At 66.0% G+C, this 89,127-nt stretch carries 65 protein-coding genes, 1 tRNA gene and 7 pseudogenes; 30 read left to right on the forward strand and 43 right to left on the reverse strand.

The annotated features are described in order from the left end of the window. Window positions 1-957, reverse strand: a 957-nt coding sequence (locus tag OR16_RS29240; protein WP_006162219.1) for a heavy metal translocating P-type ATPase, incomplete at its 3' end; no start/stop codon positions are given. Between the two features lie 263 nt (window positions 958-1,220). Between OR16_RS29240 and OR16_RS29245 the strand changes: the two genes are divergently transcribed. Beyond that, on the forward strand, window positions 1,221-1,433 hold the full coding sequence (locus OR16_RS29245) for a heavy-metal-associated domain-containing protein (protein ID WP_006162220.1): 213 nt from the start codon (window positions 1,221-1,223) through the stop codon (window positions 1,431-1,433). A 66-nt stretch (window positions 1,434-1,499) separates the two neighbouring features. Here the strand turns inward: OR16_RS29245 and OR16_RS29250 are convergent, their stop codons facing one another. The 4 genes from OR16_RS29250 to OR16_RS29265 all read right to left on the reverse strand — a co-directional run bounded on the left by OR16_RS29250 (window position 1,500) and on the right by OR16_RS29265 (window position 5,523). Continuing rightward, a complete protein-coding gene (locus OR16_RS29250) occupies window positions 1,500-2,228 on the reverse strand; it encodes an OmpW/AlkL family protein (protein WP_006162221.1) in 729 nt (242 codons plus the stop codon). 212 nt (window positions 2,229-2,440) lie between these two features. Then, window positions 2,441-3,418 (reverse strand): delta(1)-pyrroline-2-carboxylate reductase family protein, encoded by a 978-nt coding sequence (locus tag OR16_RS29255; RefSeq protein WP_006162222.1) that lies wholly within the window; start codon window positions 3,416-3,418, stop codon window positions 2,441-2,443. A 77-nt stretch (window positions 3,419-3,495) separates the two neighbouring features. Beyond that, a complete protein-coding gene (locus OR16_RS29260; RefSeq protein ID WP_006162223.1) occupies window positions 3,496-4,500 on the reverse strand; it encodes an aldo/keto reductase in 1,005 nt (334 codons plus the stop codon). 132 nt (window positions 4,501-4,632) lie between these two features. Continuing rightward, complete coding sequence (locus OR16_RS29265) at window positions 4,633-5,523, reverse strand: LysR family transcriptional regulator (protein WP_006162225.1); 891 nt, start codon at window positions 5,521-5,523, stop codon at window positions 4,633-4,635. A 233-nt stretch (window positions 5,524-5,756) separates the two neighbouring features. On the opposite strand from OR16_RS29265, the gene OR16_RS29270 reads away from it, so the two are divergent. From OR16_RS29270 to OR16_RS44970, 3 genes and pseudogenes are all read left to right on the forward strand, one after another. After that, a complete protein-coding gene (locus tag OR16_RS29270; protein WP_006162226.1) occupies window positions 5,757-7,256 on the forward strand; it encodes an MFS transporter in 1,500 nt (499 codons plus the stop codon). Between the two features lie 89 nt (window positions 7,257-7,345). Next, a pseudogene (locus OR16_RS48495) lies at window positions 7,346-7,435 on the forward strand (LysR family transcriptional regulator); the annotation flags it as partial. A gap of 155 nt (window positions 7,436-7,590) precedes the next feature. Next, window positions 7,591-8,235, forward strand: a complete 645-nt coding sequence (locus OR16_RS44970) for a LysR substrate-binding domain-containing protein (protein ID WP_006162232.1) — start codon at window positions 7,591-7,593, stop codon at window positions 8,233-8,235. Here the strand turns inward: OR16_RS44970 and pbpC are convergent, their stop codons facing one another. The 5 genes and pseudogenes from pbpC to OR16_RS47460 form a co-directional block, all read right to left on the reverse strand. After that, window positions 8,236-10,443: a penicillin-binding protein 1C gene (pbpC, locus tag OR16_RS29280; protein ID WP_006162235.1), complete on the reverse strand. Its 2,208-nt coding sequence runs from the start codon at window positions 10,441-10,443 to the stop codon at window positions 8,236-8,238. It abuts the gene before it with no gap. Beyond that, window positions 10,440-11,141 carry a lysoplasmalogenase gene (locus tag OR16_RS29285; RefSeq protein ID WP_006162237.1) on the reverse strand — a complete coding sequence of 234 codons (702 nt, stop codon included), beginning with the start codon at window positions 11,139-11,141 and terminating at the stop codon, window positions 10,440-10,442. The genes pbpC and OR16_RS29285 overlap by 4 nt, the downstream gene beginning before the upstream one ends. Continuing rightward, window positions 11,138-17,162 (reverse strand): annotated as a pseudogene (locus tag OR16_RS48500) (MG2 domain-containing protein). The gene OR16_RS29285 and the pseudogene OR16_RS48500 overlap by 4 nt, the downstream one beginning before the upstream one ends. Window positions 17,163-17,250: 88 nt before the next feature. Next, window positions 17,251-17,724, reverse strand: a complete 474-nt coding sequence (locus tag OR16_RS29295) for an Lrp/AsnC family transcriptional regulator (protein ID WP_006162239.1) — start codon at window positions 17,722-17,724, stop codon at window positions 17,251-17,253. Between the two features lie 76 nt (window positions 17,725-17,800). Continuing rightward, entirely contained in the window at window positions 17,801-17,932 is a 132-nt protein-coding gene (locus OR16_RS47460) for a hypothetical protein (RefSeq protein WP_272942882.1), read from the reverse strand. A 62-nt stretch (window positions 17,933-17,994) separates the two neighbouring features. Between OR16_RS47460 and phhA the strand changes: the two genes are divergently transcribed. The 4 genes from phhA to OR16_RS29315 all read left to right on the forward strand — a co-directional run bounded on the left by phhA (window position 17,995) and on the right by OR16_RS29315 (window position 21,948). Beyond that, window positions 17,995-18,927, forward strand: coding sequence for a phenylalanine 4-monooxygenase (gene phhA, locus OR16_RS29300; RefSeq protein WP_006162240.1), 933 nt, complete (start codon window positions 17,995-17,997; stop codon window positions 18,925-18,927). A 181-nt stretch (window positions 18,928-19,108) separates the two neighbouring features. Further along, window positions 19,109-19,426: a 4a-hydroxytetrahydrobiopterin dehydratase gene (locus tag OR16_RS29305; protein ID WP_043421653.1), complete on the forward strand. Its 318-nt coding sequence runs from the start codon at window positions 19,109-19,111 to the stop codon at window positions 19,424-19,426. 153 nt (window positions 19,427-19,579) lie between these two features. Then, a complete protein-coding gene (locus OR16_RS29310; RefSeq protein WP_006162244.1) occupies window positions 19,580-20,284 on the forward strand; it encodes a response regulator transcription factor in 705 nt (234 codons plus the stop codon). A 23-nt stretch (window positions 20,285-20,307) separates the two neighbouring features. Continuing rightward, window positions 20,308-21,948 carry a sensor histidine kinase gene (locus OR16_RS29315; protein ID WP_006162246.1) on the forward strand — a complete coding sequence of 547 codons (1,641 nt, stop codon included), beginning with the start codon at window positions 20,308-20,310 and terminating at the stop codon, window positions 21,946-21,948. A 59-nt stretch (window positions 21,949-22,007) separates the two neighbouring features. Here OR16_RS29315 and OR16_RS29320 read toward each other — a convergent pair whose 3' ends face one another. Further along, on the reverse strand, window positions 22,008-22,574 hold the full coding sequence (locus OR16_RS29320) for an SET domain-containing protein (protein ID WP_006162248.1): 567 nt from the start codon (window positions 22,572-22,574) through the stop codon (window positions 22,008-22,010). 556 nt (window positions 22,575-23,130) lie between these two features. After that, window positions 23,131-23,442, reverse strand: a complete 312-nt coding sequence (locus OR16_RS43750; protein WP_141639938.1) for a hypothetical protein — start codon at window positions 23,440-23,442, stop codon at window positions 23,131-23,133. Between the two features lie 542 nt (window positions 23,443-23,984). On the opposite strand from OR16_RS43750, the gene OR16_RS29330 reads away from it, so the two are divergent. The 4 genes and pseudogenes from OR16_RS29330 (at window position 23,985) to OR16_RS29345 (ending at window position 27,464) form a co-directional block, all read left to right on the forward strand. Continuing rightward, window positions 23,985-24,263 (forward strand): HU family DNA-binding protein, encoded by a 279-nt coding sequence (locus OR16_RS29330; protein WP_006162250.1) that lies wholly within the window; start codon window positions 23,985-23,987, stop codon window positions 24,261-24,263. A 239-nt stretch (window positions 24,264-24,502) separates the two neighbouring features. Continuing rightward, window positions 24,503-25,468 carry a DUF2272 domain-containing protein gene (locus OR16_RS29335; RefSeq protein ID WP_043421632.1) on the forward strand — a complete coding sequence of 322 codons (966 nt, stop codon included), beginning with the start codon at window positions 24,503-24,505 and terminating at the stop codon, window positions 25,466-25,468. 181 nt (window positions 25,469-25,649) lie between these two features. Next, on the forward strand, window positions 25,650-26,414 hold the full coding sequence (locus tag OR16_RS29340; protein ID WP_006162252.1) for a class II aldolase/adducin family protein: 765 nt from the start codon (window positions 25,650-25,652) through the stop codon (window positions 26,412-26,414). Between the two features lie 47 nt (window positions 26,415-26,461). Then, window positions 26,462-27,464: pseudogene (locus OR16_RS29345) on the forward strand (2-dehydropantoate 2-reductase). A 241-nt stretch (window positions 27,465-27,705) separates the two neighbouring features. Here OR16_RS29345 and rarD read toward each other — a convergent pair. Together rarD and OR16_RS29355 are read right to left on the reverse strand one after the other, a co-directional pair. Beyond that, window positions 27,706-28,596, reverse strand: a complete 891-nt coding sequence (gene rarD, locus OR16_RS29350) for an EamA family transporter RarD (RefSeq protein ID WP_006162256.1) — start codon at window positions 28,594-28,596, stop codon at window positions 27,706-27,708. Between the two features lie 103 nt (window positions 28,597-28,699). Next, the gene (locus OR16_RS29355) at window positions 28,700-29,833 is read right to left on the reverse strand and encodes a TRAP transporter substrate-binding protein (protein ID WP_006162257.1); all 1,134 of its coding nucleotides are present in this window, start codon (window positions 29,831-29,833) and stop codon (window positions 28,700-28,702) included. Between the two features lie 478 nt (window positions 29,834-30,311). Between OR16_RS29355 and OR16_RS29360 the strand changes: the two genes are divergently transcribed. Continuing rightward, on the forward strand, window positions 30,312-32,018 hold the full coding sequence (locus tag OR16_RS29360) for a carbohydrate porin (RefSeq protein ID WP_006162258.1): 1,707 nt from the start codon (window positions 30,312-30,314) through the stop codon (window positions 32,016-32,018). Here the strand turns inward: OR16_RS29360 and OR16_RS29365 are convergent. The 11 genes and pseudogenes from OR16_RS29365 to def form a co-directional block, all read right to left on the reverse strand. Next, window positions 32,002-32,826, reverse strand: a complete 825-nt coding sequence (locus OR16_RS29365; protein WP_006162260.1) for an aquaporin — start codon at window positions 32,824-32,826, stop codon at window positions 32,002-32,004. The genes OR16_RS29360 and OR16_RS29365 overlap by 17 nt on opposite strands. A gap of 55 nt (window positions 32,827-32,881) precedes the next feature. Further along, window positions 32,882-33,187, reverse strand: a complete 306-nt coding sequence (locus tag OR16_RS43755) for a hypothetical protein (protein ID WP_141639939.1) — start codon at window positions 33,185-33,187, stop codon at window positions 32,882-32,884. Window positions 33,188-33,338: 151 nt separating this feature from the next. Further along, window positions 33,339-33,414: transfer RNA gene (locus OR16_RS29370), tRNA-Phe, on the reverse strand. A gap of 60 nt (window positions 33,415-33,474) precedes the next feature. Continuing rightward, on the reverse strand, window positions 33,475-34,179 hold the full coding sequence (locus tag OR16_RS29375) for a response regulator (protein WP_006162262.1): 705 nt from the start codon (window positions 34,177-34,179) through the stop codon (window positions 33,475-33,477). A 52-nt stretch (window positions 34,180-34,231) separates the two neighbouring features. Next, on the reverse strand, window positions 34,232-36,658 hold the full coding sequence (locus OR16_RS29380; protein WP_043421635.1) for a sensor histidine kinase: 2,427 nt from the start codon (window positions 36,656-36,658) through the stop codon (window positions 34,232-34,234). Window positions 36,659-36,672: 14 nt separating this feature from the next. Further along, window positions 36,673-37,257 (reverse strand): annotated as a pseudogene (locus OR16_RS29385) (DUF4390 domain-containing protein); the annotation flags it as partial. Window positions 37,258-37,276: 19 nt separating this feature from the next. Then, window positions 37,277-38,629 (reverse strand): 16S rRNA (cytosine(967)-C(5))-methyltransferase RsmB, encoded by a 1,353-nt coding sequence (rsmB, locus tag OR16_RS29390; RefSeq protein ID WP_006162268.1) that lies wholly within the window; start codon window positions 38,627-38,629, stop codon window positions 37,277-37,279. A 198-nt stretch (window positions 38,630-38,827) separates the two neighbouring features. Beyond that, window positions 38,828-39,650 (reverse strand): annotated as a pseudogene (htpX, locus tag OR16_RS29395) (zinc metalloprotease HtpX). Between the two features lie 183 nt (window positions 39,651-39,833). Further along, window positions 39,834-40,475, reverse strand: a complete 642-nt coding sequence (locus OR16_RS29400) for a LysE family translocator (RefSeq protein WP_006162271.1) — start codon at window positions 40,473-40,475, stop codon at window positions 39,834-39,836. Window positions 40,476-40,555: 80 nt separating this feature from the next. Beyond that, window positions 40,556-41,569 carry a methionyl-tRNA formyltransferase gene (gene fmt, locus OR16_RS29405; protein ID WP_043421637.1) on the reverse strand — a complete coding sequence of 338 codons (1,014 nt, stop codon included), beginning with the start codon at window positions 41,567-41,569 and terminating at the stop codon, window positions 40,556-40,558. 110 nt (window positions 41,570-41,679) lie between these two features. Then, complete coding sequence (gene def, locus OR16_RS29410; protein WP_006162274.1) at window positions 41,680-42,195, reverse strand: peptide deformylase; 516 nt, start codon at window positions 42,193-42,195, stop codon at window positions 41,680-41,682. Between the two features lie 162 nt (window positions 42,196-42,357). Between def and OR16_RS29415 the strand changes: the two genes are divergently transcribed. From OR16_RS29415 to OR16_RS29430, 4 genes are all read left to right on the forward strand, one after another. Further along, window positions 42,358-43,530 carry a LysM peptidoglycan-binding domain-containing protein gene (locus tag OR16_RS29415; RefSeq protein ID WP_006162276.1) on the forward strand — a complete coding sequence of 391 codons (1,173 nt, stop codon included), beginning with the start codon at window positions 42,358-42,360 and terminating at the stop codon, window positions 43,528-43,530. Continuing rightward, complete coding sequence (dprA, locus tag OR16_RS29420) at window positions 43,527-44,681, forward strand: DNA-processing protein DprA (RefSeq protein ID WP_006162277.1); 1,155 nt, start codon at window positions 43,527-43,529, stop codon at window positions 44,679-44,681. The genes OR16_RS29415 and dprA overlap by 4 nt, the downstream gene beginning before the upstream one ends. Before the next feature lie 126 nt (window positions 44,682-44,807). Continuing rightward, window positions 44,808-45,212 carry a thioredoxin family protein gene (locus OR16_RS29425; RefSeq protein ID WP_006162278.1) on the forward strand — a complete coding sequence of 135 codons (405 nt, stop codon included), beginning with the start codon at window positions 44,808-44,810 and terminating at the stop codon, window positions 45,210-45,212. Window positions 45,213-45,480: 268 nt separating this feature from the next. Beyond that, entirely contained in the window at window positions 45,481-48,177 is a 2,697-nt protein-coding gene (locus OR16_RS29430) for a DNA topoisomerase III (RefSeq protein WP_006162279.1), read from the forward strand. A 51-nt stretch (window positions 48,178-48,228) separates the two neighbouring features. Here the strand turns inward: OR16_RS29430 and OR16_RS29435 are convergent, their stop codons facing one another. Beyond that, the gene (locus tag OR16_RS29435; protein WP_006162280.1) at window positions 48,229-49,131 is read right to left on the reverse strand and encodes a LysR family transcriptional regulator; all 903 of its coding nucleotides are present in this window, start codon (window positions 49,129-49,131) and stop codon (window positions 48,229-48,231) included. A 192-nt stretch (window positions 49,132-49,323) separates the two neighbouring features. Between OR16_RS29435 and OR16_RS29440 the strand changes: the two genes are divergently transcribed. Next, window positions 49,324-49,593 carry a hypothetical protein gene (locus tag OR16_RS29440; protein WP_006162281.1) on the forward strand — a complete coding sequence of 90 codons (270 nt, stop codon included), beginning with the start codon at window positions 49,324-49,326 and terminating at the stop codon, window positions 49,591-49,593. A 328-nt stretch (window positions 49,594-49,921) separates the two neighbouring features. On the opposite strand, the gene OR16_RS29445 is transcribed toward OR16_RS29440, so the two are convergent. The 3 genes from OR16_RS29445 to OR16_RS29455 all read right to left on the reverse strand — a co-directional run bounded on the left by OR16_RS29445 (window position 49,922) and on the right by OR16_RS29455 (window position 52,946). Continuing rightward, window positions 49,922-50,398, reverse strand: a complete 477-nt coding sequence (locus tag OR16_RS29445; RefSeq protein ID WP_006162282.1) for a hypothetical protein — start codon at window positions 50,396-50,398, stop codon at window positions 49,922-49,924. 223 nt (window positions 50,399-50,621) lie between these two features. Beyond that, window positions 50,622-50,816: a YbdD/YjiX family protein gene (locus tag OR16_RS29450; protein ID WP_006162283.1), complete on the reverse strand. Its 195-nt coding sequence runs from the start codon at window positions 50,814-50,816 to the stop codon at window positions 50,622-50,624. Window positions 50,817-50,873: 57 nt separating this feature from the next. Further along, window positions 50,874-52,946, reverse strand: a complete 2,073-nt coding sequence (locus OR16_RS29455) for a carbon starvation CstA family protein (RefSeq protein WP_006162284.1) — start codon at window positions 52,944-52,946, stop codon at window positions 50,874-50,876. A gap of 393 nt (window positions 52,947-53,339) precedes the next feature. Between OR16_RS29455 and OR16_RS29460 the strand changes: the two genes are divergently transcribed. Together OR16_RS29460 and OR16_RS29465 are read left to right on the forward strand one after the other, a co-directional pair. Beyond that, complete coding sequence (locus OR16_RS29460; protein WP_043421640.1) at window positions 53,340-54,752, forward strand: cache domain-containing protein; 1,413 nt, start codon at window positions 53,340-53,342, stop codon at window positions 54,750-54,752. Next, a complete protein-coding gene (locus tag OR16_RS29465) occupies window positions 54,749-55,417 on the forward strand; it encodes a response regulator (RefSeq protein WP_006162287.1) in 669 nt (222 codons plus the stop codon). Before OR16_RS29460 ends, OR16_RS29465 begins: the two co-directional genes overlap by 4 nt. A 107-nt stretch (window positions 55,418-55,524) precedes the next feature. Here OR16_RS29465 and OR16_RS29470 read toward each other — a convergent pair whose 3' ends face one another. Then, the gene (locus OR16_RS29470) at window positions 55,525-57,381 is read right to left on the reverse strand and encodes a phosphoenolpyruvate carboxykinase (GTP) (RefSeq protein ID WP_006162288.1); all 1,857 of its coding nucleotides are present in this window, start codon (window positions 57,379-57,381) and stop codon (window positions 55,525-55,527) included. A 500-nt stretch (window positions 57,382-57,881) separates the two neighbouring features. Between OR16_RS29470 and OR16_RS29475 the strand changes: the two genes are divergently transcribed. The 5 genes from OR16_RS29475 to OR16_RS29495 all read left to right on the forward strand — a co-directional run bounded on the left by OR16_RS29475 (window position 57,882) and on the right by OR16_RS29495 (window position 65,635). Next, complete coding sequence (locus OR16_RS29475) at window positions 57,882-58,895, forward strand: D-2-hydroxyacid dehydrogenase family protein (RefSeq protein ID WP_006162289.1); 1,014 nt, start codon at window positions 57,882-57,884, stop codon at window positions 58,893-58,895. Window positions 58,896-59,142: 247 nt separating this feature from the next. Further along, window positions 59,143-60,246, forward strand: coding sequence for an MFS transporter (locus OR16_RS29480; RefSeq protein ID WP_423739693.1), 1,104 nt, complete (start codon window positions 59,143-59,145; stop codon window positions 60,244-60,246). A 97-nt stretch (window positions 60,247-60,343) separates the two neighbouring features. After that, on the forward strand, window positions 60,344-60,973 hold the full coding sequence (locus tag OR16_RS29485; protein WP_006162292.1) for an MOSC domain-containing protein: 630 nt from the start codon (window positions 60,344-60,346) through the stop codon (window positions 60,971-60,973). Between the two features lie 198 nt (window positions 60,974-61,171). Beyond that, a complete protein-coding gene (locus tag OR16_RS29490) occupies window positions 61,172-62,413 on the forward strand; it encodes an efflux RND transporter periplasmic adaptor subunit (protein WP_006162294.1) in 1,242 nt (413 codons plus the stop codon). A gap of 18 nt (window positions 62,414-62,431) precedes the next feature. Next, on the forward strand, window positions 62,432-65,635 hold the full coding sequence (locus OR16_RS29495; RefSeq protein ID WP_043421642.1) for an efflux RND transporter permease subunit: 3,204 nt from the start codon (window positions 62,432-62,434) through the stop codon (window positions 65,633-65,635). 176 nt (window positions 65,636-65,811) lie between these two features. On the opposite strand, the gene OR16_RS29500 is transcribed toward OR16_RS29495, so the two are convergent. The 6 genes from OR16_RS29500 to OR16_RS29515 form a co-directional block, all read right to left on the reverse strand. Then, window positions 65,812-67,887, reverse strand: coding sequence for a peptidase domain-containing ABC transporter (locus OR16_RS29500; protein WP_237717270.1), 2,076 nt, complete (start codon window positions 67,885-67,887; stop codon window positions 65,812-65,814). Beyond that, on the reverse strand, window positions 67,884-69,275 hold the full coding sequence (locus OR16_RS29505) for a S41 family peptidase (protein ID WP_006162297.1): 1,392 nt from the start codon (window positions 69,273-69,275) through the stop codon (window positions 67,884-67,886). Before OR16_RS29505 ends, OR16_RS29500 begins: the two co-directional genes overlap by 4 nt. 110 nt (window positions 69,276-69,385) lie before the next feature. Further along, window positions 69,386-70,321, reverse strand: coding sequence for a cupin domain-containing protein (locus OR16_RS41985; protein ID WP_100228004.1), 936 nt, complete (start codon window positions 70,319-70,321; stop codon window positions 69,386-69,388). Continuing rightward, window positions 70,318-71,175, reverse strand: a complete 858-nt coding sequence (locus tag OR16_RS29510; protein WP_237717271.1) for a radical SAM protein — start codon at window positions 71,173-71,175, stop codon at window positions 70,318-70,320. The genes OR16_RS41985 and OR16_RS29510 overlap by 4 nt, the downstream gene beginning before the upstream one ends. A 235-nt stretch (window positions 71,176-71,410) precedes the next feature. Beyond that, entirely contained in the window at window positions 71,411-71,665 is a 255-nt protein-coding gene (locus tag OR16_RS43760; protein ID WP_141639941.1) for a hypothetical protein, read from the reverse strand. Window positions 71,666-71,790: 125 nt separating this feature from the next. Next, the gene (locus OR16_RS29515; RefSeq protein ID WP_006162300.1) at window positions 71,791-72,933 is read right to left on the reverse strand and encodes an HlyD family efflux transporter periplasmic adaptor subunit; all 1,143 of its coding nucleotides are present in this window, start codon (window positions 72,931-72,933) and stop codon (window positions 71,791-71,793) included. A gap of 700 nt (window positions 72,934-73,633) precedes the next feature. Here OR16_RS29515 and OR16_RS29520 point away from each other — a divergent pair. The 5 genes and pseudogenes from OR16_RS29520 (at window position 73,634) to OR16_RS29540 (ending at window position 81,795) form a co-directional block, all read left to right on the forward strand. Further along, complete coding sequence (locus OR16_RS29520; RefSeq protein ID WP_006162301.1) at window positions 73,634-75,913, forward strand: TonB-dependent hemoglobin/transferrin/lactoferrin family receptor; 2,280 nt, start codon at window positions 73,634-73,636, stop codon at window positions 75,911-75,913. 471 nt (window positions 75,914-76,384) lie between these two features. Next, window positions 76,385-80,010 (forward strand): annotated as a pseudogene (cobN, locus tag OR16_RS29525) (cobaltochelatase subunit CobN). 6 nt (window positions 80,011-80,016) lie between these two features. After that, window positions 80,017-80,526, forward strand: coding sequence for a MotA/TolQ/ExbB proton channel family protein (locus OR16_RS29530; RefSeq protein ID WP_043421647.1), 510 nt, complete (start codon window positions 80,017-80,019; stop codon window positions 80,524-80,526). Continuing rightward, entirely contained in the window at window positions 80,523-80,843 is a 321-nt protein-coding gene (locus OR16_RS29535; protein ID WP_006162304.1) for a DUF2149 domain-containing protein, read from the forward strand. The genes OR16_RS29530 and OR16_RS29535 overlap by 4 nt, the downstream gene beginning before the upstream one ends. 52 nt (window positions 80,844-80,895) lie before the next feature. Next, window positions 80,896-81,795, forward strand: a complete 900-nt coding sequence (locus OR16_RS29540; protein ID WP_006162306.1) for a ChaN family lipoprotein — start codon at window positions 80,896-80,898, stop codon at window positions 81,793-81,795. 22 nt (window positions 81,796-81,817) lie between these two features. Here OR16_RS29540 and OR16_RS29545 read toward each other — a convergent pair. The 7 genes and pseudogenes from OR16_RS29545 to OR16_RS29575 all read right to left on the reverse strand — a co-directional run. Continuing rightward, window positions 81,818-83,319: pseudogene (locus tag OR16_RS29545) on the reverse strand (dihydrolipoyl dehydrogenase family protein). An 80-nt stretch (window positions 83,320-83,399) separates the two neighbouring features. Further along, window positions 83,400-84,329 carry a patatin-like phospholipase family protein gene (locus OR16_RS29550; protein ID WP_006162307.1) on the reverse strand — a complete coding sequence of 310 codons (930 nt, stop codon included), beginning with the start codon at window positions 84,327-84,329 and terminating at the stop codon, window positions 83,400-83,402. Window positions 84,330-84,359: 30 nt separating this feature from the next. After that, entirely contained in the window at window positions 84,360-84,800 is a 441-nt protein-coding gene (locus tag OR16_RS29555; RefSeq protein ID WP_006162308.1) for a PaaI family thioesterase, read from the reverse strand. Between the two features lie 39 nt (window positions 84,801-84,839). Next, window positions 84,840-85,898, reverse strand: a complete 1,059-nt coding sequence (locus OR16_RS29560) for an AbrB family transcriptional regulator (RefSeq protein WP_006162309.1) — start codon at window positions 85,896-85,898, stop codon at window positions 84,840-84,842. A gap of 144 nt (window positions 85,899-86,042) precedes the next feature. After that, window positions 86,043-87,557, reverse strand: a complete 1,515-nt coding sequence (locus OR16_RS29565; protein ID WP_006162311.1) for a tripartite tricarboxylate transporter permease — start codon at window positions 87,555-87,557, stop codon at window positions 86,043-86,045. A 16-nt stretch (window positions 87,558-87,573) separates the two neighbouring features. Next, window positions 87,574-88,047 (reverse strand): tripartite tricarboxylate transporter TctB family protein, encoded by a 474-nt coding sequence (locus OR16_RS29570; RefSeq protein ID WP_006162313.1) that lies wholly within the window; start codon window positions 88,045-88,047, stop codon window positions 87,574-87,576. Window positions 88,048-88,289: 242 nt separating this feature from the next. Next, window positions 88,290-89,127: tripartite tricarboxylate transporter substrate binding protein (locus OR16_RS29575; RefSeq protein WP_006162314.1), on the reverse strand; the 838-nt coding region annotated here is incomplete at its 5' end.

The following is an 89,127-nucleotide window of genomic DNA, read 5'->3' on the forward strand; positions in this document are numbered from 1 at the left end:
CAGCGGCACGCTTGCCTCCACACCGTCGCGGCGCACAATCGCACTATCGGGGCGCAACGCGGCGAGTGCGCGGATGGCGTCCGCCGTCTGGCGCTTGGCGCGCGTTTCAAGCCACTTGCCAAGGCGCACCAGCGTGATGACCACGGCAGCGCTTTCGAAGTACAGGTGCGGCATATCGTCCGCGCCACGCCACATCAGCCACAAGGACAAGCCATAAGCCGCGGAGGTACCGAGCGCGACCAGCAGATCCATATTGCCCGCGCCCGCGCGCACCGCCTTGAAGCCAGCTTTGTAGAAACGCCAGCCAAACACGAACTGCACTGGCGTGGCCAGCAGCCACTGCACCCAGGCGGGCAGCATCCAGTGCACGCCGAACCATTCGGCCACCATGGGCGCCACCAGCGGCAGCGATAGCGCCGCCGAGATCGCCACCGGCCATGGCCCGGACCAGAAGCCTTCGCCAGGCGCCGCCCCGGCAGGCAATTCGCCGGTGACCAGCACCGCGCCGTAGCCAGCGCGCGCCACCGCCGCGGCCAGCGCATCGGCATCCGCGGCGCCGCGCAGCACGGTCACCTCGGCCTGCTCCGTCGCCAGGTTGACCTGCGCATCCACCACACCAGGCACGGCTTTCAGCGCACGCTCGACGCGGGCCACGCAGGAAGCGCACGTCATGTCGCTGATGGACAAGGTCATGGCCTGGTGCGGCACCTCATAGCCGGCGGCCCGCACGGCCTCGGCGGCGGCCGGCAGCACGGCGCCGCTATCGGCCTGCAGCGTGGCTTCTTCGGTGGCTAGATTGACGGCCACCTGGCGCACGCCAGGCACCTTGCCCAGCGCGGTCTCGACGCGCCGCACGCACGAGGCGCACGTCATGCCACCAATCGGCAGCCGCCATTCGGTGGCCGGCGCGCCTGCTGCGGCGCCGGGTACGGGAAGAAGTTGGGAGTTTGCGGGCATGGCGGAATTCGGTTCCACAGTGGCGATGACCACATCATGGACCTTACCATGTTGGGAAGGTCAAGCCCGAATGCAAGCAGCGCACCCATCACATGCGGGCTGCGAAAACGCTCGGAAAAGGCCTTGCGCTTCCCACCATGGGAAGGTGCAAACTTCAGGGGTAGACAGAAGTCCGGCCCGGCCAGCGCAGCGATAGGTACGCTTTTTGGACGGCGGACATTTCCCTTGATTCCGTACCTCCGGGTACCAACAGGAGATCCCTGATGATCCAGTTCCAGGTTGAAGGCATGTCGTGCGGCCATTGCGTGGGTGCCATCACCCGCGCCGTGCAAGCGCTCGATCCCGCCGCGAAGGTGTCGGCCGACATCCCCGCGCAGGCAGTCACGGTAGAAGCCGCCGCCAGTGGCCAAGCGCTGCGCGACGCCATCGAGGCCGCGGGCTATCCCGTCAAGGGCAGCACCCAGGCCGCGGGCTGAGCCGGCAGCCGCACAAAGCAAAACGGGCGCCAGCAATGGCGCCCGTTTTGTTGTCTGGCGAGTCGCTTAGAAGCGGTAGCCGACGTTCAGGTAGGTCACGACCGGATCGATCTTGATCTTGGTATGCGACACAACGGTAGCATTGCCCGCCGCACCGGCGTTCCGGGTGGTGAGCGTGGCCGTGCTGGACAACGGCAGGTAGGACACCGACAGGCCAACGAACCAGTTATCGGTAACGGCGTAGTTCGCGCCGACATTGAACACCGGATTCCAGGAGCTCTTGGCGCTCGCCGTCATCGTGGCGTTCGGGCCGAACTCGGAGTGCACGAAAGTCTGGTTGTTGATGGTCTCGTCGGTGAACCACGTGTAGTTCACCCCGAGGCCCACGTAGGGGCGGAACTTGGTCTTCGCTTCACCGAAGTAGTACTTGACCAGTACCGCGGGGCTCCACTGCTTCACATTGCCCAGCGTGCCGTACTTGGCAAACGTGCCCGCGCCCTCGACATCGTGCTTCGGGGGAATCCCGGCCACGAATTCGCCTGCGATATTGTCGGTAAAGAAGTGCGTGAACGCGATGCCGAGCGTGTCCGCGGACTTGATCTTGGCACTCGTGCCGGTTTCGGTCAGGTTGACCGGGAAGCCGCCGATGCTATCGACCACCAGCGGATCGGCCGAGTTCGTCGGCATCACGCGGAACCAGCCCAGGCTGACAATATTGCTGCCGGCGCTTTGCGCTTGCGCGGCACCGGCAATCAGCATGGCTACGCTGGCCAGCAGGATTTTCTTGGGGGACATGCCTCTTACTCCTTAATAACGCGCTACCTGAGGCAGGCATTATCCCGTCTGGCGTGACCCCTCTGTTTCAAACACTTAACACTTTTGTAGAAGCGCGCCCCTAAATCACGGGTTAACCAGTAAAAACGCAGGCGAACAACCGCAACTGACCGGGGAAACTGTATGCAATACGCGACGCTCGCCGGACAGAAAATCTACTCGGCGGTATAGGCCTACTGGCCGCAAGGGAATTCCGCCGTGCCGCTGCTTGCCAGCACGCATGCCGCCAGGTCCCACAGGGCGTAACCGACACTCTTGAAGACCAGCGGGCTGCCCCGGCTTGCGCGCAGCGTGTCCGCAGCGAGAATGGCCTGCTCGAACGGCTGCACAGTGGACCACATGATGCCTGCCTGCAGCAGGTCGCCCGCCTCCTCTTCGATGCCGAACAAGGTGTCGGCCAGCAGCCGGCCATGCGCCGAGGCCGCCCGGCATAGCGCCGGAGGCAGCTCGCACATCTCCGGGCGGAACGCGCCTACCGCGGCGACGAAATGATCGTCGCGCCACAAGCCGCTATCCAGGTCCGGCAGCACGGGCGCCAGGCTGGACGTCACCGTCACCACCATCGACACGCGTGGCAAGACGGCGCTCACGTCATCGACCGTCTGCGCCTCGACGCCAAGCGTGCGCGCATGCGCGGCCAGGGCTTCGGCCTTGGCCGCCGTGCGCGAATGCAGCCATACGCGGCGCGGCGAAAGCCCGGCGGCAAAGGCTTCGAGATGGGTTTGCGCCTGCACGCCGGCACCGATGATCAACAGCTCGCCAGCGGGATCCGGCGCGAAGCACTGCGCCGCCAGCAGCGACACGGCGGCAGTGCGCCGGCCAGTTACGGTGGGCCCGTCCAGCAGCGCCAGCCGGCGCCCGGTATGGGCGTCGGCCACCACCACCTCGCCGAGGATATTGGGCAGGCCGCGCTGCGGATTGCCGGGGTGCACGGTGATGTTCTTGGTCATCACCAGCTCCCGGTTGCGCGCCGGCATCACCAGCAGCGTGCCTTCGCCACCGGCGGGGTCGCCCACGGCCAAGGCAATGCGCGGCGGCGCCATGGCCGTGCCGGCGCGCAGTTCGGCCAGCATGCCGGCAATGGCGCGGGCCAGCGCGGGGTAGGGCAGTCGGGCCGCGGTCTGGGCGGCATCTAGCACGGCAAGGGACACGGCGGGTGGCTCCGGAGGCGGTTCGCGATGCTGGATTATCGGCGAACTTGCCGCCGGCGCCGCACGCTTTACAGCGTTCAGCGCGCCAGCAAGGACATCACCTGCGCCGGATAACGCGTACCCGCTACTGCGTCCGCCGGGAACACCGCATCGATGGCGGCCATGTCGGCTGCGTCCAGCACCACATCCAGCGCGCCCAGGTTGTCGTCCAGGTTGGCCACGCGCCGCGTGCCCGGAATCGGTACCAGCGTATCGCCGCGCGCCAGTACCCAGGCCAGCGCCAGTTGCGCCGGGCTGCAGCCCTTGTCTCGCGCCAGTGCGTTCACCTTGTCCACCAGCGCCAGGTTGCGCGCAAAGTTCTCGCCCATGAAACGCGGACTGTCGCGCCGGTAATCGTCCTGCGCGAAATCCGCCGGGCTGCGAATGGCGCCGGTCAGGAAGCCCCGGCCCAGCGGGCTGTACGGCACGAAGGCAATGCCGAGCCGCTGGCACGTGGCGAGAATGCTATCGTCGCCGCCCGATTCCACATCGCGCGTCCACAGCGAGTACTCGCTTTGCAGCGCGGTGATGGGATGCACCGCGTGCGCACGCTCGATGGTCCGTGCGCCGGCCTCAGACAGCCCCAGCCAACGCACCTTGCCTGCCTTCACAAGTTCCGCCATCGCGCCCACGGTTTCCTCGATGGGCACCTGCGGATCCACCCGGTGCTGGTAGTACAAGTCGATATGCTCCACCCCGAGCCGCCTGAGGCTGGCGTCGCAACTGGCTCGCACATACTCGGGCCGGCCATCCACGCCGCGCGCCACCGGGTTGGCGGCATCACGCACAATGCCGAACTTGGTCGCCAGCACCACGCTGTCGCGGTGCGGCGCGATGGCCCGCCCTACCAGGCTTTCGTTGGTGTACGGGCCATAAATATCGGCTGTATCGATAAAATTGACGCCGCGATCTAGCGCGTGATTGATAGTACGAATAGATTCAGCATCATCATGCGCGCCGTAGAACTCGCTCATGCCCATGCAGCCAAGGCCAAGCGGGAATACCTGCGGGCCATGCCGGCCCAGCTTGCGTAGTGCGGTCATGCGGACTCCTTTGGTTGCGGAACCTGGGCAGTATGGCCAAGGCCGGGGCACGGAAACAGCCGCCCGCGCTGCATGTGTCATGAAGCACAGCTTCACAATGAACCCGCCCTATTAAGCTGGGCACCGTGAAATTCAACCCTGGCTCTCCCGGCGGGACAGGAAATCGACCAGCACCCGCAGCTTCGGCAGCATGTGCCGGCTCGATGGCCACAACATCCAGAAGGTGCCTTGCACCACGTTGTACGTATCCAGCGCGGTCAACAGGCGCTTGTCGCGCAGGGCTTCCTCGGCAACGAAATCCGGCACGTAGCAAATGCCCAGGCCACCGGTTGCCGCGGCCAGCACCCCTTCGATGCTGTTCAAGGCAAAGGTGCCTGGCAATCGCACCGCCTCGCCCTCGGCGTCCGGCGTCAGCACCCAGTCCTGCAGCTTCCCGCTGGAGGGAAAACGATAGCGCAGGCAGACGTGCTGCTCCAGGTCCTTCGGCCGATGAGGCATGCCGCGCCGCGCCAAGTAGTCCGGCGAAGCGCACACGACGAAACGAAACGGCCGCAGGCGCCGCGCCATCAGCTGGGAATCCGTCAGCTCGCCGCTGCGGATCACCATGTCGAAGCCCTCCTCCACCACGTCCACCATGCGGTCGCTGAAATCCAGGTCGAACTCGATTTCCGGATAGGTGGCTGAGAACGCGGCCAGGTCGGCCAGCAACAAGCGATAGCCAATGGCCGGCACGCTGATGCGCAACCGGCCGCGCGGCACCTCCTTGAGCCGCGACATCCCGAGTTCGGCCTCGTCGATTTCCGCGAGGATACGACGGCAACGCTCGAAGAACAGCGCGCCCTCGTCCGTCAGCCGGATCTGCCGCGTGCTGCGGTGGAACAGGCGGATGCCAAGCCTGGCCTCGAGCCGCATCACGCTCTTGCCGATCGCCGATGGCGATACGCCGAGGAGCCGCCCCGCCGCGACAAAGCTGTGGGACTCCGCCGCGCGGACAAAGGCGTACAGGCCGCTAAGACTATCCATGCCAGCTCATTCGAGTCATTAGAGAATTTTTATCCGCTAAGAGCGGAAAGCAAGGTGCTTTAAGACACATTAAGGCCATCCTATCATCAGTCCACTTTCGCGGATGGGTGTCATCGCCCACCACGGCACAGCCCGCCGCCGCCTTCCAACATGGACTCCCGATGCCCGAACCCGCACCCGCACCCGCACCTGTACCTGTACCCGCCGCCGCACACGTCACGGCGCAAAAACTGATGATTCTTGCCGCGGTCTGCCTCGCCGCGCTGGCCATGCCCCTGAGCTTCACCGGCCCGGCGGTAGCCTTGCCAGCGATCGCCGCCGACCTTGGCGGCAGCCCGATCGCGCTGAGCTGGGTCACCAACGCCTTCATGCTGAGTTTCGGCAGTTGCCTGATGGCCGCCGGCGCACTTGCCGACCGCTTTGGGCGCAAGCGCGTCTTCCTCGCCGGCATTGCCGGCTTTGCGCTTAGCTCGATGGGCCTCGCGGCGGCGCCCGACATCGCCTGGCTCGACCTACTGCGCGCCGCGCAAGGCGTGGCTGGCGCGGCCGCGTTCTCCGGCGGCGTGGCAGCACTGGCACAAGAGTTCGAAGGACCATCAGCCACGCGCGCATTCAGCTTGCTGGGCACCACATTCGGCGTGGGACTCGCCTTCGGACCAGTGCTGGCCGGATTCCTTATCCAGCAATCCGGCTGGCGCCCGGTCTTCCTGAGCGCGGCTGCAATCGCCTGTTTTGCCCTGGTGCCGGGCATCCGCTGCATGCGCGAGTCGCGCGACCCCGCCGCCAGCGGGCTCGACTGGCCTGGGGCAGCCACGTTCACCGGCGCGCTGGCCCTGTTCACGTATGCCGTATTGCGTGCACCCGAGGGTGGCTGGTGCAGCTTGCCGGTGATCGCACTTCTAGCGAGCGCTGCGGTGCTGATGCTGGCGTTCGTCGTCATCGAGCAGCGCGTGCGCGCGCCCATGCTGGACCTGTCGCTGTTTCGCTACCCGCGCTTTGTCGGCGTGCAATTCCTGGCGGCCGCACCGTCCTATTCGTACGTGGTGCTGCAAGTGCTGCTGCCAATCCGCCTGATCGGCATCGAAGGCTACAGCGCGATGCAAGCGGGCCGCATGATGATTGCGCTTTCCGCACCGATGCTGGTAGTGCCGCTGGTGGCCGGCCACCTGACGCGCTGGTTCTCGGCGGGACTGATCTCCGGACTGGGCTTGCTGGTGTGCGCGGGCGGCTTGCTATGGCTGGCGCAGTGCGCCCCGGGCCAGCCAGCCGCCGGGCTGATGCTGCCCATGCTCGCCATTGGCCTTGGCATCAGCCTGCCCTGGGGTTTGATGGACGGGCTCGCCGTCAGCGTGGTGCCCAAGGAGCGCGCGGGCATGGCCACCGGCATTTTCAGCACCACGCGGGTCGCGGGCGAAGGCATTGCCCTGGCCATCGTCGGCGCCATGCTCGCGGGGCTTGCCGAGTCCAGGCTGCAAGCCATGGCTACGGTAGCGTCCCCCGCCGCGCTGGCGCAAGCCGCGCATCGGCTCGCCATGGGCGACCTGCCCCACGCCACGTCCTTGCTGCCGCACGCCAGCCGGCAGGCCCTGGTGCACGGCTACGGCGAGGCGTTCCAGCTGTTGCTGTACATCCTCGCGGCCATCACGGTCGCGTCGGCGGCCCTGGTGTTCGGCTTCCTGGGCCATTCGCGGTTGCCGCCTCTGCCAGGACCCGCGCAGCAGGCAGCCGGCTAGCTTGGCCGTGATCGCAGCGCCGCGCCCCGTGCTACCCTCGCCGCACCATGAAGCCTGACGTCTCCCTCGATCCCGACCTGCTACCCGCCATGGCCGCCTTCGTCCGCGTGGCACGCCTGGGCAGCTTCACCGCGGCCGCCGCCGCGCTGGCGGTGAGCCCATCTGCCATCTCGCAAACCATCCGCCAGCTTGAGCAGCGCCTGGGCGTACGCCTGCTGCAGCGGACCACGCGCCGGGTCGGTGTCCGAGCCGGCGCCGCGCTGCTGGCGCGCGTTGCGCCCGCGCTGGCCGAGGAACGGCGCCGCGGCCGACGACACGCGCCAGCAGCGCGAGCTTGCCCGCGGGCACGCTGCGCATCACCACCTCGTACTCGGCGGCAGCCACCGCGCTGCAACCGGTACTGGCGGAATTCATGCGGCTCTACCCGTCGATCTGCGTTGACGTGGCCGTCGACGACCGCTTTACCGATCTGATTGCGGAGGGTTTCGATGCGGGCCTGCGCCTGGGCGAAGCATTGCAGCGCGACATGGTGGCGATTCCCGTCACCGGTCCGATGCGCATGGTGGTGGCCGGCACGCCGGACTACCTCGCGCGCCGTGGCACGCCGAAGCTGCCGCGCGAGCTGCATGCGCATGCCTGCCTGCACTATCGATTCGGCCCGGCGGGCCAGGTCTATCGCTGGGAGTTCATGCACGCCGCGCGCCAGGTCACCGTCGATACCGGTGTCGCGCTGATCGCCAATGACAAGGCCATGCTGCACCAGGCAGCACTCGCCGGACTCGGGCTGCTCTATGAGTTCGAGACGCTGCTGCAAGCGCCGCTGGCCTCGGGCCAGCTGGTCACGGTGCTGGACGACTGGCTGCCGCCGTTCGATGGCTTCTACCTCTACTACCCGGGCCGCTTGCTGATGCCGCCCAAGCTGCGCGTGTTCGTCGACTTCCTCAAGGCGCGCGCACCGCTCGCGCCCACGCCGGCATAATCAGCGGCGCGGCGCCTTGGCTACCGCGCCACGCACTTCGATGCCGATGCGGTCGACCACCTTGCCGGCAGCATCGAGCAACTCCACCTCGTGCCGGCCCGGCCAGGGCAGCCAGGAGAGCTGGCCACCGCGCCCCAGCGGCTTGCCATCGATGCGCCAGCTCACGCGTTGCGCGGTCTGTCCGGCGACGCCTTCGGCATGGAACCACACGCGCTGCGCCGTGGGCGGAATATCCGGATCGAGTGCGAACACGGTGCCGTCGGCGGGGCTGGCGATGCCAGTCCCGCGCGCCGGTGTGGCACGGGCGCCGTCCGCGCTGGCCACGTTGACGACGCGCATTGCGGTACCGGCGAGGAAGACTTCATCGCGCGCGGGCTCCAGGTCGCCGGAAAAGCGCAGCGGCACGCGCTCGACGCCCGCAGGCATGGCCGGCGCCACGCTCGGCACCGAGCGGTGCAGCGCCTCCATGAGCCACACCGGCGCCGCGCCGGACACGCCCGAGACCTCGTGCATGCTGGCGCCGCTGGCATTGCCCACCCACACGCCAACCGTGTAGCGCTGCGACCAGCCCACGCACCAGTTGTCGCGCATGTCCTTCGACGTGCCCGTCTTGACCGCGCTCCAGAAGCGCGTGGTGAGCGGGCTATCCAGGCCAAACGTGCGCGCCCGCGCATGGCGGTCCGACAGCACGTCGGCCACCAGGTAGCTCGCCGCGGGCGACATCACCACGCGCGCGGTCACCGGCGGCGCATCAGCGCGCAGCCGCACGGGTGCGTATCGCCCGCCGTTGGCGAACGCGCGATAGGCATTGGTGAGCGAGACCAAAGGCACATCGGCGCTGCCCAGCGCGAGGCTGTAGCCGTAGTAATCGCCAGCCTGCGTCAGCGGCAAGCCGAGCGCGGTCAGCCGCTGGTGAAAGCGGAACGGCGTGACCATCACCAGCGTGCGCACCGCGGGCACGTTCAGCGACGAAGCCAGCGCGGCACGCATGCTGACCCAGCCCGCGTATTGCCGATCATAATTCTGCGGCACATAGAGGCCCCCGCCGCCGCCCGTGGGCAAGTTGACCGGCCGGTCGTCCAGCAGCGACGCCGTGGTCAGCCGCCGTGCCTCCAGCGCCTGCTCATACAAAAACGGCTTGAGCGTGGAACCCGCCTGGCGCGCCGCGGCCGCGTGGTCGACTTGCGCGGCCGCCGACAACGCGCCCGACGAACCCACATAGGCCAGCACGTCGCCACTGGCGTTGTCGATCACCACCACGGCGCCGTCTTCCACATTGCGCCCGGCGAGCTCGCGCAGATGACGATCCAGGCTTGCCGTGGCGACGCGCTGGAGACCCGCATCGAGCGTGGCCGTGATGGTGGCAGGCATGGGGCCGGCGGCACGCGCTTGCGACACCAGCAAGCGCGCAAGATGCGGGGCGAGGTTTGGCGCCAGGCTCGGCGCCGACGCATGGCCCACGGTGCTGGCATTGCCTGCGCCGCTGCTGCGCAGCAAAGCCAGTTGCGCAAAGCCGTCCAGCCCATCGCATGCCTTGGGCAACCGCTGCTCGCGCAGGACGGCGCAGGCGCGCAGCGCGACCTGCGGCGCACGCGCGTTGGGCGCGCGCACCAGCGCAACCGCCAGCGCCGCTTCGCGCGCATCGAGGCCGCTCGGATACTTGCCGAACAGCGCCTGCGACAGCGCGGACAGGCCCACCAGCTCGCCGCGAAACGGCACCAGGTTGAGATACGCTTCAAGGATCTGGTCCTTGCTCCAGTTGCGCTCCAGCGCGGTAGCGCGCACGGCCTGCGCCATTTTCTGGCTCACGCTGCGGCCGCTGTCGGCGCGCCGCAGGTCTTCATCGAGCAAGCCGGCGAGCTGCATGGTCAGGGTGGACGCACCGCGCGTGCGCGTGTTCCACAGGTTGGCCCACGCGGCGGCGGCAACGCCCTGCCAGTCCACGCCGCTATGCGCATAGAAGCGCCGGTCTTCCGACAGCACGATGGCGGTGCGCAGCGCGGGCGATATCTCCGCCAGCGTGACCCAGTCGCCGCGGCGCGCACGAAAATCGTCGCGCACGCGGGACAGGGTTTCGCCATGGCGGTCGAGCACCACCACGTCCGCGCTGCGCCAACCGGCGCGCACGCTGTCAAAGGACGGCAGCGCGTGCGCGGGCGCACTGGCCAGGCAGGCCACCACGGCCGCCGCGCGCAGGCCCGCGTTCATTTGTCCCGCCCGGCTACCACGCCGGCCACCAGCAGCACCTGCGCGGCCGCGTAGGTCCACCAGATGCCAAGCGCGAAGGTATCGAACGGTACGAGGAAGCGCGCGGTGCCAAGCAAGCCGTCGGACACGGCGAAGCACAGCGCGCCGATCGCCACCAGCGGCGTCGGCAGTTTCGCCAGCAACGCGGCGCAGGCCATCGCCGCGAGCGCGCCCACATAGACCGAGACCGGCAACGCCAGCGTGCCCAGGTTGGGCCAGAAGCGCACGAGCATCACGCCGGCCGCACCCAACACCACGCCGCAAGCGAGCAGGCGATGCGCGCGCCAGTCGCCCGCCATGGGCACGAACAGCCCAAGGTAGGCGAAGTGCGCGATCAGGAAAGCCCCGAGCCCGCCGATGAAGGAGAACGACAGCCACGGTATCGCCAGGAGGAAGTCCCCCACCGCGGAGCACAGCAGGGCCGCCATCAGCCAGCGCCGCTCGCGGCGCACGGGATGAAAGCGCGCTGCCCGTACCAGCAGCAGCGCCATCGCGGTCTTCCACACCGGCTGGAAGGCGATTTGCCCGTTCAACGGCGCGCCGGGCGGCGAGTCCATCGCGACGGTGACCAGCAAGCCGCCGTAAACCAAACCGGCCATCGTGCCGGCCAGCCACCACTCGCGCACCCGCGCGGGCATCATCATCGCAAGCCAGCTCAAGGGCGTGCTCCTACGGTCAGTCTGGCGTTGGGTTGCGCGCCGAATACATCCGGCGCGTACATCGCTTCCACCCGCGTCGGCGGCAAGGCGAACTCGCCAGCGTTGTTCAGGCGCACGGTGTATTCCACCGTGGCACTGCCGCGCGGCATGTAGGCGTAATACTCACGGAAGGCCTGCGGCGTGCGCTCGGTGAACGCGGGCCATGCGCCCTTGCGCCGCTCGCCGCGCGTGGCGATCTCCGAATCGCGCCCAAGCCCGCTGCCGAGGATGGTGGCGCCGGCAGGCACCGGGTCGCTCACCACCACCCAGGTCATGTCGGCCTGCGCATCGATCTCCAGCTTCACGCGATACGTGTCGCCGCGCGACCACTTGCCCGCCACCGCCTGCTCCACCGCCGTCACGCTGCGCGTAATGCGGTAACCCGCCGAGAGCGGTGCGGCGAGCGGCACCGCCGCAAGCGCGCGCACCGTGGCCCAGGGCTTGCCGGCGCCTTGCTGCACGGCCTGCAGCGTGGCGGACTCGCCCGCGCGTGGCCACGGCAGGCTGATGCTGCCGCTTGCCACGCCAACCTTCCCGGCGCGCGCCCAGTCAAAGCCGCGCGATGCATCGGGCCACCCCTCGAGTGCCACGCGCGTGGCGCCCGACACCGGCGTCTTCTCGAAGGCTTGCGCGAAGCGCGTGATCGCCAGCGAGCCCCAGGCGTTGGCCGTGGTGGTGCCCCAGGCGCCGCGCATCTGGCGCCCGAGCAACCCGGTAGCGAGTTGCGCGCTTTCGTCCTTCCAGCCGGGCAGCTCGAGCGACAGTGCCAGCAGCCGCGCGGCGTTGAGATCGCCCCCGCTCATCAGCCACCACCAGTTGTCGTCGCGCTCGGTGGAGAACGCCAGCCGCGTGCCCTGCACCGTCAGCCGCGAGCGCAGGATCTGCTGCGCTTGCGCGAGGCGCTCTTCACGCTGGGGGATATCCTGCACGCGCGACAGCACGGCGATCCAGTCGAGCAGCGCCGAGGTAGGCCACTGCGCCGGCAGGATCTGGATCGAGCCAAGCATGCGCGCCTGCGCGTGCCCGCTGCGCGAGAGCGCTTCGAGCGCGGCCAGCTTGCGCACCTCCAGGTCTTGCGTCGGTGCCCAGCGCTCGCGCTTGATGCGGCCTTCGATGAATGCGGTCAAGCCGCTTTCCATGCGGGTCCGCGTTTCGTCCGGCAGGCGCAGCGGCAGGCCCGCGCGCACGGCTTCGTCGGACACGGCCAACAGGTAGGCGGTCAGCACTTCGCTGCCGGCATTGCCGTCGTTCTGCAGCGGGAAATACGAGGCCAGCCCATCGTTGTCGAGATAGCCGGGCAGCTGCGTGGTCAACGCGTTCCACTGCGCCGCATCGCCCAGCCCGATCGCGCGCGACGCACGCTGTTCCAGGCACGAGAACGGATAGTTGCGGAACCACTCGCGCACGCCCGGCATGCCGCCCGCCAGCGAGGCTTGCAGGTGCACCTGCAGGCCACCGCGAGGCTGCCCCGCCGCGTCCGCGAGCGCGCCCTGCGGGGCGCGCACCGGCACCGACAGGTTTGGCGCCAATTGCGCCAGCGTGGCTTGCTGCACGGTGAGCGGCACCGCCGGCACCAGTTGCTGCGAAAGCTTGATGCGATCGCTGGCGCCGCCTGGCTTGCCGGCCTCGGTGGCCTCCACCTCCCACTGCACCGTGCCGTCCTGGGCCGCCGAGCCCGCCGGCAACAGCGGCGCGGCCGCGTCCCAGCCGATCTCGCGCGATTCGCCCGCGGGGATCTCCACCGTCTGCGCGGCCAGCGCCTGCGGCTGCACGGGCTGTCCCGGCGGGCTCACGCGCGCCACGGCCTGCACCGCCATCGCGCGCTGCGTGGTATTGCGCAGCGTAAACATGGCGCGATAGCGGTCTTCCTCGCGCACCAGCGGCGGCAGTCCCGAGATCAGTTGCAGATCCTGCGTGGCAGCAATGGTGGCGCTGCCGTTGCCGAAGCGGCCCACGCCCAGGTCGGCCACGGCCACGATGCGGAATCGCGTGAGCGAATCGTTGAGCGGCACCGTCAGCGTGGCGCGTCCTTCGCCGTCGAGCTGCACGCGCGGATTCCACAGCAACAAGGTATCGAACAGCTCGCGCGTCGGGCTCTTGCCGCCGCCACCGCCCGCCGGCACGGCCTTGCGGCCGTAGTGGCGCCGGCCGATGATTTCCATCTGCGCGGTGGCGGTCTGCACGCCATAGCTGCGCCGGCGCAGCATGGCGTCGAGCAGATCCCAGCTCGTGTTAGGCATCAGCTCCAGCAGCGCTTCATCCACCGCCGCGAGCGCAACTTCGCCGTTGGCGGCAGGCTTGCCGTCCGGCAGCTTCACCTGCACGGCTACCTGCGCCTTGCCGCGCACGGGATAGCTCGTCTTGTCGGGCGCCACCTTCACATCGAGCCTGTAGCCCTCGTTGCCCACGCGGATCTCCGCCAGCCCGAGGCGGAATGCCGGCTTGGACAGGTCCACCAGCGCGCTCGGCGCGGCGTACTCGCGCCCCTCGCTGCGGAACGCCTGCCACCACTCGGTCGGCTGGCGCCAGCCCCAGGTGAAGAATGAGTACCAGGGAACCTCGCGCAAGCGCCCGCGCAACGCCAGCACCGACACATAGACATTGGGGCCCCACTCCGGCCTGACCTTGACCCGCACCGTGGGGTCGCGCCCGTTGAGCTCCACCACGCTGGTCTCCAGCACGCCCTCGCGCTCCACCGCCACCAGCGCGGTGGCATGGCGGAACGGCATGCGCACCTGGAACACCGCGGTCTCGCCCGGCGCGTAGGCCTTCTTCTCGGGCAGCAGGTCGATGCGGTCGTTGTTCTCGCCGCCGAACCACAGCTCGCCCTGGCGCGTCACCCAGACCGAGGTGGCGGCCTGCGATACGCGCCCCGCGTTATCCCTGGCCTGCGCGACCAGCTCCACCTGGCCGGCCTCGGGCAGCGACACATCGCACTGCATGCGGCCTTGCGCATCGGTACGGCCCTCGCACACGATGCCGAGATCCTTGTTCTCATTGCGATTGTCGTAGCGATAGAAACCGCCCACCACGCGCTTGCGCACCGAGGTGGTGATACGCACCTGCGCGCGCAGCGAGATCGGCACGTTGGCCTGCGGCCGCCCCTGCGGATCGAGCGCCACGGCATGCACGGGGAGCTTCTGCTTGACCGATACCCAGCTTTCCGTGCGGATGCCCGCCACCACGCCCGCGGGCCACATCGGCACGGTCTGGCGCAGCGTCTGGATCTCGCCATTGGGGTCGGCAAAGCCCGACTCCACCACCAGGTCCTTGGGTGCCTCGAGCTTCGGCATGTTCTTGAGGGTCAGCGTGCCGCCGCCGTTCTTGTCGAGCTTGAGCGGCAGCTTGTCGGCCACCAGCTTCTGCGCTTCGTCGCGCTGCGCATTGCCATCCTCGCCCTCGTCCTCATCGCCGCTGCTGTCCTTTTGCGGCTTGCGCGGCGCGCGGCGCGGCGAAGGCATAGCTGTCGTAGTCGGCAAAGCGCACGTACTTGTCGCGCAGCAGCGCTGACACCTGCACCGGCAAGCCCGCCGCGCCGCCACCCGACACGTAGTGCACTTCCAGGTTGAGCGGCACCTCGGGCGGCGCCACCAGCGCCCCGCCGCCGCCGGCCTTGAGCGTGCCCGTCAGCACCGGCAGGCGGAAGGCCTCGACGCGGAAGCTGCCGCTGTCCAGCACGCGGTCCTTCGCATCGCTGAGCGACACCGTGTAGACGCCCAGCTTGGCCGCAGCGGGAATCGCGAACGTGCTTTCGGCGCTGCGCCCGCCGGTAGCGGTGGTGCGCCATTGCAGCGGCTGCTCGTAGGTCTGGCCGCTGCCTTCGTGGCGGATCACCAGCTTTTCCGGCAAGGGATCGCCCGCGCCCGGCAATGCGAACCCGGTTGCCGTCTCGGTACGGATCACGTGCTTCATCGACACGGTCTCGCCGGCGCGCAGCAAGGTACGGTCGAAGATGGTATGGACGCGCACGTCCGGCACCGCGCTGGTGTCGGTCGGCACATTGAAGCGCCAGCTCTCGATGCCCTGGTTCCAGTCGGACATCACGAAGGCCATGTCGGCCTGGCCGCGTGCCTGCGGATGGCCAGCGGCGATGCGCGCCGAGACGAAATAGCCGGACAGCCCGGTGTCGTCGCAGCTGCGCTCGCGCACGTCGTCCAGGCCGTTGATGCTCGCCAGCCCGGCGGCATCGGTACGGCCCGAGGCCAGCAGCTTGCCGCTGCAATCGCGCAGCGCCACCGCGGCATTGGCCACCGGCTTGCCGTCATCGAGCGTGGTGACCCACGCCAGCGCGCTCATCTTGCCGGGGCCGCGTGCGAGCTTGAAATGCACGCCGAGGTTGGTCACCAGCGCGGCGGTGCGCACGTACATGGGTGCCGGCTTGCCGAGCAAAGCCGCGCCCAGCATCGGGGATGCGATCTCCACCACATGAAAGCCGGCTTCAGGCAGGGGAATGCCAACCACCTCGAACGGGCGCGGCGCCTTGCCGCCCGGCTCAACCAGTTGCGGTATGGCGAGCTTGCGCGCGCCGGCCACGCCATCGAGCAGCGAGATGGAACGGGTCTCGATGGCAGGCGCATTGCGCGGGTTGTTGACCGCGGACGGGGAACGGCCCGCGAGAATCGCGTCGAGCTCGCCGCGCGTCCAGCTGCCTTCGTGCAGGCGGCGGACCAGCCCGTACCAGCGCAGCACGGCACCGTCGTCGTCCACCTTCAAGCGGCGTACCGTGCCGGCTTGCGCGCGCACGCCTTGCGCTTGCAGGTCGGCCTCGACGTTGCGCAGCGTCACCGGCAGCAGCGCCGGATAGTCGGCCGGCGCCTTGCCCTTGGGCAGTTCGCCAAAGCGCTCGAGCACGCCGAACGGCGCGGCCGGGAATTTCGCCAGCGGCGGCATGGCGGCGGTGCTGACCTTGAGCGGGAACAACTCGGCATTGGACAGCACGCGGCCGCTGTCGTCCTTCAGGCCGGCGGGTACCGCCAGCGTGAACTCGGTCTTCTCGGCAAAAGGCGGCTTGAAGCTGACGCTGCTGACCGGGGCGTCGCGCGTGGCGTCCGGCTCGAACTGCGGGGCGCGCGGGCCCTTCGGCGTATTGAGCAGGATATGTTCGGCGTCCTTGCGCGAAATCGGCGCGGAGAACGACAGCGAGAGGGGCCGCAGCGGCGTGCAGGGTGACTGGGCCCGCTCGCGCTCGCAGGTAAAGCTGGCGGTGAAAGGCTCGCGCACGGTGTAGTCGAAACGCCGCTCGTCGCGCGTGGCCAGGCCCGAGGGCGTGGCCACGCCGCTGCCCAGCACCAGTTGCATGCGGGCGCCGGACGGCAGGCGCTGCTGGCAGGCCAGCAGGTGCACGGTGTCCGCCTCGTCGGCTTTCAGCTTCCAGTGCAGCGCACCCAGCACGGCCTCGCGCTCCTTGCCGGCAACGAGGCGCACAGGGATGCGCTCACCCAGGCCCTGCGCCTGGCACCAGGCCGCGCTACGCACCGACTCGGCGGTGGCCGGCCCGTTAAAGCGCAGCGCAAAGACCTGGTCCTCTTCGATCTCGCCGCCGCCGGGGCGCGCGGAGACCACGGTGGGGCCACCGGTCTCGAAACGGTACTCCGGCTTGCCCGCGTAGGCCTTGCCAGCCTCGCTCTTGAGGCCGGCCACCATGCGCACCGAGCATCTGACCCCGGGCGGCAGGTCGCGCGCGAAATCGAATGCCCAGTTCTTCGCGTCGATCCAGCGTGCCTGTCCGGCGATCGTGCTGCCGTTGCACGACACGGTTGCGGGCGGGCTCGCCTGCAGGTCGCCCAGCGGCACCATCGCTTCATCGAAGCGGATCGCCACTTGCCGCACACGAGCGACCTCGCCCTCCGGCGACAAGCGCACGATCTGCGCCGCCTGGCCCGCGCCCGGCATCGTCGCCAGCACGGCCTGCAAGCAGGCCGCGGCAGCCCACCAGTACCCACGTCTCTCACGCTTGTCCATCCGCGCGACGATCTGCGTCATCCTGCCCCCTCCCGATTACGGCACCCGGCGAGGGTGACATGCGCCGATGGCAAGCGCAAGTCCGCGCCCGCGGCGAGAGGCCCGCCGGCTAGCGCAAATGCGACAGTGGCAACGGCCCATCGCGCTTGAGCGCGGTCAGCACGATGTTGGAGCGCACGCTTTCCACGCCCGGCACGCGCATCAGCTTCTTCATGGTGAATTCGGCAAGCGTGGGCAGGTCGGGCACCATGATGCGCAGCAGGTAATCGGCCTCGCCCGCGACCGAATAGCACTCCTGCACTTCCTCCAGCAGCAGGATGTCCTCGCGAAAGCGCTCGACAATGGTGTCGCCGTGGTGGGCCAGCTTGACGCTGGTGAACACCAGCACGCCGAGCCCGAGCGACGGCGGCGACAGCACCACGCGGTAGCCCGTGATCACGCCGTCGGCCTCCAGCCGCGCGAGCCGCCGGCCGATCTGGCTGGGTGAAAGATGGATGCGCTCGGCGAGCTGCTGGTGGGTGGAGCGGCCGTCGGTCTGCAAGGCCGCCAGCAGCGCGAGGTCGAATGGGTCGAGGTTGATCATCATGGTCATGTCGCTTCGATCGCGTTGGTCGAGTCAGAATCGCTTCTTGTTGTGCACTAAGCCTGCCGGATGCATGCTACCCCGCCGCCGCCTTGCGGGGTACCGATTGTCGCCGGCAAAGCACCTGCGCATATTTTCCGCAGACAATACCAAATTTTTGCGTGATTGATGCATCGCCTGACGAAACCAAGCCGTTTTTGCGGGCCATTTACGTCATCTCCTAGCTAAACTGTGCGGTAAATCTGCAGGAGATAAAACACCATGGACGCAATGGCTACCGCCACCCAGGCTGGCGACGCCCAGGCCGCCTTTGCCGGCACCCTGACCGACAAGCTCAAGGAACAATTCGACGCCGGCCTGCTGTCCGGCCAGGAATTGCGCCCCGATTTCACCATCGCGCAGCCGCTGGACCGCTACACGGACACCGACCACGCGGTGTGGGCCAAGCTCTATGACCGCCAGGCCTCGATGCTGCGCGGCCGCGTCTGCGACGAATTCCTGCAAGGCCTGTCCACGCTGGGCATGGGGCGCGACCGCGTCCCCAGCTTCGAGCAGCTCAATGAAACCCTGATGCGCGCCACCGGGTGGCAAGTGGTGGCGGTGCCCGGCCTGGTGCCGGATGCCGTGTTCTTCGAGCACCTGGCCAACCGCCGCTTTCCCGCCAGCTGGTGGATGCGCAAGCCCGAGCAACTCGATTACCTGCAGGAGCCCGACTGCTTCCACGATGTGTTTGGCCATGTGCCGCTGCTGATCAACCCGGTCTTTGCCAACTACATGGAAGCCTATGGCAAGGGCGGGCTCAAGGCCGCCTCGCTGGGTGCGCTCGACATGCTGGCGCGCCTGTACTGGTACACGGTGGAATTCGGCCTGATCCGCACGCCGGAAGGCCTGCGCATCTACGGCGCGGGCATCCTCTCGAGCCAGGGCGAATCGATCTACAGCCTGGACTCGGCCAGCCCCAACCGCATCGGCTTCGATGTGCGCCGCATCATGCGCACGCGCTACCGCATCGACACCTTCCAGAAGACATACTTCGTGATCGACAGCTTCGACCAGCTGTTCGACGCTACCCGCCCCGACTTTGCGCCGCTCTATGACGAACTGCGCGCGCAGCCCACGCTCGGCGCGGGCGACGTGGGGCAATCCGACCTGGTGCTCCAGCGCGGCTCGCGCGAAGGCTGGGCCGACAGCGACGACGTCTGACCCCGGCCCGGGAGAGCCGCCTGGCCCCAAGCTGCCGGCTCCCCGTGCGCAAGCTTTGTGAAACAATGACGGCATGCCCGCTCCGCCCCCCCGCCTCGATGCCTATCGCAACGGCGGGAAGGCCGGGCAGGCGGGCCGGCATTCCCCTTCTGCCACCTCCTTTTCGACCATCGAGCCCAACATGTCCCCTGCGCCTCTCGTGCCCCTGACGATTGAAGAACGTGCACCGCTGCTGGCCGGCCTGCCCGGCTGGCGCACCGTCGATGATCGCGATGCGATCCACAAGCGCTTTACCTTTGCCGATTTCAACGCCGCCTTCGCCTTCATGACGCGCGTGGCGCTGGCCGCGGAAAAGGCCGATCACCATCCGGAGTGGTTCAACGTCTACAACCGGGTCGACGTCACCCTGTCCACCCATGACGCCAACGGCCTGACCCGGCGCGACACCGACCTGGCCGCCTTCATGGAGCGCGCGGCGGCTTCGCTGGCGAAAGCCTGAGCGCGCATGCGGCAGGCCAGGAGACTCTGGAGAGTCTGGAGACTGTAGGCAAACCGAAAGCTCGCTGGCGGTCGTGCGCTGTACAATCGGTGGCTGACCGTTTGTAACTTTCGTTACTCTCCCGATCCCTTTCCAGCCTCCCAGCCTGCCACCATGCGTATCCTTCTGATCGAGGACGACCGTCAGATCGCCAGTGGCGTCGAAGCCGGCCTGTCCCAAGCCGGCCATCAGGTACGCGTGGTGCACGACGGCGTCTACGCTACCGAGCACCTGCTGCGCGAGCAGCACGACCTGGTGATCCTCGACCTGGGCCTGCCCGGCATCGATGGCATGACGCTGCTGGCGCGCTACCGTGCCCGCAACCGCACCACGCCGGTCATCATCCTGACCGCGCGCGACGAGCTTGAAGACAAGCTATCCGGCCTGAACGCCGGCGCCGACGACTACCTGGTCAAGCCCTTCGCCCTGCCCGAGCTGGAAGCGCGCGTGCGCGTCTTGCTGCGCCGCAGCCAGCATGGCGAGGCCGCGCCTGAGCGCGACGTGCGCCTTGGCCGGCTGCGCCTGTCTGGCAACGACCGCCGCATGTTCATCGACGGCAAGCCGCTGGAGCTCTCGCCGCGTGAGTTCGCCGTGCTGGAACTGCTGCTGCAGCGCCAGGGCCGCGTGGTCAGCAAGGCACAGTTGCAGGACCACCTCGCCACTTTTGCGCATCCCGCCGGCGAGGGCGGCGACACGGTCGGCGACACCGCCATCGAAGTCTACGTGCACCGCGTACGCAAAAAACTCGAAGAATGCGACGTGGAGATCGTGACCGTGCGCGGCTTCGGCTACCTCCTGCAGATCCGCGCCGGCGCCTGACGCCCCGCCCCGAGCCCTACGCCATGTGGCTGCGTCCACGCCCTCCCCAGCCTCCGCAAGCCCTGACCGGCGCGGCCAGCGGTGCCGCAAGCGCCGCCTCAGGCAAGGCTGCGGCGAAATCCGAGAAGGCAGCGGCACAACCCGCGCGTACCAACTCCACGCAAAGCCTGCGCGTGCACTTGCTGCGCGCGCTCGCCACGCCGCTTTTTGCGCTGGTGCTGACCAGCGGCTCGCTCTCCTACTGGCTGGCGGCACACTACACCACGCAGGTATTCGACCGCGCCCTGTACGGCGTGGCCAACAATATCGCGCAGCAGATCCGCATTGCCGGCCCGCGGCTGGAGCAAGACATCCCGATGATCGCGCAGACGCTGGTCGAGGCCGAAGGTACCGACCGCATCTACTGGCGCATCCACGGCCCGGACGGGCTGATCGGCGGCATGGACACCTGGCTGGGCTACGGCACCGGGCAAACCTCGCTGCACGATGCACGGCTGTTCTACGCCTGGTTCAGCGGGCGCCAGGTGCGCGCCGTGCGGCTGCCGGTCAACCTGCCCAGCCCGGCCTCGGATGAGCTGGCCACCAGCGAGGCCGGACGCGCCCCGCGCGGGCCGATCGTGGTGGAAGTGGCCGAGTTGCTCGACCGGCGCGAGACCGCCGCCAACGAGATCCTGCTGTCGGTCTCGGTGCCGCTGATCCTGCTGCTGGTAGTGGGCAGCCTGATCCTCTCGCACGTGCTCAAGGAAGAGCTGGTGCCACTGCAGATCCTCACCGACAAGCTCAATCGCCAGACCGCGCGCTCGCTGGCGCCGCTCGACGAAACCCAGGTACCGGCCGAGGTCGAGCCGCTGATCCGCGCGCTCAACGCGCTGCTGGCCAGGCTGCGCGACGCGCTCGACGCGCAGCGCAAGTTCATCGCCGACGCCGCGCACCAACTGCGCACGCCGCTCACCGCCGTCAAGCTGCATGCCGACCGCGCGGTGCTGTCGAGTGATCCCGCAGTGACGGACCACGCGCTGCGCGAACTGCAAGCGGCGGCGGACCGTGCGGTGCGCCTGTCCAACCAGCTACTGTCGCTGGCCCGCGCGGAGCCGGGGCTATCGCTGGAACGGCTGGGCCCGATCGAGCATTTCGACCTGGCCACGCTGGCCTTCGAGACCGGCGCCGAGTGGGTGCCGCAAGCGCTGGCGCGCCAGATCGACCTGGGCTTCGAGACCTTGCCCGGCCCCACCTTTACCGGCGCGGCACCATCGACCGTGCGCGGCAACCGGTTGCTGATGCGCGAAGCGCTCAGCAACCTGATCGACAATGCAGTGAAATATGTGCCGCCCGGCGGACGCATCACCGTGCGCGCCGGCGGCGAAGCGCTGGGCCATCGCGGCATGGCCGTGGTGATGGTGGAAGACAACGGGCCCGGCATTGCGCTTGCGCGCCGCGAGGAGGTCTTCAAGCGCTTCTTCCGCGGCGACCATACGCCAGGGCCTAACGCGCCGGCGCAACCGCCCGGCGGCGCCGGCCTGGGGCTGGCCATCGTGCATGAGATCATCGGGCTGCATCATGGCACCATCCGCATCGAGGATGTGCCCGCCTCCGGGAACGAGGCCGAGGCGCGCGGCATGCGCTTCGTGATCCGCATCCCGTGCGAGGCCGCCGGGACCGTCTGAGACGGGAGCAGCCGGGGTACGGCTCGTCCTTCGCTTTTCGAGACGCCTTTCGAGATACCTTAACGGGCCTTCTTTTCCTTCGGCGCCAGCATCGTGCCGCGGCACTTCGGGCTGCCGCAGCGGCACTCGAATTCCTTCTTGAGCTTCTTGGTGTAGCGCGCGTCGATCACCAGCCCATAGTCGTAAAACAGTTCCTCGCCGCTGGCAATGTCGCGCAGGGCGTGGATGAACACGCGCCCCTTCTTCTCGCGCGCCTCGCAATTGGGCTCGCAGGCGTGGTTGATCCAGCGCGCGCGGTTGCCGCCGAACTTGGCGTCGATCACGTCGCCGTCTTCCAGGCTGAAGTAGAAGGTGTGGTTGGGATCGGCCGGATCGTGCGGATGGCGCTTGAGCGCTTCCTTCCACGAAATGTGCTCGCCCTTGTATTCGATGATGCGTTCGCCCTCGCCGATCGGCGCGTTCGCATAGACGCCCTTGCCATGCACGCCCGAGCGGCGCACTTCGACGCGGTCGGACGCGGTCTTGCGCTTGCCTTCCTTGGGGGGCTTCGGGGTCTTGACGTTCCCGGCTTCGTTCTCGTCAGTCCCGTCCTGCTTCAATGCCTCTTGCTTTACCTGTTCCGCCATGTGCCGTCCCGTATTGTTCCGCTTGCCTGCCACCCCGCGTGGCCGCGCGCCGTCCGGGCGCGATGGCGATGATACCTGCCCAGTTTGGCTGCGGCATCCCCCTTGCCGGCAAATAGGCGTATACGGGCGGCCCGGCTGAGTCCGTATACGTCAGGCAGGTATACGCACCGCGGATCAGCGGCGCGCCTCGCCTTGGTAAACAGGCTTAAGAGGCCCTTCAACGACTGCGTATACGGCCACAAACAGCCTCAGACCGCTCGATCCCCCTGTGGATAACCCGGCAAAAATCTGGGGATAAAGGCAAGCAATTCATGTGGGTGGCCTGGGGTTGGCATGGGGATGCATCAGGCATAAGTCGGAGGCTTGCACCTGCCCCCCTCCGCCAAAAGGCTGAGTCATCCACGTCAGCCAACATCCGGTCCCACCACTTCTGCTTGCTGCAACCCCTTGATTTAAAAAACGTTAACCGGCTTATCCACAGAAAAGGCGGGCGTTTACCTACTACTACTATCTGTATACATTAAAGAAAGAAGTAAACAGAAAGGACTGCGTCCTGCTATCGGTGAGCAAAACCAACCAGGCCAAAAACAAATGGCTGGAAAGCCGCTTCAGGGAAGGCTTCTTTTTTGAGCAATGGAAATTCGCCGGCCGTGCCACGGTTTACCACCGCGAGCCGGATGGATTTCAGGAGGGGGATCGACGTATACGCTGGGCCGAAGGGCCCGCCCTGCACCGTATACGCCCCCCGAAAATCGGGATCGGGACCGACCGTAAACGTCGGGCGGTTAACGCTGCCAGCCGCACACCAAGGGGCATGCATGACGCGAATACGCTGGAATTCGCCCCGTGTTTGCCAATCGAGTGTCATGCACAATAGTTCATGTGGCAGTCCCGCGGCCCTTCAGCCCGCGCTGCTGCGCTGCAACGGGTACGTAGTCCCCCGGCCTTGACCCGGCCGAAAGAAACGCCCACAGCGCCTGTCAGCCGTCTTTGGCGGGCAGGGATGGCATCGCGCAACGGTCCATTGCCGCAACGGCTTTCCCAGGGCTCAGGCATTTGAGGGTTTGCGCCCTCCCCGCGTCAGGCTCAGCTCAACCACGATACTGGCCCTGAGAGGGGTCAGAAGGCCCCTGGAGCCGTTTTTCCGGCCTGGATGTCCTGTGGGACACCTGCGGACGTTCATTCGCCTGAGGCCCATCCTGACGCCCTCAAAGGCTCCCCGGGCACCCCGGAATCCCCACAAAGCCCCAGCCAGCGCGGCCTGGCGCGGGATGCGCTGTAACAATCTGTTCCCAGTCGGCGTGGCCCGACACGGTATGATGTGGCCCGCGGCGCCTTTGCCGACGCCGGTGCGCAGTGCGCCGGCCCAGCCAGGCGTCCTTGTTTTATCAACTCGACACGGAGTGAAGCATGACGAAAACCGAACTGATCGACGCCATCGCGGCCGGCGTGGACGGCCTGACCAAGGCCAAGGCAGAACAAGCGCTGAACGTGACGCTTGGCGCCATCATGGAAGCCGTGGCCAAGGGCGACACCCTGAGCCTGATCGGCTTTGGCACCTTCAGCCAGGGCGAGCGCGGCGAACGCATGGCGCGCAACCCGCGCACCGGCGAAGAAATCAAGGTCGAAGCCGCCAAGACCGTCAAGTTCAAGGCTGGCCAGAAGTTCAAGGACGCAGTGAACCAGTGAGTTCCGCGGGCGGTCTCGTGCCAGCCCCGTTGGATCAACCCCGCCGTGCCGCCACCGGTTGCCTGATGGCATGGGTGAGCGCCAGGCGGGGCGCGTTATCCACAGTGTTTGACCCGCGGTTATCCTGCCGCTTCGCGGTATACGCCGCCCCCCTCCGCCAGCCCGGTAAGATGGTGCCCTATCGGCGCCTTCCCTTAGTCAGTACAAGGGTCTAGGGCGTCCTGCCAAGTAGGACTCTCATGCACCTTCCTTCGCCGCGCGGCAGATTTCCACAGCTTTATTCACAGCGTTTCCCACAAAATTTTCCACAGGCACGGCTGCTCGGCCTGAGCATGCTGATGACGCTTGCGCTCCTCTTGGGTTGCACCACGCCTGCCCCGCCCGCCCGGCCTCAGGCCACCCCCTTGCCTGATACGGAACGACCGGTGACAACGCCCGGCGCCACGCAACGTCAGCGCATCGTCGAGATCGCGTGGCAGGAATGGCAGCGCTGGGGAGGCCAGACTGTGCGCCTGGGCCGCGACGACACCGCGTGCGTAGCGGACAGCCCGCTGCCGGCGCCGGTATTGCCCGGCATGGCTGCGGGGACCGATGCGGACGCTGCCGATGCCGCGGACCGCTCCGCCGACCGCGAGGAAGATGAAAGCAACGAGGCGGCCTGCCTGCACTTTCCCGATGGCACCGGCATGGAGGCCACGCCCCAAGGCTGCAAGCTCGCCCAGCGCTATTGGGCGATCGTCGGCAAGGCCGTCACGTGCGGCCAGGTCACCCAGGGCAACTGGGCCTGGTCCGCCGTGTTTATTTCCTGGGTGATGCGCAAGGCTGGCCTGGACGAGCGCCAGTTCCTGACCGGCGATTCACATTCGATGTACGTGGTGGATGCGCGCGACGCAATCCTGCCCGCGCCGGCGTTCCGCATCGAGCCGTTGCCCGCCATGCCCCGCCCGGGCGATGTGATCTGCGCCACCCGCGGGCGCGACAAATACCTGGGCAGTGTCGCCGAGATCGGCTTTGGCACCACGCCCATGCATTGCGACATCGTGGTCGAGGTTGACCCGGCGGCACGCCTGGTCAAGGCCATCGGCGGCAATGTTCAGCAAGCGGTGTCGATGGAGCTGATCGAGCTCGGTGACTCCGGCATGATCGACAGCATCACCAACTCGCACATGCCGTGGCTGCTGATCATGCGCAACACGCTGCCTTGAGCCTGAGGCGTTGCTGATTGCCTTGCCGTCATGCCGGCGCACGCGGGTAGCCCCGGCTTGACCAGTCCTGAAAAATAATTAACATGGTAATTAATCGGGCGGCATCCTGGCCCGACCCCACCTGAACCGCATTCCGAGAGCGCGCGCACCGACGCCGCAAGCGACGCGAGAGGAGACCTGCATGGCTGTTGCCAACTGTCATCCGGCGGAGTGGGAGGCGCGCGTCAAGCTCGCCGCCTGCTACCGCATCTTCGACCGGCTGGGCTGGACCGAGCTGATCTACAACCACATCACCCTGCGCCTGCCGCCGGAGGCTGGTGGCGATGGCAACAATCCTCATTTCCTGATCAATCCCTTCGGCCTGCGCTACGCGGAGGTGACCGCCTCCAACCTGGTGAAGATCGACCTGACCGGGCGGGTCATCGGCGAAAGCCGCTGGCCGGTCAATCCGGCGGGCTTCACCGTGCATGCGGCGATTCACGCCGGCATCCCGGGCGCGCACTGCGTCATGCATACGCACACCACGGCCGGCATGGCGGTCGCCTGTTCGGCGCAAGGCCTGTCGATGAGCAACTTCTACGCGGCGCAACTGTTCGGCAAGGTGGCCTACCATCCGTTTGAAGGCATTACCGTGCACGAGGACGAGGGGCCGCGCCTGGTGCGCAATATCGGCGACAAGCCCGCCGTGATCTTGCGCAACCATGGCTTGCTGGCCTGGGGCGACAGCATTGCGCGCACCTTTTCCACGCTCTGGTTGCTCAATCGCGCTTGCGAAATCCAGCTGGCCACGCTGGCCATGGGCGCGGCGCTGCCGGTGCCGGAGGAGATCCAGCGCAAGTGCACGCGCGACTCGCTGCAGTTCGATCCCAAGTTCGGCGCGGGCGAAGACGTGTTCGCGGCGCTGACCCGTGAAATTGATCGTATCGATGAATCGTATCGTGAATAGATGGGCTTGATTCGTAACAAGAATAAACTAACAGGAACAAGGCAGTCATGACATCCCTATGCATCGTCGGCGCAGGTGCCGTCGGCGGCTTTATCGGCGCGCGGCTCGCCCGTTCCGGGCAGGCGCTCAATGTACTGGCGCGCGGCCAGACGCTGGAGGCGCTGCGCTCGCAAGGCCTGACCCTGATCGAGGGCGAGCGCAGCGAGACCTTCGCGGTCAACGCGCAAGGCGATCCCGCAGCGCTAGGTACGCAAGATGTGGTGGTCCTGGCGGTGAAAGCGCCGGCGCTGCCGCAGTTGGCGCAGACTATCGGACCGCTGATTGGCCCCGATACCGTGGTGGTGACCGCGATGAACGGCGTGCCATGGTGGTTCTTCGAGCGGCCCGGCCCGCACGCCGGGTTGTCGCTGCGCACCGTGGATCCGCAAGGGGTCATTGCACGTGCCATCCCGGCCGCGCAGGTGATCGGATGCGTAGTGCACCTGACCGCCGCCACGCCCGCCCCGGCCACTGTGCGCCATGGTTTTGGCGCGCGCCTGATCCTGGGCGCCGCGGGTGGTGGTACGGGCATGGCGGCCGGCAGGCTCGAGGCCGTGGCCAGCCTGCTCGCCAGCGGCGGCCTGGAGGTCGAGCGCAGCGCGGCGATCCAGCAGGACATCTGGTTCAAGCTGTGGGGCAATATGACGATGAACCCGGTCTCCGTGTTGACTGGGGCCACCTGCGACCGCATCCTCGACGATCCGCTGGTCAATCGTTTCTGCCTGTCGGTCATGGAAGAAGCCAGCAAGATCGGCGCGCTTATCGGTTGCCCGATTGTGCAGAGCGGGGAGGAGCGCAGCCAGGTCACGCGCAAGCTGGGTGCCTTCAAGACTTCGATGCTGCAGGATGCCGAGGCCGGGCGGCCGGTGGAGATCGATGCGCTGGTGGCAGCGGTGCGCGAAATTGGCAGCGGTGCGCGAAATTGGCGAGCACGTCGGGATCGCGACCCCCAACATCGACGCACTGCTGGGCTTGGTACGGCTGCATGCGCAGGTGCGCGGGCTTTACTGACCCGGTGTGTCCGGGTAATGGGGTTTTGTATTCTCGCTATCAATCAATGAATCTTATTTATTCGAGTTTTGATAAATAGCGAGAATGGTTTTGACCTGGATCGCCAATCCTTGGCGCACTGCTCGTTGAGTGTATCGCCTCAAAGGCGCTCAAACTATCCATGTGAGGAATGTTTATTCTTCACAATCAACGCAATTCATTGTTGGCAGAAATACTAAGGGGCCGCCGTGAGGCCCCTTCTTTACCCTTGCGCCGCCAGCTTTGCCCGCTGCCGCCCCGCCCATATCCCCTCGATCGCATAGACAGCCAGCGATATCCAGATCATCGCGAAGCCGATCTGCTTGCTGGCCGGGAACGGCTCGTTCCAGAGCCACACGCCCAGCAGCAGCTGCAGCGTCGGGCCGGTGTACTGCAGCAGCCCCAGCAAGGACAGCGGGATGCGCCGCGCTCCGGCCGCGAATAGCAGCAAGGGGACGGCGGTGACCGGCCCGGCAAGCAGCGCCAGCAACTGCACCCCGCCGTCAACCTCGGTGAAGTCGGCTTGGCCCGTCGCGAACAGGTAAGCCAGGGCGCTTGCCGCCAGCGGGAACAGCAGCATGGTCTCCAGCGAAAGGCCTTCCAGCGCACCCAGCGTGGCGGTCTTGCGCAGCAGCCCGTAGCCGCCGAAGGTGGCGGCCAGCGCCAGCGCGATCCATGGCAACTGGCCCGCGGCCACGGTCAGCCAGACCACGCCAGCCGCCGCGAGGGCGATCGAGGCCCACTGGCCTGGCCGCAGTCGTTCGTGCAGGAACAGCACGCCCAGCAGCACGTTGAACAGCGGATTGATGAAGTAGCCCAGGCTGGCGTCCACCACCCGCCCGTTCGATACCGACCAGATGTAGAGAAACCAGTTGCCGCTGAGCAGCAGCGCGCTGGCGACAAAGCCGGCCAGCAGGCGTGGATTGGCCCAGACGCCGCGCAGCCAGCCCCAGTGGCGCCGCCAGGTGAGCACCAGGCCCAGGAACACCAGCGACCACACCATGCGGTGCAGCAGGATCTCCATGGGCGCGATGCCGTGGAGGGATTTGATATAGAGCGGCAGCAAGCCCCAGATGATGTAGGCGAGCAGCGCGTAGATGATGCCGGTTTGCATGAAGAGTCCCAATGAATCGGGGGATTCTACCGGCGTAAAAAAGCCCGTGCAGGGCACGGGCTTATCGCTGGCTTGCGCCAGCTCGCGGGTGGCAGCCGCGCGCTTACAGCTTGCGCGCGAAGCTGAACTGCGAAAACGCTTGTTCGGCCACGTTGAACCACGCCGCTTCATTGTTGCGGAACACGCGCCAGTCGTCGTAGATCTTCTTGAACGACGGGTTCTTGGCGGTTTCTTCGGCGTAGGCGTCCTGGGTGGCTTTGAAGCACGCTTCCATGATTTCCTTGGAGAACGGACGCAGCTTCACGCCGTTTTCCAGCAGGCGGGCCAGCGCTTGCGGGTTCACCGCGTCGTACTTGGCCATCATGTTGGTGTGGACCTCGATGGTGGCCGTTTCCAGCGCGCGCTTGTAAAGCGCCGGCAGCTTCTCGTACTCGGTTGCCGACGAGTAGAAGGACAGCTGCGCGCTGCCTTCCCACCAGCCCGGGTAGTAGTAGTACGGGGCAACCTTGTAGAAGCCAAGCTTCTCGTCATCGTACGGGCCGACCCATTCCGCGGCGTCGATGGTGCCTTTTTCCAGCGCGGGATAGATGTCGCCGCCGGCGATCTGCTGCGGCACCACGCCCAGGCGCGACAGCACCACGCCGGCGAAACCGGCGATGCGGTACTTCAGGCCCTGCAGGTCCGCAACCGTCTTGATTTCCTTGCGGAACCAGCCGCCCATCTGCGCGTTGGTATTGCCGCCCAGGAAGTTGACGACGTTGTATTCCTTGAAGAACTCGCGCATCAGCTTCATGCCGTTGCCCTGCATCATCCAGGCGTTTTGCTGGCGCGAGGTCAGGCCAAAGGGCACGGTGGTGTCAAAGCACAGCGTCGGGTTCTTGCCGAAGTAGTAGTAGCCGGCGGTGTGGCCGATCTGCACGGTGTTGTTCTGCACCGCGTCCAGCACCTGCAGGCCCGGCACGAGTTCGCCGGCGGCGAAGACCTTGATGTTGAACTTGCCGTCGGTCAGTTCCTTGACCCTTTGCGACAGCAGCTCGGCGCCGCCGTAGATGGTGTCCAGGGACTTGGGGAAGCTCGAAGCCAGGCGCCATTCCACGGCCGGATTGCTGCCGATCACGGCCGGTGCGCTGGCACCGGCGGCGACCGGCGCAGCAGCCTTTTCTTCCTTGCCGCACGCGGCCAGCGCACCCGTGGCGGCCACGGCCGATGCCTTCAACAGAAAGGAACGACGTTCCATGACTTCTCCTCTTTTATAGATTTTTAGTGCGGCAGCAGGGGTTGGGCACACCCGCGTCTTGCGTGGGCGTCCCGCTCTGTACCGTGACGCGCAGGCAACCGGGGTACGACGGCCGCGCAATAATGAGCCTGTTACGAGGACACACCAGGAACGTGGCGTATCCTGGCATGCCTTCGTAACAGGCTCGGGGGCCGGTCCGTACCCGTCGGACTGGCCAGGTGATTATAGCGGTGGCCCTTTCGCCACGGGAGGGCGAGCAAGTCCGGGTTTTCGCTAGGAAAGTGCACATTTCGCCAGCGCCGCACATCGTCCTGTCATCCCGCTCCGCTCCCATTGGCATGGCTGCGCCGCGACCTGTCAGGCGGCGCAATCGACGTATTCCATATGGTGAGAAGGACGCTCGGCCGCGGATTTTGTAACCCCGCTTGCTGTCCAATCGGTCGACTGTTAAAAAATCACGCCCTACTGGCCCTGTCCTATGTTGTTTGCCGTTTCGCCCGCCTCCGGCCGTTCGCCGGCGTTCCGCTCGCGTTGCCTTGCCATTGCCGTGCTGGCCGCCTGGGGACTGAACGCGCGCGCGCAGACCGGAGCTGGGCCGGGCCTGATAGCAGCCGACGCGCAGGCAGCGCCTGTGGCCATGCAGAGTCCGGCCTCCGCGCCTGAAACCGACCCGCTGGCCACCTTGATCTCGGGCGGGCCGCAGGCCGCTGACGCGCCTGCCGCGGCTGTGGCGCAGCAAGAGCCCAAAGCCGCCGTTGCCGAGGGGGCTTCATCCAACCCCGCCCTGCCAGAGCCGCCCCCGCCCGCTACCTGGGCCAATGCCGGCCTGGGCGACGACGGCATCGAACTCGCTGGCCCGCCCGAGCCACCCCTGCCCCCTGAGCCGGTTGTCGCGCCTCCCCCGCCCGTGGTGTTCTTTCCCAAGCGGCTTGGCGAGTTCGTGGCAGACACGGCGCCGAAGGCCGCCACGCCTTCCGAGGGCGAGGCCGCCGACGAGCCGGCGCCGGCCGACGAAAGCTATGCGCTGGTGTCCCAGTTGCCCCCCAGCGATCCTGCCGGCGAACAGGTCTGGCGGCTCGGCTACAGCGGGCGCGCCGCCTATGACGATCGCACCGCCTCCACCCGAGCCTGTGCTGGCGGTGGCACCTTGTCCACCGGCATCGGCGGCGGCATGGCCTGCCGCAGCACCGGAGAGGTCAAGGTCAAGGAGTCCTTGTTTTCGCTCGACGGCGGCGCCCAGGTGCAACTGGTGGCGCAGGCCAAGGGGACCGATGCCACCTCGATCAATGGCCGCCCGGCCGCGGTCGATCCCTACGCCCTGCTGCCGCAGATCTATACCTCGGTCAGTGGCCTGTCGGTGCTTGACGGCGCCACCATGTGGGCCGGCCGGCGCGAGAACTCGTCCTTCCTGATGTCGTCGGGCCTGCTGCCGCCCACGTCGCCGGCAATGCGTTTCGGCGTGGACAACGCACGCTTTGGCGATATCGCGCTGAACTACCAGTACACCGCGCGCAACGACCTGAATGGCGCCAACCTGCCGAGCTATCACTCGCTGCGCACCGCGCCCATCGCCACCAACGAGAAAGGCTCGGTGCAACTGGGCTATACGCGCGTGGAAGCGCAGCCGCTGATCCAGCAGACCGGCAGTGCGTGGTGGGTGTCGGCCATGCACGAGCAACAGGGCGTGCTCGCCGGAACCAATCGCTTCGGCATGCAGTTTGGCGAAGGCAGCCGTAACGCGTTGACCGGCTACACCGGCATGGGACCCGCCTTGTCGCGGGTACGCGTGGCCGAATCGATGGAGTGGAAGCAACGCTCGGGGCTGGGCCTGGCGGGCTCGGTCGAGTCCAGCCTGCAGTTTGACCGCTCGCCGGTGGGCACGCTGCAATGGATGGCTACGCGTGTGCGCCCGGCCTATATTGCCAGCGACCAGTTCAAGCTGACCTTCGAGGTAGCGCACGACCAGATATCATCGGGCTTCGGCACCAGCGGACAGCGCACGGCGGTGACCGTGGCGCCTACCTTCACGCTCGGCAAGGCGGCTGGCAATGCCAATCTGCGCGCCTTCTACACCTACAGCAAGGCCAGCGACGTGGATGGCATCGCCTTTGCCTCCCCCGCCGATACCTGGGCTTCGCAGACCTCCGGCTCTATCTTCGGCGTGCAGCTCAATCGCCGCTGGTAGGCGCCGTATTCGCCGTGGCCGCGGTTCGCCATGGCGTCTTTCGCGTGAACGGCGCACGGCCCGGCAGCGCAGCCGGGGCTCGCAGCAGCCAGTGGAAGACCAGCGTGGCGCTCAGCCCTCCCGCCATCTGCGCCAGCACGAAGCCCGGCACATCGATGGCGCGAATGCCGGTGAAGGTTGCCGTCAGCGCGCACGCAACGGTGAGCGCCGGGTTGGCGAATGACGTCGATGCCGTGAACCAGTACCCCGCCGTGATATAGCCCGCCACCGCGAACGGCACAAGCCCGGGCCGGCTGCGCCCGGTGCCGATCGCCACGCCGATCAGGCCAAAGGTGGCGACGAACTCGCTCCACCACATCGATGGCCCGGTACGGCTTTGCGCCGACCAGGCCAGCATCGGCTCACCAAACATCGCGTGCGCGCAGGCAACCCCTGCGACGGCACCGCCCATCTGCACCAGCCCGTAGCGCCAGGCATCGCGCGCCGGCAGCGCGCCGCGCACCATCGCCGAGAGCGTGACGACCGGGTTGAAGTGTCCGCCCGAGACCGGTCCCAGCGCGAGCAATAGCGCAATCAGCCCGCCTCCCGTGGCCAGCGAGTTCGCCAGCAAGGCCAGGGCGACATTGCCGCCGGCCAGCTGCTGCGCGCGAATGCCCGAGCCCACCACCACCGCCACCAGTAGCGCCGTGCCGAGACCCTCCGCAACCAGGCGCTGGCCAAGCGTGCTCGCAGGTGTAGGTACGCTTGCGCTGCGTGCGTCGGCAGCGTGGACCGGGTCGGTCGTGACATCGGAGGAAGGCGCGTGCATCGGGTTTGCAGTGATGGGCGGGAGCGCGCAGTGTTTCGTTTTTCGCCTTCCAGCGTCAATGCACGCCTGGGTTGTTTTGAATGAACCGGTGGTATCGAATGCGTGGCGGGTCTTGCCGAATCGCCATCTGGATGGCGCGATTGCCTTGCATGGCATCGCGAAATCCGGAGGTCAGGAGCAAATGCAAGAGGCGGATTTTTGGGGTAATTGGCGCAATGCCGATAATCGCTGGCGCGATGGCACTGGATAGAGAAATTCGTGCCTGAACATTAGGCGGAGACAGGCGAGATTGCAAGGTCTTGCAGGCGCGCGTCGACGCCACTGCAATGGCGGCGATAAACACCTCCAGGCCGTGTTCCAAGCGGTGACATGCGTACGGGATGAGTGGATGATGCCGTGCCCCGGCTTCTTCCTGGAGCGCCTCCCTGGGAGGCCTGCAAGGCAGCGATGAATCGGCGGGCACAATGGAAAAAGCCCAAGACCTTTTCAGATCTTGGGCTTTTTCGTAATGCTGGTGGCCTGGGACGGAATCGAACCGCCGACACAAGGATTTTCAATCCTCTGCTCTACCGACTGAGCTACCGGGCCAAAGAAGCGAAACTATAGCAGCGCTTTTCGACCCGGTCAAGCGCTGCGTGCATCACCGCATCATTGTTCCGCAGGTTCCGGCTTGTTGCGGCCGAGCTCCACGCCAAGCTGCTTGAGCTTGCGGTACAGGTGGGTGCGTTCGAGGCCGGTTTTCTCGGCGACGCGGGTCATGCTGCCGTGCTCGCGCAGCAAGTGGTATTCGAAGTAAGCGCGCTCGAACAGGTCGCGCGCTTCGCGCAGCGGCATGTCGAAGGAGAAATGCATCTCGGCTTCAGGCAAGCGTTGCGGGCTGCCGTTCGCGCTCTCAGCGGCGCTTTCCGCGGCAATTGCTGCCGTGCCCTCGCCATTGCCGTTCGCGGGCAGCGCCGCGCCTGCGGCCACGCCCGCGCGCGGACGCTCGATGCCACGCGCCAGGCCCTGCTCGACCGCCGACAGCAGCTTTTGCAAGGCAATTGGCTTCTCGAGGAAATTGAGCGCGCCAATCTTGGTTGCCTCCACCGCGGTATCGATGGTTGCGTGCCCTGACATCATGATGACGGGCATGGACAGCAAGCCTTGAGCCGACCACTCCTTGAGCAGCGTGACGCCATCGGTATCGGGCATCCAGATGTCAAGCAGCACCAGGTCAGGCGTATTGCCGGCACGGTACTCGCGCGCTTTCTGCGCGTTTTCTGCCACTTCGACCACATGGCCTTCGTCGCTGAGGATTTCCGAGAGCAACTCCCGGATACCCATTTCGTCGTCGACTACGAGGATGGTTGCCATACTTCCCCTCTTGACCCCACCGCGGCTTACCGGGTTCGGGGCCGCACATTGACTATGCCAGTTTAACGAACAGGATGGAGATCTGGGCCCCGATGATTTCGGAGCCCTCCATGCGATTGCGCAACTCGATGCGTGCGCCGTGTTCGTCAATGATCTTCTTCACCATCGCAAGACCCAGGCCTGTTCCTTTGGCCTTGGTGGTCACATACGGCTCGAACGCGCGACTAAGGATACGCGGAGCGAAACCGGGACCGTTATCCGCAATGGTGAGCTTGACGGCCTGCCGGTCTTCGCCGGCAGAATCTTTGTATTCTACAGTCTCGGTGTGCAGAGCGATATGGGGCGCCGCCCTAGCCGCGCCGAGGTTGTCCGCCACGGCATCCTGCGCGTTTTGCAGCAGGTTGTGAATCACCTGGCGCAACTGGGTCGGATCGCCCTTGATTTCCGGCAGGACGGCAGCCAGCGACGGATGGATCACGGCATGCTCGTGCGCGCCGGTGTCATCGATGCCGTAGAGATGCAGCACCTCGGCGACCAGGCCATTGAGCTGTAGTGACTGCAACAGCGCTGGCGGCGTGCGCGCGTAGTCGCGGAAGTCGTCGACCATGCGCTTCATGGCCTGCACCTGGTTGACGATGGTGGTGGCGCCGCGCTTGAGCACGTCGGCATCCTGGCCCTCCAGCTTTGGTGAGAGCTTCATCTGCAGGCGCTCGGCCGAGAGCTGGATCGGGGTCAGCGGGTTCTTGATCTCATGCGCGAGGCGCCGGGCCACTTCGCCCCACGCTACCGAGCGTTGGGCGGAAATCACATCGGAGATATCGTCGAATACCACCACGTAGCCGGGTTCGTCGCGCTCGTCGCCGCGCCCGCCAGGCAGGCGTGCGCCGCGCACCAGCAGCGTCAGTGCCTGTTCCTCGTCGCTTTGCGGCAGCTCGATCTGCTTTTGCCAGTGCTGCGCGCCGCCAAGCATTTCACTGGTGCTCTGCTCCGAAAATGCCTGCCGCACGATCTCGCCAAACGGGCCCAGGGCCGGGATGCTGTCGATGGGCTGGCCCAGCGCGCCGACAAACGGCTGGCGGAAAATGCGCTCGGCCCCGGGGTTGGCGGTGATCAGCACGAAGCGGCGATCGAACACGAACACGCCGGCGGTGAGGTTCTGCAGCACGCTCTCGAGATACGCCGTTGATTTCTCGAGCGCGCTGCGGTTCTGCTCCACCGCGATGCGCGCTTCCGATAGCTGGCGCGTCATCATGTTGAACTGCTGGGTCAGCATGCCGAGCTCGTCGCGGCTCTTCAGTTCGCGCTTGGGCGAGAGATCGCCTTCGGCCACTTCCTTGGTCCCTTGCAGCAGCATCAGCAGCGGCCGCGCCAGTTGCCCGCCGAGCAGCAGCGCCAGCATCACGGCAATGAACACCGCGAGGAACAGCGTGAGCGTCAGTGTGCCGATATACATCTTGCGCAGGCCGGTGCGGCCGAGCGCCTTTTCCTGGTACTCCTGGTAGGCGCGCTGGACTTCGTCGGCATTGCGCGCCAATGCTGCCGGCACCGGATGCACGACCTGCAGGTAGCGCTCCTCGCGCACCGTGTCGCCCATCAGCCCGAAGCCGGAGGATGCGGCGTCCTCGGGGCGGCGCTCGACAGACAGCCCCGAGCCGGCCCAGCGGCTGGCGGCATTGCCGGGCGGCTTGCCCGCGAGCCGCCCGGCGCCATCGGTGGTTGGCGGGGCGTTGGTTTGCGCGGCGGGCGCGGGGCCTAGCGGCACGATGACGCGCAGCCGGTACAGGTGGGTGCCATCGGTACGCTCGGGCTGGTGATGGCTGTCGACCGACGGATCGGTGCCCCCTTCCACCGCGGCATAGCCGCCGGCCAGCCGGGCCTGCTCGGCCAGCACGCCGGAAGGAAGGTCCGGCACCAGTGACGCATAGTTGCTCGACGCCGTGGCGATCACGCGGCCGCTGCCGGTAAAGATGGCGGCTTCCTGCACGCCGTATTGCTCGCGCAGCCGGTTGAGCTGCAGCGAGGTGGCGACATTCGGCGAGCTGGTGAGCTGGTCGGCCATCAGCCGCGCCTTGCCTTGCACGTCCGACAGCGAGCTGTCGATGGTGGAGCGGCCAAGGTTGAGGCCGGCCTCGAGCGCGGTCTCGACCCGCACGTCGAACCAGGACTCGATGCTGCGCGAGACGAACTGCAGGGACACCAGGTAGATCAGCACGCCGGGCAGCACACCCACCACGCCAAAGAACACGGCGAGCTTGGTCATCAGCCGCGTGCCGAACTTGCCGCGGCGGTAGCGCAGCCACAAGGTCAGCGCCAGCGCGCCGATGATCAGCACCAGCAGGATGCCGATCACCAGGTTGATCTTGAACAGCAGCGTGAAGTACCGATCGAAGAATTCGGTATTGGCCGAGGCGCCGGCGAGCAGTGCTACCAGCACCAGCGCGAGGAATACGATGATGCCCGCCACGACGCGGTAAAGCACGCGCCGGAACCGGCGAGGCGCATGCGTGCCTCGGCCTGGTAGGTCTCGCCCGGCTTGACCATGCTGCGCTCGAATACGCGCCAGCCGCGCACGCGCTGGATGAACTGCAGCGCGCCCTTGAGCCGCATGAACGGCAATTGCAGGCCGCCGGTGGAGACGCGGTACTGGCGTGTGAGCGGATGGTAGGACAGCCGCACGCTGCGGCTGGCATTGACGGGCTTTTCGTCGAACCAGTACCAGCGCGGGCGGGTGAGCTGGAAATCGACGACGAAATACAGCGAGATGCCTTTGTTGAGCGCGTCTTCAAGCGGCGGCGGCAGATCGAAATCGAAACTCGCGGCCAGGTCGAAGCCGCCGTCCTGGTACTCGATGCGGGCCTCGTTGACTTCAATGCCTTCGGCGCGCGCCATGCCCGGCAGCGCGATCAGCGTCATCAGCACGCCGAGCATGATGGTCGCCGCGAGCCACCACGACGCCAGCCGCGCCCGGCATGCCGGGCCGGCACCGGCTACTGAACCGGCTGCACCAGCCGCCTCAAGGGGCACGCACGCACTGTCGTCTGGGACGCGAAGGACGAACAAGCGAAGCGGGTTCGGCATTGGGATCGATTGGGATCGGTCAGGGTCGTTTCTGGAAACGGGCGTAGAAGAAGCCATCGTGATCGGTGGGCAGGCCTTCCTGGCTGCCATCACCGCCACCGGCCAACTGATCCTTGCTACCCGGCAGCATCTGGCCGGGCGCTTGCAATCGTATCGCATCTGGTAGCTGTGCACCAAACCAGCGCGCCTGCTCTTCGTTCTCCGTTGGGAAAATAGAACAGGTGACATAGACCAGGATGCCGCCCGGCTTGAGCAGGTTCCAGAGCTGCGACACGATGCGCCGCTGCTCGGTGACCAGCCGGGGAATATCCACCTCGCGGCGCAGCCAGCGGATGTCCGGGTGGCGGCGCACGATGCCCGAGGCGGAGCACGGCACGTCGGCCAGGATGCGGTCGTACTGGCGGTTGTCCCACCAGTCCTGCGGGCGGCTGGCGTCGCCCACCACCACGGTGGCTTGCTGGCCCAGCCGAGCCAGGTTCTCGTCAATGCGCGTGGCGCGCTGCGCATCGCTCTCCAGCGCGGTGACTTCCACCTTGGCCAGCTCCAGGATATGGCCGGTCTTGCCGCCGGGCGCGGCGCACGCATCGAGCACGCGCTGGCCGTCGGCCAGGTCCAGCAGCGGCGCTGCCATCTGTGCGCCCGCGTCCTGCACCGAGACATCGCCCTCGGCAAACCCGGGGATCTGCGATACGGGAAACGCGCGCACCAGCCGCACGGCCTGCGGGCCGATGGCCACGCCCGCCATGCCGGCGTTGAGCACGCGCTTGAGGTAGTCAGGCACCGAGACCCGCGCGGTATTGACGCGCAGGGTCATGGGCGGGCGCACATTGGCGCTCTCGGCCAGCGCGGTCCACTGGTCCGGGTACGCCTTGCGCAGCGCGTCCAGCCACCAGGCGGGCAGGTTCCAGCGCGCTTCGTCGTCCTGGCGCACCTCGGCCAGCAACGCCTCGCGTTCACGCAGGAAACGGCGCAGCACGGCATTCACCAACCCGCGCGCATGCGCGGTCTTGGGCTCGGAGGCCGCGGCGCTGACGGCCTGGTCGACCACGGTGAACTCGGTATAGCCGCCCTCGCCCTGCTCGTCCTCGACCAGCAGCGCCAGGGCCACGGCCAGCAGCGAATCCACCAGTGCGCCGGGCGGCCTGGTTACCAGCTTGGTGACCAGCGCGCGCGCCGTGCCGAACTGGCGCATGGTGCGGTAGGCCAGGTCCTGCAGGGCGCCACGCGTGGCGGCGTCGCGCACGCGGTCCAGGCGGTACTGGGCGGCGGCGTTCTCGATGGCCAGCGGCAGCGCGCTGCCTTCGTTGACGCCGCGTACGGCAGCCGCGGCGGCGAGCATCTGGAAGGCGAGGGATTCGTGTTGCAGGCGCATGACAGTGGGGCAGTGAGACGGTAAGACGGGGTGGCAGGGGGCAAGCCGCAAGCGGCGAGGACTGGCGGCGAGGCCGGGCGAGGCCAAAAAACACTGCCCGCCGCTTCCGGGGAAGCACGGCGGGCAGTTTACCCTGTATGCGCCAGGGGCCGGCGTTTTTGCGCCAGGCTGGCGCGCCAGGGGGCTAGCGCGGCACGCTTAGACCGGGTAGACGCCGGTCTGGGCCATCTGCATCAGCCGCGCCACCCGTTCCTCGGTGGCCGGGTGGGTCGAGAACAGGTTGGCGATGCCGCTGCCCGACAGCGGGTTCATGATCATCATCTGCGCCGTGGCCGGGTGCTGCTCCGCGGTCGGGAACGGAATCCCCTGCGCATAGCGGTGGATCTTGTCGAGCGCCATCGCCAGTGCCTGCGGGTCGCCGCTGATGGTCGCGCCGCCGCGGTCCGCCTCGAACTCGCGGGCACGGGAGATCGCCATCTGGATCAGCGAGGCCGCCAGCGGGGCGAGGATCGCCACCGCAATGCTGGCAATGGGGTTGGAGCGGTTGCCGTTAGCGTCGCGCCCACCGAAGAACATGGCGAAGTTGGCCAGTGCGGCGATGGCGCCGGCCATGGTCGCGGCAATGGTCGAGATCAGGATGTCGCGGTGCTGCACGTGGGCCAGCTCATGCGCCATCACGCCGCGCAGCTCGCGCTCCGACAGCACCCGCAGGATGCCGGTGGTGGCCGCAACCGCGGCATGCTCCGGATCGCGGCCGGTGGCGAAGGCATTAGGCGCGTCCTCGTTGATCAGGTACACGCGCGGCATCGGCAGCTGGGCGCGCTGCGCCAGCTCTTGCACCATGCCGTAGAACTGCGGGGCCGTGCTCGCATCGACTTCCTGCGCGTTGTACATGCGCAGGACCATCTTGTCCGAGAACCAGTAAGAGAAGAAGTTCATGCCCAGCGCCCATGCCGCCGATGACGATGAACAGCGCCGTGATGGCGGCCATCAGCATGAAGGTCTTGACCCAGTTGAACATTGTCGTGATCTCCGAAGAAACATCCTCGCGCACACCGGGTGGCCGGACTGGCCGTGCCGCGGGACGCGTGTCGCGGTGATGTTTAGATAGTACCGCGGGCCGGAAATTCAACCGTGGACTGCCTAAAAAAAGAGCAGAAGGCGCCGGCGGCCGTTCGTCGCCCCGGGGGCCCGGCAAGCGTGCCTAGCGCTGGGCGAAGGCCAGGCGCGCGCCCAGCCCGATGAATGCCATGCCTACAATGCGATCCAGCCAGCACTTCAGGCGCGGCGCTTCGCTGGCGCGGCGGGTCAGGGTACCCGCCATCCATGCCACCAGGCTGTTCCACAGCGTCGACATCGCCACCATGATGCCGCCCAGGGCCAGAAACGCCAGGGCCTGGTGCTCAGCGTGGCGATCGACGAACTGCGGGAAGAAGGGGATGAAGAACAGGATCACCTTGGGATTCAGCACATTGGTGAGAAAGCCCTGCATGAACAAAGCGCGCAGGCCGCGCGCGCCCGGCTGCGCGGCGCTCGCCGCGGCTGCGCCGGAGGGCGCGGACCGCTGCCAGATCAGGCGCAGCCCGAGCCACACCAGATAGGCCGCGCCGGCAAACTTGATGAGGGTGAAGGCGGTGGCCGAGGCCGCCAGCAAGGCGGTCAGGCCGAAGGCGATGGCCAGCGAGTGCACGCAGCAGCCGGCGCTGACACCGAGCGCCGAGACCACGCCCGCCGCCCTGCCCTGCGCCACGCTGCGCCCGACGATATAGGCGGTATCCGGGCCAGGCGTCACATTGAGCAGGAATACCGCGCCGACGAACAGCGGAAGGTCAGTGATGCCGAGCATGGTTGGCCGCCGGTGAAGGGTGGGACGCAGGGCGCATGCGGCCAGCCAGCCACAGTGGCTTGGCTGCAAGCGCAGGGCAATTATGCCGCGCCTTCAGGCACGGCGCAGAGGGTGCCCGCCGGCAGCGGCATGCTTTGCAGGAACAGCTGTGCCGGCACCGGGCGGCCGCCCGGCTTCTGCAGCTCGGTCACGCGCAGTGCGCCCTCGCCGCAGGCAATCACGACGCCATCGGCATCCGCCGCGAGCACGGTGCCCGGCACCTGCGGCTGGCCGCCGGCGGCCGTCAGCGGCTGGGCCTGCCAGCACTTGATGACGGTCTGGCCGACCTGCACGGTGGCGCCGGGGAACGGGTTGAAGGCGCGTACCTGGGCGCCCAGCACCGTAGCTGGGCGGTGCAGGTCCAGCGGCGCTTCTTCCTTGGCGATCTTCTCGGCGTAGGTCACGCCCTCGGCAGGCTGCGGCGTGGCGGCGAGCGGTTGGCCAGCGGCAAGGCGGCGCAGCGCGTCCACCACCATGCGCCCGCCCAGCGCGGCCAGCGTGTCGTGCAGGGTGCCGGTAGTGTCGTCGGGGCCGATCGGCACCGTTTCGCCCTGGATCATCGCGCCGGTATCCAGCCCTTCGTCCATCTGCATCAGCGTGATGCCGGTTTGCGCGTCGCCGGCCTCGATGGCACGGTGAATGGGCGCGGCGCCCCGCCAGCGCGGCAGCAGCGAGGCATGGATGTTCAGGCAGCCGTAGCGCGGCAACGCCAGCACCTCGGCCGGCAGGATCAGGCCGTAGGCGGCCACCACCATGACGTCCGGGGCGATTTGCGCCAGCGCGTCCACGGCAGCGCCGGCCTCTTCGGGATACTTGCCGTTGCGGCGCAGCGAGCGCGGCTGCAGCACCGGGCCCAGGCCCTGCTCGAGCGCGTATTGCTTGACCGGGCTCGCTTGCAGTTGCAGGCCGCGGCCGGCTGGCCGGTCGGGCTGGCTGAACACCGCCACCACGGGGAAACCGGCGGCGTGGATGGCTTCGAGCGCCACGCGGGCGAATTCGGGCGTGCCGGCAAAGGCGACGCGCAGCGCTTGGGATGGGCTTGCGGCTTGGGACATGGCGCGCTCCGGCATAAAGCGGCACCGGCCGCATCAGCGGCCGGTAACTTGATTCATCGGGAAGGCAATACGATAGCAGACCGGTGCTGGCGCGGCCGGCCGCGGCTGCCTTACATGCGGGTGCGTTCGCGCTTGTGCAGCTTGGTCAGCTTGGACTTGATGCGCTGGAGCTTGAGCGGCGACAGGTACTCGACGAAGACCTTGCCCTTGAGGTGGTCTATCTCGTGCTGGATGCACACGGCCAGCAGTTCGTCGGCCTCGATCTCGAAGGGTTCGCCCTTCTCGTTCAGGGCGCGCACGCGCACATGGTCCGGGCGCTCGACGCGGTCGTAGACCTCGGGCACCGACAGGCAGCCCTCTTCCGCCACCTTGCGGGTGTCGCTGGACCAGAGGATCTCCGGGTTGATGAAGACCTGCAGCGCGTCGCGGGTCTCGGAGATGTCGATCACCACCACCTGCTCGTGCACGTCCACCTGGGTCGCGGCCAGGCCGATGCCGGGCGCGTCGTACATGGTCTCGGCCATGTCCTCCACCAGGCGGCGGATGCGGTCATCCACCACGGCAACCGGTTTAGCCACGGTATGCAGGCGGGGATCGGGGTAGGTCAGGATATCGAGTTTAGCCATGATGCTGGGGCGCAACGCCTGCCGCTCACACATGTGACCCGCGCGTTGCGGCTACGGGTGTTTACATGCAGAATCGGGGCGCAAGTACAAAAATTCAAGGCGCGCCGCAACAGGCACGCTCTCCAGGGTCAATCCGGCTGTTCTGCCAGCCGGTTCGAGAAAATGCGCGATCTTACCAAAGAACACCACGCGGCGCCGGGCCGCAGGCCGTACGCGTTTGCCCGTTGGATGTTGTGTGCGGCTGGAATCACTGCCGTCACAGGGGCGCCAGTACATGCCACCGATCTTACCGTCACCCCGGCCCAGCGGGCCCAGGCCAGCGTCACCGCGCAACGCGGCATCGCGGCCGCCGACCTGGCTTCGGACGCGCCCCAGCAATATGTCGTGCGCGGGGGTGACACACTTTGGGGGATCTCCGGGCGCTTCCTGCGCCAGCCCTGGCGCTGGCCTGAGCTGTGGGGGATGAACCAGCAGCAGATCCGCAATCCGCACCTGATCTATCCCGGTCAGGTCCTGTACCTGATTCAGCGCGACGGCCGCGCCTGGCTTTCGACCAGCCCCGAGGCCGGCGGCACGGTACGGCTCACGCCGGCCATGCGCAGCGAAGGCGGCCCCGATGGCGCCATCGCCAGCATTTCCGCCAAGGACATCGAGCCCTTCCTGATCCGCCCGCTGGTGGTGGACCAGGGCACGCTGGAGACCTCGGCGCGCATCATGGCCCTGACCGAGTCGCGGGTCTACCTGGGCATCGGCGACACCGCTTACGCGCGCGGCATCTCCCCGCCCGAGGCGGTGGTCGGCAGCGACTGGCAGGCCTTCAAGCCGGTCAAGCCCCTCAAGGACCCGGTCACCGGCCGGGTGCTGGGCTATGAAGCCGAGTACCAGGGCAATGTCCGCGTAACGCGTGCGCCAGAGGGCTTCGACGCGGTGACCACCATCAAGGTCACCCAGGCCCAGCAGGAAATGGGTTCCGGCACCTTGCTGATGCCCCAGCCGGCGCGCGAGCCGGTGCGCTATGTGCCCCGCGCGCCGGATGTCATGCTCGATGGCCGCATCGCGGCGGTCTACGGTGGCGTGCAGTTCGGCGGCGCCAAGCAGGTGGTGGTGCTCAATATCGGCACCGCCGCAGGCCTGGAGCCCGGCCACGTGCTCGCGCTGTCCCGCGCCGGCCAGGTGGTGCGCGATCGCACGGACGGCAATCGCGCCATCCAGCTGCCCGACGAGCGCTACGGCCTGGCCTTTGTGTTCCGGGTGTTCCCCGGCGTGGCCTACGCCCTGGTCACCGACGCCTCGAACGCGATCGAGGTGGGCGACCGCGTGACATCGCCGCGTTGACCGGGCTGGCAGCTACCGGCGCCAACCCGGTGCCGGTGCCCGCCACCACCCGCAGCGCCGCCGACATCGAGGCCTGGCTGCGGTTGACCGGTGCCCGCGGCCTGGGCACGGGCGCCTTGCGCCAGTTGCTGGCCACCTTCGGCCTGCCGCACCAACTGCTGGCGCAGACCGTCAGCGCGCTGGTGGCGGTCATTCCCGAAAAACATGCCCGGGCGCTGCTGGCCCCGCCCGATGCCGTCACCATGGCGCTGGTCGAGCGCACGGTGGCCTGGGCCGCCGTGCCTGGCAACCATGTGGTGACACTGGCCGATGCGGCCTATCCCCGCCCCTTGCTGGATCTGTCCGACCCGCCACTGGTGCTGTACGTCAAAGGCCGGCTGGAAGCGCTTGGCGGCCCGGCCATTGCCATGGTCGGCGCGCGCAGCGCCACCGTGCAGGGCGTGGAGGATGCGCGGCGCTTCGCCCGCGTGTTGTCCGGCGCCGGGCTGAGCGTGGTGTCGGGGCTCGCGCTGGGCATCGATGGCGCGGCCCACGAAGGTGCGCTGGAAGGTGCGCAGGAAGGCGCTGGCGGCACCGTGGCGGTGATCGGTACCGGTGCCGACCTGGTCTACCCCGCCCGCCATCGCGACCTGGCCCACCGCATCGCGGCCCATGGCGCCATCGTCAGCGAGTTCGCGCTCGGCATGCCAGGGCGCAGCCACCATTTCCCCCAACGCAACCGCATCATCGCGGCGCTCGCGCGCGGCGTGCTGGTGGTGGAGGCCGCAGCGCGCTCGGGGTCGCTGATCACGGCCCGGCTGGCGGCCGAGATGGGGCGCGAGGTCTACGCCATTCCGGGCTCCATCCATGCGCCGCTGTCCAAAGGTTGCCACCTGCTGATCCGCCAGGGCGCCAAGCTGGTGGAAACCGCCCAGGACGTGCTCGAGGAACTCGGCATGGCGGGGCAAGCCGCCCGGCCGGTGGCGCCGGCACCCATGCCCGGGCTGGATGATGTCCTCGGCCTCACGCTCACCCACGACCCCGTCACGCTGGACGCGCTATGCGCGCGTACCGCCCTGCCGCCCGAGCAAGTGGTGGCCAGCCTGCTGGAACTGGAGCTGGCGGGCGCGGTGGAGCGCCTGCCGGGCAATGTCTATCGCCGTGTAAGCTAGCGAGCGACGCTGAGGGCCGGTGGCCGAAAAAAGGGGGCTGAAAAAGAGGGCCGAAAAACGGATTTCCTGGCGGCCGCTACAATCAAACGATTTCCCGTGCCTGAAAAGGCTCATGTTTCCGCCGTCATGACCGTTTACTTTCCGGAGCAGGACCAGGGCGCGATCGCCCGGGCGCTGGCAGCACGTCCGCAAGGACGTCTGGTAGCCTGCCTGTGCGCAGCCTGGTGCGGCACCTGTGGGACCTATCAGGAGGCGTTCACGGCGCTTTCCGCCAGGTTTCCTGGTGATTGCTTTGTATGGATCGATATCGAAACCCATGCCGACCAGTTGGGCGATCTCGACATCGATAATTTTCCGACGCTGCTGGTGCAGCCGGCAGCAGGCGGCGCGCCGCAGTTCTACGGCACACTGCTGCCGCACATCGAAGTGCTCGAGCGCATGCTGGCGCGCGGCGCGGCTATGGCAGCGACGGCCGGCATAGCGGTGCCGAACGTGCTGGAGTGGCTGGCGCCGGGCGCTAACGACGACTAACCCCGGTCATTCGCGCATGGCGCAGGCCAGGAGCGCCAGCGGAAAATGCAGTCAAAAAACGAAGCGGGCAGCGGCTGTACAGGGCCGGCCCACACGCCAGCAGCGCCCGTTTGACGGCGACGGCGGAGGCAGCTTGCTTGCACCGCCGTCGGAACCGCGCTTATTATTGGCGCCTCAAAGCCCCAAGCTCGCTGTTTACATATAGTGCAGAGCCCTTAGTGGCAATAATTCGCAGGTCGCCAGAGTGCGGCCAGCAAGGATCCGATCCATGTCAAAAGCCCTCATCATCGCGGAAAAGCCATCGGTTGCGGCCGATATCGCCCGTGCCCTCGGGGGCTTTACCAAGCATGACGAATACTTCGAAAGTGACGACTACGTGCTTTCGTCGGCCGTCGGCCACCTGGTTGAAATCGCCGCCCCGGACGAGTACGAGGTCAAGCGAGGCAAGTGGAGCTTCGCCAACCTGCCGGTGATTCCCCCCCACTTCGACCTGCGCCCCATCGCCAAGACCGAGTCGCGGCTGAAGGTGCTCAACCGCCTGATCAAGCGCAAGGACGTCACCGGCCTGGTGAACGCCTGCGACGCGGGGCGCGAAGGGGAATTGATCTTCCGCCTGATCCAGCAGCAGGCCAAGGCCAAGCAGCCGGTACAGCGCCTGTGGCTGCAGTCGATGACGCCGCAGGCGATCCGCGACGGCTTTGCCCGCCTGCGCGACGATGCCGACATGCTGCCGCTGGCGGACGCCGCGCGTTGCCGCTCCGAAGCCGACTGGCTGGTGGGCATCAACGGCACGCGCGCCATGACCGCCTTCAACAGCAAGGGCGGCGGTTTCTTCCTGACCACGGTTGGCCGGGTGCAGACCCCCACGCTGTCGATCGTGGTGGAGCGCGAAGAGAAGATCAAGAAGTTCGTCCCGCGCGACTACTGGGAAGTGCGCGCCGAGTTCATCGCCGCCGCCGGCCTCTATGAAGGCCGCTGGTTCGACCCCAAGTTCAAAAAGAGCGAATTCGATCCGGAGACGCGCGAGTCGCGCCTGTGGAGCGAAGCGGAGGCCAAGAGCATCGTGGCGGCGTGCCGCGACAAGACCGGCACCGTTACCGAAGAGTCCAAGCCGTCCTCGCAGCAGTCACCGGCGCTGTTCGACCTGACCACGCTGCAGCGCGAGGCCAACTCGCGCTTCGGTTTCTCGGCCAAGAACACGCTCGGACTGGCCCAGGCGCTGTATGAAAAGCACAAGGTGCTGACCTACCCGCGTACCGATGCGCGCGCACTGCCCGAGGACTACATGGACACGGTCAAGCAGACCATGGACATGCTGGCCGAGAGCTCGCCGAATTACCTGCCGCATGCCAAGAAGGTGTTGGCAAGCGGGTGGATCAAGCCCAACAAGAAGATCTTCGACAACAGCAAGATCAGCGATCACTTCGCTATCATCCCGACGCTGCAAGCCCCGAAGAACCTCTCGGAGCCGGAGCAGAAGCTGTATGACCTGGTGGTGCGCCGCTTCCTGGCGGTGTTCTTCCCGGCGGCCGAGTTCCAGGTCACCACCCGCGTCACCGAGGTGGCGAGCCATCATTTCAAGACCGAAGGCAAGGTCCTGGTCAATCCGGGCTGGCTGGTGATCTATGGCCGCGAAGCCCAGGGCGACGAGGCCAACCTGGTGGCGGTGGCCAAGGACGAGCGCGTCAAGACCGACAAGGTCGATGGCGTGATGCTGACCACCAAGCCGCCGGCGCGCTACAACGAAGCTACGCTGCTGTCCGCCATGGAAGGCGCCGGCAAGCTGGTGGACGACGACGCGCTGCGCGAGGCCATGGCCGGCAAGGGCCTGGGTACGCCGGCCACCCGCGCGGCCATCATCGAAGGCCTGCTCGCCGAGAAATACCTGGTGCGCGAAGGCCGTGAGCTGATTCCCACCGCCAAGGCCTTCCAGCTGATGACACTGCTGCGCGGCTTGGGTGTGCTGGAACTGACCCAGGCCGAGCTGACCGGCGAATGGGAGCACAAGCTGTCGCAGATCGAACGCGGCGGCCTGAAGCGCGACGAGTTCATGCGCGAGATCGCGCAGATGACGCAGCAGATCGTCAAGCGCGCCAAGGAATACGACAGCGACACCATCCCGGGCGACTACGCCACGCTGGCCACGCCGTGCCCGCAGTGCGGCAGCCAGGTCAAGGAGAACTACCGCCGCTTCGCCTGCACCGCGTGCGAATTCTCGATCAGCAAGATCCCGGGTGGGCGCCAGTTCGAGATCGACGAAGTCGAAGAACTGCTGCTGAAGAAGGAAATCGGCCCGCTGCAAGGCTTCCGCAGCAAGATGGGCCGGCCGTTTGCCGCCATCCTCAAGCTGGGCAAGGACGACGAAGGCCACTACAAGATGGAATTCGACTTCGGCCAGAACGATGACGACAACGACGGCGAGCCGGTGGATTTCAGCGCCCAGGAAGCGGTTGGCGCCTGTCCCAAATGCGGCGGCTCGGTGTACGAGCACGGCATGAAGTACGTGTGCGAGAACAGCGTAGCCGTTCCCAAGGCCTGCGACTTCACCACGGGCAAGATCATCCTGCAGCAGGAGATCTCGCGCGAGCAGATCGGCAAGCTGCTGGGCGTGGGCCGCACGGACCTGCTGACCGGCTTCAAGTCGTCGCGCACCGGGCGCAACTTCAAGGCCTTCCTGGCCAAGCAGCCGGACGGCAAGATCGGCTTCGAGTTCGAGGCGCGCGAGCCCAAGGCAGGCGCCAAGACGGCGGCCAAGGGTGCAGCGGCCAAGGCTGGCGGCGAGGATCAGGCCGCCGAAGCGGTGAGCAAGGCCAAGGCACCGGCCAAGAAAGCAGCGGCCAAGAAGGCGCCGGCTGCCAAGAAGGCACCTGCGGCAAAGAAAGCCGCGGCCAAGGCGCCGGCAGCCAAGCGCGCTACCGGCAAGTCCCGCGCCGACGACGAAGCCACGGCCGACGCCGAGGAGTGAGCTGTTCGCGGAGCCGGCGTCCTGCCGGCTCCGCGTCTGCCTTCCTCTCCTTTAGCGCACGTCGTTGCGGATCTTGCCCTCTTCCAGCAGGAAATCGATAAAGGCGCGGACCTTGGTGGGCAGGAATTTGCGGCTCGGGTAGACCACGCTGATATCGCGCTTGGGCAACTGGTACTGCGTCAGGATGTGCGTGAGCCGCCCCGACTCGATATTGGGACGTGCCAGGTAGGATGACAGCATCGCCACGCCCATGTCGGCCAGCGCCGCCTGGTGCGCCAGCTCGGCATTGCTGCACAGCAGGCCAGGGCGGATCGGTACCGTCACCTCGCCCTCCGGGCCCGACAGCGTCCATTCATGTTCCGCGGTGGGAATGCGCATCGCGATGCAGCGGTGATTGCTCAGCTCGTGCGCGTGGCGCAGCGGCGGGTGCTGGCGCAGGTAGCCCGGCGAGGCGCACAGGATGATCTCGGCGGAGATCAGCGGGCGCGCGACAAGGTGCGAGCCCAGTCCCAGGTCCGACAGCACCACGCCTACGTCGCGGCCCTCTTCCACAATATCGACGATACGGTCCGACAGCTGCACGTCGAACACTACGTCCGGGTACAGGGCCTGGAAGCGCGCCAGCGTGTCCGGCAGCAGGTGCAGGCCGAACATCACCGGCGTCACCAGCCGCAGCGTGCCGGAGAGCGATTGGCTGCGTGCCGTTACCACCGATTCGGCCTCCTCCACGTCTTCCAGGATCTGCTGGCAACGCTGCAGGTAGGTTTCCCCGGCGTCGGTCAGCGACAGGCTGCGGGTGGTGCGGTTGAGCAACCGCGTGCCAAGGTGGCTCTCCAGATCGGCTACGTAGCGTGTCACTACCGCATTGGACATTTCCAATTGTTGCGCCGCACGAGCAAAGCTGCCCAGCTCGACCACCTTGGAAAAGACGCGCATCGATTGCAGCCGGTCCATGACATAGTCTCCAGTCTTGCCCGCGAACTTTTACGGAAAGTGGGTTATTTATTGTCAAAACTACAACTAATCATTGTCTGAGGCAATGTTTATTCATATCAGGGAAATACCTAATATGGAGCCATCGGATGCCGCATTGCAGCGAAGGCTGCTGAGAAGACAAGGCGTCCTGCCTGTGGAAAGGATTCAATCATGAAAAACCAACGTTTCGCCCTGATCGCCGCTGCCGCCACGCTGGCCGCCGCCCTGACTGCCGCCCCCGCATTTGCCAAGGCTGGCAAGTTCGACACGTACACCGATGGCGCCCGCGCCACCCAGACCTCGGTCTACAGCAGCGGCGGCAAGGCTGGCAAGTTCGACACGTTCACGGACGGCGCTCGCACCGGCAAGTTCGACCCGTACACCGATGGCGCCAAGGCCAGCAAGTTCGACGTATTCAGCGACGGTGCCGCTACCCTGTAATTCAGGCGCCCCGTCAGCGGGAACCGCATTTTATGGCGGTTCCACCCGTTTCGGCTGATCTCCACAGGCCGACGGGGAGGGAGCGAAAGCGCCTTCCCCGTACTATCTGGAGGACACGCCCGTACCATGCCGGTACGGGCGTGTTTGTTTTTGGGGTGCCGCTTCTGCCGCGCACTCACAGGTATCGGGTGATGCATGATACCCCCGGCCAGGATTTTGGACCGGCGCAGAGGCATAAAAAAACGGGCCAGTCATGGCCCGTTCTTGTTGCCGGCATCGCAGGCCGGCTGCCCGCGGGCGGGAGATGATCCCGCCTGCGCCAGGCAGATCAGTCGTCGTGATCGTGATGGTTGTGGCCGCGGCCATGCTTGCGCTTGTAGCCGCTGCGGTAGTAGCGGTCATCGCGATAGCCGCGGCCGCGCTCGTCCGCGTACGAGTTGCTGCGCGAGACGTTGCCGCCCAGCGCGGCGCCTGCACCGCCGCCAACTGCTGCGCCCAGCAGGCCGCCGGTGCGCCCGCCCATGGCGTTGCCCGCTGCCGTGCCTGCGCCGCCGCCCAGTGCGCCACCAATGATGGCGCCAGTGCGCTCGCGGCGGTTAGAGGTGACCGCGCCGCCCTCGCCGCCGCCAACCGCGCCGCCGATCACCGCACCGGTCGAGCCGCCGAGCGCACCACCGACCGCTGCGCCGGCGACACCGCCGAGTGCGCCGCCGAGGGCATTGTTCATATCGCCCGCAAACACCGGCAGCGCGGATGCCGCCAGGGCGATGGCCAGGGTGAAACTGCGAACGGGGTGCCGTGACATGTTCTTCTTCCTTGGGTTGAGCAACTGTGACGCAAGTGTAGAGATGTAGCCGCGACCTTGCTGTAACCACGTGTAAGGCCCTGTAACCGCTGCAGAAACGTAAAACGGGCCGCCAGGTTCGGCGGCCCGTTTTTTAGCGGCGTGAAGCGCGGAGTTACTACGGGGTTAGGATGGTTGTGCGGCTATGGGCACTCACATTCCCTGCGCGCGCGCCACATGCAGGTCAGCAGCATTTGCCCTGTCCCCCGCCGTAGCGGGCCTCCTGCCGTTCGCGAAAGAACGCCTCGTAGGTCATCGGCTCGCGGTCGGGGTGGGTGGCCTCCATGTGTGCCACATAGGTCTGGTAATCCGGCAAACCCACCATCAGGCGCAGGGACTGGCCCAAGTAGCGTCCCATGGTGCCAAGTTGCTCAAGCATGATGGATCTCCCGATAACGAATGTGGTCTCGCGCCTGCCGATGGATCGCGCGCGAACTCAATGCTGCGCCGAAGCCGAGGCGGGCATCGGCTCGAACGGCGTTTCGCGGTCGGTCGGTCGGCTCTGCGCGCGGGCATTCATGGCGGTCTTCAAGCCATAGAACACGATCGACAGCACCACGAACATGAACAGCGCGCACAGTCCGGCATCCAGGTAGTCGTTGAAGACGATGCGATGCATCTGCTCCATCGATTTGGCCGGAGCCAGCACCTTGCCTTGGGCGATGGCATCGCTGAACTTGGCCGCGTGGGTCAGGAAGCTGACCTTGGGATCGGCGTCGAACAGCTTCTGCCAGCCGGCGGTCAGCGTGCAGATCAGCAGCCAGATGGTGGGCACCAGCGTGACCCAGGCGTACTGCCCGCGCTTCATCTTGACCAGCACGCAGGTGCCGAGCACCAGCGCCACCGCGGCCAGCATCTGGTTGGAGATGCCGAACAGCGGCCACAGCGTGTTGATGCCGCCCAGCGGGTCAACCACGCCCTGGTACAGGAAGTAGCCCCAGAAGGATACGGTCAGCGCGGTGGCGATCAGGTTGGCCGGCAGCGAGTCGGTACGGCGGAACGAGGGCACGAAGGTGCCCAGCAGGTCCTGCAGCATGAAGCGGCCGGCGCGGGTGCCCGCATCCACCGCGGTCAGGATGAACAGCGCCTCGAACAAGATGGCGAAGTGATACCAGAAAGCCATCATGGCCTGGCCGCCCACCACCTGGTGCAGGATGTGGGCAATGCCCACCGCCAGCGTCGGGGCGCCGCCGGCACGCGAGATGATGGAGTTCTCGCCGACGTCCTTGGCAGTCTGGATCAGCACGTCGGGGGTGATGACAAAGCCCCAACCCGACACCACCTGCGCCACCGATTCCGGCGAGGTGCCGATCACGGCCGCCGGACTGTTCATGGCGAAGTACACGCCCGGCTCGATGACCGAGGCGGCCACCAGCGCCATGATGGCGACGAAGGACTCGGCCAGCATCGCGCCATAGCCGATAAAGCGCATATGCGCTTCGCTCTCAAGCAGCTTGGGCGTGGTGCCAGAGGAGATCAGCGCGTGGAAGCCCGACACCGCGCCGCAGGCGATGGTGATGAAGAGGAAGGGGAACAGGTTGCCCGACCACACCGGGCCGCCGCCCTTGGCAAACTGGGTGAACGCCGGCATCTTCAGCTCCGGCGCCACGATCAGGATGCCGATGGCCAGCGCGATGATGGTGCCGATCTTCAGGAACGTGGAGAGATAGTCGCGCGGGGCCAGCAGCAGCCACACCGGCAGCACGGCAGCGATAAAGCCGTAGATGATCAGCATCCACGTCAGCGCCTTGCCGTCGTAGGTAAACAGCGGCGCCAGCACCGCGCTTTCATGCACGTACTGGCCGCCAATGATGGCCAGCATCAGCAGCACGAAGCCGATCACCGACACCTCGCCGATGCGGCCCGGGCGGATATAGCGCGTGTAGATGCCCATGAAGAGGGCGATGGGAATCGTCACCCCCACCGTGAAGGTGCCCCAGGGCGAGTCCGCCAGCGCCTTCACCACGATCAGCGCCAGCACCGCTAGGATGATGATCATGATCATGAAGCAGCCGAACAGCGCGATCATGCCGGGCACCGTGCCCATTTCGGACTTGATCAGGTCGCCCAGCGAGCGGCCGTCGCGGCGCGTGGAGATGAACAGCACCATGAAGTCCTGCACCGCGCCGGCAAACACCACGCCCGCCAGGATCCACAGCATGCCGGGCATATAGCCCATCTGCGCGGCCAACACCGGGCCCACCAGCGGGCCGGCGCCGGCAATGGCGGCGAAGTGGTGGCCGAACAGCACGGCCTTGTTGGTCGGCACGTAGTCCAGCCCGTCGTTGTGGCGCCAGGCCGGCGTCATGCGCTTGGGGTCGAGCTGCATCACCTTCTCGGCGATGAACTTGCTGTAGTAGCGGTAGGCGATCAGATAGATGCAGATCGCGGCGACCACGATCCACAAGGCACTGACGGCTTCGCCGCGAGACAGTGCGACGGTGGCGAAGGCGAAGGCGCCAAGGATGGCGACGGCCAGCCACACCAGGTGTTGCCCGATGCGATTCATGATGAGGGTCTCCTCAGTCCGTTTTTAAGAATGCCAGCGGCGGGCAGGTGCCGGAAGCAAGGGGGGCGCGTGGTCAGCGTCCCCGGGCGGCGGCGGGCGGAGGGGTGCTCGGCGGGATGGTCCCTGCCATGTCTCCGTCGACGCCCGGTATATCTCGCAAGATCCGGATCTGGTCGTCGCAGGCGGGCGATGCAAACAGCAAAGACGCTAGCCGCACCCACTGCGCAGGACGCGTGCATTACGCCGCTTGCGCGGTGCGCGTGCGTCCGGCGTGTAGTATTGACACCCGTCCCTGGCGGCACAAGCGCGGAACTACGCAGCGATGCTGCGTGTTACTACGTAGATCGACGCGCGCATGCCGCTTGCGCGTCATCCGTGTTTACCCCGGTCCCGATGAAACTCCGTCAGAAAATCCTGTTATTGGCCGTCGCGCCGCTCGCCGTGGCCATGTTCGGCATCGCGCTGGCGGTACGCTACCAGGCCACCCAGCTGGCGAGCCACGAGCGCGCCCTGGTCGAGGCGGCCTACCTGCAGAGCAAGGAAGTCGAGCTGCGCCACTACGTAGAGCTGGCGCAAAGCGCGATCGCGCCGATGGTGCGCTCGGGCCACAACGATGCGGCCACGCGCGACGCCGCCATGCAGGCCCTGGCGCGCCTGGACTATGGGCCCGACGGCTATTTTTTCCTCTATGACCTGCAAGGCCGTAACCTGATGCACCCGCGCCAGCCCGAGCTGGTCGGGCAGGATCTGTGGAGCCTGCGGGACCCGCAGGGCGCGCTCACCATCCAGAAGCTGATCGCCGCGGCCCGCGGCGGCGGTGGCTCGGTGCGCTATATGTGGAGAAAGCCCTCCTCGCAGCAACTGGCCCCCAAGCTGGGCTACGTGGTGGCCGTGCCGGAGTGGAACTGGATGCTGGGCACGGGCATCTATCTCGACGACGTGGAGCGCACCCTGCGCCAGCTCGACGCGCGGGCTGAGACCGATATCCGCGAAACCATGGCCTGGATCGGCGTGATTGCCGCGATCAGCATCCTGCTGGTAGCCGCCAGCGGCCTGGCGCTCAATGTGAGCGAGCACCGCGAGGCCGATGCCAAGCTGCGGCAGCTGGCGCAGCGCGTGGTGCAGTCGCAGGAAGAGGAACGCGCGCGGCTGTCGCGTGAGCTGCACGACGGTATCAGCCAGTTGCTGGTGTCGGTCAAGCTGCTGCTGGAGACCGCCGCCAACCGGCTGCGCCTGGCCCCGGCCGAGGGCCAGTCGGTGGCGCCCGTGCTCGGCACGGCGCTGGTCCGGCTGGATACGGTCTTCAATGAGGTGCGCCGGGTGGCGCGCAACCTGCGCCCTGCCCTGCTTGACGACCTTGGCCTGTTCGCCGCGCTGGAGCATCTCGCGCGCGAGATGCAGGAGGGCAGCGGGCTGCAGATCCGCGTCGCGCGTACCGGCAAGCCGCGCGAACTGGCCGACGAGCAGGCCACGGCGCTGTTCCGCATCGCCCAGGAGGCGCTGACCAATGTGGAGCGGCATGCGCGTGCGCGCCATGTCACGCTGGCGCTGGCGTTCGACGCCGAGGCCACCCGCCTGACCGTGCTGGACGATGGCGCGGGCTTCGACGTGGCGCGCATGCAGCACGATCCCGCACGTGGCATCGGCCTGCGCAACCTGCGCGAGCGCATCGCCGCGCTGGGCGGCGAGTTCGATATTGTCTCCGGGCCGGGCGCGACCCGGCTGAGCGCCGCGGTGCCGGTGGTGCCGCCGGCCACCCGCTACAACCCCGATTCACCCGACGCACCAGGAAACACCCGCTCATGACCCCCGCCCCAGCCCGCGTCCTGTTGATCGACGACCACGCGCTGGTGCGCGACGGCATGCGCATGCGCCTTAGCCTGCAGCCCGAGCTCACGGTGGTGGGCGAAGCCGACGACGGCGAGGCCGCGCTGGCCTGGCTGGCGCAGGCCAGCGCCGTGCACATGCCCGAGCTGGTCATTACCGATATCGGCATGCGGGGCATGGGCGGCATCGCGCTGGCCGCCGCGCTGCACGAAGACTATCCCGAGCTCGCGGTGCTGATCGTGTCGATGCACGACAACCTCGAATACGTGCGCCAGGCGATCCGCGCCGGCGCGCGCGGCTATGTGCTCAAGGATGCGCCCTCCGATGAATTGATGGCCGCCATTGCCGCGGTGCTGGCCGGCCGCGTGTTCTACAGCGCCCGCATTGCCCGCAGCATGGCCGCGCAAACCCCGGCCGCCGGGCCGCTCGATGCGCTCACCCCGCGCGAGCGCGACATCTTCAACTGCATCGGCCGCGGCCAGGCCAACAAGGACATTGCCGCCGCGCTGGGGGTGTCGGTGCGCACCATCGAGACCCACCGGCTCAACCTGCGGCGCAAGCTCGGCATCGAAGGCCGCGCGGAGCTGGTGAAGTTCGCCGTGGAGCAAGGGAGCACGGAGGGCGGGCCGGCCGGGTCCCAATGAAAAAAGGAAAAAAGCCCACCCCGTTTGACGGGAGTGGGCTTTAGCGCTTGCCGACGAAGCTCCAGCCGTGGCCGCAAGCGCGCGGCTTTGGCTGGTGTGCCTGCTATTTAGGCAGCCAGGCGCTTTGCCAGCGCAGCCTTGGCATCCACCAGGGCTTGCGGCAGGTTGTGCTTGAGTTGCGTGAACAGCTCGTCATGCAGCGCCAGCTCCTGTTGCCAGGCGGCGCGGTCGATCGAGGTGACCTGCTCGAACTGCTGCTTGGTGAAATCCAGGCCTTCCCAGTTCAGGTCCTCGAAGCTGGGCGAGGTGCCGAACACGTGGTCGGTGCCCTTGCCGCGGCCTTCGACGCGGTCGATCATCCACGACAGCACGCGCATGTTCTCGCCAAAGCCCGGCCACACGAAGTTGCCGGCTTCGTCCTTGCGGAACCAGTTGACGCAGTAGATGCCCGGCAGCTTGGCGCCCGAAGCTTCCAGCTTCTTGCCCAGCGCCAGCCAGTGGCCGAAGTAGTCGCTCATGTTGTAGCCGCAGAACGGCAGCATGGCGAACGGGTCGCGGCGCACCACGCCTTGCTGGCCGGCAGCGGCGGCGGTGGTTTCCGAACCCATGGTGGCGGCCATGTAGACGCCTTCGGTCCAGTTGCGGGCCTCGGTCACCAGCGGCACGGTGGTGGAGCGGCGCCCGCCGAAGATGAACGCATCGATGGCGACGCCAGCCGGGTTGTCCCAGTTATCGTCGATCGACGGGCACTGCACGGCCGGGGCGGTGAAGCGGGCGTTCGGATGCGCTGCCTTGGCGCCGGTTTCCTTGGCGATGGCCGGGGTCCAGTCCTTGCCTTGCCAGTCGGTCAGGTGCGCCGGGGCTTCCTTGGTCATGCCTTCCCACCACACGTCGCCGTCATCGGTCAGCGCCACGTTGGTGAAGATGACGTTTTCCTTGAGCGTAGCCATCGCGTTGAAGTTGGTCTTCTCGCTGGTGCCCGGGGCCACGCCGAAGTAGCCGGCTTCCGGGTTGATGGCGTACAGGCGGCCGTCCTGGCCCGGCTTGATCCAGGCGATGTCGTCGCCGATGGTGGTGACCTTCCAGCCTTCGAAGCCCTTGGGCGGGATCAGCATGGCGAAGTTGGTCTTGCCGCAGGCCGACGGGAACGCGGCGGCCACGTGGTACTTCTTGCCCCCCGGCGAGGTCACGCCCAGGATCAGCATGTGCTCGGCCAGCCAGCCCTCGTCACGGCCCATGGTGGACGCGATGCGCAGCGCGAAGCATTTTTTGCCCAGCAGCGCGTTGCCGCCGTAGCCCGAGCCGTACGACCAGATTTCGCGCGTTTCCGGGAAATGGACGATGTACTTGGTCGGGTTGCACGGCCAGGCCACGTCTTTCTCGCCGGCGGCCAGGGGCTTGCCCACGGTGTGCACGCACGGCACGAACTCGCCGTCGGTGCCCAGCACGTCGAATACGGCGCGGCCCATGCGCGTCATGATGCGCATATTGACGGCAACGTACGGCGAATCCGACAGTTCCACGCCGATGTGGGCGATCGGCGAGCCCAGCGGGCCCATCGAGAACGGCACCACGTACAGCGTGCGGCCACGCATGCAGCCGTCGAACAGGCCAGACAGCGTCTGGCGCATTTCAGCCGGGGCGGTCCAGTTGTTGGTGGCGCCGGCGTCTTCCTTCTTCTGCGAGCAGATGAAGGTGCGGTCTTCCACGCGTGCCACGTCGGACGGATCGGACAGCGCCAGGAACGAGTTCTTGCGCTTGGCCGGGTTCAGGCGCTTCATGGTGCCGGCGGCGACCATCTGTTCGCACAGGCGGTCGTATTCTTCCTGCGAGCCGTCGCACCAGTAGATATTGTCGGGTTTGGCAAGGGCGGCGAACTCGGCGACCCAGGCGACCAGTTTCTGGTGCTTGACCCAGGCTGGAACGTTGAGTGCGGGCGTGCCCTGCATGGCGGGGTGGTTCATACTGCAACTCCAAAAGCGTAAAGGAAATCTTGCAAAGCCTGCCCGGTTGCCGCCTTTGGGAGACGGCTGGCGGTGGCCCCATCGCCAGGGCGGAAACGCGGTAATTCGCCGCCGGTTCCGCACCGGGCCGCATGGGATGGCTCGGGCCAGGATCGTCACATCCCGTTACAACTCCGCAGCGACTGGCACTGCGCAAAAGGTCGCGACAGGCCCCGCGGCTGCGCTACAGTGGCGCTGCGCCTGTGACGGGCGCCGGGCAGGCTTTGTCCGACGCGCCCCCGGTGACGGGAGACAGGCTCGACCGACAATCTGGGGCGGCATCGGAACCGGCAAGGATACCACCGCCGCACGCCGCTGTTTTTTTTTTGCGTCGCGCGGGATTGTTCCCGCCGCGTGCTGCAGCGGAGCGGTGTCGGGCGGCAGATGCTAAAACTATAACGTTGATGGGTGCGCCGCAATGTGGTTGCGCGCACCTTGCGATAGCCAAACTAGAGTTTCCGATGAAGATTGCCGTACTCGACGATTATCAGGACGCCGTTCGCAAGCTGTCGAGCTTCAGCCTGCTCGATGGCCACGACGTCAAGGTGTTCAACAACACCGTCAAGGGCGTAGGCCAGCTGGCGGCACGCCTGTCCGATGTGGAAGCCGTGGTGCTTATTCGCGAACGGTCGCGCATCACCCGGCAACTGCTGGAAAAACTCCCTAAACTCAAGATCGTCAGCCAGACCGGGCGCGTTGGCGGCCATGTGGATGTCGAGGCCTGTACCGAGCGCGGCGTCGCGGTGCTGGAAGGCGCGGGCTCGCCCGTGGCCCCGGCAGAACTCACCTGGGCCCTGATCATGGCGGCCCAGCGCCGCATTCCCCAATACGTGGCCAGCCTCAAGCATGGCGCCTGGCAGCAGTCCGGGCTCAAGTCCACCACCATGCCACCCAATTTCGGCCTGGGCCAGGTGCTGCGCGGGCAGACGCTCGGGATCTGGGGCTATGGCAAGATCGGCAAGCTGCTGGCGGGCTACGGCCGCGCCTTCGGCATGAATGTGCTGGTATGGGGACGCGAGAACTCGCAGAAAAGCGCGCGCGAGGACGGCCTGGCCGTGGCCGAGTCGCCCGAGCAATTGTTTACCGACAGCGACGTGCTCTCGCTACACCTGCGCCTGAATGACGAGACCCGCGGGCTGGTCAAGCTGGCCGACCTCTCCCGCATGAAGCCCACCGCCCTGTTCGTCAACACCAGCCGCGCCGAACTGGTCGAGGAGAACGCCCTGCTCGCCGCGCTCAACCGCGGGCGTCCCGGCATGGCGGCGGTCGACGTGTTCGAGTCCGAGCCCATCCTGCAGGGCCATGCCCTGCTGCGCATGGAAAACTGCATCTGCACGCCGCACCTGGGCTATGTCGAGCGCGAAAGCTATGAGATGTATTTCCGCATTGCGTTCCAGAACATCCTCGATGTGCTGGCCGGCAAACACGACAGCATCGCCAATCCCAAGGCGCTGACGCCGGCGCTGTCGCGCTAGGCGCGGCGCGTCAGCCACCCCGGCCACCCCGGCCACCGGCCGGCGAGTGCGCTACGCGCAACGCGAACAAGGCAAAACCGCTACACTCGGACTTCCCGCGCGGCCCCTGGCCGCGCTTTTCGTCCTTCCCACCCGTTTTCCCTGCCCCCGCCGCCATGGATCCCAGGCTCGTGATGCTGTGCCTTGGCAATTTCGTGATCGGTACCGGCGCGATGATTGTCACCGGAGCGCGATGATTGTCACCGGCATGCTCAATGACATTGCCGGCGCTTTCCAGCTCGGCGCCGGCACCGCCGGCCAGCTGATCTCCGTATTTGCCCTGGCGACCTGCATCGGCGCGCCCCTGTTCGCCACGCTCGGCTCGCGCATCGACCGCCGGCTGCTGCTGGCGGGCTCGCTGCTGGTCTATGCCGCGACGCACCTGGCCGCGGCTTTCGCGCCGAGCTTTGCCAGCCTGATGGCGATCCGTTTCCTGAGCGCGATCGGCGCGGCCATCTATACGCCGCAAGCGGCTGCCACCTTGCCATTGCTGGTCAACGCGCAGACGCGCGGGCGCGCCATCAGCTTTATCTTCCTGGGCTGGAGCGTGGCCAGCGTGGTGGGCGTGCCAATGGGGACATGGATCGCCAGCACCCTGGGATGGCGTTTCAGCATGGGGCTGGTGGGTTTGCTGGCGCTGGGCGCGGCGGTGGGCGTGTGGCGGGCCTTGCCGCAGCGGCTATATGTGGAGCCGGTTGGGCGCGCGGCGTGGGGCGCGGTGCTGCGGCATACGCCGATGGTGCTGGTGGTGGCTACCACCATGATCCAGTCGGCCGGGATGTTCACGCTGTTTACCTATATCGCGCCGCTGCTGCGCGACGTGCATGGCATCAGCGGCGGCGCCCTCAGCCTGATGTTCCTGGCTTACGGCGCATGCGGCGTTAGCGGCAATGTGCTGGCGGCTTCGCGCATGGACCGGATCACGCCCGCGCGCATCGTCCAGATCGCCATGCTGACCTCGCTGGCAGCCATGCTGCTGTGGCCGCTCGCCGCGCTGGGGCCGATGGCGCTGGTGCTGATCTTCATGCTGTGGGGCGTGGGCGGCTTTGCCACCAACAGCGCGCAACAGGCGCGGCTGGTGGCGCTGGCGCCGGAGCGCGCGGCGGTGTCGATCTCGCTCAACTCGTCTTCCATCTACCTCGGCCAGGCCTTGGGCGCGATGGGTGGCGCGGCGATCTATGCGACCGCCGGCGCCGACTCGCTGCACTGGGGCGCGGCGGCGCTGATGCTGCTGGCGTTGGCGGTATCGCAGCGGGCGCGGGTGCTGGGACAGCGCTGGAGCCTGCGCGAGACAGCGCGGCAGCAGGCCTGACCCAGCCGTGCGGCGCCGCACATGGGGCGGCTCACTTGATACCTCCGTTCGGAAAATCCCGGCGCTAAGATTAGGGGCACAGGGTCAAGGAGACGGCATGGGCACAACCAACGGCATGCGCCTGCTCGCTATCAGCGTCGGCAAGGCAGTCCCGCTCTTCGTGGCGGCCGTGGGTACCGAGGCGATCGTGATGTCGGGCATCCGCAAGCATCCGCTCAGCACCTTGCTGCACCCGCTTGCGGTTGCGGTGCGCCCGCTGGGGCTGGCGGGCGACGAACAGGCTGACCTGAGCGTGCACGGCGGCCTGGACAAGGCGGTCTACGCCTACCCGGCCGAGCACTATGCCTGGTGGAACGAGCGCCGCCGGGAAGCGCGCCTGCCCGAGGCCGAGAAGCCGCTGGCCCCTGGCGCCATGGGCGAAAACCTGACCCTGGAAGGCGTGCTCGAGACCGAACTGTGGGTGGGGGATCTGCTGCGCATCGGCGACGTGGTGCTCAAGGTGGAGTCGCCGCGCCAGCCTTGCTACAAGTTCAACGCCGCGATGGGCTACCGCCACGCGGTCAAGCATATGGTGCAAAGCGGCTATTCGGGCATCTACCTGAGCGTGGTCACCCCGGGCGATCTCCAGGCCGGCACGGCGGTGGTCATCGAGCCGGGACCGCGCGATGTGTCGATAGAAAGCATCAACGCCCGGCAACGCAATGGCCGCCAGAGCCTGCTTTTCTGATAATGTTTGGCTCTCGATACAAGCAGGTATCCCTTCGCGCTGTAATAGTTTGTAATGGCGCAGATTGCACGGGTACTGGCCTTCAACGCCCTTGATCCTGTACTACTAGCGGTTTGCCGCGGCGCGGCACCGGCTTCCCAGAAGGCCGGGCCACGGGGGAGCGGGCGCATTTTGCGCGCACTGTAAGAGAGTCCTCACATGAAAACGAACGGGATCGACCAGGCCAAGGGCTTCGTCGACGCTAAGTGGAGTCCGGCCACGGGTACCGGCAAGGGCGTTTCGCCCTGGTTGCTCGGCGCGGTCTTGATCGTGCTGGCCGCGGGCGGATGGTTCGGCTGGCGTGCCTGGACGGCACCCAAGCCGGCGGCCAAGGCGCCGCCCGTGGTGGTGGTGGCCACCGCCGTGGTGCAGCAGGGCGACGTGCCGCTGCGGGTGACGGCCAACGGCACGGTGAGCGCGCTCGCCGCGGTGGAGATCCGCCCGCAAGTCTCCAGCACCGTGCGCACCGTGCATATCAAGGAAGGCCAGACCGTCAAGCCGGGCGACCTGCTCTTCACGCTCGACACCCGCATGGACGAGGCCAACCTCGCCAAGGCCCAGGCCCAGCTGATGCGCGACCAGGCCGACCTCTCGGACGCCCGCCGCACGCTGGCGCGCAGCAATGAACTGCTGCAGCGCAACTTCATCTCCAAGAGCGCGGTGGATACGGCCCAGGCCAAGGTCGACGGCTTCGAGGCCACCATCCGCGCTGACCAGGCAGCCATCGAGGCCAGCCGCGTGGCGGTCAGCTACGGCGCCATCCGCGCCACCATCGGCGGGCGCACCGGCGTGATCAATATGTTCCCCGGCTCGCTGGTGATGCCCAACAGCGCCCTGCCGATGGTCACCATCGCCCAGGTGCAGCCGATTGCCGTCACCTTCACGCTGCCCGAACGCCAGCTCGCCGCGCTGCGCGAGGCCCTGCACGCCGGCCCTGTCGCCGTGACCGCGCTGCCCAACGACGGCAGCAAGAACCCGGTGACCGGCAAGATCAGCTTTGTGGACAACACCGTGGACCCGCAGTACGGCAGCATCCGCATCAAGGCACAGTTCGACAACGACGAGCAGCGCCTGTGGCCGGGGACCTACGCCAACGTGGATGCCGTGGTGCAGACCCTGAAGGACGCGCTGTCGGTACCGCCGCAGGCGGTGGTGACGGGGCCGGAGGGCCGTTTTGTCTACGCCGTGCAGGCAGACAACCGCGTCAAGCCGATGCCGGTGAAGGTGCAGGTCTCGACCGCCAGCGCCGCCGTGATCGACGGCGTGCCGCCCGGCACGCGCGTGGTGGTGGAAGGCGCGCAGAACTTGCGCGCCGGCAGCCTGGTGCGGGAAGCGACGCCCGCGGCCAAGGCCGGCGCGGCAAGCGCCGCCGCCGGTGCTAACGCCGATGCCAAGCACTGAGCCCAGGGCACTGACACCATGACCCTGTCCGAGCTTTGTATCCGTCGACCGGTGATGACGATCCTGCTGTGCCTGGCAGTCATCGTCACCGGCATCGCGCTCTACCCCACCATCCCGATCGCGGCGCTGCCGTCGTTCAACTCGCCGGTGATCCAGGTCACGGCCACCTTGCCCGGGGCCAGCCCCGAGACCATGGCGGCCTCGGTGGCGACCCAGCTGGAAAAGCAGTTCGCCACCATCCCTGGCGTGTCGGTGATCAGTTCGTCCAACACGCTCGGCAACTCTAGCATCACCATCGAGTTCAACAACGACCGCGACATCGACGCCGCGGCCGTGGACGTGCAGGCGGCGCTGTTCCGTGCGCAGCGCGCGTTGCCGATCGAAATGACGGTGCCGCCCTCGTACCGCAAGGTCAACCCGGCCGATGCGCCGGTGCTGCTGCTGGCGATCAACTCGCCGGCCATGAGCCTGGCCGAGCTCAACGCCTTTGGCGACAACCTGATCTCGCCCAGCCTGGCCACCCTGCCAGGTGTGGCGCAGGTGCAGGTGTTCGGCCAGAAGCGCTTCGCCGTGCGCGTGCGCGCCCACCCGGACGCCCTGGCCGCGCGCGGCCTCACGCTGGATGAGCTGGCCACGGCGCTCAACCGCGCCAACGCCAACACGCCAGTGGGCACGCTGGACGGCGCGCGCCAGACGCTCACCATCCAGGCCAACCGGCAGCTTGCCAGCGCCGATGCGTTCCGCAACATCATCGTGGCCAGCCAGCCCAGCGGCGCGCTGGTGCGGCTGTCGGACGTGGCCGATGTGGAAGACAGCGTCGAGACCATCAAGACCGGCAGCTGGCTCAACAACGAGCGCTCGATCGTGCTGGCCGTGCTGCGCCAGCCCGACGCCAATACGGTGGCGGTGGTGGACGCCATCAAGAACGCGCTGCCGCGCCTGATCCAGCAGATGCCGGATTCGGTCAACGTGGCCGTGGTCAATGACCGCTCGCAATCGATCCGCGAATCCATCCACGACGTGCAGTTCACGCTGGCCCTGACCGTCGGGCTGGTGGTGATGGTGATCTTCCTGTTCCTGCGCCGCGCCGCTGCCACGCTGATTCCCACCGTGTCGCTGCCGATCTCGCTGATCGGCACGGTGGCGCTGATGAAGGCCTTCGGCTACAGCCTGGACAATGTGTCGCTGCTGGCCATCACGCTCGCCGTGGGTCTGGTGGTGGACGATGCCATCGTGATGCTGGAAAACATCGTGCGGCACATCGAGGAGGGCGTGCCGCCGCTCAAGGCCGCGCTGGTCGGCTCGCGCGAGATGGGTTTCACCATCCTGTCGATCTCGATCTCGCTAGTGGCGGTGTTCATCCCCATCTTCTTCATGCCGGGCGTGATCGGCTTGCTGTTCCACGAGTTCGCGGCGGTGGTGTCGCTGGCCATCCTGGTGTCGGCGCTGGTGTCGCTCACGCTGATCCCGATGCTGTGCGCGCGCTTCCTGTCGGCCGAGAACGTGCCGATCGACGAGTCGCAACACGCCTACGGCGACCATGCCGGTGCCAGCCATGCGCCGGCCATCGTGCAGAAGCAGACCATCGGGCTGCGCTCCACCCAGTGGTTCGAGAACCTGTTCGAGTTCACGCTCCACCGCTATGCGCGTGGGCTTGACTGGTGCCTGGCGCACCGCAAGTCGGTGCTGGCGGTGGCCGGGCTGACCTTCGTGCTGACCGCGGTGCTGTTCGTGATGATCCCCAAGGGCTTCTTCCCGGAAGAAGACATCGGGCAGATCCAGGTCAACGCCGAAGGCCCGCAGGACATTTCCTTCGACGCCATGGCCGACCGCCTGCGCGACGCCGCCGAGCGCATGCGCAAGAACCCGGCGGTGCGCAGCATCGTGGTCTCGATCGGCGGCGGGCCCTCCCCCGCCATCAACACGGGCCGCATGTTCGTCGAGCTCAAGCCGCTGGGCGAGCGGCCCAAGATGGCCAAGGTGGTGGAATCGCTGCGCAAGGACGTCTCGGGCATCGCCGGCCTGGCGGTCTATTTCTCGCCAGTGCAGAACCTGCGCCTGGGCGGGCGCCAGAGCAAGAGCCGCTACCAGTACACGCTGCAAAGCGTGAAGGCCGGCCAGCTGCAGGAGTACTCCGACAAGCTGATGGGCAAGATGCGCACCGATCCGCTGTTCCGCGACGTCACCAGCGATTCGCAGCAGTCGGGCCTGGAAGCGCAGTTGTCGATTGACCGCGACAAGGCCAACGCGCTCGGCGTGCAGATCCAGGACGTGCGCCAGGCGCTGTACTCCGCTTTTGGCGAGCGCCAGGTCTCCACCATCTACACGCCGATCGACAACTACTACGTGATCCTGCAGGCGGCCGATATCGACCGCGCCGACGAGACCGCGTTCTCCAAGATCTACGTGCGCAGCAAGACCGGGCAGATGGTGCCGATCTCGGCCTTCGCCACCACCGAGCGCAGGGTCGGGCCGATTGCGGTGAACCACCAGGGCCAGCTGCCCTCGGTCACGGTGTCGTTCAACCTCGCGCCGGGCGCGGCGCTGGGCGCGGCCTCGGCCAAGATCGATGGCTACAAGCAAGAGATCGCCATGCCCACCGCGATCTTCACGAGCTGGGGTGGCGACGCGGCCGTGTTCCAGTCGTCCCAGGCTACGCAGGTGCTGCTGCTGGTGGCGGCGCTCGCGGTGATCTACACGCTGCTGGGCGTGCTGTATGAGAGCTACATCCATCCGCTGACCATCCTGGCCGGCCTGCCGTCGGCGGCCGTCGGCGCGCTGCTGACGCTCTTCATCTTCAATGTGGAGCTGTCGCTGATCGCCACCATCGGCGTGCTGATGCTGATCGGGATCGTCAAGAAGAACGCCATCATGATGATCGACTTCGCGCTGGCGGCGCAGCGCGAGCAGGGCATGGCCCCGGCGCGCGCGATCCGGCAGGCCTGCCTGCTGCGCTTCCGCCCGATCATGATGACGACCTTCGCCGCCGTGATGGGCGCGCTGCCGCTGGCGCTCGGCCTGGGCGCCGGTGCCGAGCTGCGCCAGCCGCTGGGCCTGGCGGTGGTGGGCGGCCTGCTGTTCTCGCAGGTGATCACGCTGTTCATCACGCCGGTAATCTACCTTGCGCTGGATCGCTTCTCGGGTACCGGCCCGCTGCAGATCGATGCCGAGGGGAATCGGTTGCCGGCCCTGGTGGGCGGGGAAGTGGAGCCGCAGCGCTGAGCCTTCCCTTCTCTTTGGCCCCGCCGTCGCGGGGCCAAGGGATTCCCTGCGCATCCGCCGCCCAGCAGCGGTGCAGCATGCAAAATCGGCCACGAATCCGCGAGAGAGTAAAAGCTTGGCGTCCGCCGTGAAGCTCTGCTTCGCCAGGACAGTGACTCTCGGTTGTGTTGAGGGCCCTATTCAGCGGTGGCGGTCGATTCCGGCCGCCTGAGATCAATAACTCGCTCGGCCATAGCAATCGTTTCTGGCCGATGTGCAATGGTGATGCGCGTTACTGGCAAGTTGCAAATTGCGTCATTGACTTGTCGTTCTCGCCCAACGTCCAAATGACTAGTGGCCTCGTCCAAGACAAGGACGCGTGGCTGGCGATACAGCGCGCGTGCCAAAAGGAGTCGCTGCCGCTGGCCGCCCGATAGGGTATTGCCCATGTCGCCGTTGAGCGTATGGTATCCCATCGGCATCGCAAGAATTTCATCATGAATGGCCGCAGATTCAGCAGCAGCTTGGACGCGATCCATGTCGACGTCGTCGTCAAATCCCGCGATGTTTTCCTTCAAGCTCGCTGAGAACAACTGATCGTCCTGCATCACAGCACCTACGTGGCGCCGCCAGTTTGCAAGCCCGAGGTGGGAAAGTGGATGGCCTCCCACGCGCACGGTGCCCTCCGTTGGCTCCAGTAGGCCAAGAATGATTTTGGCCAGCGTCGTCTTCCCGCATCCAGTCGGGCCAACGATCACCACGTGCTCACCAGATCGAATGGTGAGAGTGATATTCCTTAGAACCCAATCGGCACCCTCGGCGTAGCGAAAGCTCACACTATCGAGATGAATATCGGGGACCAGCCAGCCATCAGTATCGAATCGCTCAGGCATTGCACCAGTCGTCTTCTCGGGTTCGGCCATTACGATGTCAGACAGTCGCTCCACGTGCAAACGAAGCATTCTTACCGACATCATATTGTCGATAAATCTCTGCATCCTCGACGAGAACTCGTCCTTATAGGTTATAAAGGCCATCAACATTCCCACGGTTAGTCCACCTTGGATGGTCATGTAAGCACCCGCGCCAAGCACAGTGACGGTTTCCATACCAAACAACAATCCGTAACTCGCTCCGAAGCTCAACGTCATCCTGTTTGCCTGCATTCGCTTGTTGACTGCTCGAACAACGAGATTCGACCAGCGGGAGGCCCTTTGCTCTTCCAGACCAGCAATTTTTATGGCCTGCATGGCTCGCAAACTCTCCAGGAAATGGGTTTGCGCAACAGCCTCATGTGTCATTGCCTCATCGCTAAGCCGGTGAAACGCGCCGTGGGCCAACAGACGGATCGCAGCATAGCCTGTGATCGTGGCTACGACGACGGCAGCCAACGTTGGGCTATAGATCGCCATCACTATGGCTGTCACAGTAGCGAACAGGCCATCCAGTAGTATGTCGACGAATTTTCCAGTCACGGTTTGCTGGATGCTTTGTGCAGACTGAAAGCGCGAGAGTACGTCTCCCGTGTGTCGAACCTCGAACCATTTCGTCGGCAATCGGAGCAAATGCCCAACCACACGCGACGCCCATTGAATGCCGAGTTGGTGCATAGAAATGATTCCGAGCCAGCCACGTGTCCATTCGAGCACGACCCGCATTAGCGTTACCATCACGAAGCCCGTGATGACTACCCATATCAGTTCAGCATCTCCAGAGACAACGGGGCCGTCGATAAGCCATTGAGTGAAAAGAGGTAGTACCAAAGCCAGTACCTGTAATGCTGCTGCCAGAATAAAGAGCTGCGACAGACTACGCTTAAGACCCAAGATAGGGCCCATCAGGTCTCGCCAGTTTATCGGTGGCTTCGGCTTAATTTGTTGAAATGCCGTGGTGGGCCACATTTCCAATGCCACTCCGGTGAAGTGCTGACTAGCCTCCGCCTGGGACATTGAGCGCTCTCCGCGTGCTGGGTCATGTACCGTGATCCTATTGCCAGAGACCCTCATCAGGACCACGAAATGCGTGAGATCCCAGTGAAGTATGCATGGCAGAGAGAGCCTTGAAAGTCCGTCGAGTTCAAGGCGAACCGGTCTTGCGCCTAGCCCCAAAAGACCTCCCAATCGAATCAAATCGCGCAGATACGTCCCACGGATGGAAACAGCAAATCGAGCTCGAAGTTCGCTCATCGAGAACTCATGCTTGTGGTGAGCCGCTATGTAGCCCAGACAGGCTAGCCCGCACTCTGCTGCAGTAGTTTGCAGATAGGTATTCACTTGGTTGAAATCTTCGTGATGGATGGCAACACGCGATCAATCACCCATGCCTGAACAGCCACTGTATCGTTGAGATCTCCCTCGAAGGTGAATTTCGGTACATGCGGCTCGTTGTCGCGGCGCTTCCGGTTCTTCCACACCTTCAGTGGAAGCCACATGTTCACTCCACTCGGGAGGGATACTTGAGATATATCCATATACCGCGTATCGGCGCTTGTCACGCTCCCGGCCTGAACGGTTCCGGGAATGCTTAAAACCGAGTCTGCAAAGTCAAGGCAAGCGCTCGCACAGTAAGAGTCCGTCACGAGTACAAGCTTGCCTGAGAAGGGACGGCCACCTTCTGGCGGTTCGTCGTCTGGCACAGACACTTGTTGAACCAAGGTCTGGTGGCGTGCTGCGGCTGCGTTCATGTTGGACAGGAGGGCGTCCATGAACTTATACGTCCTGCTATCTGGACCTTCCACCTGACTGACCGCAGCCTTATGCGCCTCAAGCGCGACCCGAGCGACCGAAGAAACGCGCCAGTACGCCTTAGCGGTCGAGGATGTTGGCATGGCATCCTTCAACAGGGCCGCCAGGAGTCGATTCCCCACCATAGAGTTGCCACCGTTGTTACCTCTTGCGTCGAGCACCACGGCCTCGGCGTCTCCCAGATCTCGGACCGCATTCAACAGCATCTCAAACGACAAGAGGTCTTCGCCATCCAGCATGAAGTTAGAGGCATGAATCCAGTAGATCCCCGGTTGCAACTGTTTGATGCCTTGGCGTGGCGTCACACGAGTCAATGAGCGAAACCCTTCGGCGGAGGCCTGCCAGCTCAACTCAAACCGGAGAACATCTTTTGCGGCGGATCTAAACTCGCAGTGTTTCAGCCGCAGAGGCTCCCAGAGCATTTCTTGTGACCACTCATTTGTGAGATGAAGCGAAAGACGAGATAGGGAGGCCTCCAAGTTCACGCGCCGATCCACGAATGGTGCGACTTTGCTTGCAAGCAGGTCCTCAACGCTTCGACCATCGCAGGCAACAAGTTCATCACCGATCTCGGGCACTTCTATTGGCCAATCGGTCGCCCGAGCCACGACACGGTACTTGCCGTCACGGCGTTGAACGGTCCATCCCGCCCAAAGAGGGAGCGCACTTGCTTGGCCTTCTTGCCATACACCCAGATGGCCGTCCCTGTAGCCAGCGGTGTAGAAGCGCAGTGCCGCCAACGCCTTGCCCTCGGAATCTGCGTGGCGAGCGAGTTCCATTGCTTCCTGATATCCCTGCGTGAACCATTGTTGAAAGACACGATCCGTTGGGTCTAAAACGCCCGGATGCGCCTCTGTGACAATTTCATGCGCCCGTGCAATGTCATGAGCGGCAACCGTGCTCCAGTTGGAACTCATAGAGACTTTTCCCCCTGTGTTGGCAGCGAAAGCGTTGGCATCGAAAGCGCAAAACGACGATAGCAGAGCAAAAGTCAGCATACTTAGAGGTTGTTTGATCATCGAAGTAGCTAACGAACTGCGACAGAGTCTCGCTCAGTCGTGGGCGTTGGATTTGCGAGAGACTCAAGCGAGAAGGGTTCACGCGGTTTGACCATCGAATTCCTCAGTACCTCCATATAAAAGGCGAGTTGGCTGGGATCACTTACTAGCTTCTCGATCACTTTGACGGCCGCCGCAATTGTCTGAGTCGCATCGCCTCCGGGTCTCAATGTTCTCCGAAGCTCCTCTCGCTCGCGAAAGACATGTTGGCAAAGCCACGAAACATAGTGCACCACGCTTGCTGTGTGCATGCCGACCGCTATATGAAAGGTCTCGCCGATGGGCGTGGCATTGTGCCACCAGCCTCGGGGGAGATAGAGCAAGTCGCCCGCTTCCAGGATTCCGTCAAAGATTGGTTCAGCAGGACACTGAGCCTTGTATTCTTTGCTGGTCTGGCCCGTGAGCGGAAACGGAAAAGTCGGCTTGTATACGCGCCACCTTTTACGGCCAATGAGTTGGATTGCCATGACATCATGCGTATCCCAATGAGCGCCAAAACTCCCTCGCCCGGAAAATGCCAAATAGCCATTCGCAAGCGTCTCGGAGTTAGAAAATTCGGCAATCTCTGAACATAGATGCCGGACCCGCTCAAGGCGAGCATCAATGCGATTGAGCACGACCGTGGCACCTTTTGACAGCAAATCCTGAATCGCGCTTGTGTTGAGCCGTTTTCCTGGCAGGCCTGCAATCGAACAATCCTCCACATAGCGTGACTCGGATATTAATCCATCTTGATGCACCCGGACATGTGGCGCCACGGCATCAATATAGTAGAGCGCTGCGTTGAGATCGGCCCAGCTCAAAAGTGAGATTGCAACCGCCCCACGCACTATGTGAATATTGCGATCGGCGATTTCGGAAAGAAACCGCTCTTTGGACATTCTGAAGTGGATGTAATTTCTCATGAGATAAGCACAATAGGAATAACCTTGTCATGTTTGGCAGGCCGAGGAAAATGCTCTGCAGGACAGCGCAAATCGCCGGGATCACCGGTTTCATAACCGCGCATCCATTGACCCATGAGTTCCCTGTTGAGCCGGATGCTCCCATCCTCCATTAGTTTGCCAACGGTGTTGTGCTCATCGGATAGTGCAACCGTACACTTCTGTACTCGGCCGTCGGCACGTATTACGAACGAATTCGGCCGACTCGCATAGCAAACGACCTTGATCGCCTCATTGGAAGACGGGACTGCAGGCCTGCCATCATTTAACAAACTGTGCACCTCATTCAACAATACAGTCCGCTCCGCCGTCTTTAACGAGGAGATACTTGCGCTGTTAGGACCGCCGAGATTCTCGATGGGCTTGAGCAGTACGGAGAACCGCTTGTCATGGAGGAGTTCTCCGCGCAGCATCGCGGCAAGTTCTTTCACGGATTGAACGTTCTCAGGCATTAGATGCACCCGAAGCAGTACCGAAACGTCCAGCGGGCAATTTCGCAAGGCCTTCAGGTTCGTCCAGATGCGATCAAACGTGCCATCCCCGGATGCCAGTCTCCTAGTGCTATTGTGTGCTGGGCCCATGCCATCCAGAGAGATTTGATATCCCTTTTGATCTAGGCCAAATAGCTTTTCGACAACCTCCATGTCCAGCAAGTATCCGTTGGTTGTCAGCGCTCCGCCAAAGCCAACACCGTGGTCCAAGCATAGTTTTTTGGCAAAGGAACTTATCTCATAAACAATGTGTTTCGCTGCCAGTGGCTCTCCACCAAACCATTGAAAATTCAGATACTTGATGCCTTCAATCCGATTCGTCATGAACTGCTTCAAAGCGGATCGCACTTTGGGACTCATCCATTGCTCTGTCGGCAGAAGTGTCAGCTCAAGGTATCGAGGGTTAAGGGTCGACCTGAGCAGCTGATCATCTTGTTGAGACATAATATCCCGCATCTTAAGATCCGGAGTCTCCGCCGACACGGCGGGGCGTCCAGAACGTTGATAAGAGGAGTCGGTTGGGGCCCGACTTCCGACCAAATTCGATTGGATGCTCTATTTACTCGCCATCGCCGTCCTCCCCATTATTGCGAGGCGGTGGTGGGGTTGGGGGGGGCGGATTTGGGCAAAAAATGTTCGAGCGTGGCAGGCATCCTGGCATATTTGGGCAAATGGTATTACTTTCACATTTATCATCACCCCCGCTGACAAGATCGAGCTCTTCATCTTCAATAATCTCCGTCACTTCGTACCGACCGAATTCGTCGAATTGCACGTTTTTCATTGCTACCGGAAATTTGGTTCTTTGGTTCATTGGCATTCCTTTAATGGTCATCAATTTTTTGGCGGGACGAATTCACTGGTGTGATATGACGCGCCGTTGCGCCGTTTCGAGAAAAGGAGAAAAGCGGGGCGAAGTGCCAGCTATCCACCGATGAATTACAGGTGTCTGCTCGCAGCCATGATCGGGGAAAGAACCCAGTCGAGTAGGCGATGCTCCTCTTGCTCAATGTCTGCTTCAAGGAGAGTCCCTGGCAGCAGGGCTATCTGTCGTCCGCGGGCTTGAATGGTCTGACTATCAAGCCTGACGACTACACGGTACATAGCCTCCTTGTTGGGCGGCGCTGGAATCATTGCAACCTCTTCAGGTTGGAGAGGACTGTTTGAAACTTCGACAACAGTGCCGCTTTTTAGCCCGAATATTTGATATGGATAAGGCTGATACCGAAGTCGGACTGACTGGCCGACTTGCACGAATCCGAAGGCTTTTGAGGTAGCGAACAAGTGCGCTACCAATGGAACGCTCTCCGGGATAATTACTGCAAGCGCTTTCGTCGACACGGTCTCTCCGGGTTCTGCATTAATGGCTGTGACCATGCCCGTCATCGGTGCGGTAATAGCGAAGACGTCGCGGGACTGCACGTCAGTGGTCTCCTGAGAGAGGATCGCCAGATCCCGATTGATTTCAGCGATCTGAGCTGCCGTCTTGAGAGAGACCTGAGCCAGCTCGCTTTTCAATGTTGCGAGGGTTCTCGAGAGCTGGGAGCGCGTTCGCTGCATCGAGAGAAATTGCGCTTGAAGAGCGGCAGCCTGGTCTTCCTTCTCCCGCAATGCCACCTGGGATATGTAGTTCGATTTCGCCAGTGTTCTGTGTTTCTCGATAGATATCTCCGATGCGGCCAATCGTTTCGCGTGGAGGTCCAGTTCCTGCTTGTTGTGCCGCAGCTCGTCCATGACGTTCTCGGATTGCACCCGGAGTCCACGCTCCGCCGTTACACCAAGTTCGTGCGCAGCTTCGCGCTGCCGCATCAGACTTGCTCGGCGCTCACCGAGCGAAGCCGTACGTAATTCGGAGATCTTCGTATTTACCTGCTGTCCGACATGCCTTCGTTCATCGGCAAGAACGAAGAGAACCGCACCTTGTTTCACAATTTGCCCCTCGCGAACGTGGCGCTCAGAAACAATGCCGCCGGTGGGGGCAAGGATCCTAATCGCGCCCCCCTCAGGAACCAGGACGCCGGTAGTAGCGGTACGAGGCCTGTAGCTACCAAAGAATAGGTACAGCAAAATCGCCAGAGACATCGCGGCAGCCAGCCCAACAAGCAGCCAACTATGGCTTGACCGCGCCAGAAGAATCGGCCCATGTTCCTGTTGGTCATGCCTTTGCAATACCTCTCGCCGAAAGATGCTTCGTCGAGCCTTCTCGTTCATATGGCCCCCCTTTGTTGTGACGACACAAGTGGACAGCCCGGAGAATCGTAGAAGAATTGGGCCAATGACCGTGCTAAGCACCGTTGCGCGCAACAAACGCCAGGGCCAGCAAAGGCGCCCATCCGCTATTGCGGGCATCTTGAAAACAAGATCATTTTTTTGGTGGTGTCCTTATTTGTAGAAGAGCAAATAGTCACCAACAAGCAGAAATTTCCCAAAGATGCTGGCGTTTTTTCCGTCTTGAATGAACCCACCCCGCGCCGCAACGGCACTCATGAGAATGAGCCTTGTCACGCCCCGGCAATTGCACCCGGCTGTAGCGAGGGTAGCGAGCGGCTAGGGCGGCCGAGAAACGGGTGTTGGCGGACACTGGCTTCCAGCGAGCTACTATCGTTCGTCGGCGCCATGCGCCCCCTCCCAGGGAGGGGGCTTTACTTCTTGCCCAAAGTTGAGAATAATTCGCATTCTCAACTTGGTTGGGCCGCCTTGCGCCTGCACCAACACTACGCCAGCCAGCCGTTCCAACCAGGTGTCCGCCAGCCAGCGTTTCGTTTTCTTTTAGGGAAAATCCATGAAACGCCGCTGTCTGGCGCGCTTGCGCGCCTCTGTCCGAGTCACGCCCGTTGCCGCCGTCTGCGCTGCCCTTGGTGGCCCTGCCCTGGCTGCCGATCCGGCCGCCGATCCCGACCGCCGCCTAGGCGAGGTGGTGGTCACCGCCACCCGCACCGAGGAGCGCGCCGACGCCGTCGCCTCCACCATCACCGCCATCGATGCCAGCCGGATCGAACGCGCCCAGCCCGTTGACGAGGCCGGCCTGTTCGCCGACGAGCCCGATATCGACGTGCCCCGCGACCGCCGCCGCTTTGGCGCCGGCAGCATCAATATCCGCGGCATCGAAGGCAACCGCGTGCTGCTGATGGTCGACGGCGTGCGCCTGCCCGACTACTACAACGGCGGCGGCCCCTCCAACCTGTCCAGCGCCACGCGCGACGCGCCCGAGTTCTCGTTCCTCAAGCGGGTCGAGGTGCTGCGCGGACCGGCCTCCAGCCTGTACGGCTCGGACGCCATCGGCGGCGCGGTGTCATACGTCACCAAGGATCCCGAGGACATCATGCGCGGGCGTGCGGTGGGCGGCGAAGCCGGCCTGTCGTGGAACGGCATCGACCGCAGCTTCGGCCAGAGCGCGGGCGTGGCCGGCGGCAACGAGACCATCAAGGGCCTGTTCATGTACGCGCACCGCAAGGGGCACGAAGTGCAGAGCATGGGAAGTAACGACACCACCTCGACCGGCCGCAGCAAGGCCAATCCGCAGAACAGCGAGACCAACGCGTGGCTCGGCAAGATCGTGCTCGATCCCGCCGCGGGCCATCGCTTCAGGCTGACCTACGAGCACCGCGACAACGATACCTTTACCGATATCCGCCGACTCTCGACGGCCCTGCCGCGCGTGACTTCCGCCAGTGGCACCGAGGACCTGTCGCGCAACCGCGTCAGCCTGGACTATGAATGGAAGCCGGCCAGCCACGTGGTCGACCGCCTGAGCGCCGCGGTGTTCTACCAGGAGAGCGAGTCCAACACCGTGACCAACCAGGTGCGCAGCCGCACCAGCTCGGGCTGCTCGGGCTCCACGGCGGGCAGCAGCCTGTGCGACGTGAACCTGCTGTTCGGCTTCCGCCAGCAGCAGACCGGCTTCAACGTGCAGGCCGACAAGTCGTTCAATACCGGCATCGTGGGCCACCGGCTGATCACGGGCGTGGACTTCTTGCGTACCCAGACCAGCGAGATGCGCGACGGCACCACCTACAACCGCACCACCGGCGTGGTGTCCAAATCGCTGGCCGGGGACAATTTCCCGATCCACGATTTTCCCAAGGGGGAAACGCGCCAGACCGGCATCTTCGTGCAGGATGAACTGCAGTTCGCCGGCGGCCGCTTCACACTCACGCCCGGCCTGCGCTTTGACCACTACTCGCTCGGCCCGGACGACGACAAGCTCTACAACAGCGTGGCTGCCAAGCCCGCCATCAGCAAGAGCGCTTCGGCACTGTCGCCCAAGCTCTCGGCGCTGTGGCAGGCCACCGACCGCATCAACCTGTGGGCCCAGTACGTATTCGGCTATCGCGCGCCGAACTACCAGGAGATCAACGGCAGCTTCCGCAACACCATCCAGGGCTACGGCGCCGCACCCAACGGCGCGCTGAACCCGGAAAAGAGCCGCTCGCTCGAGATCGGCGCACGCTATACGGATGAGCGCGTGCAGACCAGCGTCGCCGTGTTCGACAACCGCTACAAGGACTTCATCGAGCAAGTCGCGTTGAACTGCCCGTCAGACCCGGCCTGCCTCGCCGGCCTGCGCGCGACGTACCAGTACCGCAACCAGAGCAGCGTGCGCATCTACGGCGCCGAGTGGCGCGGCAGCTATCGCTTCCTGCCGCAGTGGCGCGTGGACAGCGCCGTGGCCTATGCACACGGCAACAACGAGCAGACCGGCCAGCCGCTCAACAGCGTCTCGCCGCTGCGCGCCAGCGCCGCATTGACCTGGGAGCGCGGTAGCGACAGCCAGGGCCAGGGCGCTAGCCTGCGCTGGCGCGGCGCGCGCGCCGTGACGCGCACCGACGACACCTCCTTCACCTACTTCAAGCCGGGTGGCTATGGCGTGGCCGACATCCAGGGCTGGTGGCGCTTTAACCGCTACGCCAGCCTGGTGCTCTCGGTGAACAACGTGTTCGACAAGAAGTACTGGCTGTGGGGCGATGTGCGCCAAGGCAGCGTGGCCGCCAGCGAGCCGGGCCTGGACTTCTATACGCAGCCTGGACGCACCTTTGCCGCCAGCGTGAAGCTGTCGTTTTGACCGGAGGCGATTCGACCCGACATGTCCCCACAAGATAAAACCAAGACACGGTTTCTCCGCGCGCTGTGCCTGCTGTGGATAACCTGGCTGATGCTCGGCATGCAGCCTGCGTCGGCTGCGCCGCGCATCGCGGTGCTGACCACCTCGCCGGTGCCCGCCGGCAAGTTCGAGCCGCTGCAGGCCATGGCGCGCGCGCACGGCATGACGCTGGACGCGCGCTACCTGGAGCGCATGAACGCGCAGGATATCGCGCCGTTCATCGACGGCGCTGGCCTGCTGATCCTGGACGCGCCGCGCGACCATATCGTCACCGAGATGCTGGCCAAGCTCGGGCCGCTGTGGACCCATGCGCGCGCGCCGCGCCTGCTGATCGCCACCGACCGCTTCGAGGCGCATGGCGTGGATAACGCGCTGGGGGCAAAGCTGCAGGCGTACTACGCCAACGGCGGCCGCGCCAACTTCGACGCGATGATGCGCACGCTGGCAGCGCAGCAGTTCAAGCTGCGCGCCGACAGCACCATTCCCGCGCCGGTTGTTTTCCCCAAGGCCGCCTACTACCATCCGCGGCTCGCCAGCGTGGTTACCACCTCGCCGGAAGGCGCGCTCAAGGTGTCCGGCCACGGCGGCGAACCGGTGATCGGTGTGGCCATCCACCAGGCCTATGTGTCGGGTCTGGACAGCGCCTTCGTCGACGACCTGATCGCGCGCATCGAAGCGCGCGGCGCGCGCGCGCTGGTGTTCTACAGCGGCGTGATGGAGGCGGACGGCGTGTTGCGCATGGCCGCGCCCGGCGGCAAGCGCATCGTCGATGTGCTTATCAACGCCCAGATCATGCTCAACGCAGCAGGCCGCAAGGCGGAGTTCGAGGCGCTCGGCATCCCGGTGCTGCAGGTCATGCCCTATCGCAAGGGCGATGCGCAGGACTGGGAGCGCGACCCACACGGCATCAGCCTCACCGACACGCCCTTCTACCTGGTACAGCCCGAACTTGCCGGTGCGAGCGACGCCATGCTGGCCGCAGCCACCTCGCACAAGGACGGCAGCATCGTCAGCCTGCCGGCCCAGCTCGACGCCGTGGCCGACAAGGCGCTGGCGCTCACGCGCCTGCAGCGCACGCCGAATGCCGACAAGCGCGTGGCGATCCTGTTCTACAACTATCCGGCGGGCGAGAAGAACCTGTCGGCATCGTTCCTCAACCTGCCGCGCAGCCTGTCGTCCACGCTGGGCGCACTGCAGGCGCGGGCTACCGCACCGACGCCGCCAATGAACACACGCTGCAGCGCGACCTGGGTGCGTTGCTCGCGCCCTTCTACCGTACTGGCCAGCTCGCGGCGCTGCTCGACGCGGATCGCGCGGCGTGGATGCCGATGACACAGTACCGCCGTTGGTATGACGCACAACCCGCCGCGTTTCGCGCCGAAGTCAGCGCGCGCTGGGGCGAACCCGAATCGTCGTCAATGGCGATCACGCGCGACGGCGTGGCCGGCTTCGCCATCCCGCGCCTGCAGTTCGGCAATGTCGCGCTGATGCCAGTGCCGCCACGCGGCGAGCGCGACGAATCCGCGGAGAAAGCGCTGTATCACTCCACCAAGACGCCGCTCAACCATTTCTACATGGCGGCCTACCTGTGGGCGCGCGAAGGGCGCGAGGCGCTGGTGCACTATGGCACCCACGGCACGCAGGAATGGACGCCCGGCAAGGAGCGCGGCTTGTCCGTGACCGACCAGCCGTACCTGGTGCTGGGCAGCGTGCCGGTGATCTATCCCTACATCGTCGATGACGTGGGCGAGGCATTGCAGGCCAAGCGCCGCGGCCGCGCCACCATCATCAGCCACCAAACGCCGCCGTTCAAGCCGGCGGGCCTGCACACCGAGTTGTCGGCGCTGCACGACCAGTTGCACAACTACCTGCAGCAGGACGACGGCGCGGTGAAGGACACGCTGCGCGAGGACATCCTCGCGCGCAGCGCGCGCATGCACCTGCTCGACGACATGGGCTGGCCGCAGCCACGCGCGAGCGTGCGGTTCACGGAGTACCTCGACGCGTTGCACACGCATCTGCACGAACTCGCGGGCGCATTGCAGCCCTACGGCCTGCACACGTTCGGCCAATCGCAGAATCCCGAGCTGCGGCTGTACACGGTGATGGCCATGCTCGGCCAGCCGTGGCTCAAGCGCGTGTTCCCCGATGAGCCGGAGGAACTGTTCGCGCTCGACTACAAGCAGCTCGCGCAGTCGGCGCCGTACGCGATGCTGCGCAAGTACGTGATCGACGGCGTGCCGCTGACCAACCTTGCCGACACCAGGCAGCGTGAGGACATGCTGCGCGCGCGTACGCTGTACGCCAGCCTGGACGCCGCCCCGGAGAGCGAATCCATGCTCGTCGCGCTGGCCGGGCGCTACGTGCTGGCCGGCACCGGCGGCGATCCGGTGCGCAATCCCGACGCACTGCCGACCGGGCGCAACTTGTATGGGTTCGATCCCTCGAAGGTTCCTACCCGCGAAGCGTGGCAGGCCGGCCAGGCCGCGGCCGAGAGCATGATCGCGGATTGGCGCAAGCGCAACGGCAAGTGGCCCGCCAAGCTGGCCTTCTCGCTGTGGAGCGTGGAGACCATGCGCCATCAAGGCATGCTCGAAGCGCAGGCGATGGCCGCCATGGGCATCCGCCCGAAGTGGGACAGCGGTGGCCGCGTGGTCGGGGTGGAAGCGATTCCCGCCGCCGAGCTCGGGCGGCCGCGCGTGGACGTGGTGCTGTCCGCGACCGGCCTCTATCGCGATCACTTCCCCAACCTGATCAAGTGGCTGGCCGAAGCGGTCAAGCTCGCCGCCGCGCAGCCCGAGCCCGACAACGCGGTTGCCGCCGGCACGCGCGCGGTCAGTGCGCGCCTGGCGCAACACAAGGCGGCGGACATGACGCCGGAGCGCATCGCGTCGCTGGCGCTGACACGCATCTTCGCCAGCGAGTCCGGCAACTACGGCACCGGCCTCAACGATGCCACGGCGGCCAGCGACAGCTTCAGCAGCGGCATGGAAGCCGACGCCAAGCTCGCCAATCTTTATCTGGCGCGCATGCAGTACGGCTACGGCCCGGACGAAAAGACATGGGGCGAGAAGCTGCCGCAACTTAACCTCTACGCGGAGAACCTGAAGGGTGTGGAAGGCGCGCTGCTGGCACGCAGCTCCAACCTTTACGGCATGCTGACCACCGACGATCCTTTCCAGTATCTCGGCGGCATCGGCCTGGCCGTGCGCCACCTGACGGGCAAGGCGCCGGAACTGCTGATCTCCAACCTGCGCGACGCCAACAACGCGCGTACGGAGACGGCGGCGTCCTTCCTTGCCACCGAGCTGCGCACGCGGTACTTCCATCCCGGCTGGATCGAAGGCATGAAGGCCGAAGGCTATAGCGGCGCGCTCAACGTGCTCGACACCGTCAACAACTTCTGGGGCTGGACCGCTGTCGCGCCGGAAATCGTGCGCGACGACCAGTGGACCGAGTTCGCCGAGGTCTACGTCAAGGACAAGCACAAGCTCGGCCTGGACGAATGGTTCGAGAAGAACGCGCCGCAGGCCCAGGCACAGGTGATCGAGCGCATGCTCGAAGCCGCGCGCAAGGGCTACTGGAAAGCAGACCCCGAGATGCGCAAGACGCTGGCCGACCGTTGGCAGACGCTGGCGCAGCGCCACGATATCCGCAGCGACAACCGTAGCTTCAATCGCTATGTGCAGCAGCAGGCGAGCGCGCCTGGCGCAGCTGGCTATGGCGCGCAGGCACCTGCGTCACCGCCGGCCGGCGCGCCGAGGGCAGCCGCCCCGCAGGCGGCGCCAAAGCCCACGCCACGGCAAGCACAGACCCGGCCCGCGCCGCAATCCGAGCAACCAGCGCCGCGGCCCGAGCCCAAGGCACAGCCGCAAACCGTGCCGGTGCAAGGCATGCAACTGGTCGAGAAAATGCCGCCCGCCGCTGCCCTCGTGCCCGTGCTGTCGTGGCTTGCCGCCGGCATCGCGCTGGCCGGCGCGATGCTGGGCGGCGCCCTCAGCGCGCGCCGCCGCGCTGGCGCCGTGCCCGGCTTCCAAGACCAATCAAAAACCCACTGAGGCATCATGACTCCTACCCTGCTTGAAACCCTGATGTACGACGTCGGCCAGTTGTTCCTGTTCCCGACCCTGGCCCTGATCGCGCTGCTGTTCCTCTATGCCTTCTGGGCGCTCGGCGAATTCGTCATGCAAGGGTGGCAGCGCCGCCGCCACAGCATCGAGACGGGACGCGGCTATGTGCTGGTAGCGTTCGCGCTGCGCCATCGCATCCAGGACCCGGACACGCTCGACGTGACCGCGCACCGCCTGCTGGAGTGGCCGCGCATTGCCACGCGCGTGGCGCCCATGCTGGGGCTGGTGGCCACCATGATCCCGATGGGGCCCGCGCTCAAGGGCTTGTCCGGCGGCAACCTCGCCAACGTGGGCGAGAACCTCACCATCGCGTTCTCCGCGGTGATTCTCGCGCTGATCGCCGCCAGCATTACCTTCTGGGTGGTCAATGTGCGCCGCCGCTGGCTCGCCGAGGAACTGGTGTGGCTGGGCAAGCATCAACCGCAGTGGGAGCTCGACGCATGAAGTTCCTGGAAGAAAGCGAAGCCGACGACCCCATCCTCTCGGTGGTCAACCTGATCGACGTGTTCCTGGTGGTGATCGCCGCGCTGCTGGTGGCTATCGCGCAGAATCCGATGAACCCGTTTACGCACGCGGACGTCACCGTCATCACCAATCCCGGCAAGCCCAATATGGAGATTGTCTCCAAGCAGGGTGAGAAGGTCGTGCGCTACCAGGCCAGCGGCCAGGTCGGCAGCGGCGACGGCACCAAGGCGGGCGTGGCGTACCGGCTGCAGGACGGCTCGATGGTGTATGTGCCGGAAGTGGCGGTTTCGCGGTAAAACTGCGCAATAATGAGCACGAGCGAACCATCGCAACCAGGATTATTTAGCCATGCAGATTCGTCATGACCTTGCCCGCCTAGCCAGCGCTATCCCTGCCCGCGCCGCAGCACTGGCACTCGCGGGCGCCATGCTCGCCACGCTTGCCGGTTGCGCGGGCACGCCGCCAGCCGCCGTGGCCGGCGATGTCGCGCATCAGTTCACCGGCAAGACCTACGTGCTGCTGGGCGAGGTGCACGACAACGCCGATGGGCAAAAGCGGCGCTTGCTGGCGTTGTCCGACGCACTGCAAGCCGGCTGGCGCCCGGCCATCGCAATGGAACAGTTCGACCGCGAGCGCCAGGCCGATATCGATCGCGCCCGCCGTGAGCGGCCCGGCGATGCGGCGTACGTCGTGGCGCAGGCGGGCGGCAAGAGCTGGCAGTGGGAGCTTTACACGCCGGTTGTGGCGCTGGCCTTGCGCTACGACCTGCCGTTGGTGGCCGCCAACCTGTCGCGCGCGGATGCGAGCCGGATTGTGCGCGGCGGGCTGGATGGCGTGTTCGACGCGGCAGAGCGTAAGCGCCTTGGCCTCGCCGTGCCCTTGCCCGCGGACGTCGTGGCCGAGCAGACCGCGGTCCTCGACCGTGGCCACTGCGGCAATTTCCCCAAGGCCATGTTGCCCGGCATGCTGGACGCGCAGGCCGCGCGCGATGCGGTCATGGCGGCCTCCATGCGCGAATACGCCGAGCGCGGCGCCGTGCTGATCGCCGGCAACGGCCATGTGCGGCGCGACGTGGGCGCGCCGCGCTGGCTCGCCGCCGAGCCCGGCAGGATCTACAGCGTGGGTTATCTGGAACAGGCCAGCGGCCGCGAGATCGGTGCCTACGATCGCGTGGTGCTGGTGCCCGTGCACAAGCGGCCCGATCCCTGCGAGGGCGCGAAGCCGGCGGCGGGGGCCGAGCCGGCCTGAGCGCAGCAATGCGTTCGGCGGCCTAGCCGAACAGCTCCTCGGCCACGGTGGGATGCAGCTGCACCGTGGTCTGCAGGTGCGACAGCTTGACCCCGAGCCGCACCGCCACGGCAAACGCCTGCATGATCTCCGGGGCGGCGTTGTCCATCATGTGCGCACCCAGCACGCGCCCGCTGCGCGCATTCACCACCAGCTTCACCATCGAGGCCTGCTCGCTGCCGCCGAAGCGATTCTCCAGCGAGACGAAGCGGCGCACCACGGTCTGGATGCGCTCCGGCTTGCCGGCTTGCTCGATGGCCGCTTTCTCGGTCAGGCCCACGCTGCCGATGGCCGGCTCGCAAAATACCGCGGTTGGCACCAGGTCGAAATCCGCGCGGTCGCCGCGGCGCCGAACAGGCGGTCGGCCAGCCAGCGGCCCTGGGCGCCGGCGACCGGCGTGAGGTGCAGGCCGTCGATGACATCGCCGATGGCATGGATCGAGCGCACCTTGGTGCGCAACGAGCGATCCACCTGGATGCCGCCCTTCTGCGTTCTTGCGATGCCCAGCGCCTCCAGGCCGAGCCCATCCCAATGCGGATCGCGCCCGATAGCCGCCAGCGCCGCCTGCGCGCGCACGGTCTGGATGCGATCCTTGCCGTTGCCATGGTTGCCGCCAACCGCGCCATTCGCGCTATTCGCGCCATGGCCATGCTGCCGGTAGCACACGTCAATGGCCCCGTTGGCCTGGTTCAGCAGCGTCACCCCGGTATTGAAATGCAGCCGCACGCCCTTGGCGGTGAGCGCCTCGGCCAGCGCGTCGGCAACTTCATGGTCGAAGCGCGGCAGCAGGCGTTCCCCGCGCACCAGCATCTCCACCTTGACGCCGTAGCGCGACAGGATTGACGCTTGCTCCACCGCCACATAGCCGCCGCCGATCACCACCAGCGAGGCTGGCAGGCTTTGCCAGGTGAAGATGTCGTCGGAAGTGCAGGCCAATTCGCCGCCGGGCACCGGCAACGCGCGCGGCCGCGCGCCGGTGGCAATCAGGATGCGTTTGGCGCGGATGGTCTCGGCACCCACCTGCACCTGGTCGGCGGCGATCACCGTGGCATCGCCGCGCAGCAATTCCACGCCGGCTTCCTGCAGACGGTGCGTATAGGCCACATGCAGCCGCGCCATCTCGGCGTTGACCCGTACGATGGCATCGCTCCAGTCCTCCTTGCCACCGGTATGCGACAGGCAGCCTGACAGGATGGCCGCCAGGCTGGCGCCGTACGAGAGCATTTTCTTGGGCACGCAGCCGCGGTTGATGCAGGTGCCGCCGATCGCGTCGCGCTCCACCAGCACCACGCGCGCGCCCAGCGTGGCCGCGCGCCGTGCCGCGGCCACGCCGCCCGAACCGGCACCGATCACCACGAAATCCGCTTCGCGCTGCGCGCCGGGCTTGCGCTTGCCGCGACGGGGGACATGCTCGACCGCGGTCTCGGTGCTCGCCCTGCGGGCGCTTTGACGCTCGGTCGTGGGTCTTGCCTGGCGTTTCGTCATCAATGCCTCCTGTTGCGGCGCGAAGGCCGCATTGCACATCGTGATGACGGAGCCGCAAGCACGGCCGGCGCGCGGTAACGCTACGCGGCAGTGCCAAGCTCCGTCTTCATGACAGACGGCCAATCACGCAAAAAGGTTTCCCCGTCGCGCCGGCCGAGTTCGTAGGCACCGATCATCGCGCCGGGCTGGGTATAGTCCCAGCTCGAGATCGGAACCCGTTGCGAAGGTTGCAGGTAGAGCCGGCGCTGCGCGCCGTGCTGCAGCACAAAGCGGCGCGGGCGCGGGTAGAGCCGCGTTACCAGCACCAGCACATTGCCGGGCGTTGCGTCGAGCGCGTCGACCGGCACGTTGTCGACCATGCCGCCATCCAGCACGGGCCGGCCATCGCGCCGGAGCACCGGCGTGAAGGGCGGGGTCGAGGACGATTGCAGCAGCAGGTCCGCCAACTGCTCGGGTGAGCCGCAATCCTGCGCGCGCACGAACTCCGGATGGAAGCCCAGCTTGCGGCCCAGGCGCGGGTGCAAGGTCTTGAGCCAGTGCTTCTCGATGTTGTAGGCCACCAGCCCTGCCATGACCGCCAGCCGCGGGCCGCTCCAGCGCGGGATGTGGGCCACGCCGATGCGGATCTCCGGCGCCGTCTGCAGGTTGGCCAGGCGGCCTTCGCCGAAGATGTTCAGCAACGCGGTGCGGTAGATGCCGTAATGCGGGAACACGCGCTGCTTGTTCAGCAGGTTGCCCCAGTACGCATTGCGCAGGTTACCGGCGAGCACCGCGCCGTAGTAGTCCATCACCTGGCGGGAGTCGTGCGTGTAGATCATGCACGCCGTAGCGGCCCCGGCGGAAATGCCCGCGATCACGCGCGGGCGCAATCCCAGCTCGGGCGCCACCGTGTCCCACCAGCCGGCCTGCCACCAGCAGCGGTTGCCGCCGCCGGCAAACACCACCTGGTCGAACGGCGAAGCGGCGGCGCTCTGGATGGAGTCAGGAACTACGCTGCGGGGTTCAGCCATGGATAACATGCGATTCAGGGATGGCGCCGCTCACAGCAGCGCGTAAGTGGTGGTGGCCTGCACGGCCAGCTTGCCATCGGTGCCGGTCAGCTCGATCTCGCCGAACACCACGGTCTTGCCCAGGCGAAGCACATTGGCGCGCACCAGCACATCGCCCTCGATCACCGGGCGCATGAAGTTGGTGGTGAGCGTGACGGTGGTCATCGGCCTGAAGGCGCCGAGCGCATTGGCAACGGCAACGATCATGGCGGTATCGGCGGCGGACATCAGCACCTGGCCGCACACCACGCCACCCGCATGGCGAAATGATTCGTCAAAAGGCAGGCGCAGCGTTACGCCCTGTGCATCAACGTGCTCGGCGCGCAGCCCGAGCTGGCGCACCCATGGCGCCAGCACCCGCTGCAAGGTGCGGTCGATATCGGCAAGCGTGAAGCCGGATTCCGGCGTTGGGTTCAGCGTTGGCTCTGGCATGGCACTCCCGTTTGCCTGGGATGGGGCCGGGCCAGGTTGCTATTCCGTCTCCTGCGGCGCGGCACGATGTTTGAGCCAATGATACAGGGGGCCGGTGCACAGCACCACGAAGGCCATCCGGATCACGTGGAAGGCGGTGACCAGCGGCACGCCAAGCTCCAGCACCTTGGCCGTGATGCACATCTCGGCAATGCCGCCGGGCGTGGTGCCGAGGATGGCGGTGGCGGGGTGCACGCCGGACAACGCCGACAGGCCCCAGCCGAACAGCGCGGAGAGCACCAGCGCCACCAGCGTGTACACCGCCACGCCGCCGAGAAAGCGCGGCGCGGTATGGAGGAAGTCGCGCGAGAAGCGCGCGCCCAGCGACACGCCGATCATCAACTGGCCGGCGCGGCTCATCCACGTGGGGATGGCGGACAACTCGAAGCCCGAGGCCGTCAGCACGGCGGCTGCCAGCAGCGTGCCGATCACGAAGGGGTTGGGCAGGTTGAAGTGCTTGAGCACCAGCGCCACGCTGACCGTGATCGCAATCAGCACGGGCAGCCACAGGTAGTCCACCGTGCGCGGCCCGGGCACGTACGGGTCAAGGCCGTGGATGCCGCCGTACTGGAACAGCGCGGGCACGGCTACCACCACCATCAGCACGCGCAGCGAATGCGCGGCCGCCACCTGGTCGATGCGCGCGCCGTTGCGCTCGGCCAGGTTGGCCATCTCCGACGCGCCGCCGATGGCGGTGGAGAAGTACGCCGTCTTGAACGCCACCCCGGTGGTCTTGCGCAGCAGGTAGGCGCCGCCGCAGCCGAGCAGCAGCGCGAACAGCGAGCCCGCGATGATATACGGCAGGAACTCGATCAGCCGCGCCACCACGTCGGACGTGAAGTAAAGCCCGAGCGAGGTCCCGATCGCCCACTGTCCGGCATTGCGCGCCTGCGTGGGCGCGCGCAGGTCGGCGCCGCGCATGCGTGCGATGGCAACCGCCAGCAGCGGGCCGATCATCCATGGCAGCGGTGTGTGCAGTAGCGTGCAAAGCAGCGCGGCGGCCAGGCCGAGCAGCAGCGTCGAGAGGACCGGACGCCAGCGGTGAAGGAGAGAGGGCATGTCGCAGCGGCCTGGCGCGCGGGCGCCGGCGCAATGTTCTTGTGATGGAGCGCAATGTAGAGACAAAGGCGCCGATGCCATGGCGCCACAAATGAAAAGGCCCGGCACCCCGGAGTGCCGGGCCTTGCCCGCATTTTGCGCTAATCAACCGGTGGCGTCAGCCACTTTGCCGCGCGCCGAGCGCCGGGCCAGCCAGCCCAGGATGCGCGGGATCAGCACCACCGCTACCGTCATGGCCAGGATGGTGGCCGAGATCGGCTGGGTCACGAAGATCGACCAGTCGCCCTGGCTGATCGACAGCGCATTGCGCAACTGCTTCTCGGCGATCGGCCCGAGGATCATGCCCACGATCACCGGCGCGGTGGGGAAGTCGAAGCGGCGCATCGCCATGCCCAGCACGCCGATGATGAACAGCAGCAGCAGGTCGAACCACGACTGGCGGATGCCGTAGGCGCCCAGGCCCGCGAAGATCAGGATGCCGCCATACAGCAGCGGCGTGGGGATGCGCAGCATGCGCACCCACAGGCCGATCGCCGGCAGGTTCAGCACCAGCAGCATCACGTTGCCGATGTACAGCGAAGCCAGCAGGCCCCACACCAGGTCGCCCGAGGTCTGGAACAGCATCGGGCCCGGCTGCAGGTTGTAGTTCTGGAACGCCGCCAGCAGGATCGCGGTGGTGTTCGAGGTGGGGATGCCCAGCGTCAGCAGCGGAGCCAGCGTGGCCGTCACGGCGGCGTTGTTGGCGGCCTCGGGGCCCGCCACGCCTTCGATCGCGCCCACCGTGCCGAACTCATCCTTGTGCTTGGACAGCTTCTTCTCGGTGGCGTACGACAGGAAGGTCGGGATCTCCGCGCCGCCGGCCGGGATCAGGCCGAACGGGAAGCCGATGATGGTGCCGCGGATCCAGGCTGGCACCGAGCGCTTCCAGTCCGACTTGGTCATCATGACCGAGCTGAGCTTGTTGAAGCCGCCCGCGGGCTGCGGGAAGAAGGCGTTGAACAGGGCCTCGCCCACCGCGAACAGGCCGACCGCGACCACCACGATGTCGATGCCGTCGTACAGCTCCTGCACATTCATCGAGTAACGCGTCTGGCCCGACAGCGAGTCCATGCCGATCAGGCCGATGCCCAGGCCCAGGAACAAGCTGGTCATGCCGCGCAGCAGGGACGAGCCCAGCACCGCCGACACCGTGGTGAAGGCCAGCAGCATGATCATGAAGTACTCGCCGGGCCCGAACTGCAGCGCCACGTCGGCCGCGACCGGCGCGAACATCGACAGCAGCACGGTGGCGATGGTGCCAGCGGCGAACGAGCCGATGGCCGCGGTGGCCAGCGCCGGGCCGGCGCGGCCGCTCTTGGCCATCAGGTTGCCTTCCATCGCCGTGACCATGGTCGAGGACTCGCCCGGCGTGTTCATCAGGATGGACGTGGTGGAGCCGCCGTACATGGCGCCGTAGTAGATGCCGGCGAACATGATCAGCGCGGCGGTGGGTTCCACCTTGGCGGTCAGCGGCAGCAGCATCGCCACGGTCAGTGCCGGGCCGATGCCCGGCAGCACGCCGATGGCGGTGCCCAGGAAGCAGCCCACCAGGGCCCACATCAGGTTGATTGGCGTGATGGCGATGGCAAAGCCATGCATCAGCAGGTTAAGAGTATCCATGGATCATCAGCTCCGTTCAGAACCCGGCGACGGGCAGCAACGGCAAATTGATGCCGAGCAGGAATTCAAACAGTGCCCACATCGGCAACGTAATGCACAGGCCAATCAGGGCATCGCGCAGGAAGCGCTTGCTGCCGTAGCCGCGTGCCACGCAGACCATCAGCAGGGTCGACGCCAGCACGAAGCCCAGCGTGCCGATCAGCGCCATGTTGGCCACCAGGCCAGCGGCCACCCACAGGAAGCCGCGGAAGTTATGCGGAGCATCGGGCAGTTCGGCGTCTTCTTCCGGCATATTGCGAAAGCCGCCGCGAATGCCCTGCCAGGTCAGCGCCGCGCCGCACAAAGCCAGGCCGATGGCGACCAGCGTGGGCATGAAGCGCGGCGACAGGCCGGCATAGCCCTCGTCGCCGGAGATGCCCGGCAGGCCGACGAAGTAGAACGCGGAGAGCAGCAATACGGCAATGCCGATCGCCAGGTGTGAGGGTTTCATGATGGGAAGTGGCTCCTTCAAGCGGTGCCTGCGGCCGTGTTGTCCGGCCCTTGGCGTCCCGCGGTTTGTCGTCCCCGCTTAAGGCGGGGGCCCGGCGATGTGTAGTTTGGTTTTTGGGTATCGCAGGTGGACACCGGACCCCCGCCTGCTGCATGCGCACCGAGCGTTACGGTGCGCCGCAGGCAGGGCCGACAGGTAAAACGCTGAAACGATGAAGCAGTGAAACTGCTCCGCGGGGCCGCTTACTTCGCCACGCCCAGCTCGCGCAGCGAACCGCCCAGGCGGGCCGACTCGCTGTCCACGAACTTGCCGAATTCGTCGCCGGTCAGCAGGAACGGGGTCCAGTCATTCTTGGCCAGCGTTTCCTTCCACAGCGGGGTCTCGGTCGCCTTGACCACCGCATCGACCAGCGCCTTGCGTTGCTCGGCGGTGATGCCCGGCGCGCCGTACACGCCGCGCCAGTTGTAGATCTCCACGTTGATGCCCTGCTCCTTGAGCGTCGGGATATCGGCGGTGCGCTCCTTGGAGGTCACGGCCAGCGCGCGCATCTTGCCGCTCTTGATAAAGGGCAGGAACTCGGACACGCCGGCGAGGCCGACGGTCACGTGGCCGCCCAGGATCGAGGCCGACGCTTCACCACCGCCCTGGAAAGGCACGTAGTTGATCTTCTTCGGGTCCACGCCGCTTTCCTTGGCCACCAGGCCCGCCAGGATGTGGTCGATCGAACCCTTGGAGCCACCGCCCCAGCTCACGCTGCCCGGGTTGGCCTTGAGCTGCGCGGTGAGGTCCTTCATGGACTTCAGCGGCGAGTTCGCCGGCACGGTGATCACCATGGTGTCGGCGAACAGGCGGGCGATCGGGGTGGCGTTCTTCAGCGTGACCGGCGGATGGTTGGTTTCGATCGCGCCGACCATCACCGCGCCGGTGACGATCATCGCGTTGGGGTTGCCCTTGTCGGTGTTGACGAATTGCGTCAGGCCGATGGTGCCGCCCGCGCCGCCCTTGTTGTCATAGGAGGCCGTCTTGGCCACGCCGGCGGAAACCAGCGCCGCGCCCAGCGAGCGGCCGGTCTGGTCGAAA

It is taken from the genome of Cupriavidus basilensis OR16 (genome assembly GCF_000243095.1).
In the GTDB taxonomy this organism is placed as follows: domain Bacteria; phylum Pseudomonadota; class Gammaproteobacteria; order Burkholderiales; family Burkholderiaceae; genus Cupriavidus; species Cupriavidus basilensis_D.

Bases quoted from the DNA above. Each gene is read 5' to 3' on its own strand.
- OR16_RS29245 (WP_006162220.1), top strand. From the start codon at position 1,221: ATGATCCAGTTCCAGGTTGAAGGCATGTCGTGCGGCCATTGCGTGGGT.
- OR16_RS29250 (WP_006162221.1), bottom strand. From the start codon at position 2,228: ATGTCCCCCAAGAAAATCCTGCTGGCCAGCGTAGCCATGCTGATTGCC.
- OR16_RS29260 (WP_006162223.1), bottom strand. From the start codon at position 4,500: ATGACCGCACTACGCAAGCTGGGCCGGCATGGCCCGCAGGTATTCCCG.
- OR16_RS29265 (WP_006162225.1), bottom strand. From the start codon at position 5,523: ATGGATAGTCTTAGCGGCCTGTACGCCTTTGTCCGCGCGGCGGAGTCC.
- OR16_RS29270 (WP_006162226.1), top strand. From the start codon at position 5,757: ATGATTCTTGCCGCGGTCTGCCTCGCCGCGCTGGCCATGCCCCTGAGC.
- pbpC (WP_006162235.1), bottom strand. From the start codon at position 10,443: ATGAACGCGGGCCTGCGCGCGGCGGCCGTGGTGGCCTGCCTGGCCAGT.
- OR16_RS29295 (WP_006162239.1), bottom strand. From the start codon at position 17,724: ATGATCAACCTCGACCCATTCGACCTCGCGCTGCTGGCGGCCTTGCAG.
- OR16_RS47460 (WP_272942882.1), bottom strand. From the start codon at position 17,932: ATGGCCCGCAAAAACGGCTTGGTTTCGTCAGGCGATGCATCAATCACG.
- phhA (WP_006162240.1), top strand. From the start codon at position 17,995: ATGGCTACCGCCACCCAGGCTGGCGACGCCCAGGCCGCCTTTGCCGGC.
- OR16_RS29305 (WP_043421653.1), top strand. From the start codon at position 19,109: ATGTCCCCTGCGCCTCTCGTGCCCCTGACGATTGAAGAACGTGCACCG.
- OR16_RS29310 (WP_006162244.1), top strand. From the start codon at position 19,580: ATGCGTATCCTTCTGATCGAGGACGACCGTCAGATCGCCAGTGGCGTC.
- OR16_RS29315 (WP_006162246.1), top strand. From the start codon at position 20,308: ATGTGGCTGCGTCCACGCCCTCCCCAGCCTCCGCAAGCCCTGACCGGC.
- OR16_RS29320 (WP_006162248.1), bottom strand. From the start codon at position 22,574: ATGGCGGAACAGGTAAAGCAAGAGGCATTGAAGCAGGACGGGACTGAC.
- OR16_RS43750 (WP_141639938.1), bottom strand. From the start codon at position 23,442: ATGACACTCGATTGGCAAACACGGGGCGAATTCCAGCGTATTCGCGTC.
- OR16_RS29330 (WP_006162250.1), top strand. From the start codon at position 23,985: ATGACGAAAACCGAACTGATCGACGCCATCGCGGCCGGCGTGGACGGC.
- OR16_RS29335 (WP_043421632.1), top strand. From the start codon at position 24,503: ATGCACCTTCCTTCGCCGCGCGGCAGATTTCCACAGCTTTATTCACAG.
- OR16_RS29340 (WP_006162252.1), top strand. From the start codon at position 25,650: ATGGCTGTTGCCAACTGTCATCCGGCGGAGTGGGAGGCGCGCGTCAAG.
- rarD (WP_006162256.1), bottom strand. From the start codon at position 28,596: ATGCAAACCGGCATCATCTACGCGCTGCTCGCCTACATCATCTGGGGC.
- OR16_RS29355 (WP_006162257.1), bottom strand. From the start codon at position 29,833: ATGGAACGTCGTTCCTTTCTGTTGAAGGCATCGGCCGTGGCCGCCACG.
- OR16_RS29360 (WP_006162258.1), top strand. From the start codon at position 30,312: ATGTTGTTTGCCGTTTCGCCCGCCTCCGGCCGTTCGCCGGCGTTCCGC.
- OR16_RS29365 (WP_006162260.1), bottom strand. From the start codon at position 32,826: ATGCACGCGCCTTCCTCCGATGTCACGACCGACCCGGTCCACGCTGCC.
- OR16_RS29375 (WP_006162262.1), bottom strand. From the start codon at position 34,179: ATGGCAACCATCCTCGTAGTCGACGACGAAATGGGTATCCGGGAGTTG.
- rsmB (WP_006162268.1), bottom strand. From the start codon at position 38,629: ATGCGCCTGCAACACGAATCCCTCGCCTTCCAGATGCTCGCCGCCGCG.
- OR16_RS29400 (WP_006162271.1), bottom strand. From the start codon at position 40,475: ATGCTCGGCATCACTGACCTTCCGCTGTTCGTCGGCGCGGTATTCCTG.
- fmt (WP_043421637.1), bottom strand. From the start codon at position 41,569: ATGTCCCAAGCCGCAAGCCCATCCCAAGCGCTGCGCGTCGCCTTTGCC.
- def (WP_006162274.1), bottom strand. From the start codon at position 42,195: ATGGCTAAACTCGATATCCTGACCTACCCCGATCCCCGCCTGCATACC.
- OR16_RS29415 (WP_006162276.1), top strand. From the start codon at position 42,358: ATGCGCGATCTTACCAAAGAACACCACGCGGCGCCGGGCCGCAGGCCG.
- OR16_RS29425 (WP_006162278.1), top strand. From the start codon at position 44,808: ATGACCGTTTACTTTCCGGAGCAGGACCAGGGCGCGATCGCCCGGGCG.
- OR16_RS29430 (WP_006162279.1), top strand. From the start codon at position 45,481: ATGTCAAAAGCCCTCATCATCGCGGAAAAGCCATCGGTTGCGGCCGAT.
- OR16_RS29435 (WP_006162280.1), bottom strand. From the start codon at position 49,131: ATGGACCGGCTGCAATCGATGCGCGTCTTTTCCAAGGTGGTCGAGCTG.
- OR16_RS29440 (WP_006162281.1), top strand. From the start codon at position 49,324: ATGAAAAACCAACGTTTCGCCCTGATCGCCGCTGCCGCCACGCTGGCC.
- OR16_RS29445 (WP_006162282.1), bottom strand. From the start codon at position 50,398: ATGTCACGGCACCCCGTTCGCAGTTTCACCCTGGCCATCGCCCTGGCG.
- OR16_RS29450 (WP_006162283.1), bottom strand. From the start codon at position 50,816: ATGCTTGAGCAACTTGGCACCATGGGACGCTACTTGGGCCAGTCCCTG.
- OR16_RS29455 (WP_006162284.1), bottom strand. From the start codon at position 52,946: ATGAATCGCATCGGGCAACACCTGGTGTGGCTGGCCGTCGCCATCCTT.
- OR16_RS29460 (WP_043421640.1), top strand. From the start codon at position 53,340: ATGAAACTCCGTCAGAAAATCCTGTTATTGGCCGTCGCGCCGCTCGCC.
- OR16_RS29465 (WP_006162287.1), top strand. From the start codon at position 54,749: ATGACCCCCGCCCCAGCCCGCGTCCTGTTGATCGACGACCACGCGCTG.
- OR16_RS29470 (WP_006162288.1), bottom strand. From the start codon at position 57,381: ATGAACCACCCCGCCATGCAGGGCACGCCCGCACTCAACGTTCCAGCC.
- OR16_RS29475 (WP_006162289.1), top strand. From the start codon at position 57,882: ATGAAGATTGCCGTACTCGACGATTATCAGGACGCCGTTCGCAAGCTG.
- OR16_RS29480 (WP_423739693.1), top strand. From the start codon at position 59,143: ATGCTCAATGACATTGCCGGCGCTTTCCAGCTCGGCGCCGGCACCGCC.
- OR16_RS29485 (WP_006162292.1), top strand. From the start codon at position 60,344: ATGGGCACAACCAACGGCATGCGCCTGCTCGCTATCAGCGTCGGCAAG.
- OR16_RS29490 (WP_006162294.1), top strand. From the start codon at position 61,172: ATGAAAACGAACGGGATCGACCAGGCCAAGGGCTTCGTCGACGCTAAG.
- OR16_RS29495 (WP_043421642.1), top strand. From the start codon at position 62,432: ATGACCCTGTCCGAGCTTTGTATCCGTCGACCGGTGATGACGATCCTG.
- OR16_RS29505 (WP_006162297.1), bottom strand. From the start codon at position 69,275: ATGAGTTCCAACTGGAGCACGGTTGCCGCTCATGACATTGCACGGGCG.
- OR16_RS41985 (WP_100228004.1), bottom strand. From the start codon at position 70,321: ATGAGAAATTACATCCACTTCAGAATGTCCAAAGAGCGGTTTCTTTCC.
- OR16_RS29510 (WP_237717271.1), bottom strand. From the start codon at position 71,175: ATGACGAATCGGATTGAAGGCATCAAGTATCTGAATTTTCAATGGTTT.
- OR16_RS43760 (WP_141639941.1), bottom strand. From the start codon at position 71,665: ATGAACCAAAGAACCAAATTTCCGGTAGCAATGAAAAACGTGCAATTC.
- OR16_RS29515 (WP_006162300.1), bottom strand. From the start codon at position 72,933: ATGTCTCTGGCGATTTTGCTGTACCTATTCTTTGGTAGCTACAGGCCT.
- OR16_RS29520 (WP_006162301.1), top strand. From the start codon at position 73,634: ATGAAACGCCGCTGTCTGGCGCGCTTGCGCGCCTCTGTCCGAGTCACG.
- OR16_RS29530 (WP_043421647.1), top strand. From the start codon at position 80,017: ATGACTCCTACCCTGCTTGAAACCCTGATGTACGACGTCGGCCAGTTG.
- OR16_RS29535 (WP_006162304.1), top strand. From the start codon at position 80,523: ATGAAGTTCCTGGAAGAAAGCGAAGCCGACGACCCCATCCTCTCGGTG.
- OR16_RS29540 (WP_006162306.1), top strand. From the start codon at position 80,896: ATGCAGATTCGTCATGACCTTGCCCGCCTAGCCAGCGCTATCCCTGCC.
- OR16_RS29550 (WP_006162307.1), bottom strand. From the start codon at position 84,329: ATGGCTGAACCCCGCAGCGTAGTTCCTGACTCCATCCAGAGCGCCGCC.
- OR16_RS29555 (WP_006162308.1), bottom strand. From the start codon at position 84,800: ATGCCAGAGCCAACGCTGAACCCAACGCCGGAATCCGGCTTCACGCTT.
- OR16_RS29560 (WP_006162309.1), bottom strand. From the start codon at position 85,898: ATGCCCTCTCTCCTTCACCGCTGGCGTCCGGTCCTCTCGACGCTGCTG.
- OR16_RS29565 (WP_006162311.1), bottom strand. From the start codon at position 87,557: ATGGATACTCTTAACCTGCTGATGCATGGCTTTGCCATCGCCATCACG.
- OR16_RS29570 (WP_006162313.1), bottom strand. From the start codon at position 88,047: ATGAAACCCTCACACCTGGCGATCGGCATTGCCGTATTGCTGCTCTCC.